Here is a 110,514-nt window from a genome sequence, read left to right on the forward strand (position 1 = left end):
TCAGTGGCCACGTGTTTGTGTTCCGTGGCAGGCGCGGCGACTTGATCAAGCTGCTGTGGTGGACCGGCGACGGCTTATGCTTACTGGCGAAGCGTCTGGAGCGCGGTCGCTTCATCTGGCCGCAAGCGTGTTCCTCGACATTCAAATGCCTGACATGGACGGCTGTGAAACCGCGACTGCCATGCATGCCCTTCCTCAATGCGCAGAACTACCCATTGTTGCATGGACCGGTTGGGATGGCCCCGGTAGTCGAGAAGCCATGGCACACGCACGCATGGTATCCCGCCTGACGAAGCCCGTAGCACTGGAAGAGTTGCTAGCGATGTTGTCGCGCTTTGGCAGCAGAGACTCGCCCCGATAGAAATCGCATGCCGACACCTCCCGACGCACGTCTTTCGTCCGCAAACAGCGTTACGTCACGCCCCCTCTTCGCGCGATCGGTAACACCGGCAGGCCCGGAACACAGTGCTACCGCACTTCGCATTGACCAGGGCTGCGCCCTACAACCTGGTCACTGAACACGGGGAGGATCCCAAGCAGGCAATTCGATTCCGAGCGCATCGTCGATGCGTTCCTTCGCACGATGCAGGCCGAGCACACTCGCCGAGCGCATGGTCCAGGCAATCACTGTAACCTGGTATCGCGTCGGAATTGGATCACCGACTTTCCTGATGCTCAATCGGCAGTACCATTTTGCGCTAGGCTTGCCCAAAGTCGCCCTGACGGTCGAACAGTCAATTTCGTAACCACGATAGCGTTGCATATCCGGCTCCTTCGTGACGTCGCGCCCATTGCTGCGGGACTTCTGGCGCTCGTCGAACGCCACGCTCACACTATCGAGCACCTGCCCCCTGCGTCTCAGCGCAGCCGCCACGCGACTGCCACATGGGTTGAATGCATCCGTCACGGCACACGATGTACGTTAGGCCCGCGTACCTTGGAATCATTCCTTGTACGCTGGAGCACTGCGGGACCCATCTCACCAAGACATCGCCAGGCCGGCGCCAGCTGGCGTAAAAGATCGCATCAGCGTGTGGCCGCACCGGAGGGCGACCGGGACTTCGCAAGTGAGTGTTCCTGCATTTCAGCCTGCCTGCGTTCACGCGTACTGCGGACCTTTAGCCGTTTCTCCCACCAACCGTAGTCCGACAAGGTTTCCTTTGCCACGTCCACACACCGCTCGTAGTCGGTGGAGAGCCTGGTGCATGGCGGGACCGGTGGTTCAATGCCTTGGGCGATGCAATAGCGTACCGCATCCTCCAGGTCTCCTTCATTGAGCAATTCCCGGCACGCCGTTGAGTGTATCAATGCAAGATTCATATCACTACCCATAACTCGCCAATTGTCGGGCAAATCGCTGCAAGGGGCGCGGACCGGAGCGCTCCGCATCCACGCACCAGGTTTGCAGGACTGCCAGGAGTTCTTCCTGCGTTGCCGGCGAACGTTCCCATAACTTCTCCAGCGCCTGCCGCGCCACATGCATGGTATTGAGTCGTGTGCTGTGTACGATCACCTGTTCCAGCTCCACCTTCTGCGTTCTGGTGAGCCGACACGGTGCGCGCCGCAGCAGACGCTTCGTCTGGACCAACGCCGCGTGGGGGATCAACTGCGCCAGTCCCATGCGTTCAGCCCGAAACACGTCCAAAGTCAGGACTGTCAGCTCGCGCATCAATACCGCACGATTGCCCAGGACCAGCTTCAAGGTCACCCGAGTCGGCACGAACTGCCCCGCGCATCGCCTCAAGCGCTCTGGTGGCCGGCGCAGCGTTGCCAGGCGCAACCACCGCAACAGGCTGATATAGGCCCAGCCGATATCGAGTTCAAACCAGCGAACCGAGAATTTTGCAGACGTCGGAAACGTGTGATGGTTGTTATGCAGCTCTTCCCCGCCAATCAGCAGGCCAAACGGAACGATATTGGTGGCGGCTTCCTTGCAGTCGTAATTGCGGTAGCCGGCACAGTGCCCTAAGCCGTTGACAACCCCGGCGGCCAGGAACGGAATCCACATCATCTGGCAAGCCCACAGCGTCAGGCCTGGCGCCCCGAACAAGACCAGTTCGATCAGTAGCAGCAAGCCGACGCCTTGCCAGGTGTAGCGGCCGTAGATCCGTCGTTCCAGCCAATCAGCCGGTCCCCCACCGCCGTAGCGATCCACCAGCGTGGGGTCACTTGTCGCGTCCCGGTACAGTTCTGCCCCGCGCCACAGAACTTGGTTGATCCCGACCACCACCGGGCTGTGCGGATCCTTCTCGGTTTCACAATGGGCGTGATGGCAGCGATGCACCGCCACCCACTCCCGCGTTACCATCCCTGTCGTCAGCCATAGCCAGAAGCGGAAACAATGGGCCACGAGCGGGCGTAAAGTCAGCGAGCGATGCGTCTGGCACCGGTGCAAATAGACCGTCACCGCGACGATCGTCACATGCGTCGTCACCAGCCCGATCAGCAGCAGCTGCCACCAGCTCAGCGCAAGCAATCCTTCGGCCATCCATTGCAGATACTGCTCCATACCGGAGCTCCTTCGCGACCACGGCCCTACAAGTTCGGATGTTCGGCGGCAAACGCGACCGCGTCACACAGTTGACCGTATCGATAGCCGCCGTAAAGGAAGTGGCCCTCGATAAAGTCAATACCATGCAGTCTCATCGTGCTTTCGTCTTCGTCAGTGGGTCGGTATGCGGCCACCCAGCTCGGTTGGAACGCCTCGTCGCGCAAGAAGCCTTCTTTGGCGTGTTCCGCGACCGCATAGCGCAAGGCATCCTGGAACACGACGTAACGGTGCTGCCGGAATGCGTACCTTTTCCCATCGAACGAGATCTCATATTGCGCAGCCAAGCTCTCATCGGACTGCTGGCGCGCATCTGTATTGTCCGCACTGTCCATAATCTTTCTCCCACGGCTATCCGTGCTCCCGTTCATTACCAGAATCTGACGCTGGGCCTTCGCCATCGCATCGGTATTGGCGTCTTCACAGGAGCTGAATGCGTCTTCCGGAAAAACAATCGATCGCGTCACCTTGTCCGGCCATTGCAGGCTCGTGCAATCCACCATCGGCGCCCTATGCTTGAGGATGGCGGTTGACGCGAACTTCAGCGAGCCGTCCTGGCACCTGAATTCGGCCCACCTCAGCAGGATTTTCCACCCCTGGAACCGGGAAGTTGAATGTTGGCGCATGGTACACTCCTTCGCTCGCGTTCAGGAACAGACTCCGGAAGGCGGTAGCAACGAGCGGGCCCACCTTTCCGGCGCGGCACACCGACAGCGTGCCAGGCGCAGGCATAACACCACTTCACGGCGTTGAGGGGCTTTGACGCGATTGCGCTGTCACGCTGCAATGCTGAGGAAGACCGGCACAAATTGGGAATGTTGGCTGGGTACCTGTTCCCCACTATACGCTCACAAGCGACGTTCACCTAATGATTTAGGCATCGCCCGCACCAATACACATTGCTTGCAATACTAGTCGACACTCTCATGCACCATCGGTGTGTCGACGGCGGAACATTACTGTCTCTCCACCGAGCAGTACCCGCAGCCCCCCCCTTACGATGTTGAATGCTTCATCGCTTCGGCCTCATGGGCAGCCGTACGTTCTTCGCGCGCGGCGATCGGGTCGCCGCCGTTATCGACCAGGCCGGCTGCGCGTTCGGCGTCGGCATGTGCGCCTTCCGCTTCGGCTCGCTCACCTGGGTTCTCGCTAGCGGGGGGGGCCAGCATGTCGTGCACCATGGCGCGCAGTTCTTCAACGTCTGGCTGCAAGCCGCGCCTTTCCCGTTGATGAATGTAGTGTTGAATTTCAGATTCCTGTTCGGCGCTCAAAGGTAGGCCGCGGAAGGAGAATTCCGGAACAGAGTCTTTCATGACGGATCTCCTTCTTGGTGACTCACACTGAGTGTACGCTTAAACGGGCGCAGGCGTCGGCCTCTTGGAGATAGTCGTCGATCCACTCCCGCCCCCATGCCTTGGCGAAGGACACCGCGTCCGCCGCCGCACTCGCCACCCAGAGGTCATGGAATGCATACTCATCCAATGCATGGCCACATTCCTGCATCGCCAGCATGAATTTGCCAGCATACCGCCCGAGTTACCATATACATCAGAAGTCGGGGACGCCAGCGAGACGCCTGTCCGACAGCTAAGTTACAGTTCGCGCCTAAAATTTAGGCATCTGCGTTGATGCGACGACCGCATGGCTGACTAAGAAATCAATGCCACACCATGCTTGCGAAACCAAACGTCATCCGTCGAGCTGACATTGCCGCCAGTATGATTGTAATTAATGGTCAGTTCTTCATGGATTTCGATGTCTCGGGCGGCAATGAAATGGAGCTGCTGCTCTTCAGCAAGCGCAACGTACCTCAGATTTGCGGGATTGGCGTGGTTGTACATGCTGCCCCAACCAAGGGCTAAGCAACCCGCGGGTTCCCCCTTTGTCAAATGTCCCCAATTGAACAACAAACGCTTTACCTCCTCGGGAAACTGAGCCCAGTACGGGGAAAGCAGCACAACAGGGCAAGCTTCCACGAGTTCACCAGTCGATATCCGCCGACTAGCGAACACGCCCCTGCCTTTTGAGGAGCCCGTGTCCTTGATGTAGCCGAGACAAGCCTTGATGTTCGTCATACCTACAGAACCTCCCGCTTTCCATGCATCGCGCGTGCAACGGCCAGGCTCCGCCGTAGAAAACATCACAATGTTCGGCGGTAATGCTGCAGCACCATGGCACGCCTATTATGGGCCTTTCGATCGACGGCGCGTTGTGCGCTTCTCTTGAAGAATCAGTTTCCTTCGCTGCACCACACGAATCTGACTGCAAAGTTGCTGCCAGAAAGTGGATTGTAATGTGTCATCGCGATGGTGAAACGCTTGTCTAACCGCTGCCGGCCGAATTCCCCTGCTTGGGCATCTCCACCTCCCGAAAGAATCGGGATGGTCCGGTTCAAGCGGTTTGCGCCCTACGATATCTGGCACAGAATGCCAGTGTGATGCGTGAATATCGATGACATGGGTGCGCGTGCGTACTGACGACTTCGACCATTCGGCGCATAGTGAATTCATTGCATCTGAGCGAAGTATTCGCCCTGTTGAATACACAGCCCGATTGGCTCTGCATATTCTTAGAAGGGAGTTTCGTATGGACGAATATTTGTCAGCGCAAGCTTGTGGCGACGCCGCATTGCACAGCAATGATAGGGACATGTCCGAACAGGTTCGTCTTGATGCTGCACTGGACGAAGCATTGTGTTGTACTTTCCCGGCGAGCGATCCCGTTGCTCTGGACTTCGCCATGACCTCGCATGTCTCAACGCGAGCCGAACTCATTAGGCGGGCATTCCCGCGGAGATCATCATGAACCCGGTCACATCATTCTTAGTCGGCGTCTGCCTGCTGGCGAGCACCGGCGCCCTTTACTGGGGGCGCCATACGTTGCCTTGCTCTTCTTCGCCCTCGGCGTTCTCATCGCACTATCGCTGAAGATGGCCAATGCGTGGGAAAAGTTTGTGATTTTGAGGCTGGGTAAGCTGCAGAGCGTCAAGGGGGCGGGCCTGTTTGCCGTCATTCCGATCATCGATAGCGTGGTTGCGATCATCGACGTGCGTATTCAGACCACTGCCTTTAACGCCGCCGAAGCGCTCACCCGAGACACCGTTCCCGTCAATGTCGACGCGATCATTTTCTGGCATGTAGACGACGCGGAAAAAGCGGCGTTGGCGATCACTCATTATCGGGAAGCAATCGATCGCGTCGCACAAACGTCGTTGCGCGAAATGATCGGTGCATCGATGCTGGCGTCACTGTTATCTGAACGCAAAGAGGCTGATGCGCTGCTAAAGGATGTCATTGCGCGGAAGACGGCGGCATGGGGTATATCGGTCAGTTCCGTCGAGATCCGCGACGTAGCAATTCCCGTCGCTTTGCAAGACGCAATGTCTCGTCAGGCACAGGCAGAGCGCGAAAAGCAGGCTCGTGTCATTCTCGGCTCTGCCGAAGTAGCGATTGCCGGCAAGTTTGTCGAGGCGGCAGAGATGTATGCAGGGCATCCTGCAGCATTGCAGCTGCGGGCGATGAATATCATCTTTGAGACAACAAAAGAGCGCGGCGCCACAGTCCTGATCCCCAGCACGATGATCGATAGCTTGAATCCGCCTGCAACCATGGAGCGGCCAGCAAGGTTTGAACGAAGGGCATCGGGTCCAGAGGTAGCTATGAGCAAAGTTGCGGCCTGATTTAATTCTATTGATCCCCAGGAACACTCAGTACAAGTTCCTGAAGGCGCATGACTCGGTGAATGGGCGCCAACTGCCCTCCGCCCCCAAAGTATCGCCCAAGGATCATTGCGCGGCGTGGCATCAGCAAGCCCACTTACCACGCACGTTGCTGCCGCCGCCAAGTAAGCGCCAATTCATTCGTCAGACCGAAACGAAGGGATGACGGCGTCATCTACCGCGCGCTGGAAGGCCTGCATCAAGCTCAATGTCAGGCCTGTTTGGACAATGTGGCCGCATGTGCCGTGTGCCGTCCACTTCGCAAGAGCAAGCGCCTCACACTGCTCCTTCGTGTGCACTACGGTTTAGCGAAGGCGCGCTCCTTTGGTCCCGCGCTTATACTTGAGGAAGCCTAAGTACCGTTCATCGGATCGGTGCAATCTATTCTGGTTGACGTGAGCAACCAGAAAATCCGGCTGTGGGTGTGCGCCGTGAGCACGCTGCTTCGCAGTAGTGGTCTGCCCCTCGCGTAGCTAACTTTAGGTCAACCAATTATCGAGGCCCGCGCGCCGAGAACCGCAACGTGCATAGCATTTGAAGACCATGACTATCGTGTCGCCGAATCGATCCATATATATGCTTAGGCGATGGGGTGTCCCCATGCTATCGTCAATGGCTGCCCTGACTATAGCGATTCCAGTCCGCAGCAGTGTAATCACTGAAGCGGAGGCTATATGAAAGATTTCACTCGCCCTGACCAAGGCATGGCCTTGGCCGTCGATACAGCGATCAAAATGGCGACATCTTCCGGATGCTTACTCACATGGCAATACCTGCAAATGCACTCAGTTCCAAATGGTGTGGCGACGCGGGTACTCTCCCAGAGTGGCCCACGGCGCACTTCAACCACCAATGGCCGAGACATGTTACGGGAGCAAGGCTCAGCGAACGGCGAGAAAGTGCCGAACAGGCGACAAAACTGGCTGCGACAGGATTGCGAACCGTCCTAAAGTTCCGAGTACCAAGGACAAATATCACGCTTTCCGAAACGATCGATCAGGCTATCGAGATGGTGGGGGTTCACAATCGGTTCTACGCTGAAGCACTATTGCGCATCCATGCCGTCAAAACATCAGTCATCATGGGGGGTGCTATTTGACGTGGCACGCCGACGGAGCATTGGCTCTCCAACCATTCCTCTAGCGCCGGCACGTGGCATTCGATTGCTGCACTCAGTCCGAAGCAAACTCCCCACAACGGGACGCGATAGTAACAGAAGCGCAACTCGTCAATCTCTGCCTTTTCGCGTGGCGTCCTGAACAAGGTGACGGTGGATTTCGGCCGTCAACGTTTCGATTCGCTCTGCCATCGCCCTGGTGATTTCTGTCAGCTCAGTGTTCTGACGGAGCAGCTCCAACGTTTGTGCGGAATGCTTGGTCGATGCGACGGCGATCGCCTCGCGGTGCTTGGCGTCGGCTTCAGAATGCGCCTTGTCCCGCGCCGCCTGGCGCGTTTGTGCTAACAAGATAAGCGGTGCAGCATAAGCCGCCTGCAAGCTAAATGCCAGATTCAATAGGATGAAAGGGTAGACGTCAAAATGAACCAGCCCAAAGACATTGGCTGCGATCCACGTGGCGACAATGATGGTTTGCAGGCCAAGAAAAAGTGAGGTGCCGAGGAAGCGCGCGAAGGTTTCCGCCTTCAGCCCGAACGCGTCACTCCCAAACGTCTTGGATAAGTGTTCGTGCTGGCGATGAAAACGCAAATGATCGACATGTGATTCACCTGTCGAAGACAAGTTTTCGGTTTGAGATGAGTTCATACAACCTCCCAACATGCCCGGAATGATTCGCCCACTATAGCTCAACTTGGGATCGCAATTCCCAACTCGCTACCGTGGTGGGCATCGACGATCACTGCGCCAACGCGCCAGCGAGTTAAGGCGTACACTGAATACGAGTCATGACGTAGAAGCGCGGCCAAGGACGTCACGCGCCAGGCTTTCCATCGCCAGTCGACCAGTGCACGCACGATGTCCTAATACGTTGACGGAGAACATCATGAACAGTACAAAGAAAGTCCAGGACCCAACGCCTCACAAAGCGTTCCCTGGCAAAACAGGCGACATCAACAAGCAGCAGCAGAAAGCAACCCAGAATGAAGTCGCAGGTCGACATAAAAATGACGGCATCATGGGGCATCGTGGCACACGCTGAGGAGGTCCATGGGAGACATCTTTTCCAGTCCGACGATCTCATTGACGTAACGCTTTTTCCCTCACTCCTGAGGCTGCTGTGCAGCTATGCGCCATCCTCAGCGAGTCGCTGCATGTTGACTGCCGGCAGTCTGGCTGCAAAAGTATTGAAGTCAATCTTACTTTTGCTTCGAAGTGGTGGAAGTCCTGCCTGAAAACAGTGAGGAATTCACGCTTCATTTTGGTTTCCCTAGTAGACGCCACATTCCTCGTGCCGTTCGCCTGCTCACCGAATTTGCTATCAGTGATGCTGGAACAAGGCATGATGGTCCCACCGAAGCCTACGCCGCCAATCGGTACGTAGCAATGGAGGTCAGACGCGCCAATGAGTAGTCCCATTTCTGCGTGGGATTGCCCTAAGCGACTCCCAATGGTCGCGAAGCCTTTGGCCGTGAAGCGCTGCCGCGCAGTTTTCTGTACAAGCAACTGGACGCTTGGTTCAACGCTTATCTCCGACTGGAACACTGAGATACAGCGGTACCAGCCACATCGTTCGGGAAGCGATCCATTGAAAATTCCACCAACCGCTTCATGGCGCTTTACCTCGCAGAAGCCTCGCACTGCCGATCCAGCGCCAAGGTCTCCGACGACGCTGATGGTGCGTTCGACGCGCAGCACGAGCTGCAGTTCATGGCGATGAAGCGCGAAGTGCTGCGAATCGGGGGCTACACTCAGGAATGTTTCATTTCTCATGCACCTGAACTGAGCGCGATGGTCTATGCCGTCATTGATCTGATCAATATGTATCGACCGAGGTTCAGTTAGCTTAGGTTGAGCATTTGGCGCTTCCTGCGTTTGAACTGGACAATGCCGGGTCACCCTGCGTACCGCGAACGGAGCTGTAGCACAGCGCCAACACTGCATATGAAGATCGCGAGCACGACTCGCATGGCGAACACGAGCGTGCTAAGGTGAGTACATCACCTGTTGTGGCATTGGCCAACCGAAGCCAAGCCTTTGAGTGAACATGGAGACAACCGTGCCATTTTATCATCCGGAACGCCGAACGGGCGTTCGCATGGCAAGCGTCGTGGACGCAGCGCTTGACTTGGCAGAAAAATTCGGGTGGCGCTATGCCATCGCCTATCTCATTGGCGAACGCGTTCCTTCGCAGATCATCCAGCGTCTCCTCTCTGGCGACGGAAAAGTCAGAAGTCACTCCCCCATTCTTCACGATTCTCCGTCCTGGTGGGGTTCCAACGTGGACGGTCTGCACAGCCTGTTTGAATCGCTGCGGCAGCGCGAGGCGACGACCGCGTACTGCAACGCCGACATGGCTCGTGCCCCGCGCGCCGACGCATACTACGAACTCGACTAAGAATCTGACTTCTTCTTGCAGGCCTTGCACGATGTCGAAGGCCGACTGCTCGCGATTCCATCTCGCGAATCGTTCGCCATTGCCGTCCATAGCCCGCTTGCGCAACAATGCCAATCGTATTGTCCATCGCGCCGAAAGACAGGAAACCCATGGGTGTGCTAAGGACAACGAGTCGGCGGCGGGCTTCCCTATCGGGTACTTGAAACGATCGATCCGCACCAAGCTCTTCGGCAGCGTCTTTGCCTTTGTCCTTCTGTCGGCCATTGTTGTCGCCCTTCTCGCCGCCAACGTCGTGCGCACGAGCATGCAGCCGCAGATCGGCATGCAGCATGAATTACTAGTGCGCGGCGTAGCCGACGTGGTCTCGCCCGCAATCTCCGGAGACTCCGCCGCCCTGCGCCAACGCATCTTGATCGTTCCGTCGCTCACGAAGCACTTCTGGAACGTCGGTGTGATCGACCGGCGCGTGTCAAGGTAGTTGTCGCCCGATTCAAGCAGCAATTTGCTGAGTATGGCTCTCCTTTGCACTGGTGGAAACGACGTGATCGCGCTCTGGGTTCAAGGTAACGGCGCCACAAGGTGCCCAGTTGCGCGTATTGCCCGACCAGCGGGCCGGATGGCGCGCCTGGGCAGCCAGATAGAGCTGATGCCGCGCTGCCAGAATAGCCTTGTCTTGCCCAGCATGGCGCTGTGCGGGGCTGACATAGCGAATGCCGCTGTGTCGATGTTCGACGTTGTACCACTGCACAAAGCGGGCGGCCCAGTCGCGCGAGGCGGCCAGATCGGCGAAGCCACCCGATGGGAATTCCGGGCGATACTTTGCGGTGCGGAACAGTGCCTCGGCGAACGCGTTGTCGTCGCTCACACGCGGGCGCGAGTAAGAAGGCTTGATGCCCAGCCAATGCAGCATGGCTAACACCGTGGTCGCCTTCAGTGTGGCACCGTTATCGCCATGCAGCACTGGCTTGTTGCGGTTCATAGCGACGCCTTCGGCCAATGCGGTGCGGCGCACCAAGTGACTGGCATGGTCGGCATCATCCTCGGCATGCACCTCCCAGCCAATGATCTTGCGGCTGTAGAGATCCAGGATCAAGTAGAGGTAAAACCAGCGGCCCGCCACCCGAGCCGGCAAATAGGTCATATCCCAGCACCAGACCTGGCCGGGCGCAGTGGCGATTTGTGTGGTCGGTGGCCGCTGCCGACGCGGCGCTTTGGCCCGACCGCGATGGCGAATCTGACCATGGGCGCGCAGGATACGACTGAATGTCGATTCGCTGGCCAAGTAGACGCCCTCGTCGGCCAGCATGGGGACGATGCGAGCCGGCGGCATGTCAGCAAAACGCGGTTCGTTCGCGGCGGCCAAAACGGCAGCGCGTTCGTTCTCCGTCAGCGCATGCGAAGGCAGAGGGCGTATTACCGTCGGCCGGCGGTCGCCGTTTTCCAAGCCGCCGTGCGCTTGCCAGCGTTGCAGGGTGCGCGCATTCAAGCCGACTGTGGCACATGCCTCACTCAGGCGTGCACCGGCCTGGCAAGCGTCGGCGATATCTCGGGCCATGACTTGGCGATCTTCGAGTCCGATCATTCGTCCTCGGCCTTGTACTTGCTGAAAATCGCCTCGGCTTTTTTTGATAGCACGAGCAAAGCTGCAGTCTCCGCTAACGCCTTGTCCTTGCGGCGGATCTCGCGTCCCAGTTCCTTGATGCGGCGCCTGTCTTGCTTGGCCTCTGCCGCAGTCACGCGCTTCTCTCCAGGTTCGGCTAAAGCATTGATTGCATGCTCGCGCCACACTGCCAGCTCGTGCGGATAGACGCCATTACTGCGGCACCAAGCGCCTTTGTTTGCCTCGTCCATCATGGACGTCGCCAGCACCGCTTCAAACCGCGCGGCCGGCGTCCATTCGCGGCGTTGCGTCGGATTGGCCAGCGCTTCACTGCGCCAGCGTTCCAATGTCGATTCGCTCACGCCAATCGACAAGGCGACATCCTTGATCGACGCGCTCTCTGGCGGCAACAAACGCGCTACCGCCTTATCCTTAAATTCCTGTCCGTACCGTGCCACTTCACACTCCTGTTATCGCCCCCATTTTCTCAGATCTATCGGAGCGACAACTATTTTGACACTGGGGGCGACAAGCAAGGCAATGCGCTCACCAATGTCCGCGGCATAACCTCACGCAATGTGAACATTAGCTCCCGCGCGCATTCTAGCGTGCACCGGCCTCCAAACTGCCGGTTTTCTCGATACCGATCAAGACCAGCCCTGAACGACGCTTTTGAACTATTCGTCGACCAGGTTGGGCACCGGGTGTCCAGCGCGGTGCTGCGTCCGCCGCAACCCGATCGACCACTCCGGACACCGCCCTCTCAGCCTTCCTATCACTGGTGCGCGCGCACGATATCGCGGCAATCACGCAGTTCAGGAAAGTAAAGGAGAAGATGGGCGCCGCAATGTCCGTCGACACCGTTACGGCGATTCAGGAGGCATTAAACAAATTTGATTTTGATAAACCTTATGAGCTGCTGCAGGCATTCGGTGCAGACGCCAATTCATGACAGCGTGACCGATGCGCAAGCAAAGAGTGCATGGAGCTTAATATTTCGCAATCCATCGGTGGAAAAACCACTAGCCTCAATCCATGGTTTACAAGAAGGCAGACCCTTTACCGCGTCGATCTCATTCCGGAACACACAATTGTTTCTATGGCGAGCCGCCGAGGGCGCTTGCTGGGCGGCGCGGTTGATCCCGTCCGTACAAATGATCCTGCCAATTGCGTGGGATGTGAGTACAGGAACGAATGCCATAAGCGCAAATGATCGAGCCTGTCAGAATTTTAGTGTGAAACCGGGGTCATGAAATAATACCGAAAGGGATTGTCCATGACCGACGTAATGACCACTAAAAAGCCAAAGACCAAGAAGCAGTACCCATTCCCCGTTGAACTGATCGACCAGTTGCTGGCCCAGGTCGAGAACAAGGACGCCGAGTCCATTCTGGGTGAATCGGGCCTTGCCGGCCAGCTGAAGAAAATGCTGGCCGAGCGCATGCTGACGGCTGAATTGACCCACCATCTCGCCACCGAAGGCGACGCCAAGAACCACCGAAACGGAAAAAGCCGCAAGACCGTGCTGGCACCGGGCGGCGAGCTCGAACTGGAGATCCCGCGTGACCGACTTTCCAGCTTTGAGCCTAAGCTGGTAGCCAAGCATCAACGCCGCATGCCGGGTTTTGACGACCATGTGATCGGCATGTATGCCCGAGGCATGACAGTGCGCGAAATCCAGGCACATTTACTGGAGCTGTACGGCACCGAAGTGTCGCCAGACCTGATCTCAACGATCACCGACGAGGTCATGGACGAAGTGACGCAGTGGCAGCAGCGTCCACTGGAAGCGATGTACCCAATCGTGTACTTCGATGCATTGCGCCTGAAGATCCGCGACGAAGGCACCGTCAAAAACAAGGCCGTGTACCTGGCGCTGGGCATTCGTGCCGACGGCCGCAAAGAAGTGCTGGGGCTGTGGATCGAGCAAACAGAGGGCGCCAAGTTCTGGCTGAAGGTCTTTAACGAGCTGCGCAACCGCGGCTTGGAAGACATTCTGATCGCCGTCGTTGATGGCCTTCGCGGCTTCCCTGAGGCGATTGAAGCGGTGTTCCCACAGGCGCATATCCAAACCTGCATCGTGCACCTGATTCGCAACTCGATGACGCTGGCCTCCTGGAAGGATCGTAAGGAGCTTGCGGCAGCGCTCAAGCCAATCTACCAGGCTTCTAACGCCGATGCGGCGGCAGCGGCGCTGGATGCCTTTGCGGCAGGCCCTTGGGGCCAACGCTTCCCGTCAGTGGTAGCCATGTGGCGCCGGCAGTGGGAGCAGGTAATTCCGTTCTTTGCCTACCCACCGGAAGTACGCTCGATCATTTACACAACGAACGCCATTGAGAGCCTGCATATGCGCTTGCGGAAGATCGTCAAGAATCGCGGACACTTCCCGAGCGACGAGGCAGCGACGAAATTGCTCAACCTGGCCTTGCGCAATATCGAAAAAGATTGGAAGATGCCGCAGCGGACCTGGAAGATGGCCGCCAATCAGTTTGCCATCCTGTTTGGGGAACGTTTTACCAACGCGCTCAATTAACTAACAGCGACCCCGGCACACAAAATTCCTGACAGGTCCAAATGATCGCGCTCAAGGGAATTGCCACGACGCAAAAACACGAATGTATTTATCCTTAGTACGACCACTACCGAGTTTTTGATCTCGACCTAGTGGCAGCCCCAATTACAAACATCCCTGCGAAAAGCATTAGATAGGTTTCCGGCTCCAGAACTGCCGATATAGTGAACTGGGTTTCGGGTATGAACATCCAATCACGGCCTTCATAAAACTGCTGTGCGCGACCGATCATCGAAAAGAAACCGGCCGTGGTGTCCATTGAAATCTCATTCCAAGTCCAGTTCGGACCACCGTTGTCGTCCCAGTAGTCCACGTAATTTCCACGAAGCGTCAATACGCCCCCAGGAGTATATGAAAACTCCGAAACGCCGCAGGTCACAGTTGGAATCGAAACGCAACCTAGCGCGTCTCGTCCCTGTAGCACGAGGGACGTCAACTCATTCAATTCATCTGACCATCGGCATCGGAGTCAGTAGCTTCAAAAGAGCCGCTTACCGTGGCATCGATAAATCGGAGGGTTAGCGTGTCAAAGAAACCCGACCAGGAAAAGTCCCAGTGGGTAGGGGCCGCGCGAGCTGATGTGATCGAGGAAATCAAGAGACCGCAGAAAACGAGCGCTTTGAACATCGCAATCCTCCAAGTCGTGTGGTTCCTGGCTAGCCAAACTCGGATATCATCATACGCAAACTGCCCCCCGCAAGTGCACGGAACTGCGATGGTCCGTGAAGTAGTAGTATGGCTTCGCGTCGGACGCGCATCTATTGCGCGATTCTGACTCAAGGTATCTCAGGGCAGCTATGGCGAACCGCCAACAGTTTTCGGCCATGTGTAACCTGAAGCCAAGTTCACTGGGGGCGGACCGTATCCTGAGTCGGCGCGCGCCCGCGATTCATTAGCGCTAGTAGCTCTTCGGAATTGACCGGCTTAACGACGTGGTGGTCAAAACCAGCCGCCAGCGACGTGCGTTTATCTTCGGCCTGGCCGTAGCCTGACACCGCGATTAACTGCGCGTCGGCCACGGCAGGTGTTTGCCGCAGCCTGCTCGCCAATTCTCGGCCGTCCATATCAGGCAATCCTATGTCCAGCAAACAGACATTGGGCCCTTCATTTGTAGCGACCTGGAATGCCTCAGCGGCCGTATGCGCGAGCACGACGCGATGGCCGGCGGTTTCCAGCAACATGCCAAGCATCCTCGCCGCGTCCACATTATCATCGACGATCAAAACACGCAGACCGGCGGTCTCGCCGACTGCATGCTGACCATCGCCGCTGACCTCAAGGGCTTGCTCCACGTGCTGTTCGAGAATCGGCAGTTTCACGGTAAATCGACTGCCCTTACCTGGCCCCGCGCTCTCGGCACGAATCGTTCCACCGTGAGCGTGCAGCAGCCTGCGCACCAGCGCAAGCCCGACGCCTAGCCCGCCTTCCGACCGGTTAGAAGTCCGCGCTCCCTGGATAAAGAGTTCAAACACTCTTCCGACGAGCTCCGGCGCCATCCCAATGCCGTTATCCGTCACGACAAGCTCCACTTCACGGAGCACCACGGAGAGGCGAACAGCAATTCGCCCGCCCGGCGGCGTGTATTTCGCGGCGTTAGTCAGCAAGTTGGTAATGATCTGCACCAGCCGCTTTTGATCACCGCAAACCCAAACCTGCCTAGGCGTCGCAGTCGCGGAAAGAGAGTGCGACAGGCGCTCGAAAAGCGGCGTGACCTGCTCGATCGCTGCCGCCAACACGTCGTTCAGATCGACTGGCTCATGAACCATATTGATTTGCCCACGCGTAACGCGTGCGACATCAAGCAAATCGTCGAGCAGGATTGCAAGGTGAGCAGCTTGTCGTTCAACGACTGACGCCACCTCCCTGACGCGGACGGCATCCGAATCAGCACTCAGAAGGGTTCTTGCTGCCGCAGTGATCGGCGCCAGTGGATTGCGCAACTCATGCGCCAGCATCGCGAGAAACTCGTCTTTCGCGCGATTCATACTAGTCATCTCCGACAGCAAATCTTCGCGTTCGCGGTACGCCTGCTGAAGCAACATCCGCTCGGTGGCATCACGTGTAAAGCAACGCGTATAGCGTAGTTTGCCATCTACGAAATAGGCATTGGAATGGATCAGAACGTGCTTGGTCGCGCCACTTCTACAGAGCAGTTGAGCAGGTTGGTCGCAGATGGTTTCGCCGGCTTGGAGGCGCAATAGTATAGTCGCGATCAATTCCTGATCCACATGGAATTCGGCGATATGGTGGCCAACATATTCCTCCCACCGGTAGCCAAGCATGGCCAACTCAGCCTTATTGGCCCAAACGATCGTGCCATCACTTCCGACGCGGTGAAGGCCCTCGGCCGCATTATTGACGAAATCAGCCAGCTCCTGCTCGCGGTGCCGCAAGGTGTGCACAGCATCGAGGGCACGAGTCAGTTCGCTCTGCAGGATGCGATTGTTCTGTTCCAGCTCAAGCGTGCGAACATCGCCCGCTTCCTCCCGCCCATGCGCGTTCGAACGGGCATGATCATGGACCCTGCATACTTGCTGAAACTTAGTCAACAGCTCGCGCGACGTGAAGACACTCCAGGGATAGGCGCAAAAGAGCAGAAAGTCGAATCGCTTCTGCAATTCGTTCCACAGTTGTTCAAGTCGAATAGCTGCTTCATACAGTCCACGATCACATAGGATGGCGACCATTTCGCCAAAGGCATGGACCAAGCGTCCATTGTGACATGCATCGCGTACGATCGTACCGACACTCAGATTGAAAAGTTCGGGATCGGGCCAGTCATTCACCATGAATTGGTCGAGGACAAGTTCGGCCTCGAGTACAACTAGCTTGCCCATCGTCCAGGGTCCCTGGTTAGCGGAAGTTCCGAAACCAGCCAAGCTTCGGCGCAAGATGGCAATATGCTCCTTCGTCGCGATAACGATTGAGACGCCGCCGGAGCGTAATGGGACGTCCAGGAACTCCGCCACCTCTTCGAGCAATTGCTCGTCCTGATCATAAAACCGAACGACATGGCGTTCCTTGCGCTGCTCTTGTATGGGTGGATCAAGTTCCAACTTACCTCCTTCCAGCCCATGCGGCGCGTTAGTTTAGACACCGCCTCGAACTCTAAGCTTCTCAAACGACATCGGAGGCCAGTCTAGCACGGCACACCCTGCGTTCGATTGCCGCACGCGACTAAACAGCTAAATAGCGAACTGTAAGTGACAGATCGTTGCGGTATCGTACGCACCGCTGCTATTGAAGTTCGATAGTTGCCCGCGCCGGGGCATCACTAATAGCCGAAAACAACGCATCTGTGATACAGCCGCCAAGGCGCCCTCTTCATCGCGCGGCCCGAAGTTGAAATTCTTGAGCTTAGATCGTGTCCCGATATAGCTTTCAAAGGTGCCAATTTCATCGTCAGCTTGGCGATGGACGCGACATGTATCCGGTGTTCCGCAACAGCGAAAAGGCGCCTAGCAGCACCAATCCTGCGGCGAACAGGAAGGGATGTGCCGGCTCGGGCACCGCCGGCGGCAACTCGGGGCCAGATACCTGCATCACATTGACGATTGTGTCATCGGTGATCCGGTAATCGGGGACATTCGAACTACCAGCAGCTACAAACACGGAACGTGTAAGCCGGTAGTTAGTCATTGGGGAAAGGTCACAAACCGAGTCATCTGTTGCGCCTCCAGATAAAGAAACTGCGCCCACCTCACCACAGGAAACGATAAGCAGAGCCGCGATACACTTCGAAGTGAGCCTCATACGACCTCCTATCCTCACGAAATGAAAACACTACTCCAACTGCTAGTAACAACAATCGTCGGCTTTGCTTTGGGCTGTGCGCTCCTGCGTGATGACGACGAACTGATGCTGGTCGCCGGCGCGATGACCGCCTCAGCATTCTTTACTCTCTATCTGATTCTATTCGCCGCCCACTCCATCTTCAAACGCCGCCCACAAAGTGCTTCCTACGCCGACTACTGCGAGGAGTCGTTGCTTGGCTTCGACTCACGTGGCGAGTTAAAAATCGAAAGCAAATATCCGGTCTAAGCGATCTATTCGTCCTTCCCGAGTTTTGCTTTTGCCGCCTTTACCAACTCACGTAGCTTTCTCGCGACTACATCCGGACCGCTAGTTACCTGCCTGTTCGCATTCTCGAACAATGACTGTTCCGATCGCAACGGCTCGTTTGGCATCGAGTGAATGCCTTTCGCTTCAAACCGCTCAATGCGTTTGTCAAACTCAGCGCTTATACCGATCCCCTTTTGGGCAACATCATCTCGCACCTTCGGAACGTGACCTTGGTCGATCGTCTCAGAAGGCGAACCGCCTGCAGCCTGGCGCGAACCGCTGTTACTCGTTCCGAATCTCGACTTGAATGCGTCAAAGTCCTTCTGTACGTTCCTTTCAATCTTGGGGTCTTGGGATATCGTCCGAAAACTGTCCTCAACATCCTGGAACGACCCGGGCAAAGCGGCGCCCCCTGTGTAGTCTTGTGGGCGAGGTCGCAAAATTTCCCAAGTACGTCTCCAGCTTGATAAGCTCTGCAGCGCTTCCTTTCCCCTCATTCCGAAGCAGCTTCTCGAATAGCTGAATATTCTGGGGATCTTTAGCCAAGTCTTTACTTAACAACTCGCCGCGCTGATAAGCGTCCGATACCGGCTATCAACTACGGCCGCTCATGGCGCTTTCCTGTCGACGCATTACACCAATATCTGCATCAGGAGGCAAACGCGCATTTGAACTCCAGCGTGACCACCACTTCAAAATTGCCTGGCCCACGATTGCGGCGGAGCCTCCCTGACCTGACTCGTACGGTTAAGGTGGCGTAGTCCAGAGGCGCTCTGCAAGGTCGGATCCACGCAAGGAAACGTAGCGCATGAACACGCGTGGATCTTTGTGCCCCGTAATACGCATGACTTCCTCCGTACGAAATAACCAACTCCCCCCCCGTCCTTCATCAGCACCCACCGGCAAGTAGCTTCGTGTCGCAGATCGTGCGCGGTCAAGTCATTGCACTCGGCGAACGCGAAGGCACGCCCCAGCGCGCGGCTTAACAGCGATGTCACGCGCGCCAATTCTTTGCTGTCTGCCCCATCAATCCACCAAGGGAAAATCGCCGCCTTGGCGCCGGCACCCTTGACTTCTTCGACGCGACGCTTCAGCAAGGCGTAAACATCAGGCAGCAGTGGGACATCACGCGCGGCACCAGTCTTGCTCCTGCGGATGTGCACGGTACGCATGTCCAGGCGTACATCCTGTACGCCCAAGGTGTACGCTTCGCGCAGACGCAAACCGGTGTTCACCAGTAAGAGGAAGAGGTCCATCAACGCAGCACCATCTGGCAGCTCAAGGGCGCGTTCGCGCCCCTCCCGCTTATCTCCGCGTAGCGCAGCGACAATACGCGCCTCTTCATCGGCCTCCAATCGCCGGTCGCGGCTCACGTCCTTCTTCGACGCGATGTTGTCGCGCGCTTCCAAGAGCAAGCCCTCATGCGCGTTATACGTCGAATAATTCTTCGGCAGCAGCCGCAATGGATTGGCAATGGGCTGTTCGCCGGCCTTGGCTTCTCGTTTTAAGAACCAGTCCAACAGGCGCGCAACAGCACCAACACGCTTACGGATCGTCCCAGGCGCCAGGTAATGCTCGAGTTTTAACGAACGCACCCAGTCTTCTGCCCACTCATATTTCAACACCCTGTCTGCCCGTTCGGCGCCGATTTGAAGCCGCAGCAAATCGAGAATGGCGCTATCCAACGCACTGACCGGAACCGCGGCCTGGTAATCTCGCATCAGTTTAGCCAACGTCTCGGAGCTGACGCGAACGCGCTGCGTCACCAAGTCGTGCGGCAAATGACCTTGCGCCAGCAACGCTTCCACCTGCTCGCCATAATTGCGCGCGTCCACTTCATTCGCAAAGGTTGAGTAGAAAATGCCTTTGGGCAGAGGCCGGTGCTTGATTCGCAGTTCGTACTTTTCGCCCCGTTTCCTGACCATCGCCATAGTTGCCTCCATGACATTGGGTGGCAAAGTGGCAGAAGACTGGCGTCGACGGCCAACTCGCGTAGACGGCCAACGCAGGCCGTATCAGGGTGGTTTTGCCACCCAAATGAGGTGGCAGAGAACCATTATGAGGCATTTGGACGCAAAAAAGCCGGGAAGTTCCCGGCTGATTCGCAAGCTAAGTGCTTGATTTGTTTGGAGGCGAGGGCCGGAATCGAACCGGCGTACACGGCTTTGCAGGCCGCTGCATAACCACTTTGCTACCCCGCCGTAAGGCTGGAAGAAACAACCGGCGAGGCCTGGTTCTTTCTAAGAATTCTGGAGCGGGAAAAGAGTCTCGAACTCTCGACCTCAACCTTGGCAAGGTTGCGCTCTACCAACTGAGCTATTCCCGCATGGGTTTGAAAAACTTGGAGCGGGAGAAGAGTCTCGAACTCTCGACCTCAACCTTGGCAAGGTTGCGCTCTACCAACTGAGCTACTCCCGCATGGAGTTATTTCATTTTACTACTGCTGCTCCAGTGAACTGGAGCGGGAGAAGAGTCTCGAACTCTCGACCTCAACCTTGGCAAGGTTGCGCTCTACCAACTGAGCTACTCCCGCATTTCAGAGGAACCGCATTATCGCAGAAACATTCTCATATTTCCAGTGCGATTATTACTGCTTCGTTACCGCTTTGTTGCCGATGACTTTTTGGAGCGGGAGAAGAGTCTCGAACTCTCGACCTCAACCTTGGCAAGGTTGCGCTCTACCAACTGAGCTACTCCCGCTTTGCATCGCTGCGTCGTCATCAACAGCAGGCCAGCATTATAGATGATCCAAAGACGCTGTCAAGGGGCAATATTGTTATTTACGATAAGTTGCCCGACCGTTCCTTGATCAGGGGCCACGCCTTCTTCAGGTAGTAGAACATGGACCATACGGTGAGGACGCTGGCCAGCCACAGCAACAGGTCGCCCCAGAAGCGGGTATCAATCGCACCCCACAGCACGTCGTAGTACAGCAGCATCGGGATGGCGCTCATTTGCGCCGCCGTCTTGATCTTGCCGATCGAACTGACCGCCACCGATTTGGAGGCGCCAATCTGCGCCATCCACTCGCGCAGCGCGGAAATCGTGATTTCGCGGCCAATGATGATGAAGGCGACAATCGGGTGGCAGCGGCCGCCGTCCAGGTTAAGCAGCACCAGCAAGGCGCCCGCCACCATCAGCTTGTCGGCCACCGGGTCGAGGAAGGCGCCGAAGGCTGATGTCTGCTGCCAGCGGCGGGCCAGGAAGCCGTCGAACCAGTCGGTAACGGCGGCAACGATGAAAATCAGGGTGGCGGCCAAATTGCGTTCGTGCGGGCTAAGCCAGGTGACGGGGAGGTAGAACACGCCTACGACCAGGGGAATCAGCGCGACGCGCAACCAGGTCAGAAGGATCGGGATGTTGAAAGGCATATGCGGTGTATAGGAATTGTAATGACGCGCCGCTAGTGTATAACGACGGCGCGATCAAAGCCAATTTGACTGCGAAAACCGGTAAACCTGGGTACGACCCGGAGGGTCGGACCCTGTCTGCGCTGCGGTGAGGGGATGGGTCTAGGCCTTTGAATTTCTCAGAACGTCAAAGGCCCAGAACCAACCCCGCGACAGTCGATCAGACAGGGTTAGACCCATGCCGGATGGCCGTCCCGTCTGACCCTGGTTTACCGGTTTTCAGTGGAGCTGCCGGTAGATTTCTTCGGCCAGCGTGTCCGAGATGCCCTCCACCGATTTCAAGTCCTCGATACTGGCGTTCATCACGCCTTTCAGCCCGCCAAAGCGGGACAGCAGCTTCTGGCGGCGCTTGGCGCCAATGCCTTCAATCTCCTCCAGGCGCGAGGTCTGGCGGGCCTTGGCTCGCTTGGCGCGCATGCCGGTGATGGCAAAACGGTGGGCTTCGTCGCGGATCATGGCCACCAGCATCAGAGCTGCGGACTCCTTGCCCAGTTCCTGCGGCTCGCGGCCATCGACGAAGACCAGTGTCTCCAGGCCGACGCGCCTGCCCTCGCCTTTCGCCACCCCGACGATCAGGCTGATGTCCAGTCCCAGCTCGACAAACACCTGGCGCGCCATTTCGACCTGCCCCTTGCCGCCGTCGATCAGCACCACGTCCGGCATGACGCCGTCGCCGCCCGCCACTTTTTCGTAGCGGCGCGTCAGCACCTGGCGCATGGCGGCGTAATCGTCGCCCGGCGTGATGTCGTTGATGTTGTAGCGGCGGTACTCGCCGTTCTGCATCTGGTGATGGTGGAACACCACGCAGGACGCTTGCGTCGCCTCGCCGGCCGTGTGCGAAATGTCGAAGCACTCCACGCGCAGGGTGTCGAGGTCTTCGTTTTCCAGCCCGAGCACTTCGGCCAGGGCGCGGGTGCGGGCCTGCTGCGAGCCCTGCTCGGACAGCAGGCGGGCCAGCGATATCTCGGCGCCCTTCTGCGCCAGCTCCTGCCACTGGCGGCGCTGGCCTTGCGGCTGGAATACAAGGTGGATGCGGTGCCCGCACTGTTCCTGCAGCGCCAGGATCAGCTCCGGCTGGTCGAATTCGATATTCAGGATCAGGGTGCCGGGAATCGACTTCTCGGTGTAATGCTGCACCAGGAAAGCGGCCAGCACTTCCTGTTCGATCGGGCGTTCGGCCACGACCTCCGCATCCATCACGTGGGTCGGGAAGTATGCCCGGTCGCCCAGGTGGCGGCCGCCGCGCACCATCGCCAGGTTGACGCAGGCACGGCCGCCCTGCACCACCACGGCCAGGATATCCACGTCCTGGTCGCCGGTGGTTTCCATCGACTGCTGGTGCAACACCTTCGACAGCGACTGGATACGGTTGCGCACCACGGCCGCCTGCTCGAATTTGAGATCGGTGGCATAGGCGAGCATCTTCTGCTCCAGCTCCTCCAGCACCTCCGTCTGCCGGCCGCGCAGGAAGCGCGCGGCGTTGTTGACGTCATTGCGGTAGTCCTCCACCGCGATCAAGCCCACGCAGGGTGCGCTGCAGCGCCCGATCTGGTGCAGCAGGCAGGGACGCGTGCGGTTCATGTACACGCTGTCCTCGCAGGTGCGCAACATGAAAACCTTTTGCAGGATCTGCATCGATTCCTTCACCGCCCACGAGGAAGGGAAAGGACCGAAATACTGGTGCTTGCGGTCGACCGCGCCGCGGTAGTACACCATGCGCGGTACGTCGCCGCCGGTGATCTTCAGGTAGGGATAGCTCTTGTCGTCGCGGAACAGGATGTTGTAGCGCGGCTGCAAGGCCTTGATCAGGTTGTTTTCCAGGATCAGGGCCTCGGCTTCGCTGCGCGTCACCGTGGTTTCCAGGCGCGCGATGCGCTCGACCATCAAGGCAATGCGCGGGCTCGAAAGATTCTTCTGGAAATAGCTCGACACGCGCTTTTTCAGGTCGCGCGCCTTGCCCACGTAGAGCACCTTGTCTTCGGCATCGAAGTAGCGGTACACGCCAGGCAGGTTTGGCAGCTTGGCAACGGTGGCCAGCACCTGTTCGCGCGGGTCTGGGGTTTCTTCAGTCATTCGCTCGTTCGACGATCGCATAGGCGACCGCGTAATCCTCTTCATCGCTCACGGAGATATGGGCGACCAGCGCATTCTGCAACATGAATTCGCCCAGCGCGCCGCTGCAGGCCATGTACGGCTTGCCTGAATCATCATTGAGCAGCTGCGCGGTATGCCAGGTCATCGGCGGGCGCAGGCCCAGGCCTAGGGCCTTCGAGAAAGCTTCCTTGGCTGCGAAGCGGGTCGCCGCATAGCGCACGCCGCGCAGCGGGCTGCGGGCGCAACGCTCCTGGAAAACCGCGAATTCTTCAGGACCGAGGATCTTGCGCGCAAAGCGCTCGCCGCTGCGTTCCAGCGCGGCGGCAATGCGGGGAACTTTGCTGACGTCCGTCCCGATCCCGTAGATCATTTTGCGCCCAGGCGGGTCGACACCATGATGGCCTTCATTTCGCGCACGGCATTTTCCCAGCCGGCGAAGATCGAGTGCGCCACGATGGCGTGGCCGATATTCAGCTCCGCGATTTCCGGTATGGCGGCAATGGCCTGTACGTTGGTGTAGTGCAGGCCATGGCCGGCATTGACCTTCAAGCCGTTTTGCACGCCCCAGCGCACGCCGTCCCTGACGCGCTGCAGTTCGCGCGCCTGCGCTTCGCCTTCCGCATCGGCATAGGCGCCGGTGTGCAGTTCGATCACCGGCGCGCCGACTGCGGCGGCAGCCTTGATCTGCTCTTCATCGGCGTCGATGAACAGGGACACGCGAATGCCCTCCCCTTGCAGCTGTTTCACGGCGGCCTCCACTTCCTTGTGGAAGCGCACCACGTCCAGCCCGCCTTCGGTGGTGATTTCGGTGCGTTTTTCCGGCACCAGGCAGACGTCGGCCGGCTTGATGCGGCAGGCGAAGTCGATCATCTCCTGGGTCACGGCCGCTTCCAGGTTCATGCGCGTCACCAGTTGCGGCACCAGCGCAATTACGTCGGCATCCTTGATGTGGCGGCGGTCTTCGCGCAGGTGCAGGGTAATGCAATCGGCGCCGGCCTGTTCGGCCAGCAGCGCCGCGCGGATCGGGTCCGGGTACACGGTGCCGCGCGCATTGCGCAGCGTGGCGACGTGGTCGATATTCACGCCAAGGTCGATGATGGTGCCGGATGGTGACAGGAAGCTCATGTTCTTTTCTTAAAGTTGCAGCAAATCGATCAATATCTGGCGCGTGTTCAATGGCGCGCCGCCAAGGTGCCAGGACAACAGGTAGCGCATCAGCTGCTTGCTTTGCGCCTGCGTGGCCGGGTCGCTGTAATCTCCGCGCTCGATATCGAGCAGCGTCTTGCCTGCGACACTCGGGGCCGTGTCTTCATCGCGTTCCGGGCGCGGCCCGCGATCCGGGTCTACCACATAATGTACATCGGCCAGCACTTTCGTGCGCGAGGCGGTGCAGCGCGTCAGGTCGGCCGCCACGCCGGTCTCCTTCAGCAGCGCCATTTCGAACTTGCGCAGCACGATCGGCGCCGGTTCATTGTGGGCCAGCTGGTTCAGCGTGGAGACGTAATGGTCGAACAGCTTCGCATGCGCGTCGTCGCGTGCGGTCAGCTTGACCAGCAGTTCATTCAGGTAGAAGCCGCACAGCAGCGCGGTCTTTTCAAGGGGCAGCATGCCGCCGACCCAGTCGGCATCGGTCAGCGTGCGCAATTCGTTCTTGCCGGTCCAGCCGGTGGTCAGGGGCTGGAAGGTTTGCAACACGCCGCGCAGCTGCGAATGCGGACGCTTGGCGCCCTTGGCGATCAATGCCACGCGCCCGTAGTCGCGCGTGAACAGCTCGACGATGAGCGAGGTTTCCTTGTACGGGTAGCTATGCAGCACAAAGGCCGGCTGTCCCGTCACGCGGGTGCCGACAGTGCGCTGCTGCCCTGGTGGGCGGCGCTTCTGCGCCGGCGGGGCTGGTACGGCCGCGCTCGTGTCCCGGCTGGGGTCAGACCCCAAGTGAGACACGGGCTCGGCTGTCAGGACAGGCATTATTCGTAGCCGTATGCGCGCAGGCCGGCTTCGTTGTCGGCCCAGCCGGATTTCACTTTCACCCAGATCTCGAGGTAGACCGGGCCGCCAAAGAGTTTTTCCATGTCCTGGCGGGCCTGGGTGCTGACTTCTTTCAGGCGCGCGCCCTTGTTACCGATGATCATGGATTTGTGGCTGTCGCGCTCGACCAGGATGGCGGCAAAGATGCGGCGCAAATTGCCTTCCTGCTCGAACTTCTCGATCAGCACCGTGCTGGTATAAGGCAGCTCGTCGCCCACAAAGCGGAACAGCTTCTCGCGCACGATTTCCGAGGCCAGGAATTTCTCGCTGCGGTCGGTGATATCGTCCTCGCCGAAAATCGGCTCATTCTCCGGCAAGTGTTTCTTGATCTCGTTTTGCAGGCCATCCAGCTGGAAGCGCAGCTTGGCGCTCACCGGCACGATCGCCGTGAACTGGAATTTCTCGGCGATCTGCTGCGCGAATGGCATCAGTACCGCCTTGTCCTTTACGCGGTCCGACTTGTTGATCACCAGGATCACCGGCACATTCTTCGGCAGCAAGTCCATCACTTGCTGGTCGGCCTGGCCGAAGGTGCCCGCCTCCACGATGTACAGGATCAGGTCCGACGATTCCAGCGTATTCGTCACCGTCTTGTTCAGCGTCTTGTTCAGCGCATTCGAATGGCGGGTCTGGAAGCCGGGCGTATCGACGTAAATGAACTGCGCGTCGCTGACAGTCTGGATGCCGGTGATGCGGTGGCGCGTGGTCTGCGCCTTGCGCGAAGTGATGCTGACCTTGGCGCCGATCAGCGTATTCATGAGGGTCGACTTGCCAACGTTCGGGCGGCCGACAATGGCGATGTAACCGCAGCGGAAGCCGGCGGGAGTGGGTGCACTAGTCATGATGCAAACTCAATTCAGTTATTGTTTGGCGAGCTTCTTGTCCGCCGCCGTTTCGCCCTGGACCGTGGCGATGCCGGCCAGCTTGAGCTGGGCCGAGCGCTGGCGCGGCTTGCGGCCGGCCGATGGCGCTTTCTTCAGCGCTTCTTCGGCCACTTCCAGCGCCAGCTTGGCCGCAGCCTGCTCGCCGGCGCGGCGGCTGCCGCCCCGCCCGAACACCTGGATGCCCAGCTTGGGTACCAGGCACTCGATCTCGAACTCCTGGCTGTGCGCGGCGCCGTGGGTGGCGACCACGTTGTACAGCGGCAGCGAGATCTTCTTCGACTGCAGGAATTCCTGCAGCAGGGTCTTGGCATCCTTGCCCAGCGTCTGCGGGTCGACCGAATCGAGGATCGGGATGTAGAAGGCGCGGATCACCGCTGCGGCCTGGTCGAAACTGCCGTCCAGGTAGATGGCGCCCAGCAAGGCTTCCAGCGTATCGGCCAGGATCGACGGGCGCCGGAAACCGCCCGACTTCAGTTCGCCTTCGCCCAGGCGCAGGAACTGCGACAGTTCCAGCTTCTGGGCGATTTCGAACAGGGATTGCTGCTTGACCAGGTTGGCGCGCACGCGCGACAGGTCGCCCTCATCGAGGGAGTTGAAACGTTCGTACAGGATGGAGGCGACTACGCAGTTCAGGATCGAGTCGCCGAGGAATTCCAGCCGTTCGTTATGCAAACTGCTGTGGCTACGGTGCGTCAGGGCCTGCTGGAGCAATCCAGCATCCTGGAACGTGTAGCCCAACCTGGTTTGCAATAACTGTAAATTCATCACTTATTATTCAACCTTCTTCTTTGCGCCAGCCTTTGCTGTCGTGCCCTCGTATTCCAGCAGGATGCTGGCCGGGCCAACCAGGGGAATCTTTTTCTCATACGCAAAGCTGATGTCGAAATCAGTGCCATTGCGCTCCAGCATCAAATCGTGGCCGGTAATAGACGTGATATAACCCGTTTCCGCACTCCTGGCGAAAGATCCCTGGATGGCCGAGACATTGTCGCCACCATCCTTCTTGGCACGCTCGATCGCGTTCACGATGGCGCGGTACTCGATGTAGGTCGGCAGGATTTGCGCAGCAATCAGGCCGACGCCCGCAAGGATTGCAATACCAAAAATCAGGCCAATCAGGCTGATACCACGTTCATGCTGCTTGCGCATAAGTTCTACTCTCCTGTCTGCTTAGCGGATGCCGCCAAGACGATCGAAATTGAAATTACCCAGGTTCATCCAGACAAAGAAGGCTTTGCCCACGATATTTTTGTCCGGTACGAAACCCCAGATTCGGCTGTCGGCACTATTGTCCCGATTGTCGCCCATCATAAAGTAATTTCCTTCAGGAACTACACACGAAAACCCTTCGTAGTTGTAAGTGCAGGCCTCACGGTGCGGGAAATTGTCGTCCACCTGGCCGATCAGGACCGGTGGCGCCTTTTCGTTGTTCAGGATGCGGTGCTGTACATTGCCGAGCTGTTCGGTAAATTGCTTCTGGTAAGTAAGAGTGCCTTCTTCCAGGTAATCTTCCATCGGGGTATAGCCAACTGCCTGGCCATTCACCGTTAAGCGCTTGTTTTGATAAACAATTTTATCACCCGGCACACCAATTACCCGCTTGATGTAGTCCTGGCTCATATCCTTCGGATACTTGAACACCATCACATCGCCGCGCTGCGGATCGTTGACCTGCACCACCTTCCTGTTCAGGATAGGCAGGCGAATGCCATAGGTGTATTTGTTCACCAGGATCAGGTCGCCCACCAGAAGGGTCGGCACCATCGACGAGGATGGGATCTTGAACGGCTCCCACAGGAAAGAGCGCAGGAAGAACACCAGCGCGATCACCGGGAAGAAGCTGCCCGAATATTCGATCCAGGTCGGCTGGCGCAGGATGTCCGCTTCCAGCTTGGAGCGGGCATTGCCCTGCTCGTCCATGCGGATGCCGTTGGCAGCCGAGCGCGCCATGCGCTCGTCATATTCAACCAGCGCCTTGTTGGCGGCAGCGCGGCGCTGCCTGGAAAACACCACCAGGTCGAGGACCCAGATGATCCCCGTCACCACCATCAGGACGAACAGGATTAAAGCGAAATTGCCCAGGATGGATTGCAGTGTCATTTCTCTTCCACTTGAAGGATTGCCAGGAATGCCTCTTGCGGGATCTCCACGGAGCCCACTTGCTTCATGCGCTTCTTGCCTGCTTTCTGCTTCTCGAGCAGTTTCTTCTTACGGGTGATGTCGCCGCCGTAGCACTTGGCCAGCACGTTCTTGCGCATCGCCTTGACGTTTTCACGCGAGATGATGTTGGAGCCGATCGCTGCCTGGATCGCCACGTCGAACATCTGGCGCGGGATCAGTTCGCGCATCTTGGCCGCCACGGCGCGGCCGCGGTATGGCGCATTGGCGCGGTGCACGATGATGGCCAGCGCGTCGACCTTTTCGCTGTTGATGAGCATGTCGACCTTGACCACGTCGGCAGCACGGTTTTCCTTGAACTCGTAGTCCATCGACGCGTAGCCGCGCGAGGTGGACTTCAGCTTGTCGAAGAAGTCCAGCACGATTTCGGCCATCGGCATCTCGTACACCAGTTTCACTTGGCGGCCGTGGTAAGCCATGTCCATCTGGATGCCGCGCTTGGCGATGCACAGGGTGATCACGGAACCGACATACTCTTGCGGCATGTACAGGTTGACCGTCACGATCGGCTCGCGCACTTCGTTGATGTGGCTCGGGTCCGGCATGCGCGACGGGTTGTCGACGTGGATCACGGTGCCGTCGCGTTTCTCGACTTCATACACCACGGTCGGTGCGGTGGTGATCAGGTCCTGGTCGAATTCACGCTCCAGGCGCTCCTGCACGATTTCCATGTGCAGCAGGCCGAGGAAGCCGCAGCGGAAACCGAAGCCCAGCGCCTGCGACACTTCAGGTTCGAACTGCAGCGCGGCGTCGTTCAGCTTCAGCTTTTCCAGCGAGTCGCGCAGCGCATCGTACTGGTTGGCTTCCACCGGGAACAGGCCGGCGAACACCTGCGGCTGGACTTCCTTGAAGCCTGGCAGCGGCGCCGGAGCGCCGTTTTGTGCATGGGTGATGGTGTCGCCAACACGGGCGGCTTTCAGTTCCTTGATGCCGGCGATGACGAATCCCACCTGGCCTGCGGTCAGCTGGGACAGCGAGACGGAACGCGGCGAGAAGATACCGATGTCTTCCACCAGCTGCACCGAGTCGGTCGCCATCAGGCGGATCTTTTCTTTTGGACGCAGGGTGCCGTTCACCACGCGCACCAGCATCACCACGCCCACGTAGGCGTCGTACCAGGAGTCGATGATCAGGGCTTGCAGCGGCGCTTCCGGGTCGCCTTTTGGCGGCGGCACCTTGGCGATGATCGATTCCAGCACGTCTTCCACGCCCAGGCCGGTCTTGGCCGAGCATTGCACGGCGTCGCCGGCTTCAATGCCGATCACGTCTTCGATCTCGGCGATCGCGGTTGGCGGGTCGGCGTTCGGCAGGTCGATCTTGTTCAGTACCGGCACCACTTCCACGCCCAGATCGAGCGCGGTGTAGCAGTTGGCCACGGTCTGCGCTTCCACGCCCTGCGACGCGTCCACCACCAGCAGCGCGCCTTCGCAGGCGGACAGGGAACGGCTCACTTCATAGGAGAAGTCGACGTGGCCCGGGGTGTCGATCAGGTTCAGGTTGTAGATTTCGCCGTTGCGCGCCTTGTACTTCAGGGCTGCGGTCTGGGCTTTGATGGTGATGCCGCGTTCACGTTCCAGGTCCATGGAGTCCAGGACCTGCGCTTCCATCTCGCGGTCGGACAGGCCGCCGCACAGCTGGATGATGCGATCCGCCAGCGTGGACTTGCCGTGGTCAATGTGGGCGATGATGGAAAAGTTGCGAATGTTGTTCATTAAAAATCGAAACGAGCTATAACAAAAAGGCGCTTGAGCGCCTTTTTATGGAATTCAATGCAAGGGTAACCCCCGGCATTTTACCGGATTTCAGAGGGGAAAGCCGGATTTCTAGAGGGAAGACTGTGAAATAGTGCCATTCCGGCAATCATTTCGACAACACGGCCCGTACTTTGGCCTCATCCAGGAAGTAATGGCACAGCTCTGGCTCGTTCAGATCGGCGAACAGCACCGGTACCAGCTCGTCGAAGCGCGCCACCAGGGCTTCGTCGGCATCAACGTCAATGACTTCGACAGTGAACGGCTTTTCCGGGGTTTGCAGGGCATTCAGGGCTGCCAGCATGTCTTCGCACAGGTGGCAGTAGGAACGGGAATAAAGGGTAAAGTGCGGAGTGGCGTGCATTCAGGGCTTGCGTGGGCTGGTCTGCGCCCCCTCGGGCGCGGGCTGCCATTGTAGCGCGCCGGGCGGGATGGTGATGATGATAGCCTGCGGCTGAACGGGCGCAGTCGCCACCGTTGCGACGGGTTCCTGTCTGGCGAACCGTCCCTGCGGCGGCGCATAGTTCATGACGAACGTCATGACAGTAATCATGAGTGCTATCGATCCTAGCGTCGCGCCAACCGTCCATTTCACAACTGTCGCAACGGCACGCTCGAGGTCAGCTTTAGTTGCCATCTCCCTGTCGAGGCGCGCCAGGATGGCTTGAGAATCACGCTCCACGATGGTTACCCTTGTGCGAATAACTTCATCTTCGGCGTGCGCGTCGTAGTTGCCAAACTCATGCGGCATGGCGTCCTCCTGGCGCGCAGGGCGGAGAACCAAACGTAACGCCGCCGCGGGCTTGCCGCCTTGAGGGGCGACAAACGCGCGGCGGCGTCGGGCCGAGCGGTGCTTACTTGGAGGCGGGCGCCGGGCGCAGCGAGAAGTGCTGCGCCTGGTTGCCGCGGCGCACCAGCACGGCGGCGGCCCGCTTCGGATCGAGCTTGGCCACGGCAGCATTGAACTGCTTGGCGTCCACGATGTCCTGGTTGTTCAGCATCAGCAGGATATCGCCCTGGCGCAGGCCGGCAGCCTCGGCCGGACCGTCGGTATCCTCAACGATCACGCCTCCGGACACGCCCAGTTCACGCTTCTGCGCCGCAGTCAGGTCGCTGACTACGAAGCCCAGCGCATTGACCGCACTGGCTGGCGCCTCGTCCCTCTTCTCGCCCTTCTTGCCGCCCGAACGAGCAGCCACCTTGTTGTCCGGATCAGCCTCGCCCACCGTGACATGCACATCCACCGGAGCGCCCTTGCGCCACACGGTCAAAGTCGATTTGCTGCCTGGCGCGGTGCCCAGCACCATGCGGGTCAGGTCTGCAAAGCGGTCGATATCCTTGCCGTTGTACTTGATGACGACATCGCCCACGCGCAGGCCGCCCTTGTCGGCCGGGCTGCCCGGTTCGACCTGGGTCACCTCGGCGCCCTTGTTGTTCTTCAGGCCCAGCGACTCGGCGACGTCCTTGTTCAGCTCGCCAATCTGCACGCCCAGGCGACCGCGGGTCACCTTGCCGGATTTCTTCAATTGGTCGGCCACGCGCATCGCCTCGTCGATCGGGATCGCAAAGGAAATGCCGTTATAGCCACCGGACAGCGTCGCGATCTGCGAATTGATGCCGATTACTTCGCCCTTCAGGTTGATCAGCGGCCCACCCGAGTTGCCCGGGTTGACCGCCACGTCGCTCTGGATCAGCGGCAGCAGGTCGCCGGTATCGCGCGCCTTGGCCGAAATGATGCCGGAGGTGACAGTGTTCTCGAGATTGAATGGGGAACCGATCGCGATCACCCATTCGCCGACGCGGGACTTGTTCGGGTCGCCAATGGTCAGGTAGGGCAGCTTGCCGCCGCTATCGATCTTCAGCACGGCCACGTCGGCGCGCGCATCGGCGCCCAGCACCTTGGCCTTGAATTCCCGCTTGTCGGTCAGGGTGACGTACACCTCGTCGGCGCCATCGACTACGTGGGCATTGGTCAGCACATAGCCGTCGGCCGACACGACAAAGCCGGAGCCGATGCCGCGCTGGATCTCCTGGCCCGGGGTCGGCAGGTTACGGCGGCGCGGCGCCTGGCCGCGCGGCATTTGCCCGCCGAAGAAGCGGCGCAGGAATTCCTGCATTTCATCGGCCTGGCCAGCCGCGTCGACGTCGCGCTGGGTAATGCGTTCGGTAGTACGGATATTCACGACAGCCGGGCCGACTCGCTCAACGAGGTCGGCAAAGTCCGGCAAACCGGCCACGGCGGGAGCCGCCGCATAGGCGGGCGCGAAACCGGCAACGGCCGGCAGGCCGAGGGAGGCTGCACTGAGTACCAGCGCAGAAATCATGGTTTTTTTCATGGTTGCGTTCAGTGAAAGTCAATGAAGAACAAGCAATATAAATCAGCTTCGTGTTAAACGGGAGCCGGATATTGTGACGATATGTTGCGGGCAACCCCTCGCGGTTTCAAGAGGCCGCTTCGGCAGCTTCCGACCCTTGCCCCGCTCCCTCACCCTCGCCCGCCTGCTTGCTCTCGCCCGGCACGGCCTCCTGGCACGCCGGCTCGCCGGCCACCGCCTGCGTTCGCACCAGATGACTGTCGCGCTCCGCCTCGTCCAGCGCCGCCGCCAGCCGCGCCACGAAGCCTGCACTCGGCTCGATGTCGGCAACACTCAGGCGCAAGGCCTCCCCGATCACCGCATTGACCTGGGCGCCCACGGGCAGCTCATCCTCATCCGGCAGCAAAATCATTGCTCCTCCTCACCAACGCTTATCGACAGGCAAATCCAGTAAAGGCCGCAGCCGCCGTGCAATCGCTTCGCGGGCCCGAAAAATCCGGCTGCGCACGGTTCCCAGCGGACACTCCATGATTTGCGCAATTTCCTCATAACTCAAGCCCTCGATTTCCCGCAGCACGACGGCAGTTCGCAACTCCAGCGGCAAAGCCTCCATGGCCGCATCGATGGCCAGCATCACCTGCTTGCTGAGCAACATCGACTCCGGCGTCCCGATTTCCGGCACCGGCGCCGGAAGCTGGGACGGCGCCACACCCTGCGGTGCGCTTCGCTGCCGCCGCCGCAGGATCGCATTGCGCGCCCCATTCAAGGCAATCCGGTACAGCCAGGTGTAGAACGCCGCCTCGCCCCGAAAGCGCGGCAAGGCGCGGTACGCCTTGAGGAAGGTCTCCTGCACCACATCCTCCGCCTCGGCCGGATCGCGCAGCAGCCGCAGGACCAGGCGCAGCAGGCGCCGCTGGTAGCGCGCCACCAGCTGGTCAAACGCGGCCCGCTCCCCTGCCCGGGCCCGCTCCACCAGCTCACGATCTGGGTCCACCTTCATAAGAGCAGTCCCGCGAAGATTGGTTCACATTTTTTGAAGCTGGGCCCGCACTGCCGCCTGCAGCCGGCGCCACTCGCCGCGCGCCACCGAATCCGGCAGCAAGGCCAGCCACAGGCGCAGCCCTCCTTCCAGCTCGAGGTGGAGCAGCAAGGCGGCCGGCCACGCGGTGCAACCATCGAGCAAGCGTGCCCGGCACTGCTTCCGGTATACCGTCAGCCGGATTTCTCCGACACCGGAAATATCAATGTGGCTGCAATTGACTTCGCGCCGCAGGCTTGCCAGGGCTGCCACCGCCAGCAAGGGCTGCCCGCTCCATGCCCCGACAGCCAGCACGGACGCAACAATCCCTGCCCGCAAAACGCGCAGGCATGGCGACGGACGAACAGCGACAGATGCCGCGATCGACATAGGAATAAATGAAGGGGGGTACAGCGGGAGCGCTCGCCCCGGTACTGAGACCGGGGCGAGGCTTGGAAGTTCCGTTTAGACTTTAGCGAACAGCAGGCTGCCGTTCGTTCCGCCGAAGCCGAAGGAGTTCTTCAGCGCATAGTTGATCGTGGCATCACGCGCGGTATTGGCGCAGAAGTCCAGATCGCATGCCGGATCCTGGTTGAACAGGTTGATGGTCGGTGGGATCACCTGGTTGTGGATTGCCAGTACGGTGAACACAGACTCCAGGCCGCCAGCGCCGCCCAGCAGGTGGCCGGTGGCCGACTTGGTGGAGCTGACAACCAGCTTCTTGGCGTGGTCGCCGAAGGTGCGCTTGACACCCTGGACTTCCGCCACGTCGCCCTGCGGCGTCGAGGTGCCGTGCGCGTTCACATAGTTCACCTGGTCAGGGTTGATGCCAGCGTTGCGCAGCGCGTTCTGCGCCGACTTGCTGCCACCAGCGCCATCTTCCAGCGGCGAGGTCATGTGATATGCATCGGCGCTCATGCCAAAGCCCAGCACTTCTGCATAGATCTTGGCGCCGCGCGCTTTCGCGTGTTCGTACTCTTCCAGGACCATGACGCCGGCGCCTTCGCCCAGCACGAAGCCGTCGCGGTCCATGTCCCATGGGCGGGACGCGGTGGCAGGATCATCGTTGCGTTGGGACAGCGCGCGAGCCGAAGCGAAACCGCCCAGGCCCAGCGGCGACACGGTCGATTCCGCGCCGCCGGCGATCATGACATCCGCATCGCCATATTCAATGGCACGGGCTGCCACGCCGATCGAATGCAGGCCGGTGGTGCAAGCCGTCACGATGGACAGGTTGGGACCGCGCATGCCGTACTTGATCGACAGGTTGCCGGAAATCATATTGATGATCGAGGCCGGCACGAAGAATGGGGAGATACGGCGCGGACCGCGCTTGTCGTAGTCTTCCTTCTGCGCTTCAATCATCGGCAGGCCGCCGATGCCGGATCCAATGATCACGCCGATGCGATCGGCATTTTCTTCGGTGACGGTGATGCCGGAATCCTGGATTGCCTGGATGCCAGCGGCCATGCCGAAGTGGATGAATTTATCCATGTGACGCGCTTCTTTGGCGTCGAGGTAGTCCTCGACGTTGAAGCCCTTCACTTCACCCGCGAAACGGGTGGAGAAGGCCGACGCGTCAAAACTAGTAATGTTTGCGATCCCGGACTTGCTCTCGGTGATTGCTTTCCACGCGTCGGCAACGCTGTTGCCGACGGGGGAAATAACACCGAGGCCGGTGACCACTACACGACGGTTTTTAGAACTCAAGCGAGTCTCCCGGAGTGGATCGGAGAGTCAGGGCTTTGATTAGGCCTTGACGTGTGCAGTTGCGTAGTCGATCGCTTGCTGCACGGTGGTGATCTTTTCAGCTTGTTCGTCTGGGATTTCCATTTCGAACTCGTCTTCCAGTGCCATTACCAGCTCAACGGTGTCGAGGGAATCGGCGCCCAGGTCGTCGACGAAAGAGGATTCGTTCTTGATGTCTGCTTCAGCGACGCCCAGTTGTTCAGCGACGATTTTCTTAACGCGTTGTTCGATATCCGACATGTTATGGCTCCAATATGTTGTTACGGAAAGCGCGCATTTTAGCAGGTTTGCGCGCCTATAAACTAATTTCGACGTTTGATTTGATCTACGTTGAAATCACTATTAAATGATGCGATCGTGCGGCATTATGCCGCATAACCGTATCAATTCATATACATACCACCGTTCACGTGGAGGGTGGTACCGGTAATATATGCGGCCGCTGGCGAGGCCAGGAAAGCGACGGCTGCCGCGATATCTTCCGGCTTACCCAGGCGGCCCAGTGGAATCTGGGTCAGCAGGGCCGTATGCTGGTCTTCGCCCAGCGCCTTGGTCATATCGGTATCGATAAAGCCGGGGGCGACGCTGTTGACGGTAATGTTGCGGCTGCCGATTTCACGGGCCAGGGCGCGGGTCATGCCCTCGACGCCAGCCTTGGCGGCAGCGTAGTTCATCTGGCCAGGGTTGCCGGCCGATGCCACCACGGAGGTGATGTTAATGATACGCCCAGCCTTCGCTTTCATCATGCCGCGCAGGACAGCACGCGACAGGCGGCCCACCGAAGTCAGGTTGGTGGCGATCACGTTGTCCCACTCCTCGTCCTTCATGCGCATGGCCAGCTGGTCCTGCGTGATGCCCGCGTTGTTGACCAGGATGCCGACGGCGCCGTAGGTTTTCGAGATATCGTCGATGACGGCAGCGCACTGCTCGGCATTGGTGACGTTCAGCACCATGCCCTTGCCTGCTTCGGCGCCGATGTCGGCCAGGTAGGCCGAGATCGCTTCTGCGCCGGCCTCGGTGGTGGCGGTGCCGATCACCTTGGCGCCCTGGCGGGCCAGTTCTTGCGCGATTGCCTTGCCGATGCCGCGCGAGGCGCCGGTCACCAGTGCTACTTGATTAGCGAGAGTCATTGTCATCCTTGTTTATTTCAGGGTTTCCAGCATGCGCTCGAGGGTTGCCTGGTCGTAGATGGCCTCGCCAACCAGGACCGGATCGATACGCTTGGCCAGGCCCATCAGGACCTTGCCCGGACCGCATTCAACCACATTCGTGATGCCGTCCGCAGCAACTTTCTGCATGGTTTCCACCCAGCGCACCGGGGAAGCGGCCTGGCGCACCAGCGCGTCCTTGATCGAAGCCGGGTCGTTCAGCACGGCCACATCCACATTGTTGATCAGCGGGATTTGCGGCGCGTTGAAATGGATCGAAGCCATGTACTCGCGCAGGCGATCCGAAGCCGGCTTGAGCAGCGAGCTGTGGAACGGCGCGGAAACCGGCAGGCGCATGGCGCGCTTGGCGCCTTTCGCCTTGGCGATTTCACAGGCCTTGTCGACCGCGGCAGCGTGACCGGCGACCACGACTTGCGCTGGCGCATTGTAGTTAACCGCTTCCACCACTTCACCAGGAACGGCAGCCGCCGCTTCGGCGCAGGCTGCACGCACGTCTTCATCGGAAAGGCCCAGCATCACAGCCATGGTACCCTGCCCGACTGGCACGGCTTCCTGCATCGCTTGGGCGCGGAAGCGCACCAGCGGCACCGCATCCTTGAAGGAAATCACGCCTGCAGCAACCAGGGCCGAGTACTCGCCCAGCGAGTGGCCGGCAACCACGGTTGGCACCGGGCCGCCAGCGGCGATCCAGGCGCGGTAGGCTGCCACGGCAGCGGTCAGCATGACCGGCTGGGTATTGGTGGTCAGGTCGAGTTCTTCTTTCGGGCCTTCAGCAATCAGCTTGGCCAGGTCGAACTGCAATGCGTCGGAAGCTTCGGCAAGGGTCTGTGCGACCACTGGATTGCCGGCAAAACCTTCCATCATGCCCACGGCCTGGGAACCCTGGCCCGGGAATACGAACGCGAATTTATTCATCTTTCAACCTTTAGACTTCTTATTCTAAAAAGGACTGCATTTTATTACATTCGGGCCAGTACGGCACCCCACGTAAAGCCACCGCCTACACCTTCCATCATCACCACATCGCCCTTCTTGATGCGGCCATCGCGCACTGCGACGTCCAGCGCCAGCGGGATCGAAGCTGCGGAAGTATTGCCATGCTGGTCGACGGTCACCACCATCTTTTCCGGCTCCATGCCCAGCTTCCTGGCGGTGCCGTTCATGATGCGGATATTGGCCTGGTGCGGGATCAGCCAGTCAATCTGGCCGGAAGTCATGCCTGCCGCGTCCAGTGCCTCGTAGGCCACCTTCTCCAGCACCGACACCGCCAGCTTGAACACCGCCTGGCCATCCATGTACAGGAAAGCGCTGCCGTCGATCGCGCCGTTGGACAGGCTGCCCGGCACGCGCAGCACATCGGAATGGCGGCCGTCAGCATGCAGCTTGCACGCCAGGATGCCAGGCTCTTGCGACGCGCTCATGACAATGGCGCCAGCGCCATCGCCAAACAGCACGCAGGTGGTGCGATCTTCGAAATTCAGGATGCGAGAGAACACTTCCGCACCGATCACGAGCACATTCTTGTGCATGCCGGACTTGATGAAGCTGTCCGCCGTCGCCACCGCGTAAACGAAGCCGCTGCAGACGGCCTGCACGTCCACTGCCGCGCAGTTGTTGGTCATGCCCAGCTTCTTCTGCACGATGCAGGCCGTGCTCGGGAAGCTGCCGTAAAAGTCCGGCGTGGAACTGGCAACGATGATCAGGTCGATATCGTCCGGCTGCATGCCGGCCATTTCCAATGCCCGCTTGGCCGCGATCACACCCAGGTCGGACGAAGCCTGCTCAGGCTCCGCATAGTGGCGGGCGGAAATGCCGCTGCGCGACACAATCCACTCGTCCGAAGTCTCGATGCCCTTGGCAGCCAGCTGGGCTGCCAGTTCATGGTTGGTGACGCGTTTCTCAGGCAGGTAGCTGCCCGTGCCTACGATCTTGCTGTACAGGGTCATGCGTGTCTCTCGTTTGTGGTGTCGTCTCTTCCTGCGGCATCAGTTCGGCAATCATGGCCGACAGATGCTCTTGCAAATCATGATGCGCCGCCTCGTAAGCGCGGCGGATTGCCCATTCAAAGGCTTCCACGCCCGCCCCACCATGGCTCTTGAATACCAGGCCGCGCAGGCCCAGCAGGCCGGCGCCGTTAAAGCGGGCAGGATTCAGGCGTTGGGTGATCATGCGCAGCGCACCGCGCGCGATCAGCGCACCCAACATGGTGATCGGGTTACGCTTGAATTCTTCGGTCAGCACCACCTTGAACAAGCTGGCCAGGCCTTCGATGGCCTTCAGCGTCACATTGCCGACAAAACCGTCGCAAACGACGATGTCGGTGGTACCTTTGAAAATATCGTTCCCTTCCACGTTGCCGTAGAAGTTCAGGGCGCCGCGCTCGTGGTCGGCGCGCAGCAAGGCAGCGGTGGCTTTCACCACTTCATTGCCCTTGATGTCTTCCGTGCCCACGTTCAACAAGCCGATGGTCGGGCGTTCGATGCCCTCCATGGCCTGCACCAGCACATAACCCATGATAGCGAATTGGTGCAGGTGGTGCGGTTCGCAATCCACGTTGGCGCCCAGGTCCAGCATATAGGTTGGCTTGCCCAGCTTGTTGGGCATGATGGTGCAGATGGCCGGACGGTCGACGCCGGCCATGGTCTTCAGCACGTAGCGCGAGACAGCCATCAGGGCGCCGGTATTGCCAGCCGAAACACAGCCGGCAACGGCGCCGCTCTTGACCTGCTCAATGGCCACGCGCATCGACGAATCCTTCTTGCGGCGCAAAGCGACCTCGAGCGGGTCATCCATGGTGACCTGTTCGGAAGCGTGAAGGACGGTGAGGCGCGGCTCGGCCTCGGCGTGGTGCTTTTTCAGTTCAGCGCGAAGGACGTCTTCCAGGCCAACAAGGACCAGCTCGGCATTCGGTTCGTGCTTGAGGAAAGAGAGTGCTGCGGGGATCGTAACTGAGGGGCCGTGATCGCCACCCATGCAGTCGATAGAGATTTTAATTGTCATTGTATAACTCAAAGAAAAAGCGGCGCGACGTCAGAAAATCCTGCGTAGCACCGCTTTGTCTTGTCGCTGAAGCGAAACGTCGATTACTCGTCGTTCTTGGTCTTCAGCACTTTGCGACCACGATAGAAGCCGTTAGGCGAAATGTGGTGACGCAGGTGGGTTTCACCGGTGGTTGGCTCAACGGCCAGGTTCGGTGCTACCAGAAAATCGTGCGAACGGTGCATGCCGCGCTTCGACGGGGATTTCTTGTTCTGTTGAACAGCCATGATGACTCCTAATACTAAAGTTCTAAGATTTTAACACATCCGATGCGCAAAAACATGCGAATCGAGCTTTTACATCCATGCCAAACTCGATTACTGCACGCGTTTTGACACGTTCTTTGCTACTACAAACTGATTAATTCGTTTTCAGGCCTTTCAGGCCGGCGAAGGGCGACGCCTTCTCATTCTTCGCAGAGTCGACCAGCGAGGTATCAGGACACACTTCGTGCTTCGGCGACTGCGGCAAGGCAAGCAGGGCCTCATCTTCCACCAGGTCCATGAGATTCATGGAGCGCGCACCGACGATCACGTCAATGCTTTCATCATCAATGATTTCCTCGATCTCGTCCGCATCCTCGTCGTCCTTGCCGAGCATCAGGAGCGTCGACGAATCGATGTCGTAATCAAACGGGGTCAGGCAGCGCTGGCACACCAATTGCACTTTGCCGGCAACGGTCAGGCGCATCTGCGGGAAGCCCTGTTTGCTGGAACCACCCTCCACCTTCCAGGTCAACTCACCGGAAGTGTTAGCGCATTCCTTGCTAAGCCGGGTCATTTCAGCGACGGGCGTTACCCCTTCCTTGCTGCTGTTGGTCCGACAGAATTCAAAGGCGTCGATCTCAAAAGCATTCATTGGCTAAAATTTCCCTCGAAAACCTGCGATAATAACAGGATTTTCCACGCCGCGTCAAAGACTTGCGAGACTTTCGCTGTTTTTCTACGGCGCAGAGAGCATATAACATTTCCCTGATGAAAACAACCAACATCATTCTTGCTTCCAGTTCGGCCTATCGGCGGGAACTGCTGGCGCGGCTGCATTTGCCGTTCTCGGTCGATGTGCCGGATATCGACGAAAGCCCACTGCCGGGCGAAACTCCCTCTGCCACCGCCCTGCGCCTGGCCCGTGAAAAGGCTGCCGCAGTAGCTGCCCGCCACCCTGGCGCGCTGGTGATCGGCTCCGACCAGGTCGCCACTTTGGACGATGAGCAAATCGGCAAACCTGGCAATCATGCCAATGCCCTCGCCCAGCTGCAAAAAATGCGCGGGCGTGAAGTGGTGTTTCATACCGCGCTTTGCGTGTGGGATGGGCGCAACAATACGCACCAGCTTGAAGACATCCAGACCGTGGTCAAGTTCCGCGATTTGCCGGACGAGGAACTGGATGCCTACCTGCGCATCGAGCAGCCCTATGATTGTGCCGGAAGCGCGAAAAACGAGGCGCTGGGAATTGCGATCCTGGAGCGGATCGATTCCAGCGATCCGACGGCACTCACGGGCTTGCCGCTGATCGCCTTGACTGGCATGCTGCGCGCCGCGGGCGTCAGCTTTTTCCAAAACCGGTAGACCGGTGTCCGACCCACAGGGTCAGACACCAACGGCGCACCGGCCAACACAGTATGCAGACCGGTGTCTGACCCTGCGGGTCTGACACCGCATCACCGGTTTAAAAACATGAACGGCACCCTATACCTCATCCCCAACACCCTCGGCCCCACCGACTCCCTGGACCAGGTCATCCCCCAGCACGTGCAGCAACTGACCTCCCATCTCACCCACTTCGTCGCCGAAAACGCCAAAACCGCCCGCGCCTTCCTGAAGCAAGTCGGCACCGCCAAGCCCATCCAGGAAATCGCGATCAGCGAACTGAACATCAACACGCCGCAAACCGCACTGCAAGCCTTGCTCGAACCCCTGAAAGCTGGCCACGACGTCGGCCTGTTGTCCGAAGCCGGCGTCCCTGCAGTCGCCGACCCGGGCGCCGACCTGGTCCGCCTGGCCCACGCCAACAGCATCCCGGTCCGTCCGCTGGTCGGCCCCTCCTCCATCCTGATGTCCGTGATGGCCAGCGGCCTGAACGGACAAAGTTTCGCCTTCAACGGCTACCTGCCGACCGACGCTGCGCAACGTGCCAAGCGCCTGAAAGAACTGGAAACGCGCTCCCGCCAGGAAAAGCAAACGCAGCTCTTCATCGAAACACCCTACCGCAACGCAGCCATGCTGGAAGCACTGGTCAGCGCATGCACCGGCAGCACGCTGATCTGCGTGGCCACCGACATCAGCCTGCCAACGGAAACGATTCGCACCCGCACGGGCGCGCAATGGAAGGGCCTGCTCGACTCCGGCAAGGCGCCGGATTTCCACAAGAAGCCAACGGTGTTCCTGCTACTGGCCCAATAAGCTATTGAACCGAGTGGGCATACTCATTGACCCACTCAAACGCCTCGCGCTGCAGCGCATACAGCGCCGAAGGCGCCAGGTCCAGCTTGTGCAGGATGCCGGTCAGTTCCCGCCCCTCCTGCGCCCGCTCGATCAGCTCGATCAGGCGCAGCACATCGCCATAATCCCCCTCGCGATGCAACAGCGCATCGCGCACCTCGTCCAGCACATTGACGCTGTCGAGGATTTCGCCCATGCGCACCGAGAACAGCGCATCCATCAGCGACATGATGCCGACCGTAAAACCAATGTCAGCCGCCACCCGTTCCGACGGCCGCACATGCCCCATCACCAGCTCCATGGTCTTGCCGCGCGTGGTCGCCATTTGCAGCAAGGGCGAGTCGAATTCCGAGCCTTTCACATACAGCAGGATCTGCAGCCAGCGCTGCAACTGCCGGCGCCCCAGCACGATCAGGGCATGCCCGACGGAATTGATGCGGAAGCGCGCACCCACCGCCGGGGTATTCACCAGGCGCAACAGGTTCAGGGAAATCAGGGGGTCATGCTTGACGCTGCGCTCCACTTCGCGTTGGTCCGCATCCTGGTTCAGCAAATCGAGCAAGTGCATGATGGAGAGCTGAGATGGCGTAATCTTCTTCCCGCTCAGGATCACCGGCCGCGCGAAATAATAACCCTGGAAGTATTCAAAACCCAGGTCCATGCACTCGCGGAACTCCTCGACCGTCTCCACCTTCTCGGCCAACAGCTTCTGGTTGGGGTTGCGCAAGTTGCGCGCCAGGGCCGGCAGGCTGCCGCGCTCGATCTGCTTGATGTCGACCTTGATCACATCCATCAAGGGACGTAACGCCGTCACGGCATCACTCTCCCCCGCCACATCGTCGAGGGCGAACTTGTAGCCCGCCTGCTTCAGTTCCTGCACCCGCTTCAGCACGTCCGGCGTCGGCTCGACCGACTCCAGCACCTCGAGGATGACCTTGTCATTCGGCAGGAAGTGAATGAAATCGCTCATCAATCCCGTCGTGTCGACATTGACGAAAGCGAGCTGGTCGCCCACGACCTGCTCCATGCCCAGCTCGGAAGCATGGGCAATCACGGAGGCAGTGGCATGGGTTCCGTCCGTCACACGGGCTTCGTGGACTTCGGCATTTCGGTAGAGCAGCTCGTAGGCCACGAGCCGCTGGCTGCGGTTGAGGATGGGTTGCCGTGCCAAGAAGAACTGATTGGCATACGGCATTGGGATCTGCACTTCACTTTCAACCACGGCTGTCATGGGTTTCCCCATTGTTAAGACTCATGGTGTCAAGACTATACCCATTAGTGCAGTCCTGGCAACATTTTTATGTTGTGCGCTGCGGGACCTTCTTGCTTGTGGCCGCCTCGCCACTCTCCAGCGTGAACTGCGCACCGGCATCACGGCCCAAAACCTGCACCAGGTAGGGCATCACCTGGCGCAGCATCGGCTCCAGCGTGTACGGAGGATTCAGCAGGAACATGCCGCTCGTATGCAGCGCGATGCCGTCCGGGGTTGGCGTGCTGATGCACAGGGTCACGTTCAGCCAGCTCTTGGCCGGCAAGTGCTTCAGGCGCTCGGCGAAGTTGCGCGCCTCAATGCGCTGCAGCACCGGATACCAGACCGCATACGTGCCGGTCGGGAAGCGCTTCAGCGCATCGTTCAGCATGTCAGTGACCTTCTTGTAGTCCTGCTTGTCCTCATAGGGAGGATCGCACAGCACCATGCCGCGGCGCGATGGCGGCGGCAGCAACGCCTTCACGCCCAGGAAACCATCCGCCTTGTTGACGATCACACGCTTGCCGCGCGCAGCAGGCCGGCGGCCATTGGCCGCCTGGTGCTGCTCCAGCTTGTGGAAATTGTCGGCCAGGATCTTGGCGTCCGACGGGTGCAGCTCGAACAGGCGAAGGCGGTCTTCTTCGCGCGCCACGATTTCGGCGCAGTAAGGCGAACCAGGGTAGAAGCGCAGTTTGCCGCTTGGGTTCAGGTCCTTGATCAGTTGAACGTAGTCGGCCAGCGGTTCCGGCAGGTCATCACGATCCCACAATGGGCCGATGCCGGTCTCGAATTCAGCGGTCTTGGTGGCTTGCGCGCTATCCAGCGAATAAACGCCGGCGCCGGCATGCGTGTCGATATAGGTGTAAGGGACGTCCTTCTGGTTCAGGTATTCGAGGACCTGGACCAGGACAAAGTGCTTGAGGACGTCGGCGTGATTGCCGGCATGGAACGCGTGGCGGTAACTGAACATAGGAGAGGCGGGTCAATAAGATTTGCCGGCATTATCTCATGCGCATGATCGCCTGCGATACACTGGCCAAATGATCACCCTTCTTCCAGTGGCCAGCACCGACATCCCAGCCCTGTGGGAATTGCGCACCCGCGCGCTGCGCAGCCAATGCGCCGGCCACTACGATCCCCTCACATTGAGCACGTGGGCCGCAGCCCCGGCGCCCTCGACCTATCCCGCCTTGCTGGCCCAAGGCGGCGGCATCAAGGCCTATATCAACGGCGAACTAGCCGGATACGCCATCCTCGACCTGGAGAGCAATGAGGTGGATGCGGTCTTTGTCGAACCGCGATTTGGCGGCCAGGGCGTAGGCAAATGCCTGTTGAAAGCCCTGGAGCAGATGGCCGGCGAACCCGCCGCCCTGCACCTCTATGCTTCGCTGAACGCAGTCCCCTTCTACGAAGCGGCCGGCTATCGAGCAATGAAGAACACGCAGTACCAGCATCCCTCGGGAATCCTGCTGGACTGCGTGTTCATGACCCGCACTTAAGCGACTTTCTTCTTCTCGTCGAAGAACTGCTCGTCTTCGGTCGATCCATGCAGGGCCGTGGTGGAACTCTGGCCCTGCTGGATGGTTTGAGTCACGGCATCGAAGTAGCCCGTACCGACTTCGCGCTGGTGCTTGACCGCGGTGAATCCTTTGGCGGCCGCGGCGAATTCGGCTTCCTGCAGCTCCACGAAGGCGGACATCTGGCGGCGCGCATAGCCATGGGCCAGGTCGAACATGCCGTAGTTCAGGGAATGGAAGCCGGCCAGCGTGATGAACTGGAACTTGTAGCCCATCGCCCCCAGCTCTTTCTGGAATTTGGCAATGGTCGCGTCGTCGAGGTTTTTCTTCCAGTTGAAGGAAGGCGAGCAGTTATAGGCCAGCAGCTTGCCGGGGAATTTGGCATGCACGGCTTCGGCGAAGGCCTTGGCGAATGCCAGGTCAGGCTTGCCGGTTTCGCACCACACCAGGTCAGCGTAAGGAGCGTAGGCCAGCGCGCGGGAAACCGACTGCTCCAGGCCATTGCGCACCTTGTAGAAGCCTTCCACGGTGCGTTCGCCGGTGCAGAAAGGCTTGTCGTTGTGGTCCACGTCGGAGGTCAGCAAGTCCGCCGCTTCAGCGTCGGTACGGGCGATCACCAGGGTCGAGGTGCCCATGACGTCAGCCGCAAGGCGCGCAGCGGTCAGTTTTTCGACGGCTTCGCGGGTTGGCACCAGCACCTTGCCTCCCATGTGGCCGCACTTTTTCACCGAAGCCAATTGGTCTTCGAAGTGCACGCCCGAAGCGCCGGCTTCGATCATGGCCTTCATCAGTTCGAAGGCATTCAGCACGCCGCCGAAGCCGGCTTCCGCGTCCGCAACGATAGGCGCGAAGAAGTCGATATCGTCCTTGCCCTCAGACCACTGGATCTGGTCGGCGCGCTGGAAGGTATTGTTGATGCGGCGGACAACCATCGGCACCGAATTGGCAGGATACAGCGACTGGTCCGGATACATCTCGCCCGCCAGGTTGGCATCGCCAGCCACCTGCCAGCCTGACAGGTAGATCGCCTTCAGGCCGGCCTTCACCTGCTGCATGGCCTGGTTGCCGGTCAACGCGCCCAGCGCATTGACGAAGGGTTCGTTGTTCACCAGGTCCCACAGCTTTTCCGCGCCGCGCTTGGCCAGGGTGTGCTCGATGGCCAGCGAGCCGCGCAGGCGCACCACGTCTCCGGCGGTGTATGTGCGAGTGACTCCCTTCCAGCGTGGATTGGTATCCCAGTCGTGCTGCAGGGCAGCGATTTGTTCGGCGCGAGTAGCCATGATGATCTCCTACGAAAGCGTTAGAAAACGAAAACCGTTAGAGATATCTTAGGCGTGATTGTTCTGGTGCAACACGTCTTATATAAGACATATAAGCGCCTTTTATTCGCGCAAAATCAAACACTTGAGGCGCATGTTCCATGATGCGGAACGCCATTTCTCCTTTCGAGAGAAACAAGGTTTCTTGATTTGACGCACTTTCCATCGCATGAAATGATGATTTCACATGGTGGAAAGCGCACCAGTATCAGGCGAGCTTTTGCTTGGCCACCAGCACACCATCCGCATCCGCATAGATCCAGTCGCCGGGGCACACTGCGACGCCAGCAATCTGCACATTCACATCGCGCTTGCCGACGCCGTCACGCGCACTACGCTGGGGATGCGTCGCCAAGGCCATGATGCCGACGTCGCACTCCGCCAGCTCCGCGCTATCGCGCACGCAGCCATCGACAATCACGCCTGCCCAGCCGTTGTTCTGCGCCAGCAGGCCAAGCTGGCCGCCGACAAGCGCCCGGCGCAGGCTGCCGCCGCCATCGATTACCAGCACCCTGCCCCCGCCCTGGGTTTCGAGGGTCGCACGCACCAGCGCATTATCCTCATGCACTTTCAGCGTCGCAGCCGGCCCGGAAAACTGGGCTCGCTTGCCGAAGTGGCGGAAGAATGGAGACAGGACTTGCAGGCTGCCGTCGTCCAGCATCGCAGGATTGTCGTCACAAAGGTCTGTCGTGGCAAAACTCATGGCATTACTCGCGGTTATGGAAGATGACACGACTATATCAGGCTGCAACGTTGGCGGTGGCGCGGGTACGGCTGCCAACGCCGGTCGCGGTAGCGATGGCCAGCAGCAGGAAAAAGGCGATGCCGGCGAAGACGTACTGCGGCTTGCCTGCGTCCATCATCAGGCCGAATAGCAGAGGCCCGACCGACAGGCCGCTATCCAGGCCGGAATACACCACGCCGTACACGCGGCCCGTGGCATTCTTCGGCGCTGCGGCGCGGATCATCAAGTCGCGCGATGGTCCTGCAATGCCGGAGAAAAAGCCGACCAGCGCCATCAAGGCTACGGCACCCCAAGCGGGAACCACCGCCATGCCAAGCAGCAGGGCCAGGACGGCGGCCAGCGCGAAGGCGGCGGCAATGGTACGGTCGTGGTTCTTGCGCCCAGCACCGAGGAAGCCGCCCAGCATCATGCCAACCGCGGACGCCAGCATATAGGCCGTGAAGGCGCTGGTCGCCATCGCCAGCGACATGCCGTACAGCTTGACCAGTCCGGTCGAGGCGAAACTCTGGATGCCGCCCAACGCCAGCGCAGTCAGGAAGAAGAAGCCAAAGCACATCCACACCGAAGGCAGTCGCAGGAAATCAAACGAGCCGCCCTGCCGCGCGCCGGCGGCGTGATGAATGACAGGATCAGGGCGCAAGGCTGCGCGGTTCCACCACAGGATCGCCAGCACGATCGCGGGCAGCGCTGCAGCCGACAGCAAGGCGGTACGCCAATCCGTGGCACTGGCCACGCCAGTCAGGAACAGCGGCGCGGCAGCCCAGCCAATGCTGCCGCTGATGCCATGCACGGAAAAACCATGCGCCAGGCGGTCGCGCGACACGCGCTGGTTGAGGATCGTGTAGTCCGCCGGGTGGAAGATGCTGTTGCCCATGCCCGCCATCAGCGCGCCCGCCACCAGGCCGGCATAATTCTGGGCATTCGACAGCACCAGCGCCGATACCCCTAGCATCGCCATGCCTGAAAACAGCACGCGGCGCGCGCCGACCCGGTCCACCACAAAGCCGGCCAGGGCCTGGCCAATGCCCGACACCACAAAGAACACCGTCATCAGCAAGGCCAGCTCCGAGTAGCTCAGGCCGAAAGCCGTCTTCAGCCAGGGAAACAGGGCAGCCAGGATCAGGTGATAGAAATGCGAGACGCCATGCGCCAGCCCGACCAGGCCGATCACGCGGGCATCCGTGCGTAAGGTTTGCTTATCCATTCTGTGCCTCATTCGTATAAAGAATGGAAACATTTTAGAAAAACATCGCCCGTCTGTTTTGAGCTAGGATGACATCATTTATCGCAAAACCGCCATCCCATGCCGATCAAGATCGTCACCCATACCGGCCCGCACGAAAGCCGCCGTGAGCCGAGCGCCGTGCAGCCTGTCACCATGATCGCCCGCGACCTGGTCAGCGAACGGTCACTGCAGGCGCATACCCACGACTGCGCCCAACTGACCCTGGCGCTGGAGGGCGTCATCCGCGTGAATGCGATGGACAGCAGCTGGATCGTGCCGCCGCAGCGCGCCATCTGGACCGCCGCCAATGTCGAGCACTCGCTGAGCGTGATCGAAACCGCGCGCCTGCGCCCGGTCTACGTCGTGTCGTCTTACGACCCCTTCCCCGGTGAACCGTGCAAGGTGCTCGAAGTCTCGCCGCTGCTGCGCGAGCTGGTCGTGGCACTGGAGCTGGAAGATCCGGAGGTCCCGACCCACCGCTCCCAGCTGCTCTGCAAGCTGATCCTGGACGAATTGCCGCACCTGGCCACGCGTCCGATCCGCGTCCCCATGCCGCGCGACAAGCGACTGAAAAGCCTGTGCGATGCCCTGCTCGCCGATCCGGGCGCAACGCACACTCTGGAAGAATGGGCAAGCAAGGCTGGCGCATCGGAGCGCACGCTGGCGCGCCTGTTTGAAAAGGAACTGGGCATGAGTTTCGGCCAGTGGCGCCAGCAGGCCCGGCTCGCACATGCCGCGCCGATGATTTCCAGCGGCATGCCCTTGTCGCAGGTCGCCGATGCGCTGGGCTATTCAAGCCAGTCCGCCTTCACCGCCATGTTCCGCAAGACCTTCGGCTGCCCGCCTACCGAGTTTTTCAACACCCGCATCTGATAAAAATCAAACCTGCTGTCGATGGCCTCCCGGCCGCGCTTGCCTGCCCGCGTTTGCGCTGCCTACACTCACTTCGGAGACGCGGACTGGTGGCGCGACGCGGTCTCGGCGTCGAGCATCTCCCGCAGCCTCACGAACAAAGGCGCCGTAGCTGTGTGCTTGCGGCCGTACCCCAGGTTGAAGGCATAGTCGAAATCGGGCGGATTATCGCCCTGGTTGTGCTGGAGGATGGTTTCCAGCTTGTCGAAGGCTTTCACCGCCTGGGCTTCTGGCGTGGCGGCGGCTTCATACTCGTCCCACAGGGCAATGATTTCCGCGCGCAGTGGCGGGTCGAGGTCGCGCGTCAGGGTATGCAAGTCTTCGCGTTCCTGCGCTGACTTGCCGGGATGGGCGTGTTGGTGGATCGCAGGAATGTCGCCATGGATCGCTTCGCCGAGGTCGTGCACGATGCACAGCTTCAGCACGCGGGCGAGATCCAGCCCAGGCAGTTCGTCGGCGAACACCAGCGCCATCAGCGCCAGCCGCCAACTATGCTCGGCGGTGCTTTCCGGCCGTCCGGTCGAAGTGAAACCGCTGCGCAGGACGCTCTTCAGCCGTTCCGCTTCGCGCAGGAATTCCAGCCGGCCCGCCAACATTGACTCATTCATGGTGTGCTCCTGTCAGAGCCACGAGTTTACGCAATTTGGAGGTTGTATGTCACCAGGATTCAAGCTGCTAGATAAATGGTGGCAATGGCTGCTGGTCTATCCCGGACTGGCCATTGCCCTTATCCCTGTCGTCACCGATTATCTCAAGTCCAGTGAAGGCGACAAGCAGTTCGCACTCTGGACCAAGAACGTCAGCTGTGTCGAGGCGCCATTCGCCGGGGTCCTGAACGAATTCAATGTGCAGACATCCGCCACGATCTGCAAATCGGGCGACGTCCTGGTCCGGTTTATCGGCCCCGGCGACAAGCGGGCCTACCGTTGGGTGCCGGTGGAGCTATTCGGCTTGCGCAGCGCAGGCATGTTCAACCTGATCGGCAACGCAATGGCCCAGGCGCCTGGCTCGCGCCAGCGCGAAGAGATCATCTGTCAATGGACGCTACCCAACGGCTGGGTCATTCGCAGGTTGAAGGTTGACGAAAGCTGCTTTGAGGAACACATTTGGGGCGCGACAGGGGAAGTCAGGCGCCGGCAGCGTGTTGACTGCCGTGCGCCCTGCCGCTGAACTCAAGCCTTGCGGAAGGCCAGCTCGTTGCCCTCGGCATCGATGCGGATCGTGTCTTTCGGCCCAAAGCGGCCTTCCAGGATCAGCTTCGACAACGGATTTTCGATCTGCTGCTGCACCGCGCGCTTCAGCGGACGCGCACCGTACACCGGGTCGTAGCCCGCCTCGGCGATCTTCTGCAGGGCCGCGTCGGTGACTTCCATCCCCATGTCCATGCGCTTCAGGCGCTGCTCCAGGATCTGCAGCTGGATGCGGGCAATCGAACCGATATGCTTGTCGTCCAGGCCGTGGAACACCACGATCTCGTCGATCCGGTTGATGAACTCCGGACGGAAGTGGCCACGCACCTCGGCCATCACCGCCAGCTTCACCACTGCCGGATCGGATTCGTCCAGCGACTGGATCTTCTGCGAGCCCAGGTTCGAGGTCATGATCACCACCGTGTTCTTGAAGTCCACGGTGCGGCCCTGCCCGTCCGTCATGCGGCCGTCATCCAGCACTTGCAGCAGCACGTTGAACACGTCCGGGTGCGCTTTCTCGATCTCGTCCAGCAGGATCACGCTGTAAGGCTTGCGGCGCACGGCTTCGGTCAGGTAGCCGCCCTCGTCGTAACCCACATAGCCTGGCGGCGCGCCGATCAGGCGGGCCACCGAATGCTTCTCCATGAATTCGCTCATGTCGATGCGGATCAGCGATTCCTCCGAATCGAACAGGAAGTTCGCCAGCGCCTTGGTCAGCTCGGTCTTGCCGACGCCGGTCGGGCCGAGGAACATGAAGGAGCCGTACGGACGGTTCGGGTCCGACAGGCCTGCACGCGAACGTCGGATGGCGTCGGCCACCGCGCTGATCGCTTCGTCCTGTCCCACCACGCGCTCGTGCAGCTTCTCTTCGATGTGCAGCAGCTTGTCGCGCTCGCCCTGCATCATGCGCGACACGGGAATGCCGGTCGCGCGCGATACCACCTCGGCGATTTCCTCCGCCCCGACCTGGGTGCGCAGCAGCTTCGGCTTGTCGCCCGCCTGCTCGGCGGCGCCGGCGGCTTCGGCCTGCTTCAGTTGCGACTCCAGCTCCGGCAGCTTGCCGTACTGGAGCTCGGACACGCGCTGCCAGTTGGAAGCGCGGGTCGCCTCTTCCATCTGCTGCTTGATGCGTTCGATTTCCTCCTTGATGTGGGTAGTGCCTTGCACATTGGCTTTTTCAGCCTTCAGCACTTCCTCGTAATCGTTGTATTCGCGCTGCAGCTTGGCGATTTCATCGTCCAGCAGTTGCAGGCGGGCGCGCGAGGCTTCGTCCTTTTCGCGCTTGACCGCTTCCTTCTCGATCTTGAGCTGGATCAGGCGGCGTTCGAGCTTGTCCATCACCTCCGGCTTGGAGTCGATCTCGATCTTGATCTTGGACGCGGCTTCGTCGATCAGATCGATCGCCTTGTCGGGCAGGAAGCGGTCGGTGATGTAGCGGTGCGACAGCTCCGCCGCCGCGATGATCGCCGGGTCGGTGATCTCCACCTTGTGGTGCAGCTCGTACTTGTCCTGCAAGCCGCGCAGGATGGCGATGGTGGCCTCCACGCTTGGCTCGTCGACCAGGATCTTCTGGAAGCGGCGCTCCAGCGCGGCATCCTTTTCGATGTATTTGCGGTATTCGTCAAGCGTGGTCGCACCGAGGCAATGCAATTCGCCGCGCGCCAGCGCAGGCTTCAGCATATTGCCGGCGTCCATGGCGCCTTCGGCCTTGCCGGCGCCGACCATGGTGTGCAGCTCGTCGATGAAGACGATGGTCTGGCCCTCGTCCTGCGCCAGCTCCTTCAGCACGGATTTCAGGCGCTCCTCGAACTCGCCGCGGTACTTGGCGCCGGCCAGCAGGGCCGCCATGTCGAGCGACAGCACGCGCTTGCCGCGCAGGGAGTCCGGCACCTCATTGTTGACGATGCGCTGGGCCAAGCCCTCCACGATGGCGGTCTTGCCCACGCCCGGTTCGCCGATCAGCACAGGATTGTTCTTGGTACGTCGCTGCAGTACCTGGATGGCGCGGCGGATCTCGTCGTCGCGGCCGATCACCGGGTCCAGCTTGCCCATGCGGGCACGCTCGGTCAGGTCGAGGGTGTATTTTTTCAGCGCTTCGCGCTGGCCTTCCGCTTCCTGCGAATCGACCTTGGCGCCGCCGCGCACGGCGTCGATGGCGGTTTCCAGGGCTTTGCGCTGCAGGCCGTTCTCACGTGCCAGCTTACCGGCGTCGCCCTTGTCTTCCGTGATCGCCAGCAGCACCATTTCGCTGGAGACGAACTGGTCGCCGCGCTTCTGCGTTTCGCGGTCGGCCTGGTTCAGCATGTTGACGAACTCGCGGCTGACCGTCACGTCGCCGCCGGACACCTTGGGCATGCGCTCCAGCGCATGCTTCAACGCCTGCGCCAGCCCGCCGACATTCACGCCGGCGCGCTGCAGCAGCGAGCGCGCGCCACCGTCTTCCTGGTTCAACAGGGCCAGCAGCAGGTGCGCGGGTTCAATGTATTGGTTGTCGTTGCCGACGGCCAGGCTCTGGGCATCGGCGAGTGCTTCTTGCAGTTTTGTTGTGAGTTTGTCTTGGCGCATTTCAAACGCTCCTGATGAATTGTCAAGGACAACATGAGGATGCGTTGTTACATTTCAAGACCACTTCTTTAACGCATCGTCGTCGCTCGTGCGTGCATCAACCCAGCGGGCGCCCTCGGGCGTCTGTTCCTTCTTCCAGAACGGCGCCTCGGTCTTGAGGTAATCGATAATAAATTCACAAGCCGAGAAGCCCTCGCCCCGGTGCGGTGAAGTGACCGCCACCAGAACGATCTGGTCCATGGGCTTGAGCGGCCCGACGCGATGAATGACCAGCGCACCATAGATCGGCCAGCGGGCCTTGGCCTGGTCGATAATGGCCTGGATCGACTGCTCGGTCATGCCCGGGTAATGCTCCAGCTCCATTTCGGCAACCGCGGCGTCCTCGTTCAGGTCGCGCACCGTGCCAACGAAACTGACTATAGCGCCAACCTTGGCGTTCCCGGCGCGCAGTTGCGCCACTTCATGCGACAGGTCGAAATCTTCTTCCTGGATCCTTACTTCGCTCATTTACCCTCCGCCCCGGTCTTGCGGAACAGCTGCTCGATGCGGCTGGCAGTACGTGCGTCCACCAGTGCGGGCATGGCACACAAGGCAAGGAACTGGGCGGCGTGGCTGGCCGGCTTCTGGCCGGACTTGAGGGAGGATTGCAACACTTCTACCTGCATTTTCAATCGGTCTTTCGCAAATTCGGCGCCGCTGTCGATGCCGGCCATGATTTCGAGGCGCAGCACTTCGGACAGCAAGCGTTGACGGTTGGTTTCCAGTTGGCCGGCGTAGTCGGAGCGCGCAGCAGCGCCCTCCCCGGCTGCTTTCAGCGCGGCGTCGAAGCGGGCGCGCAAGGTGCGCTCCTGCTCGGCCGGCAGGGCTGCCAGGGCTTGCCAACGATTGTTCCAGTCGGCGCAGTCGATTTCGCCGGCTCCGGCCAGCGCGCTTTCCAGTGCCTGTGCCAGGCGCAGCTTTTCACGCAGGGCGCTGGCTTGTGCCGCGCCGGCGCGCTTGCGGATGGCGTCAGCCTGCGCTTGCAAGGCGCCGACGGCGGCGCGGTAGCGCTGGTCGATCTTCTGCTCGCTGGCGCGCGGCACCACGCCGGAAGCATGCCATGCGGCGGCAGCATCTTTCAGGGCCTTGCCGATGGCCGCCAGGACGGCCTTGTCGTCGCCTTCGAAGGCCGCCGACTCGAGGCCGGCGCAAATCGCTTCGCGCGCGTGCAAGTGGGCCTTGCGTTCGTGGTCCGCCGCGTGGGCGTGTTCCTTGCGCCTGGCGAAAATCTGGTCGCAGGCGGCACGGAATTTCTGCCACAAAGCCTGCTCGGTCTTGCGCTCCAGCGGCAAGGCGCGGGCATGGCCCTGCCAGGACTCCTGCAGGCGGCGCAAGGTGTCGATGGTGTGGCGGTCCAGCGGATTGAGCTTGCCCACCTCTTCGATCAATTGCTCGCGGCGCGCCACTTCGATCTTGCGCTGCGAATCGAGGGGCGCCATCAGCGCGTCCATCGCCTTGCTGAAGGCCGCGTCCAGCCGTTTCTTGTCCTTGCGGTCGATCGTACCCAGGCGGCTCCAGGCCTGGCGCAGGCGTTGCGTCGACGATGCCAGGGTGCGCCAGTCGTGCGTGTGCGGCAGGTTGCCGGAGGCCGATTCCTCGCGGTCGACCTGGGCGCCGCCCGCGGCCTCCAGTTGCGCGCTGTCCCTGGCGATCAGGGCATTTGCCTCGTCGACCAACTGTTGCGCTTTCGCTGCATTAGCGTGGCGCTCGTCAGCCAGGTGCTTGAAGTGGGCGGCGGCTGGAGCGTATGCGGCGGTGCAGGCGGCGTCGAATTTTTCCCACAAGGACTTGGGCGCGGCCCCGGAGACGCCGTCCAGCGCCTTCCAGCGTTCGCGCATGCTGCCGACCTTCTTGGCCAGCTCGCTCATCCCCAGGCCCTCGGCGGGCAGGCTTTCGACGGCGTGCACCAGCTCTTCACGCGAGACATTGCCGCCCCAGCGCGCCCAGTCGCCCAGGCGCTTGAAGTCGGCCCGCACATGGGCCAGGCGCTCGGCCTGGGCTGCCGACAGGCGGCCGGTCTTGCTTTCCTTCAGGGTTTTATCGTGCTCTGCGGCAATGTGGAGCTGGCCTTGCGCCAGTGCGGTTTCCATCGCTTCGACCAGGTCCATGAACTGGCGGTTGGCTTCCTGCTCGGCGGGCGATGGCTTGTGTTTTTCCTTTGGTGGGCGCGGCGGGCGGGCGGCCAGCGCATCGTGGCCGTCGGCGTGCGTGACGGCGTCGCCATGCGGCGGCGCCGGCGGCGCGCTGGCGCCAGGCGCCGGAGCGGCATCGTCCACTGCGCTTGCTGCGGCGCCCTTGGCGGGGACGCGTTCGGCCTCGGCGGCCTCGGCGGCCACTGCTGCCGCTGGCGCGGCGGCGGGCGGTGCGGCCGGCTGCTGCGCGGCGCGTTCCGCAGCCAGGGCAGCATCGAAATCGTTCAGCAGGTGGCGCGGCAGAGATCCGCGCTCGGGCGAGGCCAGGTGTGCCGCATGTTCGCTGGCCAGGCGCTCCAGTTCGACGGGATCGGGATGCTTGCGCAAGGCTGCCAGCGCATCAATCATCGCGCGCTGCAGGGAGACCTGTGCTTCGAGGCGTTCGCCCAGCGCATCGCGGATATGGGTAAATTCAGCCGCAGCGGACGGCGCGGCATCGACCACCTTCCATTGACGGTCCAGGTCAGCCACCAGATTGGGCGTCAACTTTTCATCAGCCAACAAGCGCTGCGCCAGAGCAATACAGGCCTGCGCCTGCTTCTGTTCGGCCTGCACATGGCGGATGGCGTCCAGGCGTCCTTGCACCAGCTTGGCCACCCGGCGGTCCGAGTTGCGCACCGCCTGCTGCACTTTCTCCAGCGCCGCCTGCGAGACGACGTGTTCGGCTGCCGCCAGCCGCACGTCGGCAAATTCACTGTTCAGGATGAGCTCGACCGCAGCAGCCTCGTCGCCCGCAAGGTTGCGGGCCAGCTCGGCTTGCGCCGCGCGGCGTTCTGCGGGAGTGCCGAGCGGCGCCTGCGACCCGCCCGGGCTCGGCTGGCCGGCAACGCTGGCCTGGCTGGCCTGCTGCTTGAAAAGGAACTCAAACATAGTTGTGCTATGAATGGATCAAAACCACCATCATAGCGCAGCGCCGCCCGGCAGGGGCGGCGAATGCAGGCATGGCGTGTTCAGGCCGTGTCCGCAGCGGCGCGATGGGCCAAACGCGTGCGCCGGTGGTAGCGCAGCTTCGGCACAGGAACCACGAGCTCGTCTTCGCTGCGCAGGGAGGCACGCACCTGCTTGGCTTCCAACAAGGCTTTCCTGTCTTTTTCGGCGGAGGCCGGCACGCGGCGCGCTTCCACCACTTGAGCATCATGGGCCAGGAATTTGTTCGCGATATCGAACCAGGCTTCGCCGCCAATGGTGGCGCGGGCAATCGCAAACAGTTCCTTTTCCTCTTTCTCCAGGCGCTGCAACAGCACCGTGCAGAAAGTCTCGATCGATTCGCAGATCTCCGTCACTTGCTGTTCGCTGTACTCCACCGCCGAGTCGAGTTCAGCCTGCAACCGCCGGATCACCGACAAGGCAGACTGGTTCAGCCGGCTCAGCTCGTCGAGCAGCTGGTTGGCCTGTTCCGTCGCATTTTGCAGGGCCGGAATCAGGTACAGCTCGATCTTGCGCCAATGGCAGGCCTGGTACAGGCGCTCCAGGGTTTCGCAAGCATATTCAAGCTGGGAGAGCGTCAGGCGCTGTTGCCGCAACAGCGTCGATTGCACGTATTTTTGAAACGACAGCAGGCTAAGGCGCACGTTAGCCTGTTCAACGGAAAGCGCAACTAATGTATATGTGGCCGTTAACATTCTTGCTCCCAAATATCGCTACGCGGAAACGGAAGTACAAGTGTAAATTAGCCCGACAGGTTCACTTTGACGTACATCAAGGTAACGCCATTCGCCCTCCACAATTTAGGAGGTTTTCAAATCCAGCGCAAGGCGAAGATCAACCATACCAGCTTCTCGCGACGCCGTCACTGTTCCGCCAAATCTTCGCATCAGTTGTTGCATTCCGATATTCTCCGACAGGGCTTCGCCCGTGATTTCGCGCGTTCCGCGGCTGCGGAAATAGTCAAACAATTTCTGGAACAGGATATTTCCCAATCCTTTGCCTTTCAGATCGGAACGCACGATGATCGCGAACTCCGCTTTCTGGTTGTCCGGGTCGGCTACCGCGCGCACCACGCCCAGCGTCTCCGGCTGGCCATCGGCGCCGGTGCGGGTGGCAATGAAGGCCATGGCGCGGTCGTAGTCGATCTGGGTCAGGCGCGCAAGCTGGGTCGGCGGCAATTCCTTCATCGCCGAGAAAAAGCGCAGGCGCACATCGTCGGGGTCGAGCTGGCTGAAAAAGCGCACGTGGGCCGGGGCATCTTCCGGCCGGATCGGGCGCAGCAACAGGGCGGCGCCCTGCCACTGGATTTCCTGCTCCAGCTCTTGCGGATAGGGGCGGATCGCCATGCTGCTTTCGGCGCGGCGCGGGCCCAGCGCGGCCCGTGCGGCATGCACCTGCAGCACGCCGTCCACCACGGTGACTGGGTCGATTTCCAGCGCGGCGATTTCGCCGATGTCGGCCACCAGTTCGGCCACATGCACCAGCGCGCTGCACAGGATTTCGCGTTCGTCGACCAGGGCGCGGCCGACGCCCGTACGCCGCAGCATGTCGCGCGCCAGCACGGTATTCAAGGGCGGCAGGCCGACGGCGCGGTCGTCCACCACGCGCCCGGCGCTGCCGCCCAGGCCAACGCTGATGGCGGGCCCGAAGACAGGGTCGACCTGCATGGCGATGCGCAGCTGCTGCACATTGCCGCCGGCCGGCTCGCTTGCCAGCGGCAGGCCGTAGGCCGCCAGAACGGCGGCCAGGTCGGCGCGCGCCAGCTCGGCCTGGCCGGCGGCGCGCGCCGCTTCCACCAGGTTGCGCGCCGCCTGCCGCTCCGGCACCGAATGCGCGGGCACCTGGGCCGGAACCTCGATCAGCAAGGCCTGGTTGCGCGAATACTGCACCACCTGGCTGTAGGCGCGCACGGCTTTTTCGGGCGTGTCGTAGGTCGGCAGGCCGGCATCGGCGAAGACCTGCCGCGCGCCGGCCACCGAGGCGCCGCCCAGCCAGCAGGAGAGCACGCTGCGGCCGCTCTGGCGCAGCAAGGGCGCCAAGGCCTGCGCCACGCCGGTGCTGGCTGCGGCCGACGATGGCGCGTGCACCACCAGCAATGCATCGGCGCCCGGGTCGGCCAGCAAGGCGCTGGCTACGGCGGCATGGCGTTCGGCACTGGCTTCGCCGCCGATGTCGATCGGGTTGGCCAGCAGCAGCCCGGGCGGCAGCTCGTTGCGCAGGCGCTTGCCGGTATCGGGCGAGAATTGCGCCAGCTTGCCGTGCACGTATTGCAGCGCGTCGGCGGCAAGCTTGCCGGTGCCGCTGCCGTTGCTCATGATGGCCAGGCGCGTGCCGCGCGTGGGCCTTGCGCGCGCCACCGTTTCGACCGCGTCGAACAGGTCGGCCGAGGAATACACGCGCAGCATGCCGGCGCGGCGGATCACGGCGTCGTACACCTTGTCGTCGCCGCTACGGCCGGCCTTCAGCACCACGACCGGCTTGCCGCGCGCCGCCAGCCTGGCGGCGGAAATGAATTTGCGGGCGCAGCTCACCGATTCGATGTGCATGATGATGGCGCTCGTGTCATCGTCCGCCGCCAGGTAGTCCAGCATGTCGCCCAGGTCGATATCGCCGCCCTCCACCACCGATACCACGCGCGAGAAGCCGATGCCGTGCAGCTGTGCCCAGTCCAGCACCGCCGTCATCACGGTCGCCGACTGGGAAATGAAGGCGGTCTTGCCCGGCTTGGCGCCGGCGTGGGCGGCACTGGCGTTCAGGCCTGCCAGCGGCGCGAGCAGGCCGATGCCGCCAGGGCCGAGGATGCGCAGCAGGTATGGGCGCGCCGCCCGCATGATCTGCTGGCCGATGGTAGCGCTGACCGGCGTCAGGATGATGGCGCCGCGCGTGCCGCGGGCGCCCAGGTCGGCGATCAGGGCCGGCACAGTTTCGGGCGGCGTGCAGATGATGGCCAGGTCCGGCGCGCGCGGCAGGGCCGACAGGCGCGGGTAGCATGGAATGCCGCGCAGCTGCTCGTATTTCGGATTGACGGGCCAGATCGCGCCGGCAAAGCCGCTTTCCGCCATGTTGTTCATCACCTGGGTACCCATGCGGTCGGGCCGCAGCGAGGCGCCGAAAATGGCCACCGAACCGGGGTCGAACAGGCTGTCCATATTCCTGATGCTCATGGCGGCTTTCCCTTACCAGCGTGAATAGTGGTCCTCGGTCACGCCTGCCAGTTGCGTGACGATGCGTTTCGGCCCTTCCGGCTCGCTGCGTACCCAGCCGCTGAAGTGGCCCACCGGCTGGATGTAGCGGCTGGCAGCTACCAGCAGGTTGCGGTCCTGGCGGCGCGCGCCGTCGGGGGTAAAGAACAGCTCCAGCTGGTCGTCTTCGGTGAAGATGTGCCAGCGCTGCATGGGGTCGTGCGGGTCGAAGATGAAATGCGCAGGAGCCAGCGGCACCACTTCGCCATCGATCCAGAGCGCATTTTCGTGGCCGCCGAAATAGCCCGATTGCAGGTTGAAGCCCATTTCCAGGTTGTGCCCGGAGGCCCAGCGCCACGAAGTTTCACGTGCCAGCAGGCCGTTCGAATAATCGAAGCTGGCCACGCCTCCATCGAGCTTGTATTCGTCGCGGAAGGTGCGTATTTCACCGTTCAAAGGCATGCCGGGCGACTTCTGCGTGCCGTGCAGCGCCCCGCCCGCCACCGGCCCTGTCGCCAGCAGCAGCGGCGCGATCGGCGGCCCGAATTCTGCGTCGATCTCCATGTAGGGGCAGCGCAAGGCCAACTGGAAGCGTTCGCCTTCCAGCGGTTCGATGCTGACCTGGGCGCTGCGCGTGCGGAACCAGCTTGCCGCGCCGGCGTGCTCGCCGACGCCGACCGACATCCGGCCCGGCAGGCCGTCTTGCGAGAAGTTGGCCATCATATCGTTGTCGTTGCGATCGAAGGCGTAGGCGAAGCAGGTGCTGGTCCAGCCCAGGTCGACGATGGCAACTGCCGCCATCACCTGCTCCGAAACCAGCGAGACGTAATGCCATTTCTTGTGATGGAAGCGGCGCCACAGTCTGCCGCGCGCATGCTCGCCAGCCAGCAAATGCCAGTCGAAAGATTGCGTCGCGCCGGAAAAGCGGCCCAGCAAGGGCTTGCCGTCGGTGCCCACCACGCGTTGCGGCGCCGGGGCGAGCTTCATTGTTCGACTCCCTGGCCGTCCAGCTCCGCCTGCAGCGTGGCGGCGAATCCGGGCGGCTCACTGGCCTGCACCTGCACCTGCGGGCAGCCATGCCAGTTGGCCAGGCGCTGCACCGCGCCGGCAACGTCGCGCACGAAGCGCTCGCTGACGCGGGCGTCCGGCTCCAGCACCAGGTTTTTCAGTTCGAACGTGCCGCCGCGGCGATGCGCCTTGGCGTCGATGCGGCCCACTAGTGCGCCGCGGCGCAGGATAGGCAGCGTGAAGTAGCCGTAGCGGCGCTTTTCGGCTGGCGTATAGCACTCAAGCCGGTAATCGAAGTCGAACAGGTCCAGGGCGCGGCGGCGGTCCCACACTACCGGGTCGAAAGGCGACAGGATGGTGGTGAGCGTCGGCGACAGGCTGCCTTCGGCTGCCGCTTGCGCCAGGTCCGCCAGGTCGTGGTGGATGTACACCGGGTCTTTCCAGCCGTCGACGCGGGCGCGCAGCAGCAAGCCTTCCTCGGCCAGCGCTTCGAGGTCCGGACGCGGCGGCTTGGTGCGGTAGTAATCGGCCACCCAGGCGCTGCGCGCAAGGCCCAGGGCGCGCACCGATTTCAGCGCCAGTTCGCGCCGGGTTTCATCCATGCCGGGCATGCGGCTGTCGTCCCAGTCCGGCAGCACGCGCTCGGCCAGGTCGTACACGCGCTGGAAATTCTGGCGCCGCGCGATCATCAGCTCGCCGGCGGTGAACAGCACTTCCAGCGAGCGCTTCTCCGGCTTCCATTCCCACCATCCGCCGGCCTTGCCGTCGGTACGCTCGAAATCGGCGGAGCGCACCGGCCCATTGCTGCGGATATGCTGCAGCACGCGCTCGACGTCGGCGCGCCGTTCCTTCATCCACTGCGCCGAATACTTCCATCCCATCGCGCCCGGATCGACCATGCGATGGCGCAGCAGGCGGTAATCTTCGATCGGCACGAAGCACGCCTCATGCGCCCAGTATTCGAACAGCGCCCCTTCGGCCAGGTGCTCTTCCAGCCAGGGCTGGGGATAGTCGCCCAGGCGGCTCCACAACACCAGGTAGGGGCTGCGCGCCACCACATGGATGGTGTCGATCTGCAGCACGCCCATGCTGCGGATCGCTTCCAGCACGTCGCCTTTCTGCGCCTTGCGCCGGCGCGGTTGCAGCAGGCCTTGCGCAGCCAGGTGCAAGGCACGTGCCGCGGCGAGGGAGAGATTCAGTTCGGTCAAGACTCGATTCCTGTAGGGTGTGAACGCCTATTCTAATAGCGAATTGACAGTATTTCTTGGCATTTTGCGAATGATGGTGGCTGCCAGGCAGCATTGATCCGTTTTTTTGACCCCGCTGCCGGGGTTTGAGTGCAAAATAAGCCTGTGCCAACATCCACCGCCCGTCAGATTTTCCGCAAGCTGTATCGCATGATACTGCTGCCCTCTTTCACGCTGGTTTTGCTGGTGGTAATGTGGGCCGACGTGTTCTACCAGCTCAGGCAGGACGCTGAAAGTGCGCATTACGACGCCGTCCAGCACAGCCATTCGCTGGCGCGCACGCTGGCCGAGCACTCCGGCCATTTGCTACGCCAGGCGGACCATGCCACCCAGCTTTTCAAGCTCAAGTTCGAAGAAACCAACGGCGCCCTGCGCCTGCCCGAATTCAGCAAACGCGGCGGCCTGCTGGACTCCGTCATGCCGGCCCGCCTCGAATTGCCGATCGCCCTGATCGACGCCAACGGCAAGCTGGTGGAGAGCATGCACGGCGTTTTCCCGGCCAATTCGGCCAACCTGGGATTCTTCAAGGCCCTTGCCACGACAGCCGGCGACGCAGCCCTGGTCACCAACCCGATGGTGGAACCGATCACCAGGAAGTGGCAAATCCAGATCGCACGCCGGCTGGACGACAAGGCTGGCAAGTTCGCCGGCGTGATCGTGCTGATGATCGACCCGGCCTATTTCGTCGAGGACTACGACCGCCTGCACGTGGACGAAGGCGGGCTGGTCATGCTGATCAGCCGCGACACCGCCCTGGCTACCGGCCGCGTCGACGAGAAGCTGTTCATCACCGACACCATCGACTACGTCGCGCCGGCCGACCCGGTCAACCTGCCGGAAGAACTGCTGCTCAAGACCCCTATCGACAAAACGGAGCGCATCTACGGCTTTCGCGACATGCCGCGCTACTCGCTCACCGCCGTGGTGGGCGACGCCAAAGAGCACGCGCTGGCCAAGTACTATAGCCAGCGGCGCCTGTACTTTGGCGTCACCGCCATCGTTTCGGTGGTGGTGCTGGTATTCAGCCTCCTGCTCACGCAGCAGGCGCAGCGCCTGCGCGAGAGCACCCGCGAAGCGACCTACGCGCGCGAAAAGCTGCACGCCGCCGTCGATGCCAGCCTTGACGCCCTGTTCCTGATCAAGGCCTGCCGCGCCGGCGGCAACGCCGGCGCGATTACCGATTTCATCCTGGTCGACGTGAACGAGCGCGGCGCCCGCATCCTCGGCCACTCCTCCGACGACGCGCTGGGCAAGCGCATGGGCGACATGCTTCCCCTCTGGCATAGCGAGGGCATGTTCGACAAATGCATGGGCGTGATGCGCACCGGCGAGCCGCTGGAAGAGGAATTCGAATCGGCTGTATTCGGCGTACCGCTCTGGCTGCGGCACCAGATCGTCGCCATCGAGGACGGCGTCGCCGTCACCGCGCGCAATATCACCGAGCGCAAACGTTCGGAAATGGCCGTGCGCCAGAACCAGGCCGAGCTGCAGGCCGTCAACGATGCCTCGCCGCTTGGCCTGGTACGCGCCGACAAGGACGGCAAATGCACCTACGTCAACCGGACATTCGAAGCAATCACCGGCATGCCGCGCGACGCGGCGCTGGGGGACGGCTGGTTCGATGCCGTCCATCCCAACGACCGCGACATGCTGCGCGCTTCGCTGCGCCACCTGAATACGACCCAGCAGGCCTTCCAGGAAACCCTGCGCTGCGTGCACCCGGACGGCAAGATAGTCTGGACCTCGATCAAGGTGGCCCCGATCGTGATCGACAATGCAATAGCCGGCTATGTCGGAACGCTGGACGACATCACGCTGGTGCGCAAGTCCGTCATGGCCCTGCGCGAAAGCGAGGCCCGCCTGCGCACCATCGCCGATACCCTGCCCGCCATGATCGCCTACGTCGACTTCGAAGAGATCTATCGCTTCCACAACCTCGCCTATGAGCGTGAATTCAGCAAGACCGGCCTGCAGGTCACGGGCCGCACGGTGCAGGAAACGGTCGGCGAGAAGCGCTATGCCTTGCTGCAACCCTACATCGCGCGTGTCTTGCGCGGCGAGACCCTGACCTTTGAGGAAGAAGACGACACCGGCGACCACCTGCGCACTTACGACGTGGTCTACATTCCGCAGCTGGACGAAGACGGCATCACCGTGATCGGCTTCCACGTGATGCGCCAGGACGTGACTGCGCAAAAGCGCGAGAAACAGCGCCTGCTCAAGCTGTCGCAAGTCGATGCGCTGACCGGGCTCACCAACCGTGCCGGCTTCCTGCAAAAACTGAGCGAGACCATGGCGGCCTGCCGCGAGGGCGGAAGCTTGATGGCGGTGATGTACCTCGACATCGACCGTTTCAAACCGGTCAACGATACCTACGGCCATGCGGTTGGCGACGCGCTGCTCAAGGCATTTTCGGCGCGGCTGTCCAATACCGTTCGCGCCAGCGATACCGTGGCGCGCCTGGGCGGCGATGAGTTCACCATCATCATGGACCATATCTCCAGGACCGAGGACGCCGCCGTCACCGCGTCCAAGATCGTGCACGCCATGCAGCAACCTTTCGAGCTCGATGGCATCCTGGCCAATGTCTCGACCAGCATCGGCCTGACCTATTACCGCGATGAAGATCTCAGCCCCGCAGAATTGCTGAAACGCGCCGACCTGCTGCTGTATGAAGCCAAGCAGGCCGGCCGCAACACCTTCCGCAGCGGCGAGCCGTTGCCGGCAATGCGCTCTCCGAACGCGGCCTGACCGGGATCAAGACACCGGACAGCCGTTTGCGCTATATTTGCGTTTCCCACGCCCAGCTTTACATTTCATGCGCCTGCTGCACACTTCCGACTGGCACCTTGGCCAGTCGCTGCATAATTTTGACCGCCACTACGAGCACCAGCGCTTCCTGGACTGGCTGCTGGACACCATCGTGTCCGAACAAGTCGATGCCTTGCTGGTGGCCGGCGATATTTTCGACAACGCCAATCCGTCTGCGGCCTCGCAGCGCCAGCTTTACGGCTTCCTTCAGCAAGCCCGCGCCCGCGCGCCGCAGCTTGACATTGTCGTCATTGCAGGCAATCACGACTCTCCCGGCCGCCTTGAAGCTCCCGGCCCTTTGCTGGAGGTGCACGGCACCACCGTGGTCGGCTACCCGCACCGCGACGCGGACGGCAATATCGACATGGAACGCATGCTGGTGCCGCTGACAGGGAAAAACGGCGCCGTGGCGGCCTGGGTTCTGGCCGTTCCCTTCCTGCGCCATGGCGACGTGCCGCGCTTGCCGGCCGTGCAAGCCGCCACCGGAGAGGACGCCGCGCCGCAGCCCGATCCCTATCTTTCCGGCATCGCGGAACTGTACCGCCAGGCGCTGGAACTGGCCAGCGCCCGCGCCGCCGAAGGCCAGGCGATTGTCGCAATGGGCCACTGCCATATGGTCAACGGCACCATGTCGGCCGAATCCGAGCGCCGCATCGTCATTGGCGGCACGGAGATGCTCCCCACCGGCATCTTCCCGCCGCCGATTGCCTACGCGGCACTGGGTCACCTGCATCTTGCCCAGCAAGTCGGCCCGCATGCGCATATCCGCTACTGCGGCAGCCCGATTCCGCTGTCCTTTGCCGAAACGGGCTACCAGCACCAGGTCCTGCGTATCGACCTGGAAGGCGCCCAGGTGGCGGAAATAAGCGTCCTGCCGGTCCCGCGTGCCGTGCAGTTGCTGCGCGTGCCGGAAAAGCCGGCCACGCTGGAAGAGGTGAAAGCCGCACTGGCCGCCATCGACCTGCCGGAAGCGCCATTGGAACAGCAGCCGCTGCTCGAAGTTCGCATCAAGCTCACCGCGCCGGAGCCCGGCCTGCGCGCCGCCGTCGAAGAAGCGCTGCAAGGCAAGCCTGTCCGCCTGGCGAAAATCGAGACTTCGAGCGCCGCCCGCGCTTCCTTTGAAGAAGCCGCCTTGTCGCTCGACCAGTTGGCTACCCTGCAGCCGGACGAGATCTTCAGGCGCCTCTACCAGCAACGCTATGGCGCCGAAGCGCCCGCCGAACAACTGGCAGCCTTTGCGGAACTGGTGCAGCCATGAGAGTCCTGCGCATCGCCGGCAAGAATCTTGCCTCGCTGGCCGACGAGTTCTGCGTCGACTTCACCGCCCAGCCGCTCTCCGACGCGGGCCTGTTCGCCATCAGCGGCCCGACCGGAGCCGGCAAGAGCACCCTGCTCGACGCCCTGTGCCTGGCGCTATACGACGACACCCCGCGCCTGCATAAGGCGGACGGCAAGACGCCCGACGTCGGCGACCCGGTGTCGTCGCAAGACCCGCGCACCTTGCTGCGCCGCGGCGCCGCCGAAGGCTGGGCCGAAGTCGACTTCGTCGGCAACGATGGCGCATCCTATCGCGCGCGCTGGAACGTCTGGCGCGCCCGCACCAAGGCCGCCGGCGCTTTGCAGCCAACGAGCATGACGCTGCACAAGCTGCCGGGACTGCAGCCGCTGGGCCACAAAAAGACCGAGGTCATGGCGGAAATCGTGCAGCGCATCGGCTTGAGCTTCGAGCAGTTCACGCGCGCCGTGCTGCTGGCGCAGAACGAGTTCTCGGCCTTTCTCAAGGCCCGGGACGACGAGCGCGGCGCCCTGCTGGAGACCCTGACCGGCAGCGGCATCTATAGCGAAATCTCAAAGCGTGCTTTTGAACGCTGGCGTGCCGAGGAACTGGCTTTGAAGGCCCTCAGCGCAGGACTGGCGAACCAGCAACCATTGTCGCCGGATCAACGCGCCGCAATCGTCACCCAGGCCGAAGCTGCCGAAACAGCGCTGCACGCCGCGGCCCGGCGCGTCGCAACGCTGGAAGCCGAACTGCGCTGGCACCAGCAAGCCGAACGCCTGGCCGCGGCGGCACAGCAGGCTCGCGAACAGCTCCAGCAACGACAGCAGGATTCCGACGCCGCAGCGCCGCGCCGCGCGATGCTGGCGCAACTGGATGCCGTGCAACCGGCGCGCGCACTGGACGATGAAGTGGTCCGCCTTGCAGCCGAACGCGCCGCCACTCAAGCGGCGATTTCCCTCGCAGAGCAGGAAGCCGAACGCACTCGCCTGGCACTGGAAGTGCTGGGCGGCGATGTCCATCAGGCCGGCGCCGCGCTGGCCGCGGCCGAAGGCGCGCAGCAGGACGCGGTGCCGCTGCTGGACCAGGCGAAAGTACTCGATGTGCGCCTGGAATCGTTGCAGTCGGCCGTCACCCAGGCTGCCAGCGCCCGCGACGCCTCAGCCCAGGCCGACGCCGCGGCACGCACCGCCCTGGCCGCACGCGAAGCGCAGCAACAGGCCCTCGCCGACGAGCAGCACGATTGCGAACAATGGCTGGCCGCGCACCAGCACTGGTCGGCGCTGGCCCGCGACTGGGCGCGCTGGGATGTGCTGTTTGCGCAGGCCGGCCAGCAAGCCGACCGCGCCGATAAACACTCGCAAGCGCTGGCCGCCGTGCAGCAAACCGCCGCCCGCCAGCGACAGGACGAACACCAGGCGCGCAACGGCTTCGCTGCCGCCACCGAGCGTTTGCGCCAGGCCGAATCGCAGCGCGAGCTGGCCACGAAAGCGCTGGCAGGCATCGATGCCGACAGTAACGCCCGGCAGCGCCAGCACCTCGACCGGCGCCGCATGCTGCTGGCCGAAGCAAACGCCGCCTGGCAAGAGCTGGCGCAGCTCGGCACCCGCCAGCAGGACCTGGCGACGCGCAGTGCTTTACTGCAGGCTGCCCGCGACAGTGCCGAAGCCGAAGCCGCCGCTGCCCGCCAAGCCAACGCCGCATTGTTCGCCGCCTCGGCGCAGGCCGAACGCTCGCTGAAACTGGCCGAAGCGGCCACCGGCGAAAGCGTCGAAAAGCTGCGTGCCACGCTGCAGGACGACTGCCCCTGCCCGGTTTGCGGCTCGCATCAGCATCCATACCGGAACGAGGATGGCCCGCTGCACGCCATGCTGGCGCAACTGCTGGCCGAAGTGCACGACTGCCGCGACAAGCTGCAGCGCAATGTCAAGCACGAGGCCGAGCAGCAGGCCCGCCTCCAGTCCAGCATTGAACAGTTGGCGGCTATCGGCGTCGAGCAGCACAGCATCGGCAACACGCTGGCCAACGTCCAGCCCCGCTGGCAAGCTGCGCGCGCCGCCCTGGCGGAACACGCCGGCCAAGCTGGCGGCGACGAGGACAATACCGGCTGGCTCGCCGCGCATGCGGAGGCGCTGCAATCGGCATTGCACGCCCTGGAAGGCCAGGAACAGTCCCACCGCCAGGCCGCCCGCGTCCGCGAGGTCGCGCAAACTGCCTGTGAACAGGCAAACGCCGATTGCAGTCGCCACCAGCAGGCCCTGTCCGCAGCCCAAGCCGCCCTGGCCCAGGCCGAAGCGCAGCACAAGGCCCTGGACCAGCAGCGTATCGACACCGCCCTGCAAATTGCCGACCTGCTCGACCAGCTTGACGCCCCGTTGGCACGCGACGGCTGGCAAGACGAATGGAAGGAAAGCCCGGCGCGCTTCCACGAGCAGCGCGCGCGCGAATGCAGGCAATGGCAGGCGCAACGCCAGTCCGCGGATGAGCGCAGCAGCGCAATTGCCGCCCTGTCCATCGAGGTGCAGTCCTTGCGCGCCGCCCAGGAACGCTGCGCTGCCGAAGCCCTCGCCACGCAGGCCGCTGCCGAAGCAGCGTGCGCCGCACGCGACGCCGCGGCCGCCGAACGCCAGGGGCTCTGGCAAGGCCGCCCAGTGCGCGAAGTGGAATCCGAATTGCGCGCGACAATCGACGCCGCCCGCACCGCCCTGCAAGCGCGCCAGGAATCGGCCCAGCAGGCCGCCCAGCAGCGTACCCGCGCCGACGAAATCCACGTGCAGGCCAGGCAACGCCTCACCGCACTGGACGCCGCCGCGGAAAATGCCGCCGCCCGCCTGCAAGCCTGGCTCACCGACAACCAGCCCCTGGGCATCGAAAGCCTGGAAGCACTGCGCGCCCTGCTCGCCCACTCCCAGCAGGCGATCCGCGACGAACGCATCTTCCTGCAGGCGATCGACCAGGCACTGGCATCCGCCAATGCAGTGCAAGCCGAACGCGAAGCGCAACACGCCGAACACCTGGCCGGCGCGCCCGAAGGCGAGCAACGCAGCGCTGCCGAACTGGAACAGGCCCTGGCGGCCCTGCAGGAACAGCGCAAGCGAGCGCACGACCATGCCGCCGCCCTCAAGCTGCAACTGGCGCAGGACGACGACCGCCGCCAAGCCGCAGAAGCCCTGCTGGCCGACATCGCGCGCCAGCAGGAAACGGAACGCCGCTGGGCGCAACTGAGTGAGCTGATCGGCTCGGCCGACGGCAAGAAGTTCCGCAACTACGCCCAGCAATTCACGCTGGACGTGTTGATCGGCTACGCCAACGCCCACCTGTCGCAACTGGCGCCGCGCTACCAGCTCGAACGCATCGACAACCCCGCCCAGCCTTCGCTTGGACTGCTGGTGCGCGACCTGCACATGGGCGATGAAAAACGCTCCGTGCACTCGCTCTCTGGCGGCGAATCGTTCCTGGTATCGCTGGCCATGGCGCTCGGCCTGGCTTCGCTCTCGTCCAACCGCGTGCGGGTGGAATCGCTGTTCATCGACGAAGGCTTCGGCAGCCTGGATGCGGAAACCCTGCGCGTCGCCATGGACGCGCTGGATGGTTTGCAATCGATGGGGAGAAAAGTGGGCGTGATCTCCCACGTGCAGGAAATGACCGAACGGATCTCTACCCGGATCGCGGTGCAGCCCGCAACCAGCGGCCGCAGCGCAGTCTCAGTCAGCTAAGCGCAAGGTGCGCTGGTCCTGCTTGACGCGCACCATTTCCCAACCGAGTTCGCGGCGGATCTGTTGCGGGTCGGGCAAGGGACGGCGTTCCTCCTGGCGCGACTGCAGCCAGTTGCGCACTGCTTCCTTGCTTGGTTGCCTGGACTTTTCCATCGTAAACCTCCATCGGCATGACGGTCACTCCTTCAACGCAAGAAGTGGCCGCCAGTTGACGGAAAGCGCCTGCCAATTTGTTATGATGTGTAAATGGGAATCGGCGCCATATCATCGTCGGGCAGCTACGCGCCGCAGGCAAGCGCACCTGCGCGCAGCGCTACGCGCAGCGAATCGACCCAGCAGCAATATTCCCCCGAAGACCAGGCAAAAATCGACCAGCTCAAGGCGAGCGACCTCAAGGTGCGCCAGCATGAGCAGGCCCACCTTGCCGCCGCCGGCAGCCTGGCCACCTCAGGCGCCACTTACACCTACCAACGCGGTCCGGACGGCGTGAATTATGCCGTGGGCGGCGAAGTCAATATCGACACCTCGCCCGGCCGCACGCCCGAAGAAACCATCGACAAGGCGCGCCAGGTGCAGGCGGCGGCGCTGGCACCGGCCGACCCGTCCGGCCAGGACCGCAGCGTGGCCGCGCGCGCCGGCCAGATGGCGCTGCAAGCCCAGGCCGAGCTTTCGGCGAAGCAACAAACAGTCCAGCATGCCTACGGTCTTTCCGAAAAGCAAGCAACGATTGATATCTTTGCCTGATAAAATCGTTCTTTTGCCCGGAGTCTAGGCCATGTTCCTGAAAGCCCCACGCACCCTCACTTTCAAATGCGCAAAATGCAGCAAAGCAGTTAAGGTTGCATTGCAGAAAACTTCTGCGTGCTCGCACATTACGCCGTACTATGGTGTCTGCACCTGCGGGGAAGTGAAACTGCACGCCACCGGCGCCCCGGAAGCGGTCAAGTCCTACCTGGAGTCAAACGGCTTGTGGACTCATCACCATTGATAATCCTCAAGAAATCCAGAAACTTGCCGTATCAGGGGTAGTACCCCTAAAAGGTTTCCTATCATGAACCCTCTCAACTCCATCGGCCCACGCCAGTACCAGAACACTTCCTTGTCCCCTGCCACTTCGCAGGCGGAAAGCAAGCCTTCGCGCGCCAATGCTGTGAGGGACGTGAATGCAGATAGCGCGGTTTCGCTGTCCAGCAACGCGGTCGACCTGCAAAAGCGCGTCGACCAGTTGGGCAACAGAACCGTCGACATGGCACAGAGCCTGATCGGCAGCTTTGCCAAAAATTTACTCGGCGACAATGCCAAGGGCGCCAAGATTTCCTTCGACTCCGTCGCGCTGGAATCGAATGCCAGTTTCGCTGCCGGCGCACTGCATGCCGAAGGTGCCGATGGCGTAGCCGATGCCCTTGGCTTCAGCCTGAACGAAAACTCCCACTTCCTCGGCAAAGGCACCATCACCACCGCCGACGGCCGCAAGCTGAGCTTTGAAGTGGAAATCCAGTACGAAGCCACGATGACCGCCGGCGCGGCATCCAACGTGCCATCGCGCCGCAAGGATCAAGCCGACCAGAACCCTGCCATGCCATTGCCGGAAGTAGAATTCCCGGACATCGACTTCCCTGGCAGCCTGGCCGACCTGTTCCGCCTGATGGACCGCAATATCAGCGCCACGCTCAAGCAGCAGAACGAACAAGGCCAGGAGAGCGACGCCGGCAACCTGACCATGCGCCTGCTCAAGCTGGTCGATGCGGAATCGCCACTGGATACCTACCTGCCAGCTAACGCCAGCGAAAAGGCCAAGGCTTACGGCCGGCTGCAATCCGAGCCGGGCCAGGCTGCGGAACTGGCGCATGCCGCCAACGCCGCCCGCCAGGCCGCGCGTAATGGCGAAATCGACCCGCCGAGCGACGACATCGATCCACCGGCGACCGACATTGACCCACCTGCGACCGACATTGACCCACCGGCAACCGATATCGATCCACCGGAAGCCGCCGCCGCCCCGATTGACCCGCCAGCGCCAGCCATCGCCCCGGCCCCTGAAGAACCGCCAGCAGCCTGAGCCCGCGTATAATGGCTGCCTCCTGAATTGAAATTCGGGGTCAGGTCTGGCAATCGGACAAAATGTCCGATTGCCAGACCTGACCCCGAATTTCATTAGAAAAGCCACTATGCAAGAAATCCACTGGACTGAACAAGGCGAGACGCGCTCTGCGCGCTGGCATTCCGAATCGGGCAATCCGCCGCCCAAGCGCGTGCAGGTCGCAGACGACACCATGAACGCCGACGTCGCCTATCGCCTCGCCTGCGAAGGCACCGCCCTGCTGTGGCGCGGCGATTTCCAGAACGCGCGCCAATTGCTGCAAGCGCTGGCCCGTCGCGCCGACCATAAGAAAGCCAAAGGCGGCAAGGGCCGCAAGGTCGCCCCCGCAAAAACACCGGCCAGCGCCACCGAGGCCTTCCACCTGCACCGCCAAGCCCAGTCGCAGCGCGCCCGCACGCTGGCCATGCTACTGGTCCCTTTCGAACCCGGCTACCGCATTCCCTTGCGCCGCGCACCTGACGTGGCGTTGGCCTGCAACGAGGCTTATGGCCGTGGCGAAGATGCCTTCGTGATTTCCCTGCGCGAGCTGCAAGGCCTTATCGGAGCCCACGAGTGGCGCAAGGCTGGCGTGCCGGTGGCTGCGCTGGGCGAACGTATCCACCCGCATTACGGCGTGTTTTCGCCTGTGCGCGGGGAGTATGTGCAGCTTGTGGCCGATGCTCCGCTGCCGAAAGGCGCTTTGGAGCTGGCTTTCGATATCGGCGCGGGTACCGGCGTGCTGTCCGCTGTGCTGGCCAAGCGCGGTGTGAAGCACGTGATCGCCACTGATATGGACAAGCGTGCCCTCAGTTGCGCCCGCGACAACCTTTCCCGCCTGATGCTGGACGACCAGGTCGAACTGCTGGAGGCAGATTTGTTCCCTCCCGGCCAGGCGCCGCTGGTGGTCTGTAATCCGCCTTGGGTGCCGGCCCGCCCTAACTCCTCGGTGGAGCATGCTGTCTACGATCCTGACAGCCGCATGCTGCGCGGCTTCCTGTCCGGCCTGAAGGCCCACCTGGCGCCAAACGGCGAAGGTTGGCTGATTCTGTCCGACCTGGCCGAGCACCTCGGCCTGCGTTCGCGCGCGGAACTGGAAGAATGGATCGCCGCTGCCGGCCTGATAGTGCTGGGCCGCCTCGACGCGCGCCCAGTCCATCCGAAAGCCAGCGACGCCAGCGACCCGCTCCATGCCGCCCGCTCGTCAGAGATTACTTCTCTCTGGCGCCTGGGAATCGCATAAATCGACCTTGCGGAACCGAAATGTGTGAGCTATAATGCTTGCCTCAGACGCGGGGTGGAGCAGTCTGGCAGCTCGTCGGGCTCATAACCCGAAGGTCACAGGTTCAAATCCTGTCCCCGCAACCAGATTCAAAAAGCCGTTGCCTTTGCAACGGCTTTTTTCATTTCCGGGTGCGCCAATGCAGATGTCAACGTGCTTACGCTGGATCCCAGTCCTCTTCTTGGCTGCCTGCGCCAGCCCTGGCAAGCAGGCCGACATTCTCGCCCAAAAGCTCAGCGCCGATATCCTGGCCGCCGACAGCGCCACGCTGACCCTGGAAAAATGGTGTGCCGACCATGCTATGGCGGCCGAACCGAAGATCGTGGCCCGCCTGGTGCGCGGCACGGATAAACCTGCGGCCGCAGAAACCCTTGCCCGGCTGGGCGTAACGAGCGCCGAAATCAAATATCGCCGCGTACAGCTTTACTGTGGCGCACACCTGTTTTCCGAAGCGGATAACTGGTACGTTCCCAGCCGCCTGACGCCGGAGATGAATCGCCTGCTGGACGAAACCGACGCGCCGTTCGGCAAAGTGGTGCGGCCATTGGCGCCTTATCGCCGCACCTTCTCCAGCACCATGCTGCATTCGCCAACCGCGCTGTTTGAACATGCCGCGGTACTGTACTCCGCCTCCCGGCAGCCCATCGCCGAAGTGCGCGAAACCTACCAGCGCGGGGTTCTCGCATTTTTGTAGTCGAGCTGTCACAATTGCACGCGACAGAACCGCAAGGAGCAACGCGTGAACCAAAAAGACACTTCAAAAGACCTGCCAGCCAGCCCTGCGCGCCGCCGCATCTTCCAGGCAGCCGGCGCCGCCGGCCTTGCCGCCAGCCTGCCCGGCGTGACTGCAGCTCCGGCGGTGAAATCGACACAGCCAGCCAAGGCCATGTCGCTGGACGACAAGCTGCAGGCCAACGTCAAGAACGTGGTGGTGATCTACCTGGAGAACCGCAGTTTCAACAACCTGTTCGCCGATTTCCCCGGCCTTGCTTCGCCAATGTCGGCGCTGAAGCCAGCCGACTACCAGCAGCGCGACTACGATGGCAGCATCCTGCCGACACTCCCGAAAGTCTGGGGCGGCCTGGTGCCAGTACCGCAGGATATCGCCGGCAAGCGTTACGAACTCAAAGAGGACCAGCTGACCGGCCTGCCGAACGCACCATTCAAGCTGGTCGACGCCGAAGGCAAGCCGCTGCCGGAATCGGTCATCACGCGCGACCTGTGGCACCTGTTCTACCAGAACCAGATGCAGATCAACGGCGGCAAGAACGATAGCTTCGTCGCCTGGGGCAATACCGGCGGCATGGTGATGGGCTACTACGGCGAGATGGAAAAGAACCTCGGCCTGTGGCAGGTGGCCCGCCAGTACACCTTGTGCGACAACTTCTTCATGGCGGCTTTCGGCGGCTCCTACCTGAACCACCAGTTCCTGGTCTCGGGCCGCTGCCCGGTGTACCCGAATGCAGCCAATAGCCCGGCCAAGCGCAAGATCGCGGTGCTGTCCGATGGCCCGACCGGCCACACCCTGGCCCTTGATCCAAAGAGTCCGAAATCCGCACTGGAAGGCCGGCCGCATTACGTGAATGACGGCGCTATCACCCCGGATGGTTTCGCTGTCAACACCATGGCTCCGCCGTACCAGCCAAGCTTTGTTCGCCCCGCGCCCGGCGGCGATCCCCTGCACGCCAATCCGGAAGACCCGGCCTACCTGCCGCCGCAAACATACGACACCATCGGCGACCTGCTTTCGCGCAAGGGCGTGAGCTGGGCCTGGTACGGCGGCGCATTCCAGGCTGCGCTCGACCACAAGGGCGGCGGCACCAAGCCGAATTTCCAGTACCACCACCAGCCGTTCAATTACTTCGCCAGCTTCGCGCCTGGCAGCGCGCAACGCGCCGCCCACATCCGAGACGGCGGCCTGGGTGACAGCCCGATTTCGAACAAGTTCCTGGCCGATGTGGTGGCAGGCAAGCTGCCGGCGGTAAGCTTCTACAAGCCGCAGGGCAACCTGAACCTTCATGCCGGCTACTCGGATATCGAGTCCGGCGACCAGCACATCGTCAACGTGCTGGAGCACCTGAAGAAATCGCCACAGTGGGAAAACATGGTGGTGGTGGTGACATTCGACGAAAACGGCGGCTGGTGGGACCACGTGGCGCCGCCGAAGGGCGACCGCTGGGGCCCGGGTTCGCGCATCCCGGCCATCATCGTGTCTCCGTTCGCCAAGAAGTCGACGGTGGACCACAGCTTCTACGACACCACCTCGATCCTGCGCTTCATCACCCGCCTGCATGGCCTGCCGTTGCTGGAAGGCCTGGCCGAGCGCAACAAGGCCTTCGCCGATCGCGGCGCCTTGCCGCCGGGTGACCTGACGGGAGCCCTCGCCTTCCGTTGACATGGTTGCCCGTGTTACAATTCGCCGGTTCTAAAAGGAAGCCCGACTGTTTCAGCCGGGCTTTTGTTTTCTGCGACGGATAATGAGAGATAAAAAAGACAACGCGACAATCGACCTGCCAGGCTTCGAGCCTGCCGAGCCGATGGCGCCGGAAGCCAAGCTTCCGCCGCCGCCGCGTGTGCGCCGCTCTCCGCGCAAACAGGAACAACTCGACTTGCTGGGCGAACTCGGGCCAACCGACGCCAGCGGCCTGCCAATCTGGCAGAATGATCCCAACCTGGACCTCACCGGCCTGCCGATTTGGCGGCGCGACTAAAAAATGACCTCTTTCGCTACCCTGCCACTGTCCGAAAAACTCCTTGCCAACCTGGACTCGCTGGGCTACCGCGAAATGACCGAGGTCCAGGCGCAAAGCCTTCCATCCATCATCGAGGGCCGCGACCTCATTGTACAAGCCAAGACCGGCAGCGGCAAAACCGCAGCTTTCGGCATCGGCATGCTATGCAACCTGAATACCGCCTGGTTTGCCGTTCAGGGACTGGTGCTCTGCCCCACCCGCGAACTAGCCGACCAGGTAGCCAATGAACTGCGCCGCCTGGCGCGCTGCGTGCCGAACGTGAAGGTGGTGGTACTGACCGGCGGCACGCCAATGCGCCCCCAAATCGCCTCGCTGGAATTCGGCGCCCACATCGTGGTCGGCACCCCGGGCCGCGTGCGCGACCACCTGTCGCGCGAATCGCTCGACCTGTCCAATGTGCGGATGCTGGTGCTGGATGAAGCCGACCGTATGACGGACATGGGCTTCTATGACGAAATCGCCGGCATCGTGCGCGCCTGCCCGAAACGCCGTCAGACCTTGCTGTTCTCGGCAACCTACCCGGACGACATCCGCCAGGCGACAGAAGCCTTCCTCTACGATCCGGTCGAAGTGACTGTGGAAGCACAGCACAGCGGCGGCCAGATCGAGCAGCGCTTCTACGAAATCGGCTTCGACGACCGCGACCAATCGGTCGGCAAACTGCTCAAGCACTACCAGCCGGCATCCGCCATCATCTTCTGCAACACCAAGGTGCACTGCAAGGAATTGCTGGATGAACTGCATGCAGAAGGCTTTTCAGCGCTGGCTTTGTACGGCGAACTGGAACAGCGCGAACGCGACGAAATCCTGGTGCTGTTCTCCAACCGCAGCTGCTCGATCCTGATCGCCACCGACGTCGCCGCGCGCGGCCTCGACATCGCCAATTTGGAAGCGGTCATCAACGCCGACGTATCGCGCGATACCGAAGTCCACATCCACCGCATCGGCCGCACCGGCCGCGGCGGCGAAAAAGGCTTGTCGCTGACACTGTGCGCGCCGAACGAGAAGAAGTGGGTCAAGCTGATTGAAGACTACCAGGGCGCGCCCGTCGAATGGCACGACATCAAGGAGCTGGCTGAAGACGAATTCGTGAACGCCGAACCGGCGCCGATGCTGACGCTCTGCATCGCAGGCGGCAAGAAGGAAAAGCTGCGTGCCGGCGACGTGCTGGGCGCGCTGTGCGGAGACGGCGGCCTGACCAAGGAACAAGTCGGCAAAATCAATGTCACCGAATTCCAGACTTATGTCGCGCTGGACCGCCGCATCGCCCACGACGCCTTCGCGCGACTGAAGGCCACCAGCACCATGCCGGGAGGCGACTTCGGCAGCTTCAAAGGCCGCAATTTCAAGATGCGATTTATCGAAGTTTAAGCACGGACCGAAACGCTGGCGGGGAATTGCGGCGCGCGGCGGACCATCGTCGCCTGCTCGAAAGCGTAGGCCATGCCGATCAATGCCGCCTCACTGAAGGCTGTGCCGACGAAAGACAAGCCGACTGGCAGGCCCCGCACGTAGCCCGCAGGCACGGTGATGTGCGGATATCCGGCCACCGCAGCTGGCGAAGAAAAACTCTTGCCGTAGTGGTCGCCGTTAATGAAGTCCGTCAGCCATGCAGTGCTGTCGGTCGGCGCAACCAGCGCATCCAGTTCGTGCGCTTTCAACACCAGGTCGATGCCCTCTTTTCGCGAATAACGGTGATTGTTGGCCAGCGCGTCCTGGTAGGCCTGGCTGTCGAGGCCCGGCTTGGCTTCCGCGCGCTCCAGGTACTCCTGGCCGAAGTATGGCATTTCAAGCTTGGCGTTCTGCTTGTTGAAAGCGATCAGGTCGGCCATGTTCCTGACCTTCGCATTTGGCGCGTAATCCCGCAAATAGGCCGCGAGGTCGACTTTGAATTCATGCAGCAGCACTTCGGTTTCGCTGTCGCCGTACTTCTCCGTGTTGGGCACCTGCACGTCGACCAGGATTGCACCTTGCGCCTTCAACGCTTCCAGCGCCTTTTCGATTTCAGCATCGACGCCATCGCTGCCGCCGAAGAAATTGCGGGCAACGCCGAGGCGCTTGCCGCGTAAGGCATCGCGCTTCAGGGCCGACGAATAATCGGCAGCCTTGCCGGCGCCATCCTGCGTGACCGGATCCTTTGGGTCGATGCCCGCCATCGCGGCCAACATCAATGCGGCGTCCGAAACGCTGCGCGCCATCGGGCCCGCTGTGTCCTGGGAGTGCGCGATGGGAATGATGCCGCTGCGGCTCACCAGGCCAATTGTCGGCTTGATGCCGACCAGGCCGCAGATCGATGCGGGCGATACGATGGAGCCGTCGGTCTCTGTGCCTACGGCCAGCGTCGCCAGCCCGGCGGCAATCGCTGCGCCGGAACCGGAACTCGAGCCGCTGCAGTTGCGGTCCAGCGAATACGGATTGCGGGTCAGGCCGCCGCGCGCACTCCATCCGCTGACGGAGTGGCTGGAGCGCATATTTGCCCATTCGCTCAGGTTGGTCTTGCCGATGATGACCGCGCCCGCTTCGCGCAGACGCGCCGCCACGTGCGAGTCGCGTGCTGCCCGGACACCGGCAAGCGCCAGCGATCCGGCGGTAGTGCTCATGCGGTCTGCCGTCGCGATATTGTCTTTCAGGAGCACCGGAATGCCGTGCAGCGGACCGCGCACGCGCCGCTGATGGCGCTCACGATCCATTTCGCGCGCAATCTTCAACGCCTCAGGATTGATTTCGATGATGGAGTTAATGCGGGGGCCCGATTTGTCGATCGTATTGATCCGGGACAGGTATTGCGAAGTAAGCGCATGGGAGGTCAGCTTGTTGGCGGCCATCAGGCCTTGCTGATGCTGGACTCCGGCATCAAGCACGGACGGCACCGCCGCCTGCGCACGCGGCAAACCAGCTGCCCCGCCGGCAGCCAACCCCAACTTCACGAACCCCCTTCGATCCATCTGGTACGCCCTCAGTCAAGAAAAGCACAAACCAGTAGAATACCAGCATGTTGTAAGCAATTAATACTGTTAAAAAGTAAAAAAGCCCGCATCAGCGGGCTTTTTATTGCGCGTTTGCAACAGTTTGCTGCAATTAGGCGCGCACGACCTTCTTGAACTCGTGGGTACGGGTGTCGATTTCGACGACGTCGTCCTGGGACACGAACAGCGGCACCTGGATCGAGAAGTTGCGGCCTTCGATGGCGTTTTCCAGCTTGGCTTCCTTCAGCACGTTACCGGAGGTGTTGCCTTTAACAGCTGGCTCCGAGTAAATGATCTGGCGAGCGATGGTGGTTGGCAGTTCCACGGAGATTGCCTTGCCGTCGTAGAAGACAGCTTCGCATTCCATACCGTCTTTCAGGTAGTTGACTGCTTCGCCCATGTTCTCTTCTTCGATTTCGTACTGGTTGTACTCTTCGTCCATGAACACGAACAGTGGATCAGCGAAGTACGAGTAGGTCACTGGCTTCTTGTCCAGAACGACCACGTCGAACTTGTCATCGCCGCGGAACACGTTTTCCAGCGGGGCGCCGGTCAGCAGGTTTTTCATCTTCCACTTGTAGGTGAAGCCAGTGCGCGACGAGCCGTTGACGTCGGAACGCAGAACGATGAATGGCTTGTCTTCAACCATGATGATGTTGCCGACACGAATCTCTTTTGCGAATTTCATAGCGAATATATACCGGTTAAGGGGAGTTGCAGTAACCGTGCATTATAGCACGGGGTTGATGTATTACCTGAGCGATGCACAAAAATTAGTCAAATTCGTGGCCAGATCGCCGTTTGCCAGGATTTTTTGTTGCCATTCCGACGACTTTGCCGAAATTTCAGGCATTGCCGCTGCGAGGGCTTTCCACAAGGTTGGCCAGTCGCCCTGAGCCGCGCCGTTCCAGCACAGCGAAAACTCGTCGAACGCACTGCCTGCCGAATAGCGCTGCAGGAAAGCGCGCAACTTCTTATGGTGCAGGTTTTCATCTTGCGCGTAAATATGCCAGATGAAGGATTTGCCAGCCCATTGCGCCCGCACCCAGGAATCTTCGCCACGCACGAAGTTCAAGTCGCAGGACCAGAGCAGCTTATCGTAATCCTGTTGCGGCACAAACGGCAGCACGCGCACAGTCAGCGCGCCTTCACTGCGCACCGTACCCGGCACGGCTGGCTGGCCAAGGAAGTTTGCTACAGCTTCACTCGCCACGCCTTCCGGCACCAGGCAAGTCACTTGCTGCTCGCCGCCGCGCCACGCCGCGAACAGCTCCAAGACCGGCGCGTAGGGATAGCAGAACAGCGACACCTTCATTGCTGCCGCCTCGGCGCCCGTTACGCCTAGCGAGGACAAGAAAGCCGGTACGGCAGCGGGATCGGAGATATAGGCGCGGCGCTCGGCTTCAAGGTCTTTTTCGTACAAGAGCCCGCCTGTTTTTTCAGTAAAGCCCGGGAAGAAGAAATACTTGGTCAGCGGCAGGCGCGGATGCTTGGACGGCAGGCTATGGCAGCCTTCCACCCACTCTTCCGCGCTCAAGCCTTCAAGGTTCAGCCACACCGGGCGCTCCGGGCGCTGCGCCATCGCGGCAATATAGCCAGGCGGGATGTCACAGGCAAAGAATTCGATCACGATGTCCGCCACATCGTCCGACGCAAACTCACCCTCTTGCGTAGCCCAGTGACGCACGGCGATGCCGTCAATATGTTGCGACTCGGCGGTTACGTCGACTTGCGGACAGATGCGTTGGAACGAACGCAAGTCATCAACCCACAGCCGGACGGCGATGCCGTGCTCGCGCTGCAGTTGGCGCGCCAGGCGCCAGCAAATACCGATGTCGCCGAAGTTATCGACAACTTTGCAAAACAGATCGAGGGACAAGCTAGTTGACATAGGCCGGAAAACGAAAAAGCCGCACTAGGCGGCTTCATTCTAATCTGTGGCGTCCCCACGGGGATTCGAACCCCGGTACTCACCGTGAAAGGGTGATGTCCTAGGCCTCTAGACGATGGGGACCCTGGACTTGCACTACGCTTTGAATGACTTGGCGTCCCCACGGGGATTCGAACCCCGGTACTCACCGTGAAAGGGTGATGTCCTAGGCCTCTAGACGATGGGGACGTCGTAAAAGCGTGCGCGAATTATATCAGCGTGCAAGCCTCATTTCAAGGGCGCAACGGCGAAGTGTTCGATGCGATTGGTGTTCACGTAATGTGACTCCGCCGACATCATCCCCACCAGCACGAGAATCGCCAATGGCGGCAAGGTGATCGCGAAGATCAGCGCCAGCCTCTCCCACTTCATGTGCATGAAAACCGCGACGATAAAGCCGGCTTTCAGCGTCATCAAAATCAGGATCAGCGACCAGCGCAGCATGCCCTGCAAGTGGAAGAAGTCCACCAGGTAGGAGAAGAAACTCAATACGAACAGCAATATCCAGACTTTGACATACGTCCCAATCGGATGCTGTTGATGGGCGGCGGTAGCTTCGGACATGGCGGCCTCCTACCAGAGATAGAACAATGCAAAGATGAATACCCAGACAAGGTCGACAAAGTGCCAATACAGACCGGTGATCTCGACGATGTCATAACCCTTTTTCTCATAATGCCCATTCAGCACACGCCGCGCGATGATCGACAAATAGATCACGCCCGCCGAGACGTGCAGCCCGTGGAAGCCGGTAATCATGAAGAAACACGACCCGAATTGCGCCGCCCCCATCGGATTGCCCCATGGCCGCACACCTTCGTGAATCAGCTTGCTCCACTCGAAAGCCTGCATGCCCACGAACAGCAGGCCGAAGCCTGCAGTCACCAGCATCAGCGTTGCGGCCATTTTTCGGTTGCGCTGATAGCCATAGTTCACCGCCATCGCCATCGTGCCGCTACTGGTAATCAGCACGAAAGTCATGATCGCGATCAGGATCAGCGGGTAGCTGGTTCCGGCAATGGTGAGCGAAAATACTTCGCTGGGATTCGGCCACGCTGAAGTGGTGGCCATGCGCACTGACATATAGCCTGTGAGGAAGGTGCCGAAGATGAAGGTATCGCTAAGCAGGAAGATCCACATCATTGCCTTGCCCCATGGGACGCGGAACGCGACGCGGTCTCCCGCCCAGTCGGACACGAAGCCTTTCAAGTCATTGGTGCCGGTATCCATACCTCACCTCACTGGAATGCCTATCGTTGTGCAGAAGGCCCTGACCAGATCCGGCGTCACCAGGTACAGCAAGGCGAACACCGCCAGCCAGAGGACAAACAGGAAATGCCAGTACTGCGCGCACAGGCCGATCGCCTCTCCCGCCCTGCGCACTGCAAACGCCCCGGCAACCATGCCGCCCAGTACGTGCGCGGCATGCAGGCCGGTGATCAGGTAGAAGAAGCTGTTGGCCGGATTGGCCGCCACGCCATAGTCGGCGGCGGTCATCGCCTGCCAGGCATAGAGCTGGGAAAGCACGAACATTACCGACAACACCAGCGCGCCAATCGAAGTGCTGCGCGCCGCTTCGCGCCGGCCGGCAGCGACATGCCGCCGCGCCAGCTCCCAGGCCAGGCTGCACGACACCAGCAATGCGGTGCTGGAATACAATTGCCACGGCACGTAGGCGATGGGACGCCAGTCTTCATAAGCGGCCCGCATCATGTAAGCCACGCCGAACAGGCCGAACAAAGTAGTGACCACTACCATGAAGACCCAAAGCCCGATGCGGCGCGCGCCATCCGGCCAGGCCGGGCCGCTGTCGTGAGCACCGTGCGGACCGCCCTCGCCTCCTGGTTGGCCAGGAATCCCGCCGCCTGCCCTCAACGTTGCATTGGCGCTCATTTCGGCACCTCCGCCGGGTCATGGTGCGGCGTCAGGTGCGCCTTCGGATGCGGCGGCGGAGCGTGCGGATCCGGACCGTACTCCGGACCAGCGTTCTGCGGAATGTAATCGCCGCCAGCACCGGGGCCGTCGACGCCATATTCGTAGGCGCCGCGATGTACGGACGGAAGCTCTGGCCCCCAATTTCCATGTTCCGGAGGAGTTTGCGGCGTATACCATTCGAGGCTGGCGGCGCGCCACGGGTTGCCACCTGCCACGGCGCCCTTGCGCGCGCTCCACGCCAGGTTGAACAGGAACAGCAACTGCGCCACGCCGACGATCAACGCCGCCACTGAAATAAAGGCGTTCAGCGTATGCGCGGACTCGGGGATGAAGGCGTAATTCTCATAGGCGTAATAACGGCGCGGCATGCCCAGGATGCCGAGATAGTGCATCGGGAAGAAGATCGCATAGGCGCCGATAAACGTAATCCAGAAATGCGCCTGGCCCAGCGTTTCGCTATACATGCGACCCGTCACTTTGGGGTACCAGTGATACAGGCCGCCGAACACCGCCAGCACCGGCGACACGCCCATCACCATATGGAAATGCGCCACCACGAAGTAGGTGTTCGACAGCGGAATGTCGACGCTGACGTTACCAAGGAACAGGCCAGTCAGCCCGCCGATCAGGAAGGTACTGATAAAGCCCAGGGCGAACAGCATCGGCACCGTCAAATGAATGTCGCCGCGCCACAGGGTCAGGGTCCAGTTATAGACCTTCAGCGCAGTCGGCACCGCGATGATCAGGGTCGTGGTCGCAAAGAAGAAACCAAACCACGGATGCATGCCGCTGACGTACATATGGTGCGCCCACACCACGAAGCTCAAGCCGCCGATGATGACGATAGCCCACACCATCATGCGGTAGCCGAAAATGCACTTGCGGGCATGCACGCTGATCAGGTCGGAAATCACGCCAAAGGCAGGCAAGGCCACGATGTACACCTCGGGGTGGCCAAAGAACCAGAACAGGTGCTGGAACAGCAGCGGACTGCCGCCCTTGTAATCGAGCTGTTGCCCCATCGAGACCAGGGCAGGCATGAAGAAGCTGGTGTGCAGCGTCTTATCGAACAGCATCATTACCGCGCTGACGAACAGCGCCGGGAATGCCAGCAACGCCAGGATGGTCGCCACGAATATGCCCCACACCGACAGAGGCATGCGCATCAGCGTCATGCCGCGCGTGCGTGCCTGCAGCACGGTGGTAACGTAATTCAGGCCGCCCATGGTGGCCGCGACGATAAAGATCGCCAGCGACACCAGCATCACGATGATGCCCCACTCCACGCCCGGCGTGCCCGGCAGGATCGCTTGCGGGGGATACAGCGTCCAGCCTGCGCCAGTCGGCCCACCGGGCACGAAGAAGCTCACGCACAGCACGACCACCGCCAGCAGGTAGAACCAGTACGACAGCATGTTCAGGAACGGGAACACCATGTCGCGCGCCCCGACCATCAGCGGAATGAGGTAATTGCCGAAGCCTCCGAGGAACAATGCCGTCAGCAGGTACACCACCATGATCATGCCGTGCATGGTAATGAACTGGTAATAGCTGTTCGGGTCGATGAACTTGAATTGGCCGGGGAAACCAAGCTGCAGCCGCATGAGGTCCGACAGGATCAGGCCAACAGTACCGATGAACAGCGCCGTCAGCGTGTACTGGATCGCGATCACCTTGTGATCCTGGCTCCAGACATACTTGGTCCAGAAGCTTTGCGGGGCGTGATGGCCTTCGTCGTCGTGGCCGTGCTCTTCACCATAAGACATGCGAGGTCTCCTCAGCGTACAGTCTTGATGTAGTCGATCATCGCCGCCATTTCTTCATCGCTTAGCTGGTTAGGTGGCATGATGTTCGGGAAGCCCTTGACCACTTTGGCCTTGGGGTCGTTGATGGATTGCTTCAGGTAGGCTTCATCCACTGCGACGGTAGTGCCGCCTTCCAGCGTCTCCTGCTTGCCAAACAACCCTTTCCAGGTCGGGCCGACGCTCGGCGCCCCGTCTACGCTGTGGCAGGCTACGCAGCCTTTCGATTGCGCGATCAGCCTGCCCTGCTTGCCCGGCTCCGCAGGGCCGCCGACACCGCCCACGGCGCCTTGGCCACTGAAGGTCGGCTGTTTCGCCAGCCAGGCATCGTAGACGGCCTGCTCCTCAACCACGACGGCGCTGCGCATATTCGAATGCCCAACACCGCAAAGCTGGGCGCACAGCACTTCGAAGCGCCCGGTTTGCGTTGGCGTCAGCCAGAAATGCGTCACCAGGCCTGGTACCATGTTCATGCGGGTGCGGAATTGCGGCACGTAGAAATCGTGCAGCACGTCCTGCGCACGCAGCATGACCTTGACCGGCTGGTTGAGCGGAATATGGATCTCGCTGCCGTCGACCAGCACATCATCCTGCCCGGCCGGATCTTCCGGGTTGATGCCGAAGGGATTGGTGGCATTGATGAAGCGCACGTCCGTCGCGCCGAGTTTATTGTCCTTGCCAGGCAGGCGGAAATGCCAGTCCCACTGCTTGCCCATCACTTCGAACACGCTGGCATTGGGCGGCGGCGAAATCAGTTTGGCATAGACGTTCAGGCCCGGCGCCAGCATCGCCACGATGCCGAGCGAGGTGGCGCCGATCAGCCACCACTCCAGCTTGCCGTTATGCGATTCCGCCGCGGCGCGATGGCCCTCGCGGTGGCGGAACTTGACCACGGCGTAGGCGACAAACAGGTGGATGATGATGAAGAGAGCGGCGCAGATCACGAGCGTGATCATCAAAGCATCGTCCATCGCCTGCCAGTTGGAGGCTATGGGAGTCAGCCACCATGGGCTGAGCCAGTGAAAAATAATCGCGCCAAGAACAATCAGGATAAGGGAGATTGCCAACGCCATAATGATAAGCCCGGTTAGTTATGGGGAAACTACACACGGCTACGCCCCGCTCACTGGCGGGGCGACCTTGCCAAGGCTTATTCACTCGCGTTTTTCTGGCCTCTCAAGCATGCGGTAAAACACGGCACAGCAGGCGCCGAACACGACATGGGCGCCAAAGGTTGTCCATCCTCGCAAATCGGCAAACCAGGTAAAGGCGCCTGACATGCCGTAGAAATTCAGTACATAAAGAAGTACGCCAAACGCGGCGCCGGTCAGCGCTACCAGGCCCATGCTCGAGTCGAGCTGGAACGGCGCGATGATGGCCGCCAGCATCATGGCGAAGGTAATGCCGAGGATATAGTGGACTGCCAGCGCCGCAATCACGACGGTCAGATCGTAGCCGGAAGTTTGCAGCACCTCCCAGCCCATGACCATCGCCGCTACCATCCGGGTTGTCAGCCATCGGTCACCGCCTTGCACGGTGGCCCATAACAACTCCATCAACATCAGGATACCGCCGGCTCCGAAACCGGCGATGGCTGCGGCGGTCCAGTCAGCCTGGCGCGCCACCCAGCGATGCGATTGCAACACGCGAAGTTCCATGACTTCCTCCTGTGCAGGGTCCGTAACTCATATTAGTACGCAAACCACGAAGATGCAAAGGAGTTAAGCTTGCACGCTTTTTAGGCTGTTTTGGATGGAAGTAAGAAGAAATGCTGGCGTCCCCACGGGGATTCGAACCCCGGTACTCACCGTGAAAGGGTGATGTCCTAGGCCTCTAGACGATGGGGACCTGTTGGACTATTGCTACGTTGTGCCTTGTTGGTGGAGGTAAGCGGGATCGAACCGCTGACCTCTTGCATGCCATGCAAGCGCTCTCCCAGCTGAGCTATACCCCCCTGGGCACAACATAATGCGAAAAGCTTGGCGTCCCCACGGGGATTCGAACCCCGGTACTCACCGTGAAAGGGTGATGTCCTAGGCCTCTAGACGATGGGGACCATATGGACTTTCCGTTACTACTATCAATCTCTGCCGCGTTGGTGGAGGTAAGCGGGATCGAACCGCTGACCTCTTGCATGCCATGCAAGCGCTCTCCCAGCTGAGCTATACCCCCATGCTGGCACAGATTGTTACTGCTCTTGGCGTCCCCACGGGGATTCGAACCCCGGTACTCACCGTGAAAGGGTGATGTCCTAGGCCTCTAGACGATGGGGACCCTGGACTGCCTTTACTACCGTTTTACTGCTTTTCCTTCGCTAAACTGGTGGAGGTAAGCGGGATCGAACCGCTGACCTCTTGCATGCCATGCAAGCGCTCTCCCAGCTGAGCTATACCCCCGTTTTCGAAGGAGACAGAAGTATAGCAGCCCTTCTTTAAATTGCAAATGCTAATTTGCAAGATTGTCGAAATTATTTACGCAAACTTGCTCAGGCGGGCTGCCACGGTGTCGCGTCCGAACAATTGCAGCACTGCATCGATAGCAGGCGTCTGCAGTTGGCCGGCCACCATCAGGCGCAGCGGCATCGCCAGCTGAGGCATTTTCAGGCCGTGTGCGGCCAGCACTTCCTTGATCATGGCGGCGATGGCTTCCTTGGTCCACTCGACAGTGGCGATGCGGACAGCGAAGTCGGCCACGGCAGGCTTGACGGCATCGGTGTAATGCTGGGTCATCAGGGCCGCATCAGGGTTGGGCGCGCGGTAGAACAGCATTGCAGCGTCGGCCAGTTCGACGATGGTGTTGGCGCGGTCCTTCAGCAGGCCGATCACGGTGGCCAGTTCAGGCGCGCCCTCGAAGACGGCGCCGGCAGCCAGCAGCGGCTTCTTGGCGAGCTCGGCCAGGCGGGCGTTGTCGGCTTGCTTGATCCAGTGGTTGTTGACCCAGGCCAGCTTGTCGAAGTCGAACTGCGCCGACGACGCGGTCAGGCTCTCCAGGTTGAACCATTCGGTGAACTGCTCCATCGAGAACAGCTCATCGTTGCCATGCGACCAGCCCAGGCGCGCCAGGTAGTTCAGCATGGCTTCCGGCAGGTAGCCCTTGTCGGCATAGTCGATCACGCTGACGGCGCCGTGGCGCTTGGACAGCTTGGACCCATCCGAGCCCAGGATCATCGGCAGGTGGCCGTACTCCGGCAGCTTGGCGCCGATGGCGCGCAGGATGTTGATCTGGCGCGGAGTGTTGTTCACGTGGTCGTCGCCGCGCAGAACGTGAGTGATCTGCATATCCCAATCGTCCACCGCAACGCAGAAATTGTAGGTTGGGGTGCCGTCCGGGCGGGCGATGACCAGGTCGTCCAGCTCCTTGTTGGAAATGGTGATCGGGCCCTTGACCACGTCAGTCCAGCTCACATCGCCATCCAGCGGATTCTTGAAACGCACCACAGGCTTGCGGTCAGCCGGGACCGGCGGCAAGGTCTTGCCCTCTTCCGGACGCCAGGTACCGTCGTAGCGCGGCTTTTCGCCGGCCGCAGTCGCCTTGTCGCGCATGGCCTGCACTTCTTCCGGCGACGAATAGCAATGATAGGCGGTACCGGCAGCCAGCATCTGCGCCACCACTTCGCGGTAACGGTCCATCCGCTTCATCTGGTAGAACGGGCCTTCGTCATGCTGCAGGCCGAGCCACTCCATGCCATCCAGGATCGCCTGCACCGCTTCCGGGGTCGAACGCTCCAGGTCGGTGTCTTCGATACGCAGCACGAAAGTACCGCCGAAGTGGCGTGCGAAAGCCCAGGAATACAGCGCAGTGCGCGCGCCGCCAAGATGCAGGAAACCGGTCGGGCTAGGTGCGAAACGGGTACGGACTTGAGTCATTTCGAGTGGAAAGCGAAAAATATAAAGGCGTAATTCTACCTGTAATGAAAGTCGGGGTCAGGTCTGGCAATCGGACAAAATGTCCGATTGCCAGACCTGACCCCGACTTTCAACAGTTACTTGACTGTGACGGTGATGCTCTTGGACAGGCCGGGGCCGTAGCTTTGATGGGCGCCGTTGGCGAATTGCATCGTCAGTTTGTAGGTGCCCGGCGGCAGCGTGACTTCGGTTTCGGTCTGGCCTTTGCCAAAGTGCAGGTGGGTTTCGTCGAAGGGGATCGATTCGCCAACCTTCATGCTGTCGCCATTGATCAGCAGGTGGTGGTGGCCGGTGTTGCTGTCCATGGTGCCGGCTGGCTTCACTTCCATGCCGGTGACCGCAAATTTGACCTTGAATGGGCTGCTGACAACCGCGCCGTTCTTGGGCTCGGTGAAATCCACCGATTGCGCTGCCACTGTGCCTGCAACCAGGGTCATTGCGAGGGCCGCCAGGATCTTCTGCATATCTGTCTCCTTATCTGAGAGGGGGTCCAACGTACTTGACGATCAAGCCTTTCGGCCCGACTGCCCATCCGGCGCCGGAAGCTGAAAAGCCAACGGCGTTCAGTTTCGTTTCCTTTTCGATAATTGCCCAGCTTTTGCCTCCGTCGCGGGTATAGCCCGAGCCGGCCAGGCCAACGGCCACGAAAGTGCCGCTTGTCCCGGGCACAGGCACCACTGCCGACATGAAGCCGGCAGGCAGGATTTGCGCTGGCGACCAGCCTGCCCCGCCATCGAGACTGATGGCGCCATTCAGCGTTTCCAGCGATGGCTCCTTGTAGTCGCCTCCTGCAACGATGCCGCGCCCGTTGCCGGCAAACCCGACCGAGAAGGCGCCCTTGCTAGTCGCAGCAGCCGGAATCTGCAGCGTCGCGGCCTGCCAGCTTTGTCCTCGGTCGACCGAGCGGAACACCCGTGATTGGGCTCCCCCACCGGTGACAAACCACGCATCGGCCCTCCCGCCCACGCTCAGGCAGGTTCCACTGGCGGCGAACGCGCCCTCCTGCGGAAGCGCTGCCAGGCCGCCAGGGTCGCTCACTGGTTGCCAGCTTTCGCCGCCGTCGCTGGTCACGAGGATCTGGAAGGCGCCGCGCACCGGGTCGCCGAACACAATGCCGTTGCGGCTATCCCAGAACGCCATGGCATCCCAGAAGCCTTCAGCATCCTTGTTCACGACCAGCAGTTGCCAGCTGGCGCCTCCGTCGCGTGTGCGATACATGCGTGAGGCCGCACCGGGGCCGGCGCCCAGCACGATGGCCGTGTTGGCGTCAAATGCTTCGATATCGCGGAAGTCGAAAGCTTCCGCGCCGGGCACCGCAAGTAGCGTCCAATGCTCGCCATCCACTGTACAAAGCACGGTACCCTTGGCGCCACTGGCCCACGCCACCTTATCGCTCAGGACGGACAGGCCGCGCAGCTCAGTGGTGGCTGCGTGCTGCTGCGGCACCCATGCTGCCGCACGAACTGGCGCAGGCGACTCGGCAACCGGTGGCAATGCCGAGCAACCGGCCAGTGCGGCAAGTACCGCGCAAGGGATGGCGCGCAGCATCAGTCGTGCTTGATGACGATGCTAGGGAACTTGCTGCTCATATCCTTGGCCTTTTCGGCCACCTTCACCGCCACCTTGCGCGCGATCGCCTTGTAAATCGCAGCTTCGGCGCCATCCGGCTCAGCAACCACAGTCGGCTTGCCGGAATCGGCCTGCTCGCGGATCGCCAGCTTCAAAGGCAGCGCGCCCAGGAAGTCCACGCCAAAATCGGCACACATCTTTTCGCCGCCACCATGGCCGAAGATTTCTTCCACATGGCCGCAGTTCGAGCAGATATGGGTGCTCATGTTCTCCACCACGCCCAGGATCGGGATGCCGACCTTCTCGAACATCTTCAGGCCCTTGCGCGCGTCCAGCAGCGCGATGTCCTGCGGCGTGGTGACGATCACGGCACCGGTCACCGGCACCTTCTGGGACAGGGTCAACTGGATGTCGCCAGTACCAGGCGGCATATCGACAATCAGGTAGTCCAGGTCGCGCCAGTTGGTCTGTTCCAGCAGCTGCTGCAGGGCCTGGGTGACCATCGGACCGCGCCACACCATCGGCTCGTCAGGGTCAATCAGGAAACCGATCGAGGAAACCTGGATGCCATGGCCTTCCATCGGGTCCATGGTCTTGCCGTCGGAAGTGGTCGGACGGCCGGAAACGCCCAGCATCATCGGCTGCGACGGGCCGTAAATATCGGCATCCAGCACGCCCACGGACGCGCCTTCGGCAGCCAGCGCCAGCGCCAGGTTGACAGCGGTGGTCGATTTGCCGACGCCACCCTTGCCTGAAGCAACGGCGATGATATTCTTCACGTTCGGCATCAGCTTCAGGCCGCGCTGCACGCTGTGGGAAATGATCTTGCTGGCGATGTTCAGGTTCACTTTCGCGCCCAGCGGCTGCAAGGCAGCCAGCACATTGGCGCGGATCGATTCGATTTGCGACTTGGCTGGATAGCCCAGCTCGATCTCCAGGCTGATTTCGCCGCCCTCGACCTTCAGGTTGCGGACCGATTTGGAGGAAACAAAGTCCTTGTTTGTATTAGGGTCAATTACTTTGGACAGTGCTGATTTGACGTCATCTACGGTGATACTCATGCAATTCTCCATTGGTGATGGCGCAGTCTAGCGCATCCGCTGGTAAAATGCTCTTTTTATCCACCTTACAAGCGCATCAATTATGACTCGCAAGCTGTTCGTCACCACTGCCCTGCCATACGCAAACGCTGCCTTCCACATCGGCCACATGATGGAGTACATCCAGGCCGACATCTGGGTCCGTTTCCAGCGAATGCAGGCCGAGGGCGACGGTTTGCGCGAAGTGCACTTCGTGGGCGCCGATGACACCCACGGCACCCCGATCATGATCGCCGCTGAAAAAGAAGGCATCACCCCGCAGGAATTCGTGGCCAAGATCGCCGCCGGCCGCCCGCAGTACCTGGACGGTTTCCATATCGCTTTCGATAACTGGTATTCCACCGATTCGCCGGAAAACGTGGAACTGTCCCAGGGCATCTACCGCAAGCTGCGCGACGCTGGCCTGATCCAGACCAAGACCGTTGACCGCTTTTTCGACCCGGTCAAGGGCATGTTCCTGGCCGACCGCAACATCAAGGGCGAGTGCCCGAAGTGCCACGCCAAGGACCAGTACGGCGACAACTGCGAAGTGTGCGGCGCTGCTTACCAGCCGACCGACCTGATCAACCCGTACTCGGTGTTTACCAACGCCACCCCGATCCTGAAGCCTTCGGAACAGTACTTCTTCAAGCTGTCCGACCCGCGCTGCTTCGAGTTCCTGCGCGACTGGCTGAACACCCCGGGCCGTTTGCAGCCTGAGATGGTGAACAAGGTCTCCGAATGGCTGGGCGAAGCCGGCGAAAAGCTGGCGGACTGGGATATCTCGCGCGATGCGCCCTACTTCGGCATCCCGATTCCTGACGCGCCGAACAAATACTTCTACGTCTGGCTGGATGCGCCGGTCGGCTACCTGGCTTCACTGAAGAACTACTGCGGCAAGAAAGGCATCGACTACGACGCGCTGCTGGCCGATCCGGGCACGGAACAGATTCACTTCATCGGCAAGGACATCGTGTCCTTCCACCTGCTGTTCTGGCCTGCGATGCTGCAATTTGCCAAGCACCCGACCATCGACCGCATGAAGGTTGCCGTGCACGGCCACCTGACCGTGAACAACGAGAAGATGTCCAAGTCGCGCGGCACCGGCATTTCGCCGCTGCGCTACCTGAACCTGGGCATGAATCCGGAATGGCTGCGCTACTACCTGGCCTACAAGCTGAACTCCCGCGTCGAAGACCTGGACTTCACCGGCGACGACTTCGTGGCGCGCGTGAACTCTGACCTGATCGGCAAGTTCGTCAACATCGCCTCCCGCTGCGCTGGCTTTATTGCCAAGAAGTTCGAAGGCAAGCTGGCTTCCGAACTGTCCGCATCCTCGCAGGAATGGATCAAGAAAGCCCTGGTTGGCGAAGACGGCAGCGAGCGCCAGGCCTCCATCGCCGCCAACTTCGAAGCGCGCGAATTCGGCAAGGCCCTGCGTGAAATCATGGAAATTGCCGACGTGGCCAACCGCTTCGTCGACGAGAACAAGCCGTGGGTGCTGGCCAAGGACGACACCAAGCTGGCCGAACTGCACGACGTCTGCACCACTGCCCTGATCCTGTTCCGCCAGCTGACCATCCTGCTGTCGCCAGTGCTGCCGGGCGTTGCAAGCAATGTGCGCACCTTCCTGAACGATGCCGCTTACACCTGGGCCGATACCTCGGTGGCATCGGGCGCCGCATGGCAGCCGCTGCTTGGCCGCACCATCGGCGCCTACAGCCACCTGATGACCCGCGTGGACGCCAAGATGATCGAGGACCTGTTCGACGCGCCTGCGCCGGCCGCCGCCGCTCCTGCAGCCGCCGCAGCCAAGCCTGAGAAAGCCGCCAAGTCCAAGGCTCCTGCTGGCCCTGCCGTCACCGAAACTGGCATCGAAGTCATCGCCCCCGAAATCTCGGTCGACGATTTCTTCAAGGTCGACCTGCGCATCGCCAAAATCGTCAACTGCGAACACGTTGAAGGTTCCGACAAGCTGCTGCGCCTGACGCTGGACGCGGGCGAAGGCCGCCACCGCAACGTCTTCTCCGGCATCAAGTCGATGTACCAGCCGGAAGACCTGGTCGGCAAGCTGACCGTCCTGGTTGCCAACCTGGCGCCACGCAAGATGAAGTTCGGCGTCTCCGAAGGCATGGTGATGGCAGCATCGGCGGTTGATGAGAAGTCCAATCCAGGCATCTACATCCTCAACCCATGGCCGGGCGCCACGCCGGGCATGCGCATCAGCTAAGCATGGACATAATCGTCCGCGAAGCAACTGCTGAAGATGCGCCCCTGATCGCCGAGCTCACGCGCAAAGCGTGGGCCGGCAAGGTCAATGTCACCTCCAGCGGACACCGTGAAACCGCCGTCTACGTCGCCGACCACCTGCGCGACGGCGGCGGTTTTATTTTGCTCGACGGCGACACGCCGATCGGCTCCGTGCGCTGGCTGCCGCTCGATGCGGAGCCTGATGTGTGGGAAATCCTGCGCATGGGCGTGGTAGCCGACTACCGCGGCACCAACCTGTCGCAGCACCTGCTGGAAGCCGTGATCCATCACGCCCTGGCCGCCGGCATCGAAGAACTGCGCCTCGCCGTGCGCAGCGACCAGCCCAAGCTGATCGACTTCTACACTGCCTACGAATTCACCCTGGCCGAGGAACTCGAATACTCCCACGCCAACCCGCTGGAACCGGCCCCACTGGTCATGCGCCGCCTGCTACGCCACTGACAGCGCTATACTCTAATCATGGTTGGAGAAAGGCGAACGGGCGATCTAAGCACCTCTGCGTCCGCATTACTTTGCCTGGCAACTTTCCATCACCTCGTGAGGTAGGCTGCAATGTTGAATTATTTGGTGTTTGCAATCGGAGCCATTGGCGTTACGGTCGGAGTTTCCGTTTCAATCTGGTCGTTCCTGTACACGCGCCGCCAGTGCCCTCCCGCCCGCAGAGCCGGACGTGAGTAACAGGCCGGCCGGGTCAGAACTTGGCGTTCAGGGACAGCTTGTAGCTGCGCGGGGCGCCGGGCATGATGTTGTTGTCACCGTGCGCTGAAGCGTAGTACTTCTTGTCGAGCAGGTTCTCGACGTTCAGTTGCAGGCGGTAGTCGCTGCCGAAGCTGTAGAACAGCGCGCCATCCACACGCGTGTACGATGGCAGGATCACGGTATTGGCCGTCGAGGTGTAAATGCTGTCGCGATACACCACACCCAGCTTGGTGGCGGTCGAAGTCGACTGCTGGGCATAGCCCTGCTCCGCCGCCGCATGCACATCCACTTGCGGCAGTACTTGGGAGTCATCGGCAAAAGCGGAGCAGGCGGGGAATGCGGCGGCAACGGCCAGGGAGATCTGGGTGGGGCTGAAACGGGTCATGGCTTTCAACGCAAATGAGAATGAATCTCACTCTAGTTTTAAGCCGCCACTTTCCCGCTTAAGCTGGTTGACCTCCTCCCCCTCTCACTAACGTTCGCCGGCCATACGGCCGGGAAGGGGGGGATTCCTACGTCGCCTGAACGCAAAAGCACTCAGGTCGATTCGGCGGGTTCCTGCTTCATCGGGCGGCCTGACTGCTCCGCTCTCCACAGGCTAACAAGCGGAGTCCCCGCTCTAAAATATTGATCGCGCCAACCATATCGGCGTGATTTTCATAAGCACATGCGACACATTTAAATTTCGCTTGCGTTCGCCGGTTCTCTGGCGACACATGTCCGCAGCTCGGGCAAGTCTGGCTTGTATGCCGCGGCGGCACGACCTGCAATATGCCGCCCCGCCAGGCCAGCTTGTATTCCAGCTGTCGCCTGAATTCCCCCCATCCCTGGTCCAGGATGCGACGATTCAGGGCGCTTTTCTGAGCAACCATTCGTCCAGGCTGCTGCAATGTCCCTTTGGCCGAACGCACCATATTGCCAATCTGCAGATCCTCGATGCAGACGATCGCGTGGGTTTTGCTGATCGTCGTGGAGGCCTTGTGCAAGACGTCTTTACGAAGGTTGGCAATGCGGGCGTGGAGCTTCTGCACACCGGCTTTCGCCTTTTGCCAGTTGCTGCTGAATTTCACCTTGCGGCTCATGCGACGCTGGAGCAGAGACAGGCGTTTTAGATGCTTCCTGTAGCTATTGGCTGCCTCGACGAATTTCCCGTCGCTCGTGGCAGCGAGATGAACAATGCCGACGTCCACGCCGATGGCTGTTTTACCGGCAGGAAGACACTCTTCGACCTCACGCCGGGTCTGGATAGCGACAAACCATTTACCGGCTGCGCAGCAGACCGTGACATTGCGCACTTCCCCCAGGACTTGACGGCTGTTCCTGTAGCGCAGCCAGCCCAGCTTGGGCAGGAAGATGCGGCTATTGCCCTGATCGAGTTTGATCTGTTTCGGATCCGGGTAGCGGAATGCATCACCGCAGCCTTTGCGCTTGAAGCGGGGGCAGCCCGTGCGCTTGGCAAAGAAGTTTCGAAAGGCTGCGTCGAGATGTTTCAACGCATGCTGCAACGGGTGACATGGCGCATCCCGCAGCCATGGCGTTTCCTGGTCATGACGCCATGCCGTCAAATTTCTCGCCATGGCCACGTAACCGATATAGCCGTTGCCGGCCGCGTAATTCTCCTGTTGCAGTGCCAACGCCTTGTTGAAGACGTAGCGGCATGCGCCGGCGAAGCGGCGCAAGAGAGATAGTTGGCCACCGCTTGGCTTCAGCTCGAATTTGTAGGCTTGAAGACGCTCCATGGATTCAGTATATTTTGGTCTATGGCCATTTCAAGCGACCTCAGGCACGGTAGGCATTGCGTCTTCATGATGCATGTCCATTTGGTCTTTGTGACAAAATATCGCCGCGATGTCTTTACCAAGGATATCCTGGAAGACCTGCGGCCGATCTTCGCCAACGTCTGCGCAGACTTCGAGTCCGAGCTGGTGGAATTTGACGGCGAACACGATCAAGTGCACCTGCTGGTGAACTACCCACCCAAAGTCGCCGTCTCGCATTTGGTCAACAGCCTGAAAGGCGTCTCGAGCAGGATGATCCGCAAAAAGCATTATCCAAGTATCCGCCAGAAGCTATGGGGCGGCACCTTGTGGTCACCATCCTATTTTGCTGGCAGTTGCGGTGGTGCGCCGATAGCGGTGATTCGCCAGTACGTCGAACAGCAAAAGACACCACACTAAGTGTGCAGGACGGCTTCGCCGTCCGCGCTCTTGACCCCGGCCTGAACGGCGGGCTTTGCCGCGCCCTGGATCAAGGAATTTCAGCTACGACGCCAGCCGTACCAGATGCCGGCCGCGACCGGTGCCCCGAGGGTGACGGCGGAGATGGCGTCCAGCCATCCATCCCCTACCAGCGCGGAAACCAGGCCGATGGTGGTCGAGACACCGAGCGCGATCGGGGCGCCCCAGAGTTTCCAGTTCATTTGCCGGCTCCTTCCAGCGCGACTGCCGGTACCTCCGCCATATCGGCGGGGGCCGCGTTGGCGCCCGCAACAACGCCGCGCTTGAGCCACAGGTAGAGGCCGCTGCCCAGCACGATGATCGTGGCGATGTCGAGCAAGGCCCACAGCAATTTCATGGCCTGGCCGCCGTAATCACCGAAGTGCAGCGGCTGCGAAATCAGTAGCGCGGTCAGGTACCACGGCAAGTCGCGGTTATCGGTGACCTGCGCCGTTTGCGCATCGACCAGCACCGGCTTGTACAGGCGCGACGTCAGCGCCTGGTCGCCGCGCATGAAGATGCCGTAGTGATGCGCGCTGGTAAATGGCGTCCCCGGGAAGGCGATAAAGCCGATCTTCATGCCCGGTTCGGCCGCCAGGGCGCGCTGCATGGAATCCTGCATCGACGCCAGCGTGGACGGCGGTGGCAGGTTCTTGTAGGGCGCCACCATTTCCGCCATTTCCGTGACCTGCCAGTACTTGAGCAGCAAGTCGGCCCAGGTATTGATCATGCCGGTCGCGCCCACCACCAGCGCCCAAACCAGCGTCACGATGCCCAGCAGGTTATGCATGTCCAGCCATTTCAGGCGCGGAGCACGGTCGCGCCGCACCGTGCCGAAATCGAGCTTGCGCATGAACGGCGCGTACAAGACCACGCCGGAAATGATTGCAACGACCAGCAGCAAGCCCATGAAACCGAGGAAGAGCTTGCCCCACAGGCCCGCATACAGGTCCACGTGCAGATGGAACATCACGCCCAGGAAGGTGTCCTCGAAATTGTGTTGCGCCAGGACTTTGTCCGTGCGCGCATCGACCGCGACCGGCTTGAAGTTCTCGTCGGTCGGATGGTCGCCCAGGGTCAGGTTCCAGATGTTCGGTTCATCGGCCTCTTGCGACATGTACATCATGATCTTGCCGGGGTACAGGGCCTTGCCTGCCGCGATGATGTCGTCGATGTTGGCTTTCGGGGTGTTTGCCGGCATTTCCGGCGCTTCCGTCTCGTAGCCCATCACATGGCCGATCTCGTGGTGATAAATCAGCGGCAGCCCGGTCAGGCAAAGCAGCAGCATGAAGACGGTGCAGACCAGGCTGCTCCATTTGTGGATCCACGCCCAGCGGCGGGTAATTTTCGGGCTCATCGGGGCAATTGTTAAACTATGCAAATGCGAACGATTCGCATTTCGTCCAAGATATTACATTCAGCAACTAATTTTGGCTAGTCTTCCATGTACAAACTCACTCCCCTCGCCTTCGCAGCCGCCATCCTGGCAAGCAGTCCAGCAACCGCCGAGGACATGCAGACCGTGGTCGTCAGCGCCTCCGCCGACGCCTCGGCCGAAGGCCTGCCCAAGGCGTATGCCGGCGGCCAGGTCGCTCGCGGCGGCCGCCTCGGCCTGCTGGGCAACATGGACATGATGGACACGCCGTTCAATACCACCAACTACACCCAGGCCCTGATCCAGGACCAGCAGGCACGGTCGGTGGCCGACGTGCTGCAGAACGATCCGTCCGTGCGGGTGGCGCGCGGCTTCGGCAATTACCAGGAGCTGTACGTGATCCGCGGCTTCGCCGTCAATTCTGACGACCTGGCATATAACGGCCTGTACGGCATGCTGCCGCGCCAGTTTGTCGCCTCCGAGTTGTTGGAGCGCGTGGAAGTCTTCCGTGGCGCGAACACTTTCATCAACGGCGCCCAACCGGGCGGCGGCGGCATCGGCGGCACCATCAACCTGCTGCCCAAGCGCGCCGGCAACCGCGACTTGACATCACTGACGATTGGCGCCGAATCTGGAGGCCAGGGCTATGCAGCACTGGACCTGGGGCGCCGCTTCGGGCCCGAGCAGCGCACCGGCCTGCGCATCAATGCCGTACGCCGCGATGGCGGCACTGCGATCGACCGCGAGGGCCGCGAGCTGAGCGTGCTGTCAGCGGGCCTGGACTATCGTGGCAATGGCTATCGCCTGTCGGCAGACATCGGCCACCAATCGCACGAATTGACCGGGGCACGTCCAAGTGTGACCGTGGCGCCCGGCATTGCCCTGCCGGTCGCTCCCGATGCCTCGTCCAATTTTGCGCAAAACTGGACCACTTCGGAAGAGCGCGACACCTTCGGCACCCTGCGCGGCGAAATCGACCTGGCCAAAGACGCCGTGGCCTGGGCCGCCTTGGGTGTCCGCAGCGGCAAGGAATTCAATATCCTCGCTTCGCCGACAGTCAGCGCCAGCGACGGCAGCGCCACCATGTACCGTTTCGACAATGCCCGCAAAGACAGCGTGCGCACGGGCGAGGCCGGCCTGCGCGGCAAGCTGCAAACCGGCGCCATCAGCCACAGCCTGAGCGCGACTTTATCCGGCTATTGGCAGGAGTCGAAGAACGCTTACGCAATGAGCAACTTCTTCCCCGGGTTTGCGACCAATATTTACCGCCCGGTGGACGTGGCAGCGCCAGCCGCCAATTTCTTCACTGGCGGCAAAATGGATGAGCCGCTGGTCACCAGCAAGAGCATCCTGTCCAGCTACGCCCTTGCCGACACCATGTCGCTTGACCAGGGCCGATGGCTGCTGACCGCAGGTATCCGCCACCAGTCGATGAAGGTGTTTGGCTACGACTACAACACAGGCGCCGAAAATGCGGCCTACGACGCAAGCGCCGTCTCGCCGATGGCCGGCATTGTTTTCAAACCGGCCAAAGGGATGTCGCTCTACGCCAACTACATCGAAGGCTTGCAGCAGGGCCCGGTCGCCTCAGGCACCGACATCGATAATGTCGGCGAAACTTTCGCACCCTACACGTCGCGGCAGAAGGAACTGGGCGTGAAATTCGATACCGGTTCGCTGGGATTCAGCGCCGCGGTATTTTCCACCGGCATGCCGTCGGCTCATGTCGAAAACCGCCATTTCGGCGTTTTCGGTGAACAGCGCAATCGCGGCCTGGAATTATCGGTATTCGGCAATCCGATGCGCGGCGTGCGCCTGCTGGGCGGCCTGACCCTGCTGGATGCCGAACAGCGCCGCACCGCCGGCGCCGTTAACCAGGGCAAGGACGTCATTGGGGTACCGAAAACCCAGCTGAATATCGGCGGCGAATGGGATTTGAATGCAGTGCCTGGCCTGACATTCAATGCACGGGCGGTTTAAACGTCCAAGCAATTTGCCGATGGCGCCAACCAGCAGCAATTACCGTCGTGGAACCGCATTGACCTGGGCCTGAATTACACAACCCGTATTGCCGACCGAGACGTGACCTTCCGTGTCCGCCTTGATAATGCCTTCGACCATCATTACTGGGCATCGGCGGGCGGTTATCCCGGCGCCGGCTACCTGGTTGCCGGCGCGCCGCGCACAGCAACCGTTTCGGCCAGCATCGATTTCTGATATACGCCAATTATTGGCTTGATTGCGCCAATAACTGGCCGCCCCCGACTTCCAGCGCTGCTATGGGCTTGGGCGGCTTGGGCGGCGGCTTCTGGCAGGCGGAAACGAGGAGTGCCGCGACCAGCGCGGCAGGAGCGAGGATACGCATGGCAACCTCCGGCGGAAAATTTGAAATTATCAGATTCAACGCCGGGCTGGCGCACGGCCGGAGGAAACAATAATCCCGCCGATAATCAGGATAAATGCGATGGCGTGATAAATTTTCGGCGCTTCCCCGAGAATCAAGGACGACAGCAATGCAGTAAATAATGGCGTCAGGTTGACAAAGAATGCCGCGACTGCCGGTCCAGCCTGTTGAACGCCGGCGCCCCAGCACCGAAAAGCGATAATCGCCGGCCCGATTGCGACATACAGCAGCGCGGCGAATAAAGGCCAGCTCCAGTGAATAACAGCCGCGGAAATGACAGCCTCGCCGGCGGCAAATAATCCAGACCAAGCCGCGCCAAATGCCACTTGCGCCAGCAGGAAACTCGCCCAATGCCCGCGAATATCAGCAGGTCCCGTAGTGCGGGTTAGCAGCCAGCTATATAAGGACCATGCAATCGTTGCCAGGATCATGAATATATCGCCGGCCACCAGGCGCAACTCCATTAAATGGGTCCATTCGCCGCGCGCCAATACCAATAACACCCCGGCAATGGACAACACAGCACCGGCGACCGGGCGCCGCGAGACGCCAGCACCGAAAAACAGCCAGCCGGTCAGCATCATCCAGACCGGCATGCCTGACGCCACCAGTGTCACATTGATTGGCGTGGAACTTTGCAGGGCGAGGTATTGAAGCGCGTTGTAGAGCCCGATGCCGAGCAAGCCCAGCCACGTGAAGCGCCGCCAGTTGGCCCAGAGGCCACTGCCGCGGCGGAAAATCGGCCCGGCGAATGGCAGCAGCAAGATAAACGCAATTGCCCAGCGCAGGAAGTTGAGCAGGATCGGCGGCACGTCGTGTGCCACCAGGCGCCCGACGATCGCATTCCCTGCCCAAAGCAGTGGCGGTATGGTCAGGAGTATCGCTGTGCGGGGTTTCATTGTGCCCGCAAGGATACGCTATTTCTGAACTAACCGCGCTTGGCCTTCTGTTTTGCCCCGCCACCCGCGCCCTCGTCGCTACCGGCCTTGGTGCGGGACTGCTCGTTCTTCGTGTTGCGCTTGGCGGTGTTCCTGTTGCCCGTCTGGTCGGACTCGACGTTCTGCACCGCTTGGCGGTTCTGTTTGCTGAGTTGTTTGCTCTGGGTCATGGCGGTCTCCTTTGCCGAATCGAGCCGTCACTGTCGCTTGCGCACAGTTGCAAGTCTGTGCGCTGGCAAACCGGCGCGTGGTTCCGCGCCCACGCCCGGGGAAGATTCACTTGTCGGCGGACTGGGCAGCAGTGACAATGGGGGCGCAGCACGAGGCCTAAACAACAATATTAAGAAGGTATCCATGAAACGACTGCTCCCAGCCATCACCCTCATCCTTCCCTTCGCCGCTTCGGCGCAAACCCAGGTCACGATCTACGGCGTGGTCGACGCCTTCGCCGGCCGCACCGCGACTGCCAGCGCGCCGCAGGCCGTGAACGCGGTCAACAGCGGCGGCATGATCACCTCCTATTACGGCTTTTCCGGCACGGAAGCGCTGGGCGGCGGCCTGAAAGCCCAGTTCCAGATCGAAGGCTTCTTCCGCGGCGATACAGGCGAGGCAGGCCGCTTCCCCGGCGAGGCAATATTTGCACGTAATGCCAACGTCGGCCTGGCCGGCGATTTTGGCCTGGTGCGCCTGGGGCGCATTGCCAACCCCCTGTTTGTCGCCGCCGGCCAGATCAACCCGTTCGGGCCCTCGACCCGCTTTTCGCCGCTGATCAACCAGATTTATACCGCGGTCGGCGGCAACGCGACCCTGGGCGATACCGGCTGGAGCAACTCGATCCAATATGCTTCCAACCCGGTATATGACACTACGTTCGTCGCCCAGTACTCGCTTGGCGAACAGCCCGGTGCCCATAACAACAACTGGGCGGCAGTCGCCAAACATGCCGGCAAGGAACTGGCTGTGACGGTGGGTGCAGTGAACGTGCGCTTTGGACCAGGCCTGAGCGCTGCAGTGCCGGAACAACGGACCTACCTGGCCGCGGCTTCCTATGACTTCAAGGCAATCAAGCTGTTCGCTTCCTATTCCGACCACCAGGCCAAGGTCAGCGAACGCGACGCCCATTCGGTGCACGCCGGCTTCACCATCCCAACCCATGGCGGCGCGGGACGCTGGATGGTGGCCTGGTCACGCCTGACGGAGAAAGCCAAAGTCGTGCCGGAATTCCACCGCGACACCGGCGCCGCCGGCTACGATTACAACGTTTCGCCGCGCACCGACCTGTATGCGGTGCTGATGTACGACAAGATTAGCAACGCTAGCAAGGGAAATACCTACGTAGCTGGCATCCGGCATCGTTTCTGACGAGAAAAGACGGTAAAATGTCCGTTGCTGAACCCAGTTATTTTCACAATATGAAATTCCTCAAGCAGAATCACAAATACGAGTCCGACCATACCTTGTTCATCAAGGACCTGAAGGCCAAGAACCCGCAAATGGAAGCTGGCCAGCAAGCCGGCCGCGCCATCCTGTGGGACAAGCCAATGACTTCGCTGGACGAACAGGCCCGTAACAAGGCTTCGACCGTCAAGCAACAGGCTTACGTGTACCAGAACAAGGTATAAGAGCCGGGACGGCACACAGCATGTCGCCAAAAGACGCGGTGGACGAACAGGCCGAACAGGCAGAACTGGCCGTCGCCGCGGATTTGCCGCCTGATGCAGGCGGACCAGGCAGCGGCGCGGACGACGCGCCACCCGACGCGAGCGCCCCGGCGGAAGCCGAAGGCGCCGCATTTGCACGCCTGTACGGCGAGCCGGTGCTCAAACTGCCGAACGACCTCTACATCCCGCCCGATGCGCTGGAAGTCATCCTCGAAGCGTTTGAAGGCCCGCTGGACTTGCTGCTGTACCTGATCCGCAAGCAGAACTTCAACATCCTCGACATCCCGATGGCCCAGGTAACGCTGCAATACCTGAGCTACGTGGAGGAAATCCGCAAGTCGAACCTGGAGCTGGCCGCCGAATACCTGCTGATGGCGGCCATGCTGATCGAGATCAAGTCGCGCATGCTGCTACCGCAGCGCCAGCACGACCTCGACGTGGAGGCGGAAGACCCGCGTGCGGAACTGGTGCGCCGCCTGCTCGAATACGAACAGATCAAGCTGGCCGCCTACGACCTGAACACCCTGCCCCAGGTCGGCCGCGACTTCGTGCGCACCCAGATCTTCATCGAACAAAGCCTGGTGCCCACCTGGCCGGAAGTGGCCGTGGTCGACTTGCAGGACGCCTGGCGCACGCTGATGAAGCGCGCCACGCTGAAGCAGCACCACAAGATCACCCGCGAAGAGCTATCGGTGCGCGAGCACATGACCTCCATCCTGCGCAAGCTCCAATCGAGCCGCTTCATCGAATTTACCGAGTTGTTCAACCCGGAATCGCCGCCGCCGGTGGTGGTGGTGAACTTCGTGGCGATGCTGGAGCTGGCCAAGGAAACCCTGATTGAAATTACCCAGGCGGAGCCGTTCGCACCGATTTACGTGCGCCTTGCTTATTCGCCTGCCTGAAAAAAACTATGAAAATCATCTCCAATATCGAAGAACTGCGCGACCAGCTGAGTGGCCAGTTACGTACCGCTTTCGTGCCAACCATGGGCAACCTGCATGAAGGCCACCTGTCGCTGATGCGCCTGGCGCGCAAGCACGGCGACCCGGTGGTGGCTTCCATTTTCGTGAACCGCCTGCAGTTCGGCCCGAACGAAGACTTCGACAAGTATCCGCGCACCTTCCAGGCCGACGTGGAAAAGCTGGAGAAGGAAGGCGTGTACGTGCTGTTCGCGCCAACCGAAAAGGATATGTATCCGGAACCGCAGGAGTACCGCGTACAGCCGCCAGACGGCCTGGGCAATACGCTGGAAGGCGAGTTCCGCCCGGGATTCTTCGGTGGCGTGTGCACCGTGGTGACCAAGCTGTTCTCCTGCGTGCAGCCAAAAGTGGCTGTGTTCGGCAAGAAGGACTACCAGCAACTCATGATCGTCCGTAACATGGCACGCCAGCTTGGCATGCCGACCGAGATCGTCGCTGCCGAGACCTACCGCGCCGACGACGGCCTGGCCCTGTCCTCGCGCAATATGTACCTGTCGGCCGACGAACGCGCCGAAGCGCCTGCGCTGTACCGCGCGCTGAACCAGGTGGCAGATGAAGTACGCGGCGGCCACCTCGACGTGTTCCAGCTGGAGCACAAGGCGATGGACGAACTGGCAGCGCGCGGCTGGAAGCCTGACTACATCTCGATCCGCAAGCGCAACGACTTGCAGCCGCCAAACGCCGGCGACCTGGCGCAAGGCGAAAAGCTGGTGGTGCTTGCCGCAGCCAAACTCGGCACCACCCGCCTGATCGACAACCTCGAAATCTGAACCGGCACCGCCGGTCAGCGCAAGGCTTCGGCGACCTGGTCGCCGAATTCCACTCCGCGCAACTGCGAAGCGAGCTGGACTGTGCGCAGCGCGCATAGTTCGGCCGCTGGCAAACCAGGCTGCTGCATGCAGCGTGCCTGATGCAGTGCTGCAAACTCATCAGCCTGGGCATTGCTGCCATGCGCCGACGCCAGCGCCGCCAGCAGCGCGATGCCGATTGCCAATTGCGCTTTAAGCGACAAGGTCCAGCAGTATCGGATGAAGAACATGGCGCCTCCTGTAAGCCAGCCTGTTCCCGATGCTACGCAGTCAATATTTCCGCTTAATGACTCCGAATGTTGATTTAACACAACTAAGTTTTTGCTAGCCGGGAACCGATCTTTCAGAAAATTCCCACAAAAGCTTTCTTTATTGTAGGATGCTCCACTTGTGAATTTTCACTTGCAGACCGAACCTTAGCAAATAGGAATATCAGGATGGAATTCCGTTTGGGCGCTAGCGCCATCACCAGGGCTGATAGCACCCAAGACAGAACCGGCAACGCATCCCTTTATTTCAAGGTGATGTGCGTGGCCATCCTGGTCATTGCTGCCGGAGTCGAGGCAAGGCGCTGGCTCAACGTACGCGTTGCCAACCCGGCCATGCTGGTCGCCCCGGCCCAACACGGCAAGGTCAGCTTCATTCCGCGCAGCGCCACCCTGCTGCCAACTCCGCCTAACGCTCCCATGGCGCATTCCAGTGCCATGACCCCCCTGCCCGGCGGCCGCATGGCCGCATTCTGGTGGGCCGGCAGCCGCGAAAGCGGGCCTGACGTGAAAGTCTATGCCTCGCACTGGAACGGCGAGACCTGGGCCCAGCCGTGGGAAGTGGCCAGCCGCGAGTCTCTGTCGGCCGCCCTGGGCTATGGCGTGCGCCGCGTTGGCAACCCGGTTGCCTGGGCCTCGCCCGAAGGGCACCTCAACCTGTTTGTAGTGGCCACGGGCCTAGGCGGATGGGCCGCATCGCGTGTAGTGCAGATGGTGTCCGATGACCAGGGCAAGAGCTTCACGGTCAAGCGCGTGCTGCCGATGTCGCCACTCTTCAACACCAGCATGCTGGTCCGCACCACTCCAGTCGGCCTGGCCGATGGCGGCTGGCTGCTGCCGGCCTATTTCGAAATGGGCATCAAATACCCGCTGATGCTGGCCTTCGACCAGAACGGCGACCCGCGCTGGATTTCGCGCATTGGCAGCCGCATCACGACGCTGCAGCCGACCATCGTGCCCTTCTCCCCGTCCGAGGTGCACGCCTGGATGCGCGATGCGAGCCGTGAACAGCGGGTCCAGCACGCGCGCAGCAACGACGGTGGCGTCAACTGGGACGACCTGCCGGCGCTCTCCCTGCCGAACCAGAGTACCTCCCTCAGCGCCCTGCGCCTCAGCAACGGCAGTATCGCCCTGCTGCATAACCATGTGCTGCCCGGCGGTTCCGACCGCAATGTGCTGCGCCTGTCGACCACCAATGACGGCCGCCATTGGACGCATGTGACCGATATCGCCCATGGCAGCGCTGGCGAGGAATTTTCCTACCCCGACCTGCATCAGGTCGGCGATGAACTGCATATCACTTACACCTCGCGCCGCGAAGCGATTGCCCATCATGTCATCGAGCTGGATTTCGACGGGGGTTCGGAGTGACCCTGCCTGACCTGCTGCTGCAAATCGCGTATGGCAAGCTGGCCTGGGGCGTCGTGCTGGCAACCCTGGTTGCCGCGCTGCTGCCAGCTTCCCGCCAACTGTCACGCCGCGCCACCGCCTTGTTGCTCGGCTCCATGGTTGTGCTGACGCTGCTGCCAGGGCAGTTCTCGCCCGCCTATTGGATTGCGCTGGCGCTGCAGTGGCCGAGCGGCTTGCTGGTTGGCCTTTGCCTGGCGCGCCTGGCCCAACCCTGGTGGCCGGGTTCCGCCAGGGCCGTCCTGCCGCCCACCCTCGCCAGCGCGATCGCGCTGCTTGGTACAATCCTCTATCTCGACGCGCTGGGACTGGTTTCGTTGGGCCTGTATTTCTGGGGTTTCGGCCCGCGCGGCGCGCCGCTGTTCGCGCTGGCTGCCATGGCGCTGTGCGTAGCCTGGATTATCCAGGGCCGCTCGCGCCCGCAAGCCTTTGCTACACTTGGCGCCCTCACGCTGTTCACTTTATTGCGCCTGCCCACGGGGAACCTGTGGGACGCACTGCTCGATCCCATGCTGTGGATCTGGGCCGTGCTGTCGCTGGCGATCGAGGCCTGGCGTAAACGGGAACGCAATCTTGCAACAAACAATATCAATCAAGGAGTAGTCAGTGGTAAATCGTAAGTGGTATTCGCATCCGGTCCTGGTGACCGGCATTGCCATCAATATCTTCGCGCTATTGCTGGCAGTGTCGGTAAGGGGTTCGAGCGAACAACTGATGCGTGTCCTGACCGAAGACGGCATCGTCGAATGGCTGCAGTTCCTGTGCTTCGCCATGACTGCGGGCCTGCTGGTATTTGCCGGCGTCGAACGCTGGAAACGCAGCGGCTTTGACCTGGCCACCCTCGGCATGCTTGGCCTGGGCCTGCTGGTGGCGGCCGCGGCAATGGAAGAGATCAGCTGGTTCCAGCGCATCCTGCACGTTCAGTCTTCCGAGTTCTTCGCCCACAACAACCGCCAGGGCGAAACCAACCTGCATAACCTGGCCATCGGCAAAAGCGGCAGCATCCACAAGACCATCATGCTGAAGATGATCCTGCTGGCCGGCCTGACCCATAACGTGATCCTGCCGCTGCTGGCACGCACCCGCCCTGCCGTGCGCAACTTCGTGGAAAAATTCGGCGTGTACCTGCCGCCGCTGCCGGTCTCCCTGGTTTACCTGGTGCTGGTGGCCCTGTCGCATGTGCTGATCGACCATCCGCGCAAGGGCGAACTGGGCGAACTGTTCGGCGCCGTGCACTACATGTCCACCATCTTTGCCGCCTACTTCCTCGGCTTCGGCTACAACCAGCCTGCAGTGTTCCAGCAGACCGCGGAAGCGCGCCTGGTGGACAAGCTGTTCAGCTGCGTGATGGTATTCCTGCTGCTGACCGCCTGGCTGCTCAGCGCCGGCGCCGGCGCCATGATGGGCTAAGAATATGAACCGGACTGCAGCCCGCCTCGCGCGCCTGACCCAATGGGCAGGTCCTTACGCCACCCTGGTGCAGATGGTGTTCGCCGGCCTGGTGATCCTGTCGCTGTCGCGCATTGGCCTGGTGGCCTGGCAGTGGGAGCGCGTCAGCGCCACCGGCATCCTGGGCGAAATCCTGGTGCAAGGCGTGCGCGCCGACCTGATCCTGCTCGGCTACCTGCTGGCGCTGCCAGTCGTGCTGGCGCCCTTCCTGGCCCAGCGCTATTCGGCGCGCGCGTGGCAGCTGTTCAGCGTCACCTGGGCCGGCCTGGCGCTGCTGTTCATCATCTTCATGGAACTGTCCACGCCGCAGTTCATCATGCAGTACGATTTCAGGCCCAACCGCCTGTTCATCGAATACCTGTCCTATCCAAAGGAAGTCGCCGCCACCCTGTGGAACGGCTTCCGCCTGGCGGTCATTCTTGGCATCGGCGGTACCGCCCTGCTGACCGTGCTGGTATTCCGCATGCTGAAGTCGGCTTCCGCCGGCACCGGAATGTGGTCGCCCAAGCTGGTGCTGCTGACCTGGCCGCTGCTGGTGCTGCTGGTGGGCTTCCAGATCCGCTCCACCACGGAGCACCGCCCCGCCAATCCGGCCACGTTCGCGCTGACCGGCGACGCCATGGTGAACTCGCTGATCATCAACTCGCCGTGGTCGGTGATCGATGCGATCACCTCGATGCGCAAGGAAGCCAACTCATCGGAAATCTACGGCAAATTCCCGCGCGAGAAGGTCTTCCCGATCGTGACGTCCGCACCATGGCTGCACGACTACCAGTTCACGCAGCCGGAGCTGCCCACCCTGCATGCGCAGCAAGCCGCCATCCAGCGCGCCAAGCCGCTCAACCTGGTGATCGTGCTGGAGGAAAGCCTGGGCGCCACCTTCGTGCAATCGCTGGGCGGCCTGCCCGTCACGCCGGAGTTGGAAAAACTGAAGAATGAAGGCTGGTGGTTCGAGCAGCTGTACGCCACCGGCACCCGTTCCGTGCGCGGCATCGAGGCGGTGGTCGCGGGCTATGCGCCGACGCCGGCGCGCAGCGTCGTCAAGCTCTCGCTGGCGCAGCAGAACTTCTATACCCTGGCGCTGGGCCTGGGCAAGCAGGGCTACCACACCGAATTCGTGTATGGCGGCGAAGCGCACTTCGACAATATGCGCAGCTTCTTCACCGGCAACGGCTTCCAGAACGTGGTGGACCGCAGCGAAATGCAGCCCAAGTTCGTCGGCAGCTGGGGCGCATCCGATGAAGACCTGTTCGACAAATCACTGGAGCGGCTCAAGCACCTGCACGCGCAGAACAAGCCGTTCTTCAGCCTGATCTTCAGCTCCTCCAACCACGAGCCATTTGAATTCCCGGATGGGAAGATCGAGCTGCACGACCCGGCCAAGCAAACCGTCAACAACGCCGTCAAATACGCCGACTACGCACTGGGCAAATTCATTGCGGAGGCGAAGAAGCAGGACTACTGGAAAGATACGGTGTTCCTGATCGTGGCCGACCATGACAACCGCGTGTACGGCAACAGCCTGATGCCGATCAAGAAGTTCCACATCCCGGGCCTGATCCTGGGCGCGGACGTGGCGCCAAAGCGCATCACCACCCTGGCTAGCCAGATCGACCTGGGCCCTACCCTGCTGTCGATGATCGGCGTCTCGAGCACCCACCCGATGATCGGGCGCGACTTCGTCAAGGACAGCACCACGCCGGGCCGCGCGATCATGCAGTTCGATAATTACTTCACCTGGCTCGAAGGCGATACCGCGACCATCCTGCGTCCGAGCCAGGAGCCGCTGATTGGCCGTTACGACTTTGCCAAAGGCGAGTTGCAGCTGAACGAGACCAGGCCGACGCAAGCCCAATTCGAGCAGGCAATGGCGCACGTGATCGCACCTTCGCTGCTCTACCGCGAACAGCGCTACCGCCTGGCCAAATAAGCACAAACAGGTAGCAAGCAAGACAACGAGGGGCAAGCAACAGCTTGCCCCTCGTTGCATGGATCGTATCGAGGGACGCGCCCGCCAGCGGGCGCCGGGATGATCAGGTGGTGACGTTCTGGGTCCAGGCCAGGGCCGACAGGTGGGCCTTGTTGACGTCTTCCGGCGACAGGGACAGCGAATCGGCCAGCGAGCTGACCAGGTTCGAATTCAGTTCGCAGGCCTCGGCCAACGCCAGGAACGGGCCGTATTTGCCGCCGCGCGTGAGCAGCGCCTTCACCACTTCGTCATTCAACTGGATCTCTTGCAGCACATCCTTCATCGGGATGCCCAGCAGGCGGTCCAGCAGCGAGAACATGCCGGCCACGAAGATATTCTCCGCATCGGCCTTGCCCAGCGCTTTCTGGCCCAGCAATTCAGCCAGGCGGCCGCGCACCACGGCAGTTTCCAGCAGCACCGGCGAGAAGCCGGAGGTGGAAGCGGTTGCCAGCAGCAGGGTCAGCCAGCGGTACATCGGCTGGTAGCCCAGCAGCTGGATGGCCTGTTTCAGCGACTGCACTTCACGCCCGGCGCCGAAGCCGGCCGAGTTGATGTACTTCAGCAGCTTGTACGACAGGGCAGCATCGCGCTTCAACACGCTTTCCAGCTGCGCCACGTCGGCATTGGCGTTCACCATCTGCATCAGCTGCAGGATAATGGTTTGCGAGGGATTCAGCCCCTGCCCTTCGCTGCCCGGACGCGGCGTCAGGTGCAGCTTGCCGACAAAGGCGTCCAGCCCGAGGGCGGCGCAGGCGTCGAAATCGGCCCAGGTGGTGACCGGACGGCCCACCATGCGGATACTGGATGTCTTCAGCAGCGAATAGGCGCGCGCCTGCGCGGCCACATCGGCCCCGGTAAAGCGTACTTCGACGTACGAACAAATGGTGCCCAGGCGGCTGCCCACGCGCGCCAGGTCGGCTTCGCGCAGCAGGATGCCGACGCCGCCGGCACGCAAGCCCTGCACCGCAGCCAGCGTGGTCGGATTGGCCAGTTCGGAAGTTTTCAGCGACAGCACGGTGTGCTCGGGCGGCAGGTCGAACATCGAATCGGTCGACAGCATGCCGGGCACAGCCTGCAGGAACAGGGTTTTCTGCTTGAGCAGCCAGCCGTGTTCAGGGTGGTTCACCTGGCTGGCGACGAAGCCGACCAGGCCTTCGAGCTCTTCCAGGGTGGGGACATGGGCAGCAGCTTCCTGCTGCCATGTAAGTTCGTAGCCGACCACGCGCTGCTCGGGATCGAGCAGGGGTTCACGAACCAGGAAATGTGTCTGATGCATACGTGGTCTTATGCTTGACTCAGGAGGGAACGGCGACGGCCAGGGCCGCCGCCGCGCATTACTTGTAAAGCTGCGATCAAGCGCCGAGCTTTTCGAAAATCTTGTTCAGCTTTTCATCCAGGGTGGCGGCGGTGAATGGCTTCACCACGTAGCCGTTGGCGCCTGCCTGCGCAGCCGCGATGATGTTTTCCTTTTTGGCTTCGGCGGTCACCATCAGCACCGGCAGCTTGGCCAATGCGGGGTCGGCACGGATGTTCTGCAGCATGGTCAGGCCATCCATGTTCGGCA

The 110,514-nt window shown here is 61.2% G+C and carries 106 protein-coding genes, 14 tRNA genes and 3 pseudogenes (2 of these 123 only partly in view); 37 read left to right on the top strand and 86 right to left on the bottom strand.

The window, feature by feature from the left end; translation table 11 throughout:
- A pseudogene (gene tnpB / locus ACN9M3_RS20840) lies at nt 1–152 on the top strand (IS66 family insertion sequence element accessory protein TnpB); its annotated part reaches 115 nt to the left of the window's first position; the annotation flags it as partial.
- A 29-nt stretch (nt 153–181) separates the two neighbouring features.
- Nucleotides 182–361, top strand: coding sequence for a hypothetical protein (locus ACN9M3_RS20845; protein ID WP_426318512.1), 180 nt, complete (start codon nt 182–184; stop codon nt 359–361).
- 150 nt (nt 362–511) lie between these two features.
- Here ACN9M3_RS20845 and ACN9M3_RS20850 read toward each other — a convergent pair whose 3' ends face one another.
- The 6 genes from ACN9M3_RS20850 to ACN9M3_RS20875 all read right to left on the bottom strand — a co-directional run bounded on the left by ACN9M3_RS20850 (nt 512) and on the right by ACN9M3_RS20875 (nt 4,623).
- Entirely contained in the window at nt 512–832 is a 321-nt protein-coding gene (locus ACN9M3_RS20850) for a hypothetical protein (protein ID WP_426318513.1), read from the bottom strand.
- Between the two features lie 492 nt (nt 833–1,324).
- Complete coding sequence (locus ACN9M3_RS20855) at nt 1,325–2,509, bottom strand: DesA family fatty acid desaturase (RefSeq protein WP_426162449.1); 1,185 nt, start codon at nt 2,507–2,509, stop codon at nt 1,325–1,327.
- Between the two features lie 26 nt (nt 2,510–2,535).
- Nucleotides 2,536–3,174: a hypothetical protein gene (locus ACN9M3_RS20860; RefSeq protein WP_426318514.1), complete on the bottom strand. Its 639-nt coding sequence runs from the start codon at nt 3,172–3,174 to the stop codon at nt 2,536–2,538.
- A 369-nt stretch (nt 3,175–3,543) separates the two neighbouring features.
- Nucleotides 3,544–3,861, bottom strand: coding sequence for a hypothetical protein (locus ACN9M3_RS20865; protein ID WP_426162451.1), 318 nt, complete (start codon nt 3,859–3,861; stop codon nt 3,544–3,546).
- A 22-nt stretch (nt 3,862–3,883) separates the two neighbouring features.
- Complete coding sequence (locus ACN9M3_RS20870; RefSeq protein WP_426162452.1) at nt 3,884–4,060, bottom strand: hypothetical protein; 177 nt, start codon at nt 4,058–4,060, stop codon at nt 3,884–3,886.
- A gap of 137 nt (nt 4,061–4,197) precedes the next feature.
- Nucleotides 4,198–4,623 (bottom strand): SET domain-containing protein-lysine N-methyltransferase, encoded by a 426-nt coding sequence (locus tag ACN9M3_RS20875; RefSeq protein ID WP_426162453.1) that lies wholly within the window; start codon nt 4,621–4,623, stop codon nt 4,198–4,200.
- 726 nt (nt 4,624–5,349) lie between these two features.
- Between ACN9M3_RS20875 and ACN9M3_RS20880 the strand changes: the two are divergent.
- A pseudogene (locus tag ACN9M3_RS20880) lies at nt 5,350–6,227 on the top strand (slipin family protein).
- Between the two features lie 1,267 nt (nt 6,228–7,494).
- On the opposite strand, the gene ACN9M3_RS20885 reads toward ACN9M3_RS20880, so the two are convergent.
- Entirely contained in the window at nt 7,495–8,028 is a 534-nt protein-coding gene (locus ACN9M3_RS20885; protein ID WP_426162454.1) for a DUF1003 domain-containing protein, read from the bottom strand.
- A gap of 238 nt (nt 8,029–8,266) precedes the next feature.
- On the opposite strand from ACN9M3_RS20885, the gene ACN9M3_RS20890 reads away from it, so the two are divergent.
- From ACN9M3_RS20890 to ACN9M3_RS20905, 4 genes are all read left to right on the top strand, one after another.
- Nucleotides 8,267–8,422: a hypothetical protein gene (locus ACN9M3_RS20890; RefSeq protein WP_426162455.1), complete on the top strand. Its 156-nt coding sequence runs from the start codon at nt 8,267–8,269 to the stop codon at nt 8,420–8,422.
- A 569-nt stretch (nt 8,423–8,991) separates the two neighbouring features.
- Nucleotides 8,992–9,225: a hypothetical protein gene (locus ACN9M3_RS20895; RefSeq protein WP_426162456.1), complete on the top strand. Its 234-nt coding sequence runs from the start codon at nt 8,992–8,994 to the stop codon at nt 9,223–9,225.
- Between the two features lie 202 nt (nt 9,226–9,427).
- Nucleotides 9,428–9,778, top strand: a complete 351-nt coding sequence (locus tag ACN9M3_RS20900) for a hypothetical protein (RefSeq protein WP_426318515.1) — start codon at nt 9,428–9,430, stop codon at nt 9,776–9,778.
- A gap of 31 nt (nt 9,779–9,809) precedes the next feature.
- Nucleotides 9,810–10,256, top strand: a complete 447-nt coding sequence (locus ACN9M3_RS20905; protein WP_426318516.1) for a hypothetical protein — start codon at nt 9,810–9,812, stop codon at nt 10,254–10,256.
- Between the two features lie 12 nt (nt 10,257–10,268).
- Here ACN9M3_RS20905 and ACN9M3_RS20910 read toward each other — a convergent pair.
- Nucleotides 10,269–11,836, bottom strand: a protein-coding gene (locus tag ACN9M3_RS20910; protein WP_426318517.1) for an IS3 family transposase whose coding sequence is annotated in 2 segments (ribosomal slippage) — nt 10,269–11,398 and nt 11,398–11,836 — 1,569 coding nt in all. Because the reading frame shifts where the segments join, the coding sequence is not laid out codon by codon here.
- Nucleotides 11,837–12,666: 830 nt separating this feature from the next.
- Here ACN9M3_RS20910 and ACN9M3_RS20915 point away from each other — a divergent pair.
- Nucleotides 12,667–13,911 carry an IS256 family transposase gene (locus ACN9M3_RS20915; RefSeq protein WP_426323819.1) on the top strand — a complete coding sequence of 415 codons (1,245 nt, stop codon included), beginning with the start codon at nt 12,667–12,669 and terminating at the stop codon, nt 13,909–13,911.
- Between the two features lie 480 nt (nt 13,912–14,391).
- Here the strand turns inward: ACN9M3_RS20915 and ACN9M3_RS20920 are convergent, their stop codons facing one another.
- From ACN9M3_RS20920 to ACN9M3_RS20930, 3 genes are all read right to left on the bottom strand, one after another.
- Nucleotides 14,392–14,577, bottom strand: a complete 186-nt coding sequence (locus ACN9M3_RS20920) for a hypothetical protein (protein ID WP_426162459.1) — start codon at nt 14,575–14,577, stop codon at nt 14,392–14,394.
- A 218-nt stretch (nt 14,578–14,795) separates the two neighbouring features.
- Nucleotides 14,796–17,006 (bottom strand): ATP-binding protein, encoded by a 2,211-nt coding sequence (locus tag ACN9M3_RS20925; protein WP_426318518.1) that lies wholly within the window; start codon nt 17,004–17,006, stop codon nt 14,796–14,798.
- 346 nt (nt 17,007–17,352) lie between these two features.
- Nucleotides 17,353–17,703: a PEP-CTERM sorting domain-containing protein gene (locus ACN9M3_RS20930; protein WP_426162461.1), complete on the bottom strand. Its 351-nt coding sequence runs from the start codon at nt 17,701–17,703 to the stop codon at nt 17,353–17,355.
- A 21-nt stretch (nt 17,704–17,724) separates the two neighbouring features.
- On the opposite strand from ACN9M3_RS20930, the gene ACN9M3_RS20935 reads away from it, so the two are divergent.
- Nucleotides 17,725–17,991: a hypothetical protein gene (locus tag ACN9M3_RS20935; RefSeq protein ID WP_426162462.1), complete on the top strand. Its 267-nt coding sequence runs from the start codon at nt 17,725–17,727 to the stop codon at nt 17,989–17,991.
- A 713-nt stretch (nt 17,992–18,704) separates the two neighbouring features.
- On the opposite strand, the gene ACN9M3_RS20940 is transcribed toward ACN9M3_RS20935, so the two are convergent.
- The 30 genes from ACN9M3_RS20940 to ACN9M3_RS21085 all read right to left on the bottom strand — a co-directional run bounded on the left by ACN9M3_RS20940 (nt 18,705) and on the right by ACN9M3_RS21085 (nt 40,505).
- Nucleotides 18,705–19,943 (bottom strand): site-specific integrase, encoded by a 1,239-nt coding sequence (locus ACN9M3_RS20940; protein ID WP_426318519.1) that lies wholly within the window; start codon nt 19,941–19,943, stop codon nt 18,705–18,707.
- A gap of 196 nt (nt 19,944–20,139) precedes the next feature.
- A tRNA-Cys gene (locus tag ACN9M3_RS20945) sits at nt 20,140–20,213 on the bottom strand.
- Between the two features lie 49 nt (nt 20,214–20,262).
- Nucleotides 20,263–20,338: transfer RNA gene (locus tag ACN9M3_RS20950), tRNA-Gly, on the bottom strand.
- A 16-nt stretch (nt 20,339–20,354) separates the two neighbouring features.
- A tRNA-Gly gene (locus ACN9M3_RS20955) sits at nt 20,355–20,430 on the bottom strand.
- Nucleotides 20,431–20,469: 39 nt separating this feature from the next.
- Nucleotides 20,470–20,545 (bottom strand) — tRNA-Gly (locus ACN9M3_RS20960).
- A 91-nt stretch (nt 20,546–20,636) separates the two neighbouring features.
- Nucleotides 20,637–20,712, bottom strand: a tRNA-Gly gene (locus tag ACN9M3_RS20965).
- 80 nt (nt 20,713–20,792) lie between these two features.
- Complete coding sequence (pgsA, locus tag ACN9M3_RS20970; protein ID WP_426162464.1) at nt 20,793–21,383, bottom strand: CDP-diacylglycerol--glycerol-3-phosphate 3-phosphatidyltransferase; 591 nt, start codon at nt 21,381–21,383, stop codon at nt 20,793–20,795.
- 258 nt (nt 21,384–21,641) lie between these two features.
- Nucleotides 21,642–23,495 (bottom strand): excinuclease ABC subunit UvrC, encoded by a 1,854-nt coding sequence (gene uvrC / locus ACN9M3_RS20975; protein WP_426162465.1) that lies wholly within the window; start codon nt 23,493–23,495, stop codon nt 21,642–21,644.
- The gene (gene acpS / locus ACN9M3_RS20980) at nt 23,488–23,886 is read right to left on the bottom strand and encodes a holo-ACP synthase (protein WP_426162466.1); all 399 of its coding nucleotides are present in this window, start codon (nt 23,884–23,886) and stop codon (nt 23,488–23,490) included. The genes uvrC and acpS overlap by 8 nt, the downstream gene beginning before the upstream one ends.
- The gene (pdxJ, locus tag ACN9M3_RS20985; RefSeq protein WP_426318520.1) at nt 23,883–24,641 is read right to left on the bottom strand and encodes a pyridoxine 5'-phosphate synthase; all 759 of its coding nucleotides are present in this window, start codon (nt 24,639–24,641) and stop codon (nt 23,883–23,885) included. Before pdxJ ends, acpS begins: the two co-directional genes overlap by 4 nt.
- 9 nt (nt 24,642–24,650) lie before the next feature.
- Complete coding sequence (gene recO / locus ACN9M3_RS20990) at nt 24,651–25,484, bottom strand: DNA repair protein RecO (RefSeq protein WP_426318521.1); 834 nt, start codon at nt 25,482–25,484, stop codon at nt 24,651–24,653.
- Entirely contained in the window at nt 25,484–26,386 is a 903-nt protein-coding gene (gene era / locus ACN9M3_RS20995; protein WP_426162469.1) for a GTPase Era, read from the bottom strand. Before era ends, recO begins: the two co-directional genes overlap by 1 nt.
- Before the next feature lie 18 nt (nt 26,387–26,404).
- The gene (rnc, locus tag ACN9M3_RS21000; protein WP_426162470.1) at nt 26,405–27,193 is read right to left on the bottom strand and encodes a ribonuclease III; all 789 of its coding nucleotides are present in this window, start codon (nt 27,191–27,193) and stop codon (nt 26,405–26,407) included.
- 6 nt (nt 27,194–27,199) lie between these two features.
- Nucleotides 27,200–27,577, bottom strand: a complete 378-nt coding sequence (locus tag ACN9M3_RS21005; RefSeq protein ID WP_426162471.1) for a DUF4845 domain-containing protein — start codon at nt 27,575–27,577, stop codon at nt 27,200–27,202.
- A 21-nt stretch (nt 27,578–27,598) separates the two neighbouring features.
- Nucleotides 27,599–28,528, bottom strand: a complete 930-nt coding sequence (lepB, locus tag ACN9M3_RS21010) for a signal peptidase I (RefSeq protein ID WP_426162472.1) — start codon at nt 28,526–28,528, stop codon at nt 27,599–27,601.
- Nucleotides 28,525–30,318: a translation elongation factor 4 gene (lepA, locus tag ACN9M3_RS21015; protein WP_426162473.1), complete on the bottom strand. Its 1,794-nt coding sequence runs from the start codon at nt 30,316–30,318 to the stop codon at nt 28,525–28,527. Before lepA ends, lepB begins: the two co-directional genes overlap by 4 nt.
- 148 nt (nt 30,319–30,466) lie before the next feature.
- On the bottom strand, nt 30,467–30,721 hold the full coding sequence (locus tag ACN9M3_RS21020; RefSeq protein WP_426318522.1) for a glutaredoxin family protein: 255 nt from the start codon (nt 30,719–30,721) through the stop codon (nt 30,467–30,469).
- Nucleotides 30,722–31,108, bottom strand: a complete 387-nt coding sequence (locus tag ACN9M3_RS21025) for a hypothetical protein (RefSeq protein ID WP_426162475.1) — start codon at nt 31,106–31,108, stop codon at nt 30,722–30,724. It lies immediately after the preceding gene.
- A gap of 103 nt (nt 31,109–31,211) precedes the next feature.
- Nucleotides 31,212–32,693: a DegQ family serine endoprotease gene (locus ACN9M3_RS21030; RefSeq protein WP_426318523.1), complete on the bottom strand. Its 1,482-nt coding sequence runs from the start codon at nt 32,691–32,693 to the stop codon at nt 31,212–31,214.
- Nucleotides 32,694–32,799: 106 nt separating this feature from the next.
- Entirely contained in the window at nt 32,800–33,084 is a 285-nt protein-coding gene (locus tag ACN9M3_RS21035; RefSeq protein ID WP_426318524.1) for a hypothetical protein, read from the bottom strand.
- A gap of 9 nt (nt 33,085–33,093) precedes the next feature.
- Nucleotides 33,094–33,672, bottom strand: coding sequence for a sigma-70 family RNA polymerase sigma factor (locus ACN9M3_RS21040; RefSeq protein WP_426162478.1), 579 nt, complete (start codon nt 33,670–33,672; stop codon nt 33,094–33,096).
- 24 nt (nt 33,673–33,696) lie between these two features.
- The gene (locus ACN9M3_RS21045; RefSeq protein ID WP_426318525.1) at nt 33,697–34,080 is read right to left on the bottom strand and encodes a protein YgfX; all 384 of its coding nucleotides are present in this window, start codon (nt 34,078–34,080) and stop codon (nt 33,697–33,699) included.
- Between the two features lie 75 nt (nt 34,081–34,155).
- Entirely contained in the window at nt 34,156–35,400 is a 1,245-nt protein-coding gene (gene fabF / locus ACN9M3_RS21050) for a beta-ketoacyl-ACP synthase II (protein WP_426162480.1), read from the bottom strand.
- Nucleotides 35,401–35,439: 39 nt separating this feature from the next.
- Nucleotides 35,440–35,679: an acyl carrier protein gene (acpP, locus tag ACN9M3_RS21055; protein WP_028104092.1), complete on the bottom strand. Its 240-nt coding sequence runs from the start codon at nt 35,677–35,679 to the stop codon at nt 35,440–35,442.
- Between the two features lie 143 nt (nt 35,680–35,822).
- On the bottom strand, nt 35,823–36,575 hold the full coding sequence (fabG, locus tag ACN9M3_RS21060) for a 3-oxoacyl-ACP reductase FabG (RefSeq protein WP_426318526.1): 753 nt from the start codon (nt 36,573–36,575) through the stop codon (nt 35,823–35,825).
- A 6-nt stretch (nt 36,576–36,581) separates the two neighbouring features.
- Entirely contained in the window at nt 36,582–37,523 is a 942-nt protein-coding gene (gene fabD / locus ACN9M3_RS21065) for an ACP S-malonyltransferase (RefSeq protein ID WP_426318527.1), read from the bottom strand.
- Nucleotides 37,524–37,567: 44 nt separating this feature from the next.
- A complete protein-coding gene (locus tag ACN9M3_RS21070; protein ID WP_426162483.1) occupies nt 37,568–38,554 on the bottom strand; it encodes a beta-ketoacyl-ACP synthase III in 987 nt (328 codons plus the stop codon).
- Complete coding sequence (gene plsX, locus ACN9M3_RS21075) at nt 38,508–39,608, bottom strand: phosphate acyltransferase PlsX (RefSeq protein ID WP_426318528.1); 1,101 nt, start codon at nt 39,606–39,608, stop codon at nt 38,508–38,510. The genes ACN9M3_RS21070 and plsX overlap by 47 nt, the downstream gene beginning before the upstream one ends.
- A gap of 83 nt (nt 39,609–39,691) precedes the next feature.
- On the bottom strand, nt 39,692–39,874 hold the full coding sequence (gene rpmF / locus ACN9M3_RS21080; RefSeq protein ID WP_028104096.1) for a 50S ribosomal protein L32: 183 nt from the start codon (nt 39,872–39,874) through the stop codon (nt 39,692–39,694).
- A 133-nt stretch (nt 39,875–40,007) separates the two neighbouring features.
- Nucleotides 40,008–40,505, bottom strand: a complete 498-nt coding sequence (locus tag ACN9M3_RS21085; RefSeq protein WP_426318529.1) for a YceD family protein — start codon at nt 40,503–40,505, stop codon at nt 40,008–40,010.
- 116 nt (nt 40,506–40,621) lie between these two features.
- On the opposite strand from ACN9M3_RS21085, the gene ACN9M3_RS21090 reads away from it, so the two are divergent.
- Both ACN9M3_RS21090 and ACN9M3_RS21095 read left to right on the top strand, forming a co-directional pair.
- Nucleotides 40,622–41,215, top strand: a complete 594-nt coding sequence (locus ACN9M3_RS21090) for a Maf-like protein (protein ID WP_426323821.1) — start codon at nt 40,622–40,624, stop codon at nt 41,213–41,215.
- Nucleotides 41,216–41,323: 108 nt separating this feature from the next.
- Nucleotides 41,324–42,049, top strand: coding sequence for an SAM-dependent methyltransferase (locus ACN9M3_RS21095; RefSeq protein WP_426162487.1), 726 nt, complete (start codon nt 41,324–41,326; stop codon nt 42,047–42,049).
- Nucleotide 42,050: 1 nt separating this feature from the next.
- Here ACN9M3_RS21095 and ACN9M3_RS21100 read toward each other — a convergent pair whose 3' ends face one another.
- Together ACN9M3_RS21100 and ACN9M3_RS21105 are read right to left on the bottom strand one after the other, a co-directional pair.
- On the bottom strand, nt 42,051–43,319 hold the full coding sequence (locus ACN9M3_RS21100; protein WP_426162489.1) for an EAL and HDOD domain-containing protein: 1,269 nt from the start codon (nt 43,317–43,319) through the stop codon (nt 42,051–42,053).
- Nucleotides 43,320–43,386: 67 nt separating this feature from the next.
- Entirely contained in the window at nt 43,387–44,307 is a 921-nt protein-coding gene (locus tag ACN9M3_RS21105) for a 23S rRNA (adenine(2030)-N(6))-methyltransferase RlmJ (RefSeq protein ID WP_426318530.1), read from the bottom strand.
- 70 nt (nt 44,308–44,377) lie between these two features.
- Between ACN9M3_RS21105 and ACN9M3_RS21110 the strand changes: the two genes are divergently transcribed.
- Nucleotides 44,378–44,836 carry a GNAT family N-acetyltransferase gene (locus tag ACN9M3_RS21110; protein ID WP_426318531.1) on the top strand — a complete coding sequence of 153 codons (459 nt, stop codon included), beginning with the start codon at nt 44,378–44,380 and terminating at the stop codon, nt 44,834–44,836.
- On the opposite strand, the gene aceA is transcribed toward ACN9M3_RS21110, so the two are convergent.
- From aceA to ACN9M3_RS21125, 3 genes are all read right to left on the bottom strand, one after another.
- On the bottom strand, nt 44,833–46,134 hold the full coding sequence (aceA, locus tag ACN9M3_RS21115) for an isocitrate lyase (RefSeq protein ID WP_426318532.1): 1,302 nt from the start codon (nt 46,132–46,134) through the stop codon (nt 44,833–44,835). The two genes, ACN9M3_RS21110 and aceA, sit on opposite strands and share 4 nt — an antisense overlap.
- Before the next feature lie 247 nt (nt 46,135–46,381).
- A complete protein-coding gene (rraA, locus tag ACN9M3_RS21120; RefSeq protein ID WP_426162494.1) occupies nt 46,382–46,876 on the bottom strand; it encodes a ribonuclease E activity regulator RraA in 495 nt (164 codons plus the stop codon).
- A gap of 37 nt (nt 46,877–46,913) precedes the next feature.
- The gene (locus ACN9M3_RS21125; protein ID WP_426162495.1) at nt 46,914–48,122 is read right to left on the bottom strand and encodes an MFS transporter; all 1,209 of its coding nucleotides are present in this window, start codon (nt 48,120–48,122) and stop codon (nt 46,914–46,916) included.
- Between the two features lie 99 nt (nt 48,123–48,221).
- Between ACN9M3_RS21125 and ACN9M3_RS21130 the strand changes: the two genes are divergently transcribed.
- Nucleotides 48,222–49,016: an AraC family transcriptional regulator gene (locus ACN9M3_RS21130; RefSeq protein ID WP_426162496.1), complete on the top strand. Its 795-nt coding sequence runs from the start codon at nt 48,222–48,224 to the stop codon at nt 49,014–49,016.
- Between the two features lie 68 nt (nt 49,017–49,084).
- Here ACN9M3_RS21130 and ACN9M3_RS21135 read toward each other — a convergent pair whose 3' ends face one another.
- Entirely contained in the window at nt 49,085–49,663 is a 579-nt protein-coding gene (locus tag ACN9M3_RS21135; protein WP_426318533.1) for an HD domain-containing protein, read from the bottom strand.
- 46 nt (nt 49,664–49,709) lie between these two features.
- Here ACN9M3_RS21135 and ACN9M3_RS21140 point away from each other — a divergent pair, with 46 nt between their 5' ends.
- Nucleotides 49,710–50,225, top strand: coding sequence for a hypothetical protein (locus ACN9M3_RS21140; RefSeq protein WP_426318534.1), 516 nt, complete (start codon nt 49,710–49,712; stop codon nt 50,223–50,225).
- A 2-nt stretch (nt 50,226–50,227) separates the two neighbouring features.
- Here ACN9M3_RS21140 and clpB read toward each other — a convergent pair whose 3' ends face one another.
- The 7 genes from clpB to ACN9M3_RS21175 all read right to left on the bottom strand — a co-directional run bounded on the left by clpB (nt 50,228) and on the right by ACN9M3_RS21175 (nt 61,366).
- Entirely contained in the window at nt 50,228–52,810 is a 2,583-nt protein-coding gene (gene clpB, locus ACN9M3_RS21145) for an ATP-dependent chaperone ClpB (RefSeq protein WP_426162500.1), read from the bottom strand.
- Nucleotides 52,811–52,864: 54 nt separating this feature from the next.
- The gene (locus tag ACN9M3_RS21150; RefSeq protein ID WP_426318535.1) at nt 52,865–53,317 is read right to left on the bottom strand and encodes a molybdenum cofactor biosynthesis protein MoaE; all 453 of its coding nucleotides are present in this window, start codon (nt 53,315–53,317) and stop codon (nt 52,865–52,867) included.
- Nucleotides 53,314–55,911, bottom strand: coding sequence for a DUF349 domain-containing protein (locus ACN9M3_RS21155; protein ID WP_426318536.1), 2,598 nt, complete (start codon nt 55,909–55,911; stop codon nt 53,314–53,316). Before ACN9M3_RS21155 ends, ACN9M3_RS21150 begins: the two co-directional genes overlap by 4 nt.
- 80 nt (nt 55,912–55,991) lie before the next feature.
- Nucleotides 55,992–56,663, bottom strand: coding sequence for a hemerythrin domain-containing protein (locus tag ACN9M3_RS21160; RefSeq protein WP_426162504.1), 672 nt, complete (start codon nt 56,661–56,663; stop codon nt 55,992–55,994).
- Nucleotides 56,664–56,768: 105 nt separating this feature from the next.
- Nucleotides 56,769–59,132, bottom strand: coding sequence for a bifunctional acetate--CoA ligase family protein/GNAT family N-acetyltransferase (locus ACN9M3_RS21165; protein ID WP_426318537.1), 2,364 nt, complete (start codon nt 59,130–59,132; stop codon nt 56,769–56,771).
- A gap of 12 nt (nt 59,133–59,144) precedes the next feature.
- A complete protein-coding gene (locus ACN9M3_RS21170; RefSeq protein ID WP_426318538.1) occupies nt 59,145–60,137 on the bottom strand; it encodes a DUF2804 domain-containing protein in 993 nt (330 codons plus the stop codon).
- Nucleotides 60,134–61,366: a winged helix-turn-helix domain-containing protein gene (locus ACN9M3_RS21175; protein ID WP_426318539.1), complete on the bottom strand. Its 1,233-nt coding sequence runs from the start codon at nt 61,364–61,366 to the stop codon at nt 60,134–60,136. Before ACN9M3_RS21175 ends, ACN9M3_RS21170 begins: the two co-directional genes overlap by 4 nt.
- 144 nt (nt 61,367–61,510) lie before the next feature.
- Between ACN9M3_RS21175 and ACN9M3_RS21180 the strand changes: the two genes are divergently transcribed.
- The 3 genes from ACN9M3_RS21180 (at nt 61,511) to ACN9M3_RS21190 (ending at nt 69,208) form a co-directional block, all read left to right on the top strand.
- Entirely contained in the window at nt 61,511–64,156 is a 2,646-nt protein-coding gene (locus ACN9M3_RS21180; protein ID WP_426318540.1) for a diguanylate cyclase domain-containing protein, read from the top strand.
- A 67-nt stretch (nt 64,157–64,223) separates the two neighbouring features.
- Nucleotides 64,224–65,474, top strand: a complete 1,251-nt coding sequence (locus tag ACN9M3_RS21185) for an exonuclease SbcCD subunit D C-terminal domain-containing protein (protein WP_426318541.1) — start codon at nt 64,224–64,226, stop codon at nt 65,472–65,474.
- On the top strand, nt 65,471–69,208 hold the full coding sequence (locus ACN9M3_RS21190; RefSeq protein ID WP_426318542.1) for an AAA family ATPase: 3,738 nt from the start codon (nt 65,471–65,473) through the stop codon (nt 69,206–69,208). Before ACN9M3_RS21185 ends, ACN9M3_RS21190 begins: the two co-directional genes overlap by 4 nt.
- Here ACN9M3_RS21190 and ACN9M3_RS21195 read toward each other — a convergent pair.
- Nucleotides 69,197–69,361, bottom strand: a complete 165-nt coding sequence (locus tag ACN9M3_RS21195) for a hypothetical protein (protein WP_426318543.1) — start codon at nt 69,359–69,361, stop codon at nt 69,197–69,199. The two genes, ACN9M3_RS21190 and ACN9M3_RS21195, sit on opposite strands and share 12 nt — an antisense overlap.
- Nucleotides 69,362–69,454: 93 nt before the next feature.
- Between ACN9M3_RS21195 and ACN9M3_RS21200 the strand changes: the two genes are divergently transcribed.
- The 8 genes from ACN9M3_RS21200 to dbpA all read left to right on the top strand — a co-directional run bounded on the left by ACN9M3_RS21200 (nt 69,455) and on the right by dbpA (nt 76,691).
- Nucleotides 69,455–69,952: a putative metalloprotease CJM1_0395 family protein gene (locus ACN9M3_RS21200; protein WP_426162513.1), complete on the top strand. Its 498-nt coding sequence runs from the start codon at nt 69,455–69,457 to the stop codon at nt 69,950–69,952.
- A 307-nt stretch (nt 69,953–70,259) separates the two neighbouring features.
- Entirely contained in the window at nt 70,260–71,267 is a 1,008-nt protein-coding gene (locus ACN9M3_RS21205; RefSeq protein WP_426318544.1) for a hypothetical protein, read from the top strand.
- A gap of 109 nt (nt 71,268–71,376) precedes the next feature.
- Nucleotides 71,377–72,528, top strand: a complete 1,152-nt coding sequence (locus tag ACN9M3_RS21210) for a methyltransferase (RefSeq protein WP_426318545.1) — start codon at nt 71,377–71,379, stop codon at nt 72,526–72,528.
- Nucleotides 72,529–72,576: 48 nt separating this feature from the next.
- Nucleotides 72,577–72,653: transfer RNA gene (locus tag ACN9M3_RS21215), tRNA-Met, on the top strand.
- Nucleotides 72,654–72,748: 95 nt separating this feature from the next.
- Nucleotides 72,749–73,261, top strand: a complete 513-nt coding sequence (locus ACN9M3_RS21220; RefSeq protein ID WP_426162517.1) for a hypothetical protein — start codon at nt 72,749–72,751, stop codon at nt 73,259–73,261.
- A gap of 45 nt (nt 73,262–73,306) precedes the next feature.
- Nucleotides 73,307–74,962, top strand: coding sequence for an acid phosphatase (locus ACN9M3_RS21225; RefSeq protein ID WP_426162518.1), 1,656 nt, complete (start codon nt 73,307–73,309; stop codon nt 74,960–74,962).
- A gap of 82 nt (nt 74,963–75,044) precedes the next feature.
- On the top strand, nt 75,045–75,278 hold the full coding sequence (locus ACN9M3_RS21230; protein ID WP_426162519.1) for a hypothetical protein: 234 nt from the start codon (nt 75,045–75,047) through the stop codon (nt 75,276–75,278).
- Nucleotides 75,279–75,281: 3 nt separating this feature from the next.
- A complete protein-coding gene (dbpA, locus tag ACN9M3_RS21235) occupies nt 75,282–76,691 on the top strand; it encodes an ATP-dependent RNA helicase DbpA (protein WP_426318546.1) in 1,410 nt (469 codons plus the stop codon).
- Here dbpA and ACN9M3_RS21240 read toward each other — a convergent pair.
- The 21 genes from ACN9M3_RS21240 to apbC form a co-directional block, all read right to left on the bottom strand.
- Nucleotides 76,688–78,265, bottom strand: coding sequence for an amidase (locus ACN9M3_RS21240; RefSeq protein ID WP_426318547.1), 1,578 nt, complete (start codon nt 78,263–78,265; stop codon nt 76,688–76,690). The two genes, dbpA and ACN9M3_RS21240, sit on opposite strands and share 4 nt — an antisense overlap.
- A 133-nt stretch (nt 78,266–78,398) precedes the next feature.
- Nucleotides 78,399–78,974, bottom strand: coding sequence for an elongation factor P (locus ACN9M3_RS21245; RefSeq protein WP_130311408.1), 576 nt, complete (start codon nt 78,972–78,974; stop codon nt 78,399–78,401).
- Nucleotides 78,975–79,037: 63 nt separating this feature from the next.
- Nucleotides 79,038–80,177, bottom strand: coding sequence for an elongation factor P maturation arginine rhamnosyltransferase EarP (earP, locus tag ACN9M3_RS21250; protein ID WP_426318548.1), 1,140 nt, complete (start codon nt 80,175–80,177; stop codon nt 79,038–79,040).
- Nucleotides 80,178–80,224: 47 nt separating this feature from the next.
- Nucleotides 80,225–80,300 (bottom strand) — tRNA-Glu (locus ACN9M3_RS21255).
- A gap of 29 nt (nt 80,301–80,329) precedes the next feature.
- Nucleotides 80,330–80,405: transfer RNA gene (locus ACN9M3_RS21260), tRNA-Glu, on the bottom strand.
- Nucleotides 80,406–80,444: 39 nt separating this feature from the next.
- Entirely contained in the window at nt 80,445–80,780 is a 336-nt protein-coding gene (locus tag ACN9M3_RS21265) for a cytochrome C oxidase subunit IV family protein (RefSeq protein WP_426162523.1), read from the bottom strand.
- Between the two features lie 9 nt (nt 80,781–80,789).
- A complete protein-coding gene (locus ACN9M3_RS21270) occupies nt 80,790–81,446 on the bottom strand; it encodes a heme-copper oxidase subunit III family protein (protein WP_426162524.1) in 657 nt (218 codons plus the stop codon).
- Between the two features lie 3 nt (nt 81,447–81,449).
- The gene (locus tag ACN9M3_RS21275) at nt 81,450–82,109 is read right to left on the bottom strand and encodes a cytochrome c oxidase subunit 3 (RefSeq protein ID WP_426318549.1); all 660 of its coding nucleotides are present in this window, start codon (nt 82,107–82,109) and stop codon (nt 81,450–81,452) included.
- Nucleotides 82,106–83,917: a cytochrome c oxidase subunit I gene (gene ctaD, locus ACN9M3_RS21280; protein ID WP_426318550.1), complete on the bottom strand. Its 1,812-nt coding sequence runs from the start codon at nt 83,915–83,917 to the stop codon at nt 82,106–82,108. The genes ACN9M3_RS21275 and ctaD overlap by 4 nt, the downstream gene beginning before the upstream one ends.
- An 11-nt stretch (nt 83,918–83,928) precedes the next feature.
- On the bottom strand, nt 83,929–85,026 hold the full coding sequence (locus ACN9M3_RS21285; RefSeq protein ID WP_426318551.1) for a c-type cytochrome: 1,098 nt from the start codon (nt 85,024–85,026) through the stop codon (nt 83,929–83,931).
- Nucleotides 85,027–85,107: 81 nt separating this feature from the next.
- On the bottom strand, nt 85,108–85,611 hold the full coding sequence (locus ACN9M3_RS21290; RefSeq protein ID WP_057259100.1) for a hypothetical protein: 504 nt from the start codon (nt 85,609–85,611) through the stop codon (nt 85,108–85,110).
- A gap of 114 nt (nt 85,612–85,725) precedes the next feature.
- A tRNA-Glu gene (locus ACN9M3_RS21295) sits at nt 85,726–85,801 on the bottom strand.
- Between the two features lie 30 nt (nt 85,802–85,831).
- Nucleotides 85,832–85,907: transfer RNA gene (locus ACN9M3_RS21300), tRNA-Ala, on the bottom strand.
- A gap of 26 nt (nt 85,908–85,933) precedes the next feature.
- Nucleotides 85,934–86,009 (bottom strand) — tRNA-Glu (locus ACN9M3_RS21305).
- 40 nt (nt 86,010–86,049) lie between these two features.
- Nucleotides 86,050–86,125 (bottom strand) — tRNA-Ala (locus tag ACN9M3_RS21310).
- A gap of 26 nt (nt 86,126–86,151) precedes the next feature.
- Nucleotides 86,152–86,227: transfer RNA gene (locus ACN9M3_RS21315), tRNA-Glu, on the bottom strand.
- Between the two features lie 46 nt (nt 86,228–86,273).
- Nucleotides 86,274–86,349: transfer RNA gene (locus ACN9M3_RS21320), tRNA-Ala, on the bottom strand.
- Nucleotides 86,350–86,424: 75 nt separating this feature from the next.
- Nucleotides 86,425–87,819, bottom strand: a complete 1,395-nt coding sequence (gene gltX / locus ACN9M3_RS21325) for a glutamate--tRNA ligase (RefSeq protein WP_426318552.1) — start codon at nt 87,817–87,819, stop codon at nt 86,425–86,427.
- Between the two features lie 116 nt (nt 87,820–87,935).
- A complete protein-coding gene (locus tag ACN9M3_RS21330; protein WP_426162529.1) occupies nt 87,936–88,322 on the bottom strand; it encodes a DUF4399 domain-containing protein in 387 nt (128 codons plus the stop codon).
- Nucleotides 88,323–88,332: 10 nt separating this feature from the next.
- Nucleotides 88,333–89,406: a WD40/YVTN/BNR-like repeat-containing protein gene (locus ACN9M3_RS21335; RefSeq protein ID WP_426318553.1), complete on the bottom strand. Its 1,074-nt coding sequence runs from the start codon at nt 89,404–89,406 to the stop codon at nt 88,333–88,335.
- Nucleotides 89,406–90,488: an iron-sulfur cluster carrier protein ApbC gene (gene apbC / locus ACN9M3_RS21340; RefSeq protein WP_426318554.1), complete on the bottom strand. Its 1,083-nt coding sequence runs from the start codon at nt 90,486–90,488 to the stop codon at nt 89,406–89,408. The genes ACN9M3_RS21335 and apbC overlap by 1 nt, the downstream gene beginning before the upstream one ends.
- A gap of 82 nt (nt 90,489–90,570) precedes the next feature.
- Between apbC and metG the strand changes: the two genes are divergently transcribed.
- Complete coding sequence (gene metG / locus ACN9M3_RS21345) at nt 90,571–92,736, top strand: methionine--tRNA ligase (protein ID WP_426318555.1); 2,166 nt, start codon at nt 90,571–90,573, stop codon at nt 92,734–92,736.
- A 2-nt stretch (nt 92,737–92,738) separates the two neighbouring features.
- Nucleotides 92,739–93,218, top strand: coding sequence for a GNAT family N-acetyltransferase (locus tag ACN9M3_RS21350; RefSeq protein WP_426162534.1), 480 nt, complete (start codon nt 92,739–92,741; stop codon nt 93,216–93,218).
- Between the two features lie 250 nt (nt 93,219–93,468).
- On the opposite strand, the gene ACN9M3_RS21355 is transcribed toward ACN9M3_RS21350, so the two are convergent.
- Together ACN9M3_RS21355 and ACN9M3_RS21360 are read right to left on the bottom strand one after the other, a co-directional pair.
- Nucleotides 93,469–93,861 (bottom strand): TonB-dependent receptor domain-containing protein, encoded by a 393-nt coding sequence (locus ACN9M3_RS21355; RefSeq protein ID WP_426162535.1) that lies wholly within the window; start codon nt 93,859–93,861, stop codon nt 93,469–93,471.
- A 178-nt stretch (nt 93,862–94,039) separates the two neighbouring features.
- Complete coding sequence (locus ACN9M3_RS21360; RefSeq protein WP_426318556.1) at nt 94,040–95,215, bottom strand: RNA-guided endonuclease InsQ/TnpB family protein; 1,176 nt, start codon at nt 95,213–95,215, stop codon at nt 94,040–94,042.
- A 21-nt stretch (nt 95,216–95,236) separates the two neighbouring features.
- Here ACN9M3_RS21360 and tnpA point away from each other — a divergent pair, with 21 nt between their 5' ends.
- Nucleotides 95,237–95,653: an IS200/IS605 family transposase gene (tnpA, locus tag ACN9M3_RS21365; RefSeq protein WP_426318557.1), complete on the top strand. Its 417-nt coding sequence runs from the start codon at nt 95,237–95,239 to the stop codon at nt 95,651–95,653.
- A gap of 80 nt (nt 95,654–95,733) precedes the next feature.
- Here tnpA and ACN9M3_RS21370 read toward each other — a convergent pair whose 3' ends face one another.
- Nucleotides 95,734–95,895: a hypothetical protein gene (locus ACN9M3_RS21370; RefSeq protein WP_426162538.1), complete on the bottom strand. Its 162-nt coding sequence runs from the start codon at nt 95,893–95,895 to the stop codon at nt 95,734–95,736.
- Nucleotides 95,892–97,049 (bottom strand): PepSY-associated TM helix domain-containing protein, encoded by a 1,158-nt coding sequence (locus ACN9M3_RS21375; protein WP_426318558.1) that lies wholly within the window; start codon nt 97,047–97,049, stop codon nt 95,892–95,894. Before ACN9M3_RS21375 ends, ACN9M3_RS21370 begins: the two co-directional genes overlap by 4 nt.
- An 87-nt stretch (nt 97,050–97,136) precedes the next feature.
- Between ACN9M3_RS21375 and ACN9M3_RS21380 the strand changes: the two are divergent.
- Nucleotides 97,137–99,284, top strand: a pseudogene (locus tag ACN9M3_RS21380) (TonB-dependent receptor).
- A 10-nt stretch (nt 99,285–99,294) separates the two neighbouring features.
- Here the strand turns inward: ACN9M3_RS21380 and ACN9M3_RS21385 are convergent.
- The 3 genes from ACN9M3_RS21385 to ACN9M3_RS21395 are packed head-to-tail and all read right to left on the bottom strand — an operon-like array spanning nt 99,295 to nt 100,579.
- Nucleotides 99,295–99,432, bottom strand: a complete 138-nt coding sequence (locus ACN9M3_RS21385; protein ID WP_426162541.1) for a hypothetical protein — start codon at nt 99,430–99,432, stop codon at nt 99,295–99,297.
- 35 nt (nt 99,433–99,467) lie between these two features.
- Nucleotides 99,468–100,370: a DMT family transporter gene (locus ACN9M3_RS21390; protein ID WP_426318559.1), complete on the bottom strand. Its 903-nt coding sequence runs from the start codon at nt 100,368–100,370 to the stop codon at nt 99,468–99,470.
- 29 nt (nt 100,371–100,399) lie between these two features.
- Nucleotides 100,400–100,579, bottom strand: coding sequence for a hypothetical protein (locus ACN9M3_RS21395; RefSeq protein ID WP_426162543.1), 180 nt, complete (start codon nt 100,577–100,579; stop codon nt 100,400–100,402).
- 184 nt (nt 100,580–100,763) lie between these two features.
- On the opposite strand from ACN9M3_RS21395, the gene ACN9M3_RS21400 reads away from it, so the two are divergent.
- The 4 genes from ACN9M3_RS21400 to panC are packed head-to-tail and all read left to right on the top strand — an operon-like array spanning nt 100,764 to nt 103,820.
- Nucleotides 100,764–101,771, top strand: a complete 1,008-nt coding sequence (locus ACN9M3_RS21400; RefSeq protein WP_426162544.1) for a porin — start codon at nt 100,764–100,766, stop codon at nt 101,769–101,771.
- A 50-nt stretch (nt 101,772–101,821) separates the two neighbouring features.
- Nucleotides 101,822–102,031 carry a DUF3460 family protein gene (locus ACN9M3_RS21405; protein WP_426162545.1) on the top strand — a complete coding sequence of 70 codons (210 nt, stop codon included), beginning with the start codon at nt 101,822–101,824 and terminating at the stop codon, nt 102,029–102,031.
- Between the two features lie 20 nt (nt 102,032–102,051).
- Nucleotides 102,052–102,972, top strand: a complete 921-nt coding sequence (locus ACN9M3_RS21410) for a segregation and condensation protein A (RefSeq protein WP_426162546.1) — start codon at nt 102,052–102,054, stop codon at nt 102,970–102,972.
- Nucleotides 102,973–102,980: 8 nt separating this feature from the next.
- Nucleotides 102,981–103,820 carry a pantoate--beta-alanine ligase gene (gene panC / locus ACN9M3_RS21415; protein WP_426162547.1) on the top strand — a complete coding sequence of 280 codons (840 nt, stop codon included), beginning with the start codon at nt 102,981–102,983 and terminating at the stop codon, nt 103,818–103,820.
- Nucleotides 103,821–103,834: 14 nt separating this feature from the next.
- Here panC and ACN9M3_RS21420 read toward each other — a convergent pair whose 3' ends face one another.
- Nucleotides 103,835–104,089, bottom strand: a complete 255-nt coding sequence (locus tag ACN9M3_RS21420) for a hypothetical protein (RefSeq protein ID WP_426318560.1) — start codon at nt 104,087–104,089, stop codon at nt 103,835–103,837.
- A 207-nt stretch (nt 104,090–104,296) separates the two neighbouring features.
- On the opposite strand from ACN9M3_RS21420, the gene ACN9M3_RS21425 reads away from it, so the two are divergent.
- From ACN9M3_RS21425 to ACN9M3_RS21440, 4 genes are read left to right on the top strand one after another with little or no spacing between them, the layout of a single operon-like run.
- Nucleotides 104,297–105,496 carry an exo-alpha-sialidase gene (locus ACN9M3_RS21425; protein WP_426318561.1) on the top strand — a complete coding sequence of 400 codons (1,200 nt, stop codon included), beginning with the start codon at nt 104,297–104,299 and terminating at the stop codon, nt 105,494–105,496.
- The gene (locus ACN9M3_RS21430; RefSeq protein WP_426318562.1) at nt 105,493–106,152 is read left to right on the top strand and encodes a hypothetical protein; all 660 of its coding nucleotides are present in this window, start codon (nt 105,493–105,495) and stop codon (nt 106,150–106,152) included. The genes ACN9M3_RS21425 and ACN9M3_RS21430 overlap by 4 nt, the downstream gene beginning before the upstream one ends.
- A complete protein-coding gene (locus tag ACN9M3_RS21435) occupies nt 106,139–106,942 on the top strand; it encodes a hypothetical protein (protein WP_426318563.1) in 804 nt (267 codons plus the stop codon). Before ACN9M3_RS21430 ends, ACN9M3_RS21435 begins: the two co-directional genes overlap by 14 nt.
- A 4-nt stretch (nt 106,943–106,946) precedes the next feature.
- A complete protein-coding gene (locus ACN9M3_RS21440) occupies nt 106,947–108,911 on the top strand; it encodes an LTA synthase family protein (RefSeq protein ID WP_426162552.1) in 1,965 nt (654 codons plus the stop codon).
- A 103-nt stretch (nt 108,912–109,014) separates the two neighbouring features.
- On the opposite strand, the gene ACN9M3_RS21445 is transcribed toward ACN9M3_RS21440, so the two are convergent.
- Nucleotides 109,015–110,226, bottom strand: coding sequence for an EAL and HDOD domain-containing protein (locus ACN9M3_RS21445; RefSeq protein WP_426162553.1), 1,212 nt, complete (start codon nt 110,224–110,226; stop codon nt 109,015–109,017).
- Nucleotides 110,227–110,302: 76 nt separating this feature from the next.
- Nucleotides 110,303–110,514, bottom strand: partial view of a chemotaxis response regulator CheY gene (gene cheY / locus ACN9M3_RS21450; RefSeq protein ID WP_028104141.1) — the 3' portion only. The gene runs 178 nt beyond the window's last position; 212 of the gene's 390 nt are visible here — the last part of the coding sequence; the start codon falls outside the window, past its right edge; its stop codon occupies nt 110,303–110,305.

This window comes from Pseudoduganella sp. R-43, from assembly GCF_049913255.1.
Taxonomy (GTDB): domain Bacteria; phylum Pseudomonadota; class Gammaproteobacteria; order Burkholderiales; family Burkholderiaceae_D; genus Rugamonas.

What these genes read in the sequence shown, in the direction of transcription:
- ACN9M3_RS20855 (WP_426162449.1), bottom strand. Translation starts at nt 2,509, where the DNA reads ATGGAGCAGTATCTGCAATGGATGGCCGAAGGATTGCTTGCGCTGAGC.
- ACN9M3_RS21095 (WP_426162487.1), top strand. Translation starts at nt 41,324, where the DNA reads ATGAACGGCACCCTATACCTCATCCCCAACACCCTCGGCCCCACCGAC.
- ACN9M3_RS21230 (WP_426162519.1), top strand. Translation starts at nt 75,045, where the DNA reads ATGAGAGATAAAAAAGACAACGCGACAATCGACCTGCCAGGCTTCGAG.
- ACN9M3_RS21390 (WP_426318559.1), bottom strand. Translation starts at nt 100,370, where the DNA reads ATGAAACCCCGCACAGCGATACTCCTGACCATACCGCCACTGCTTTGG.
- ACN9M3_RS21400 (WP_426162544.1), top strand. Translation starts at nt 100,764, where the DNA reads ATGAAACGACTGCTCCCAGCCATCACCCTCATCCTTCCCTTCGCCGCT.
- ACN9M3_RS21275 (WP_426318549.1), bottom strand. Translation starts at nt 82,109, where the DNA reads ATGAGCGCCAATGCAACGTTGAGGGCAGGCGGCGGGATTCCTGGCCAA.
- uvrC (WP_426162465.1), bottom strand. Translation starts at nt 23,495, where the DNA reads ATGACTGAAGAAACCCCAGACCCGCGCGAACAGGTGCTGGCCACCGTT.
- ACN9M3_RS21100 (WP_426162489.1), bottom strand. Translation starts at nt 43,319, where the DNA reads ATGACAGCCGTGGTTGAAAGTGAAGTGCAGATCCCAATGCCGTATGCC.
- ACN9M3_RS21040 (WP_426162478.1), bottom strand. Translation starts at nt 33,672, where the DNA reads ATGAAGGTGGACCCAGATCGTGAGCTGGTGGAGCGGGCCCGGGCAGGG.
- ACN9M3_RS21370 (WP_426162538.1), bottom strand. Translation starts at nt 95,895, where the DNA reads ATGAACTGGAAACTCTGGGGCGCCCCGATCGCGCTCGGTGTCTCGACC.
- ACN9M3_RS21270 (WP_426162524.1), bottom strand. Translation starts at nt 81,446, where the DNA reads ATGGATACCGGCACCAATGACTTGAAAGGCTTCGTGTCCGACTGGGCG.
- panC (WP_426162547.1), top strand. Translation starts at nt 102,981, where the DNA reads ATGAAAATCATCTCCAATATCGAAGAACTGCGCGACCAGCTGAGTGGC.
- ACN9M3_RS21165 (WP_426318537.1), bottom strand. Translation starts at nt 59,132, where the DNA reads ATGAGCATCAGGAATATGGACAGCCTGTTCGACCCCGGTTCGGTGGCC.
- ACN9M3_RS21265 (WP_426162523.1), bottom strand. Translation starts at nt 80,780, where the DNA reads ATGTCCGAAGCTACCGCCGCCCATCAACAGCATCCGATTGGGACGTAT.
- pgsA (WP_426162464.1), bottom strand. Translation starts at nt 21,383, where the DNA reads ATGCCTTTCAACATCCCGATCCTTCTGACCTGGTTGCGCGTCGCGCTG.
- ACN9M3_RS21025 (WP_426162475.1), bottom strand. Translation starts at nt 31,108, where the DNA reads ATGCCGCATGAGTTTGGCAACTACGACGCGCACGCCGAAGATGAAGTT.
- ACN9M3_RS21110 (WP_426318531.1), top strand. Translation starts at nt 44,378, where the DNA reads ATGATCACCCTTCTTCCAGTGGCCAGCACCGACATCCCAGCCCTGTGG.
- ACN9M3_RS20845 (WP_426318512.1), top strand. Translation starts at nt 182, where the DNA reads ATGCATGCCCTTCCTCAATGCGCAGAACTACCCATTGTTGCATGGACC.
- ctaD (WP_426318550.1), bottom strand. Translation starts at nt 83,917, where the DNA reads ATGTCTTATGGTGAAGAGCACGGCCACGACGACGAAGGCCATCACGCC.
- ACN9M3_RS20865 (WP_426162451.1), bottom strand. Translation starts at nt 3,861, where the DNA reads ATGAAAGACTCTGTTCCGGAATTCTCCTTCCGCGGCCTACCTTTGAGC.
- pdxJ (WP_426318520.1), bottom strand. Translation starts at nt 24,641, where the DNA reads ATGAGCTTCCTGTCACCATCCGGCACCATCATCGACCTTGGCGTGAAT.
- lepB (WP_426162472.1), bottom strand. Translation starts at nt 28,528, where the DNA reads ATGACACTGCAATCCATCCTGGGCAATTTCGCTTTAATCCTGTTCGTC.
- ACN9M3_RS21070 (WP_426162483.1), bottom strand. Translation starts at nt 38,554, where the DNA reads ATGACCCTGTACAGCAAGATCGTAGGCACGGGCAGCTACCTGCCTGAG.
- ACN9M3_RS21130 (WP_426162496.1), top strand. Translation starts at nt 48,222, where the DNA reads ATGCCGATCAAGATCGTCACCCATACCGGCCCGCACGAAAGCCGCCGT.
- ACN9M3_RS21125 (WP_426162495.1), bottom strand. Translation starts at nt 48,122, where the DNA reads ATGGATAAGCAAACCTTACGCACGGATGCCCGCGTGATCGGCCTGGTC.
- ACN9M3_RS21440 (WP_426162552.1), top strand. Translation starts at nt 106,947, where the DNA reads ATGAACCGGACTGCAGCCCGCCTCGCGCGCCTGACCCAATGGGCAGGT.
- ACN9M3_RS21240 (WP_426318547.1), bottom strand. Translation starts at nt 78,265, where the DNA reads ATGGATCGAAGGGGGTTCGTGAAGTTGGGGTTGGCTGCCGGCGGGGCA.
- metG (WP_426318555.1), top strand. Translation starts at nt 90,571, where the DNA reads ATGACTCGCAAGCTGTTCGTCACCACTGCCCTGCCATACGCAAACGCT.
- rnc (WP_426162470.1), bottom strand. Translation starts at nt 27,193, where the DNA reads ATGAATTTACAGTTATTGCAAACCAGGTTGGGCTACACGTTCCAGGAT.
- ACN9M3_RS21005 (WP_426162471.1), bottom strand. Translation starts at nt 27,577, where the DNA reads ATGCGCAAGCAGCATGAACGTGGTATCAGCCTGATTGGCCTGATTTTT.
- ACN9M3_RS21285 (WP_426318551.1), bottom strand. Translation starts at nt 85,026, where the DNA reads ATGGCGTTGGCAATCTCCCTTATCCTGATTGTTCTTGGCGCGATTATT.
- ACN9M3_RS20940 (WP_426318519.1), bottom strand. Translation starts at nt 19,943, where the DNA reads ATGGCGATGGTCAGGAAACGGGGCGAAAAGTACGAACTGCGAATCAAG.
- ACN9M3_RS21425 (WP_426318561.1), top strand. Translation starts at nt 104,297, where the DNA reads ATGGAATTCCGTTTGGGCGCTAGCGCCATCACCAGGGCTGATAGCACC.
- ACN9M3_RS21185 (WP_426318541.1), top strand. Translation starts at nt 64,224, where the DNA reads ATGCGCCTGCTGCACACTTCCGACTGGCACCTTGGCCAGTCGCTGCAT.
- ACN9M3_RS21205 (WP_426318544.1), top strand. Translation starts at nt 70,260, where the DNA reads ATGAACCCTCTCAACTCCATCGGCCCACGCCAGTACCAGAACACTTCC.
- apbC (WP_426318554.1), bottom strand. Translation starts at nt 90,488, where the DNA reads ATGAGTATCACCGTAGATGACGTCAAATCAGCACTGTCCAAAGTAATT.
- tnpA (WP_426318557.1), top strand. Translation starts at nt 95,237, where the DNA reads ATGGCCATTTCAAGCGACCTCAGGCACGGTAGGCATTGCGTCTTCATG.
- ACN9M3_RS21155 (WP_426318536.1), bottom strand. Translation starts at nt 55,911, where the DNA reads ATGTTTGAGTTCCTTTTCAAGCAGCAGGCCAGCCAGGCCAGCGTTGCC.
- ACN9M3_RS20895 (WP_426162456.1), top strand. Translation starts at nt 8,992, where the DNA reads ATGGCGCTTTACCTCGCAGAAGCCTCGCACTGCCGATCCAGCGCCAAG.
- ACN9M3_RS20935 (WP_426162462.1), top strand. Translation starts at nt 17,725, where the DNA reads ATGAAAACACTACTCCAACTGCTAGTAACAACAATCGTCGGCTTTGCT.
- ACN9M3_RS21035 (WP_426318524.1), bottom strand. Translation starts at nt 33,084, where the DNA reads ATGATTTTGCTGCCGGATGAGGATGAGCTGCCCGTGGGCGCCCAGGTC.
- ACN9M3_RS21045 (WP_426318525.1), bottom strand. Translation starts at nt 34,080, where the DNA reads ATGTCGATCGCGGCATCTGTCGCTGTTCGTCCGTCGCCATGCCTGCGC.
- fabD (WP_426318527.1), bottom strand. Translation starts at nt 37,523, where the DNA reads ATGAATAAATTCGCGTTCGTATTCCCGGGCCAGGGTTCCCAGGCCGTG.
- clpB (WP_426162500.1), bottom strand. Translation starts at nt 52,810, where the DNA reads ATGCGCCAAGACAAACTCACAACAAAACTGCAAGAAGCACTCGCCGAT.
- ACN9M3_RS20920 (WP_426162459.1), bottom strand. Translation starts at nt 14,577, where the DNA reads ATGTTCAAAGCGCTCGTTTTCTGCGGTCTCTTGATTTCCTCGATCACA.
- ACN9M3_RS21375 (WP_426318558.1), bottom strand. Translation starts at nt 97,049, where the DNA reads ATGAGCCCGAAAATTACCCGCCGCTGGGCGTGGATCCACAAATGGAGC.
- ACN9M3_RS21160 (WP_426162504.1), bottom strand. Translation starts at nt 56,663, where the DNA reads ATGTTAACGGCCACATATACATTAGTTGCGCTTTCCGTTGAACAGGCT.
- ACN9M3_RS21335 (WP_426318553.1), bottom strand. Translation starts at nt 89,406, where the DNA reads ATGCTGCGCGCCATCCCTTGCGCGGTACTTGCCGCACTGGCCGGTTGC.
- lepA (WP_426162473.1), bottom strand. Translation starts at nt 30,318, where the DNA reads ATGAACAACATTCGCAACTTTTCCATCATCGCCCACATTGACCACGGC.
- ACN9M3_RS21385 (WP_426162541.1), bottom strand. Translation starts at nt 99,432, where the DNA reads ATGCGTATCCTCGCTCCTGCCGCGCTGGTCGCGGCACTCCTCGTTTCC.
- ACN9M3_RS21105 (WP_426318530.1), bottom strand. Translation starts at nt 44,307, where the DNA reads ATGTTCAGTTACCGCCACGCGTTCCATGCCGGCAATCACGCCGACGTC.
- plsX (WP_426318528.1), bottom strand. Translation starts at nt 39,608, where the DNA reads ATGACAATTAAAATCTCTATCGACTGCATGGGTGGCGATCACGGCCCC.
- ACN9M3_RS20905 (WP_426318516.1), top strand. Translation starts at nt 9,810, where the DNA reads ATGTCGAAGGCCGACTGCTCGCGATTCCATCTCGCGAATCGTTCGCCA.
- ACN9M3_RS21195 (WP_426318543.1), bottom strand. Translation starts at nt 69,361, where the DNA reads ATGGAAAAGTCCAGGCAACCAAGCAAGGAAGCAGTGCGCAACTGGCTG.
- ACN9M3_RS21330 (WP_426162529.1), bottom strand. Translation starts at nt 88,322, where the DNA reads ATGCAGAAGATCCTGGCGGCCCTCGCAATGACCCTGGTTGCAGGCACA.
- ACN9M3_RS21245 (WP_130311408.1), bottom strand. Translation starts at nt 78,974, where the DNA reads ATGAAATTCGCAAAAGAGATTCGTGTCGGCAACATCATCATGGTTGAA.
- ACN9M3_RS20900 (WP_426318515.1), top strand. Translation starts at nt 9,428, where the DNA reads ATGGAGACAACCGTGCCATTTTATCATCCGGAACGCCGAACGGGCGTT.
- gltX (WP_426318552.1), bottom strand. Translation starts at nt 87,819, where the DNA reads ATGACTCAAGTCCGTACCCGTTTCGCACCTAGCCCGACCGGTTTCCTG.
- ACN9M3_RS21085 (WP_426318529.1), bottom strand. Translation starts at nt 40,505, where the DNA reads ATGAATGCTTTTGAGATCGACGCCTTTGAATTCTGTCGGACCAACAGC.
- era (WP_426162469.1), bottom strand. Translation starts at nt 26,386, where the DNA reads ATGACTAGTGCACCCACTCCCGCCGGCTTCCGCTGCGGTTACATCGCC.
- ACN9M3_RS21405 (WP_426162545.1), top strand. Translation starts at nt 101,822, where the DNA reads ATGAAATTCCTCAAGCAGAATCACAAATACGAGTCCGACCATACCTTG.
- ACN9M3_RS21135 (WP_426318533.1), bottom strand. Translation starts at nt 49,663, where the DNA reads ATGAATGAGTCAATGTTGGCGGGCCGGCTGGAATTCCTGCGCGAAGCG.
- ACN9M3_RS21290 (WP_057259100.1), bottom strand. Translation starts at nt 85,611, where the DNA reads ATGGAACTTCGCGTGTTGCAATCGCATCGCTGGGTGGCGCGCCAGGCT.
- ACN9M3_RS20885 (WP_426162454.1), bottom strand. Translation starts at nt 8,028, where the DNA reads ATGAACTCATCTCAAACCGAAAACTTGTCTTCGACAGGTGAATCACAT.
- ACN9M3_RS20875 (WP_426162453.1), bottom strand. Translation starts at nt 4,623, where the DNA reads ATGACGAACATCAAGGCTTGTCTCGGCTACATCAAGGACACGGGCTCC.
- aceA (WP_426318532.1), bottom strand. Translation starts at nt 46,134, where the DNA reads ATGGCTACTCGCGCCGAACAAATCGCTGCCCTGCAGCACGACTGGGAT.
- ACN9M3_RS21355 (WP_426162535.1), bottom strand. Translation starts at nt 93,861, where the DNA reads ATGACCCGTTTCAGCCCCACCCAGATCTCCCTGGCCGTTGCCGCCGCA.
- dbpA (WP_426318546.1), top strand. Translation starts at nt 75,282, where the DNA reads ATGACCTCTTTCGCTACCCTGCCACTGTCCGAAAAACTCCTTGCCAAC.
- ACN9M3_RS20860 (WP_426318514.1), bottom strand. Translation starts at nt 3,174, where the DNA reads ATGCGCCAACATTCAACTTCCCGGTTCCAGGGGTGGAAAATCCTGCTG.
- ACN9M3_RS21150 (WP_426318535.1), bottom strand. Translation starts at nt 53,317, where the DNA reads ATGAGCGAAGTAAGGATCCAGGAAGAAGATTTCGACCTGTCGCATGAA.
- acpS (WP_426162466.1), bottom strand. Translation starts at nt 23,886, where the DNA reads ATGATCTACGGGATCGGGACGGACGTCAGCAAAGTTCCCCGCATTGCC.
- ACN9M3_RS21020 (WP_426318522.1), bottom strand. Translation starts at nt 30,721, where the DNA reads ATGCACGCCACTCCGCACTTTACCCTTTATTCCCGTTCCTACTGCCAC.
- ACN9M3_RS21200 (WP_426162513.1), top strand. Translation starts at nt 69,455, where the DNA reads ATGGGAATCGGCGCCATATCATCGTCGGGCAGCTACGCGCCGCAGGCA.
- ACN9M3_RS21410 (WP_426162546.1), top strand. Translation starts at nt 102,052, where the DNA reads ATGTCGCCAAAAGACGCGGTGGACGAACAGGCCGAACAGGCAGAACTG.
- ACN9M3_RS21420 (WP_426318560.1), bottom strand. Translation starts at nt 104,089, where the DNA reads ATGTTCTTCATCCGATACTGCTGGACCTTGTCGCTTAAAGCGCAATTG.
- recO (WP_426318521.1), bottom strand. Translation starts at nt 25,484, where the DNA reads ATGCCTGTCCTGACAGCCGAGCCCGTGTCTCACTTGGGGTCTGACCCC.
- rpmF (WP_028104096.1), bottom strand. Translation starts at nt 39,874, where the DNA reads ATGGCTGTTCAACAGAACAAGAAATCCCCGTCGAAGCGCGGCATGCAC.
- ACN9M3_RS20915 (WP_426323819.1), top strand. Translation starts at nt 12,667, where the DNA reads ATGACCACTAAAAAGCCAAAGACCAAGAAGCAGTACCCATTCCCCGTT.
- ACN9M3_RS20930 (WP_426162461.1), bottom strand. Translation starts at nt 17,703, where the DNA reads ATGAGGCTCACTTCGAAGTGTATCGCGGCTCTGCTTATCGTTTCCTGT.
- ACN9M3_RS21190 (WP_426318542.1), top strand. Translation starts at nt 65,471, where the DNA reads ATGAGAGTCCTGCGCATCGCCGGCAAGAATCTTGCCTCGCTGGCCGAC.
- rraA (WP_426162494.1), bottom strand. Translation starts at nt 46,876, where the DNA reads ATGAGTTTTGCCACGACAGACCTTTGTGACGACAATCCTGCGATGCTG.
- earP (WP_426318548.1), bottom strand. Translation starts at nt 80,177, where the DNA reads ATGTCAACTAGCTTGTCCCTCGATCTGTTTTGCAAAGTTGTCGATAAC.
- acpP (WP_028104092.1), bottom strand. Translation starts at nt 35,679, where the DNA reads ATGTCGGATATCGAACAACGCGTTAAGAAAATCGTCGCTGAACAACTG.
- ACN9M3_RS21140 (WP_426318534.1), top strand. Translation starts at nt 49,710, where the DNA reads ATGTCACCAGGATTCAAGCTGCTAGATAAATGGTGGCAATGGCTGCTG.
- ACN9M3_RS21210 (WP_426318545.1), top strand. Translation starts at nt 71,377, where the DNA reads ATGCAAGAAATCCACTGGACTGAACAAGGCGAGACGCGCTCTGCGCGC.
- ACN9M3_RS20890 (WP_426162455.1), top strand. Translation starts at nt 8,267, where the DNA reads ATGAACAGTACAAAGAAAGTCCAGGACCCAACGCCTCACAAAGCGTTC.
- ACN9M3_RS21350 (WP_426162534.1), top strand. Translation starts at nt 92,739, where the DNA reads ATGGACATAATCGTCCGCGAAGCAACTGCTGAAGATGCGCCCCTGATC.
- ACN9M3_RS20870 (WP_426162452.1), bottom strand. Translation starts at nt 4,060, where the DNA reads ATGCTGGCGATGCAGGAATGTGGCCATGCATTGGATGAGTATGCATTC.
- ACN9M3_RS21445 (WP_426162553.1), bottom strand. Translation starts at nt 110,226, where the DNA reads ATGCATCAGACACATTTCCTGGTTCGTGAACCCCTGCTCGATCCCGAG.
- ACN9M3_RS21395 (WP_426162543.1), bottom strand. Translation starts at nt 100,579, where the DNA reads ATGACCCAGAGCAAACAACTCAGCAAACAGAACCGCCAAGCGGTGCAG.
- ACN9M3_RS21090 (WP_426323821.1), top strand. Translation starts at nt 40,622, where the DNA reads ATGAAAACAACCAACATCATTCTTGCTTCCAGTTCGGCCTATCGGCGG.
- ACN9M3_RS21360 (WP_426318556.1), bottom strand. Translation starts at nt 95,215, where the DNA reads ATGGAGCGTCTTCAAGCCTACAAATTCGAGCTGAAGCCAAGCGGTGGC.
- fabG (WP_426318526.1), bottom strand. Translation starts at nt 36,575, where the DNA reads ATGACAATGACTCTCGCTAATCAAGTAGCACTGGTGACCGGCGCCTCG.
- ACN9M3_RS21170 (WP_426318538.1), bottom strand. Translation starts at nt 60,137, where the DNA reads ATGAAGCTCGCCCCGGCGCCGCAACGCGTGGTGGGCACCGACGGCAAG.
- ACN9M3_RS21030 (WP_426318523.1), bottom strand. Translation starts at nt 32,693, where the DNA reads ATGAAAAAAACCATGATTTCTGCGCTGGTACTCAGTGCAGCCTCCCTC.